The 110,477-nt window shown below is 71.6% G+C and carries 115 protein-coding genes and 1 pseudogene (2 of these 116 only partly in view); 50 read left to right on the top strand and 66 right to left on the bottom strand.

Annotation, left to right across the window (positions count from 1 at the left end):
- A protein-coding gene (pdxR, locus tag A3CE_RS0133790) for a MocR-like pyridoxine biosynthesis transcription factor PdxR (protein WP_026469127.1) crosses the window boundary here: on the bottom strand, positions 1–927 show its 5' portion. The gene continues 519 nt to the left of window position 1, outside the view; only the first 927 of its 1,446 coding nucleotides appear in the window; it begins with the start codon at positions 925–927; its stop codon lies beyond the left edge, outside the window.
- 28 nt (positions 928–955) lie between these two features.
- Here pdxR and A3CE_RS0133785 point away from each other — a divergent pair, with 28 nt between their 5' ends.
- Positions 956–1,738: a methyltransferase gene (locus A3CE_RS0133785; RefSeq protein ID WP_020644528.1), complete on the top strand. Its 783-nt coding sequence runs from the start codon at positions 956–958 to the stop codon at positions 1,736–1,738.
- Between the two features lie 91 nt (positions 1,739–1,829).
- Here the strand turns inward: A3CE_RS0133785 and A3CE_RS0133780 are convergent, their stop codons facing one another.
- The 3 genes from A3CE_RS0133780 to A3CE_RS0133770 form a co-directional block, all read right to left on the bottom strand.
- On the bottom strand, positions 1,830–5,081 hold the full coding sequence (locus A3CE_RS0133780) for a tetratricopeptide repeat protein (protein WP_020644527.1): 3,252 nt from the start codon (positions 5,079–5,081) through the stop codon (positions 1,830–1,832).
- 241 nt (positions 5,082–5,322) lie between these two features.
- Positions 5,323–6,051: an alpha/beta fold hydrolase gene (locus tag A3CE_RS0133775; protein WP_020644526.1), complete on the bottom strand. Its 729-nt coding sequence runs from the start codon at positions 6,049–6,051 to the stop codon at positions 5,323–5,325.
- Between the two features lie 14 nt (positions 6,052–6,065).
- On the bottom strand, positions 6,066–6,638 hold the full coding sequence (locus tag A3CE_RS0133770) for a TetR/AcrR family transcriptional regulator (protein ID WP_020644525.1): 573 nt from the start codon (positions 6,636–6,638) through the stop codon (positions 6,066–6,068).
- Positions 6,639–6,723: 85 nt separating this feature from the next.
- Here A3CE_RS0133770 and A3CE_RS0133765 point away from each other — a divergent pair, with 85 nt between their 5' ends.
- The 6 genes from A3CE_RS0133765 (at position 6,724) to cutA (ending at position 11,247) form a co-directional block, all read left to right on the top strand.
- Positions 6,724–7,461 (top strand): SDR family oxidoreductase, encoded by a 738-nt coding sequence (locus tag A3CE_RS0133765; protein ID WP_020644524.1) that lies wholly within the window; start codon positions 6,724–6,726, stop codon positions 7,459–7,461.
- 17 nt (positions 7,462–7,478) lie between these two features.
- Positions 7,479–8,732, top strand: coding sequence for a cytochrome P450 (locus tag A3CE_RS0133760; RefSeq protein ID WP_020644523.1), 1,254 nt, complete (start codon positions 7,479–7,481; stop codon positions 8,730–8,732).
- Complete coding sequence (locus A3CE_RS0133755) at positions 8,732–9,625, top strand: LysR family transcriptional regulator (protein WP_043792811.1); 894 nt, start codon at positions 8,732–8,734, stop codon at positions 9,623–9,625. The genes A3CE_RS0133760 and A3CE_RS0133755 overlap by 1 nt, the downstream gene beginning before the upstream one ends.
- A 91-nt stretch (positions 9,626–9,716) precedes the next feature.
- Entirely contained in the window at positions 9,717–10,463 is a 747-nt protein-coding gene (locus A3CE_RS0133750) for an SDR family NAD(P)-dependent oxidoreductase (protein WP_084641874.1), read from the top strand.
- A 144-nt stretch (positions 10,464–10,607) separates the two neighbouring features.
- A complete protein-coding gene (locus A3CE_RS0133745; protein WP_020644520.1) occupies positions 10,608–10,883 on the top strand; it encodes a DUF2510 domain-containing protein in 276 nt (91 codons plus the stop codon).
- A gap of 37 nt (positions 10,884–10,920) precedes the next feature.
- Positions 10,921–11,247 carry a divalent-cation tolerance protein CutA gene (cutA, locus tag A3CE_RS0133740; RefSeq protein WP_020644519.1) on the top strand — a complete coding sequence of 109 codons (327 nt, stop codon included), beginning with the start codon at positions 10,921–10,923 and terminating at the stop codon, positions 11,245–11,247.
- Here cutA and A3CE_RS56835 read toward each other — a convergent pair.
- Positions 11,244–12,131: an NsdA family TPR-like regulatory protein gene (locus tag A3CE_RS56835; RefSeq protein ID WP_157376795.1), complete on the bottom strand. Its 888-nt coding sequence runs from the start codon at positions 12,129–12,131 to the stop codon at positions 11,244–11,246. The two genes, cutA and A3CE_RS56835, sit on opposite strands and share 4 nt — an antisense overlap.
- Before the next feature lie 321 nt (positions 12,132–12,452).
- Here A3CE_RS56835 and A3CE_RS0133725 point away from each other — a divergent pair, with 321 nt between their 5' ends.
- From A3CE_RS0133725 to A3CE_RS52030, 3 genes are all read left to right on the top strand, one after another.
- Complete coding sequence (locus A3CE_RS0133725; protein WP_245589630.1) at positions 12,453–12,764, top strand: hypothetical protein; 312 nt, start codon at positions 12,453–12,455, stop codon at positions 12,762–12,764.
- A 162-nt stretch (positions 12,765–12,926) separates the two neighbouring features.
- Entirely contained in the window at positions 12,927–13,103 is a 177-nt protein-coding gene (locus A3CE_RS56830) for a hypothetical protein (protein ID WP_020644516.1), read from the top strand.
- 432 nt (positions 13,104–13,535) lie between these two features.
- A complete protein-coding gene (locus A3CE_RS52030) occupies positions 13,536–13,781 on the top strand; it encodes a helix-turn-helix transcriptional regulator (RefSeq protein WP_020644515.1) in 246 nt (81 codons plus the stop codon).
- A 53-nt stretch (positions 13,782–13,834) separates the two neighbouring features.
- Here the strand turns inward: A3CE_RS52030 and A3CE_RS56825 are convergent, their stop codons facing one another.
- The 3 genes from A3CE_RS56825 to A3CE_RS0133700 form a co-directional block, all read right to left on the bottom strand.
- Positions 13,835–13,975 (bottom strand): hypothetical protein, encoded by a 141-nt coding sequence (locus A3CE_RS56825; protein WP_020644514.1) that lies wholly within the window; start codon positions 13,973–13,975, stop codon positions 13,835–13,837.
- Positions 13,976–14,085: 110 nt separating this feature from the next.
- Positions 14,086–14,913, bottom strand: a complete 828-nt coding sequence (locus A3CE_RS0133705; protein WP_020644513.1) for a carbon-nitrogen hydrolase family protein — start codon at positions 14,911–14,913, stop codon at positions 14,086–14,088.
- Positions 14,895–15,674: a DUF1295 domain-containing protein gene (locus tag A3CE_RS0133700; RefSeq protein WP_020644512.1), complete on the bottom strand. Its 780-nt coding sequence runs from the start codon at positions 15,672–15,674 to the stop codon at positions 14,895–14,897. Before A3CE_RS0133700 ends, A3CE_RS0133705 begins: the two co-directional genes overlap by 19 nt.
- Before the next feature lie 30 nt (positions 15,675–15,704).
- Between A3CE_RS0133700 and A3CE_RS0133695 the strand changes: the two genes are divergently transcribed.
- Complete coding sequence (locus tag A3CE_RS0133695) at positions 15,705–16,916, top strand: threonine synthase (protein ID WP_020644511.1); 1,212 nt, start codon at positions 15,705–15,707, stop codon at positions 16,914–16,916.
- Here the strand turns inward: A3CE_RS0133695 and A3CE_RS0133690 are convergent.
- Positions 16,913–17,266, bottom strand: a complete 354-nt coding sequence (locus tag A3CE_RS0133690; RefSeq protein ID WP_020644510.1) for an arsenate reductase family protein — start codon at positions 17,264–17,266, stop codon at positions 16,913–16,915. The two genes, A3CE_RS0133695 and A3CE_RS0133690, sit on opposite strands and share 4 nt — an antisense overlap.
- A gap of 53 nt (positions 17,267–17,319) precedes the next feature.
- On the opposite strand from A3CE_RS0133690, the gene A3CE_RS0133685 reads away from it, so the two are divergent.
- Complete coding sequence (locus A3CE_RS0133685) at positions 17,320–17,913, top strand: TetR/AcrR family transcriptional regulator (RefSeq protein WP_020644509.1); 594 nt, start codon at positions 17,320–17,322, stop codon at positions 17,911–17,913.
- A complete protein-coding gene (locus tag A3CE_RS0133680) occupies positions 17,910–18,530 on the top strand; it encodes an enoyl-CoA hydratase/isomerase family protein (RefSeq protein ID WP_020644508.1) in 621 nt (206 codons plus the stop codon). The genes A3CE_RS0133685 and A3CE_RS0133680 overlap by 4 nt, the downstream gene beginning before the upstream one ends.
- Positions 18,531–18,710: 180 nt before the next feature.
- On the opposite strand, the gene A3CE_RS0133675 is transcribed toward A3CE_RS0133680, so the two are convergent.
- Together A3CE_RS0133675 and A3CE_RS0133670 are read right to left on the bottom strand one after the other, a co-directional pair.
- A complete protein-coding gene (locus tag A3CE_RS0133675; RefSeq protein ID WP_020644507.1) occupies positions 18,711–19,922 on the bottom strand; it encodes an RNA polymerase sigma factor in 1,212 nt (403 codons plus the stop codon).
- Between the two features lie 100 nt (positions 19,923–20,022).
- Positions 20,023–20,373 (bottom strand): YciI family protein, encoded by a 351-nt coding sequence (locus A3CE_RS0133670; RefSeq protein ID WP_020644506.1) that lies wholly within the window; start codon positions 20,371–20,373, stop codon positions 20,023–20,025.
- A 105-nt stretch (positions 20,374–20,478) separates the two neighbouring features.
- Here A3CE_RS0133670 and A3CE_RS0133665 point away from each other — a divergent pair, with 105 nt between their 5' ends.
- The 3 genes from A3CE_RS0133665 to A3CE_RS0133655 are packed head-to-tail and all read left to right on the top strand — an operon-like array spanning position 20,479 to position 22,108.
- The gene (locus tag A3CE_RS0133665; RefSeq protein ID WP_043791225.1) at positions 20,479–20,928 is read left to right on the top strand and encodes a hypothetical protein; all 450 of its coding nucleotides are present in this window, start codon (positions 20,479–20,481) and stop codon (positions 20,926–20,928) included.
- Entirely contained in the window at positions 20,922–21,146 is a 225-nt protein-coding gene (locus tag A3CE_RS0133660) for a helix-turn-helix transcriptional regulator (protein ID WP_020644504.1), read from the top strand. Before A3CE_RS0133665 ends, A3CE_RS0133660 begins: the two co-directional genes overlap by 7 nt.
- Positions 21,143–22,108 carry an NAD(P)-dependent alcohol dehydrogenase gene (locus A3CE_RS0133655; RefSeq protein WP_020644503.1) on the top strand — a complete coding sequence of 322 codons (966 nt, stop codon included), beginning with the start codon at positions 21,143–21,145 and terminating at the stop codon, positions 22,106–22,108. The genes A3CE_RS0133660 and A3CE_RS0133655 overlap by 4 nt, the downstream gene beginning before the upstream one ends.
- Here A3CE_RS0133655 and A3CE_RS0133650 read toward each other — a convergent pair.
- The 3 genes from A3CE_RS0133650 to A3CE_RS0133640 all read right to left on the bottom strand — a co-directional run bounded on the left by A3CE_RS0133650 (position 22,098) and on the right by A3CE_RS0133640 (position 24,331).
- Positions 22,098–22,985, bottom strand: a complete 888-nt coding sequence (locus tag A3CE_RS0133650; protein WP_020644502.1) for a M48 family metalloprotease — start codon at positions 22,983–22,985, stop codon at positions 22,098–22,100. The two genes, A3CE_RS0133655 and A3CE_RS0133650, sit on opposite strands and share 11 nt — an antisense overlap.
- Positions 22,986–23,076: 91 nt before the next feature.
- Positions 23,077–23,901: an NAD(P)H-binding protein gene (locus A3CE_RS0133645; protein WP_020644501.1), complete on the bottom strand. Its 825-nt coding sequence runs from the start codon at positions 23,899–23,901 to the stop codon at positions 23,077–23,079.
- A 52-nt stretch (positions 23,902–23,953) separates the two neighbouring features.
- Positions 23,954–24,331 carry a YciI family protein gene (locus A3CE_RS0133640; RefSeq protein ID WP_026469125.1) on the bottom strand — a complete coding sequence of 126 codons (378 nt, stop codon included), beginning with the start codon at positions 24,329–24,331 and terminating at the stop codon, positions 23,954–23,956.
- A 164-nt stretch (positions 24,332–24,495) separates the two neighbouring features.
- Between A3CE_RS0133640 and A3CE_RS0133635 the strand changes: the two genes are divergently transcribed.
- Together A3CE_RS0133635 and A3CE_RS0133630 are read left to right on the top strand one after the other, a co-directional pair.
- The gene (locus A3CE_RS0133635) at positions 24,496–25,578 is read left to right on the top strand and encodes a sialidase family protein (protein ID WP_020644499.1); all 1,083 of its coding nucleotides are present in this window, start codon (positions 24,496–24,498) and stop codon (positions 25,576–25,578) included.
- Positions 25,579–25,581: 3 nt separating this feature from the next.
- Positions 25,582–25,866 carry a ubiquitin-like small modifier protein 1 gene (locus A3CE_RS0133630; RefSeq protein ID WP_020644498.1) on the top strand — a complete coding sequence of 95 codons (285 nt, stop codon included), beginning with the start codon at positions 25,582–25,584 and terminating at the stop codon, positions 25,864–25,866.
- Here A3CE_RS0133630 and A3CE_RS0133625 read toward each other — a convergent pair.
- A complete protein-coding gene (locus tag A3CE_RS0133625; protein ID WP_026469124.1) occupies positions 25,841–27,253 on the bottom strand; it encodes an MFS transporter in 1,413 nt (470 codons plus the stop codon). The two genes, A3CE_RS0133630 and A3CE_RS0133625, sit on opposite strands and share 26 nt — an antisense overlap.
- 24 nt (positions 27,254–27,277) lie before the next feature.
- On the opposite strand from A3CE_RS0133625, the gene A3CE_RS0133620 reads away from it, so the two are divergent.
- Both A3CE_RS0133620 and A3CE_RS0133615 read left to right on the top strand, forming a co-directional pair.
- Positions 27,278–27,709: a MerR family transcriptional regulator gene (locus A3CE_RS0133620; RefSeq protein ID WP_020644496.1), complete on the top strand. Its 432-nt coding sequence runs from the start codon at positions 27,278–27,280 to the stop codon at positions 27,707–27,709.
- A 70-nt stretch (positions 27,710–27,779) separates the two neighbouring features.
- Positions 27,780–30,005 (top strand): molybdopterin-containing oxidoreductase family protein, encoded by a 2,226-nt coding sequence (locus A3CE_RS0133615; protein ID WP_020644495.1) that lies wholly within the window; start codon positions 27,780–27,782, stop codon positions 30,003–30,005.
- A gap of 34 nt (positions 30,006–30,039) precedes the next feature.
- On the opposite strand, the gene A3CE_RS52025 is transcribed toward A3CE_RS0133615, so the two are convergent.
- The 8 genes from A3CE_RS52025 to A3CE_RS0133575 all read right to left on the bottom strand — a co-directional run bounded on the left by A3CE_RS52025 (position 30,040) and on the right by A3CE_RS0133575 (position 39,440).
- Positions 30,040–30,609 carry a tyrosine-protein phosphatase gene (locus A3CE_RS52025; RefSeq protein WP_245589629.1) on the bottom strand — a complete coding sequence of 190 codons (570 nt, stop codon included), beginning with the start codon at positions 30,607–30,609 and terminating at the stop codon, positions 30,040–30,042.
- Between the two features lie 229 nt (positions 30,610–30,838).
- Entirely contained in the window at positions 30,839–33,196 is a 2,358-nt protein-coding gene (locus A3CE_RS0133605) for a hypothetical protein (RefSeq protein ID WP_020644494.1), read from the bottom strand.
- Between the two features lie 259 nt (positions 33,197–33,455).
- Positions 33,456–34,649 (bottom strand): ABC transporter permease, encoded by a 1,194-nt coding sequence (locus tag A3CE_RS0133600; protein WP_020644493.1) that lies wholly within the window; start codon positions 34,647–34,649, stop codon positions 33,456–33,458.
- Positions 34,646–35,338: an ABC transporter ATP-binding protein gene (locus tag A3CE_RS0133595; RefSeq protein ID WP_020644492.1), complete on the bottom strand. Its 693-nt coding sequence runs from the start codon at positions 35,336–35,338 to the stop codon at positions 34,646–34,648. Before A3CE_RS0133595 ends, A3CE_RS0133600 begins: the two co-directional genes overlap by 4 nt.
- Entirely contained in the window at positions 35,335–36,387 is a 1,053-nt protein-coding gene (locus tag A3CE_RS0133590) for a peptidoglycan-binding protein (RefSeq protein ID WP_020644491.1), read from the bottom strand. Before A3CE_RS0133590 ends, A3CE_RS0133595 begins: the two co-directional genes overlap by 4 nt.
- Entirely contained in the window at positions 36,384–36,968 is a 585-nt protein-coding gene (locus A3CE_RS0133585) for a lipocalin/fatty-acid binding family protein (RefSeq protein WP_020644490.1), read from the bottom strand. The genes A3CE_RS0133590 and A3CE_RS0133585 overlap by 4 nt, the downstream gene beginning before the upstream one ends.
- Positions 36,969–37,015: 47 nt before the next feature.
- A complete protein-coding gene (locus A3CE_RS0133580) occupies positions 37,016–38,755 on the bottom strand; it encodes a sensor histidine kinase (protein WP_020644489.1) in 1,740 nt (579 codons plus the stop codon).
- On the bottom strand, positions 38,742–39,440 hold the full coding sequence (locus A3CE_RS0133575) for a response regulator transcription factor (RefSeq protein ID WP_020644488.1): 699 nt from the start codon (positions 39,438–39,440) through the stop codon (positions 38,742–38,744). The genes A3CE_RS0133580 and A3CE_RS0133575 overlap by 14 nt, the downstream gene beginning before the upstream one ends.
- Positions 39,441–39,631: 191 nt before the next feature.
- On the opposite strand from A3CE_RS0133575, the gene A3CE_RS0133570 reads away from it, so the two are divergent.
- Genes A3CE_RS0133570 through A3CE_RS0133560 form a run of 3 tightly spaced genes read left to right on the top strand, consistent with a single transcriptional unit; the run spans position 39,632 to position 42,773 of the window.
- Positions 39,632–40,687, top strand: a complete 1,056-nt coding sequence (locus A3CE_RS0133570; RefSeq protein WP_020644487.1) for a hypothetical protein — start codon at positions 39,632–39,634, stop codon at positions 40,685–40,687.
- Positions 40,684–41,766 carry a KAP family P-loop NTPase fold protein gene (locus A3CE_RS0133565; protein ID WP_020644486.1) on the top strand — a complete coding sequence of 361 codons (1,083 nt, stop codon included), beginning with the start codon at positions 40,684–40,686 and terminating at the stop codon, positions 41,764–41,766. The genes A3CE_RS0133570 and A3CE_RS0133565 overlap by 4 nt, the downstream gene beginning before the upstream one ends.
- Positions 41,766–42,773, top strand: coding sequence for a hypothetical protein (locus tag A3CE_RS0133560; protein WP_020644485.1), 1,008 nt, complete (start codon positions 41,766–41,768; stop codon positions 42,771–42,773). Before A3CE_RS0133565 ends, A3CE_RS0133560 begins: the two co-directional genes overlap by 1 nt.
- 194 nt (positions 42,774–42,967) lie before the next feature.
- Here A3CE_RS0133560 and A3CE_RS0133555 read toward each other — a convergent pair whose 3' ends face one another.
- From A3CE_RS0133555 to rlmN, 3 genes are all read right to left on the bottom strand, one after another.
- Entirely contained in the window at positions 42,968–43,858 is an 891-nt protein-coding gene (locus A3CE_RS0133555; RefSeq protein WP_020644484.1) for a hypothetical protein, read from the bottom strand.
- A 225-nt stretch (positions 43,859–44,083) separates the two neighbouring features.
- Positions 44,084–44,356 (bottom strand): hypothetical protein, encoded by a 273-nt coding sequence (locus tag A3CE_RS0133550; RefSeq protein ID WP_051183954.1) that lies wholly within the window; start codon positions 44,354–44,356, stop codon positions 44,084–44,086.
- Positions 44,357–44,388: 32 nt separating this feature from the next.
- Positions 44,389–45,495: a dual-specificity RNA methyltransferase RlmN gene (gene rlmN / locus A3CE_RS0133545; protein ID WP_020644482.1), complete on the bottom strand. Its 1,107-nt coding sequence runs from the start codon at positions 45,493–45,495 to the stop codon at positions 44,389–44,391.
- A 175-nt stretch (positions 45,496–45,670) separates the two neighbouring features.
- On the opposite strand from rlmN, the gene A3CE_RS0133540 reads away from it, so the two are divergent.
- Complete coding sequence (locus A3CE_RS0133540) at positions 45,671–46,258, top strand: hypothetical protein (RefSeq protein ID WP_020644481.1); 588 nt, start codon at positions 45,671–45,673, stop codon at positions 46,256–46,258.
- Here the strand turns inward: A3CE_RS0133540 and A3CE_RS0133535 are convergent.
- Complete coding sequence (locus A3CE_RS0133535; protein ID WP_211231864.1) at positions 46,255–48,549, bottom strand: transketolase-like TK C-terminal-containing protein; 2,295 nt, start codon at positions 48,547–48,549, stop codon at positions 46,255–46,257. The two genes, A3CE_RS0133540 and A3CE_RS0133535, sit on opposite strands and share 4 nt — an antisense overlap.
- Before the next feature lie 107 nt (positions 48,550–48,656).
- Complete coding sequence (locus A3CE_RS0133530) at positions 48,657–49,142, bottom strand: Lrp/AsnC family transcriptional regulator (protein WP_026469122.1); 486 nt, start codon at positions 49,140–49,142, stop codon at positions 48,657–48,659.
- A 104-nt stretch (positions 49,143–49,246) separates the two neighbouring features.
- Here A3CE_RS0133530 and A3CE_RS0133525 point away from each other — a divergent pair, with 104 nt between their 5' ends.
- Positions 49,247–49,867, top strand: a complete 621-nt coding sequence (locus tag A3CE_RS0133525) for a PadR family transcriptional regulator (protein WP_020644478.1) — start codon at positions 49,247–49,249, stop codon at positions 49,865–49,867.
- Here A3CE_RS0133525 and A3CE_RS0133520 read toward each other — a convergent pair.
- Positions 49,807–50,616: a class I SAM-dependent methyltransferase gene (locus A3CE_RS0133520; protein ID WP_020644477.1), complete on the bottom strand. Its 810-nt coding sequence runs from the start codon at positions 50,614–50,616 to the stop codon at positions 49,807–49,809. The genes A3CE_RS0133525 and A3CE_RS0133520 overlap by 61 nt on opposite strands.
- A 112-nt stretch (positions 50,617–50,728) precedes the next feature.
- Here A3CE_RS0133520 and A3CE_RS0133515 point away from each other — a divergent pair, with 112 nt between their 5' ends.
- A complete protein-coding gene (locus A3CE_RS0133515) occupies positions 50,729–51,574 on the top strand; it encodes a VOC family protein (protein WP_020644476.1) in 846 nt (281 codons plus the stop codon).
- On the opposite strand, the gene A3CE_RS0133510 is transcribed toward A3CE_RS0133515, so the two are convergent.
- The 5 genes from A3CE_RS0133510 to rpsB all read right to left on the bottom strand — a co-directional run bounded on the left by A3CE_RS0133510 (position 51,571) and on the right by rpsB (position 56,072).
- Positions 51,571–52,452, bottom strand: coding sequence for a phosphatidate cytidylyltransferase (locus tag A3CE_RS0133510; protein ID WP_245589827.1), 882 nt, complete (start codon positions 52,450–52,452; stop codon positions 51,571–51,573). The genes A3CE_RS0133515 and A3CE_RS0133510 overlap by 4 nt on opposite strands.
- A 320-nt stretch (positions 52,453–52,772) precedes the next feature.
- A complete protein-coding gene (frr, locus tag A3CE_RS0133505) occupies positions 52,773–53,330 on the bottom strand; it encodes a ribosome recycling factor (protein ID WP_020644474.1) in 558 nt (185 codons plus the stop codon).
- A gap of 48 nt (positions 53,331–53,378) precedes the next feature.
- Complete coding sequence (gene pyrH / locus A3CE_RS0133500; RefSeq protein WP_013223864.1) at positions 53,379–54,122, bottom strand: UMP kinase; 744 nt, start codon at positions 54,120–54,122, stop codon at positions 53,379–53,381.
- A 153-nt stretch (positions 54,123–54,275) separates the two neighbouring features.
- Positions 54,276–55,091 carry a translation elongation factor Ts gene (gene tsf, locus A3CE_RS0133495; protein WP_020644473.1) on the bottom strand — a complete coding sequence of 272 codons (816 nt, stop codon included), beginning with the start codon at positions 55,089–55,091 and terminating at the stop codon, positions 54,276–54,278.
- A gap of 90 nt (positions 55,092–55,181) precedes the next feature.
- Positions 55,182–56,072, bottom strand: coding sequence for a 30S ribosomal protein S2 (gene rpsB, locus A3CE_RS0133490; RefSeq protein WP_020644472.1), 891 nt, complete (start codon positions 56,070–56,072; stop codon positions 55,182–55,184).
- Between the two features lie 645 nt (positions 56,073–56,717).
- On the opposite strand from rpsB, the gene A3CE_RS52020 reads away from it, so the two are divergent.
- Positions 56,718–57,290, top strand: a complete 573-nt coding sequence (locus A3CE_RS52020) for a M23 family metallopeptidase (RefSeq protein ID WP_020644471.1) — start codon at positions 56,718–56,720, stop codon at positions 57,288–57,290.
- Here the strand turns inward: A3CE_RS52020 and A3CE_RS0133480 are convergent, their stop codons facing one another.
- The 17 genes from A3CE_RS0133480 to ffh form a co-directional block, all read right to left on the bottom strand.
- Positions 57,291–58,139: a FliA/WhiG family RNA polymerase sigma factor gene (locus A3CE_RS0133480; protein ID WP_026469121.1), complete on the bottom strand. Its 849-nt coding sequence runs from the start codon at positions 58,137–58,139 to the stop codon at positions 57,291–57,293. It lies immediately after the preceding gene.
- Between the two features lie 109 nt (positions 58,140–58,248).
- Complete coding sequence (locus tag A3CE_RS0133475; RefSeq protein WP_043791220.1) at positions 58,249–59,229, bottom strand: tyrosine recombinase XerC; 981 nt, start codon at positions 59,227–59,229, stop codon at positions 58,249–58,251.
- 103 nt (positions 59,230–59,332) lie between these two features.
- Entirely contained in the window at positions 59,333–60,472 is a 1,140-nt protein-coding gene (gene dprA, locus A3CE_RS0133470; RefSeq protein ID WP_020644468.1) for a DNA-processing protein DprA, read from the bottom strand.
- A complete protein-coding gene (locus A3CE_RS0133465; protein WP_020644467.1) occupies positions 60,469–61,980 on the bottom strand; it encodes a YifB family Mg chelatase-like AAA ATPase in 1,512 nt (503 codons plus the stop codon). The genes dprA and A3CE_RS0133465 overlap by 4 nt, the downstream gene beginning before the upstream one ends.
- A complete protein-coding gene (locus A3CE_RS0133460) occupies positions 61,980–62,357 on the bottom strand; it encodes a YraN family protein (protein ID WP_020644466.1) in 378 nt (125 codons plus the stop codon). Before A3CE_RS0133460 ends, A3CE_RS0133465 begins: the two co-directional genes overlap by 1 nt.
- Positions 62,358–62,624: 267 nt before the next feature.
- Positions 62,625–62,948: a DUF2469 domain-containing protein gene (locus A3CE_RS0133455; RefSeq protein ID WP_003096226.1), complete on the bottom strand. Its 324-nt coding sequence runs from the start codon at positions 62,946–62,948 to the stop codon at positions 62,625–62,627.
- Complete coding sequence (locus tag A3CE_RS0133450) at positions 62,945–63,799, bottom strand: ribonuclease HII (protein WP_020644465.1); 855 nt, start codon at positions 63,797–63,799, stop codon at positions 62,945–62,947. The genes A3CE_RS0133455 and A3CE_RS0133450 overlap by 4 nt, the downstream gene beginning before the upstream one ends.
- A gap of 90 nt (positions 63,800–63,889) precedes the next feature.
- Positions 63,890–64,828, bottom strand: coding sequence for a signal peptidase I (gene lepB, locus A3CE_RS0133445; protein ID WP_026469120.1), 939 nt, complete (start codon positions 64,826–64,828; stop codon positions 63,890–63,892).
- Between the two features lie 31 nt (positions 64,829–64,859).
- A complete protein-coding gene (rplS, locus tag A3CE_RS0133440) occupies positions 64,860–65,228 on the bottom strand; it encodes a 50S ribosomal protein L19 (RefSeq protein ID WP_020644463.1) in 369 nt (122 codons plus the stop codon).
- 152 nt (positions 65,229–65,380) lie between these two features.
- The gene (gene trmD, locus A3CE_RS0133435; protein WP_020644462.1) at positions 65,381–66,127 is read right to left on the bottom strand and encodes a tRNA (guanosine(37)-N1)-methyltransferase TrmD; all 747 of its coding nucleotides are present in this window, start codon (positions 66,125–66,127) and stop codon (positions 65,381–65,383) included.
- A gap of 1 nt (position 66,128) precedes the next feature.
- On the bottom strand, positions 66,129–66,644 hold the full coding sequence (rimM, locus tag A3CE_RS0133430; protein ID WP_026469119.1) for a ribosome maturation factor RimM: 516 nt from the start codon (positions 66,642–66,644) through the stop codon (positions 66,129–66,131).
- Positions 66,645–66,673: 29 nt separating this feature from the next.
- Positions 66,674–66,913 carry an RNA-binding protein gene (locus tag A3CE_RS0133425; RefSeq protein WP_003103110.1) on the bottom strand — a complete coding sequence of 80 codons (240 nt, stop codon included), beginning with the start codon at positions 66,911–66,913 and terminating at the stop codon, positions 66,674–66,676.
- Complete coding sequence (gene rpsP / locus A3CE_RS0133420; protein ID WP_020644460.1) at positions 66,910–67,353, bottom strand: 30S ribosomal protein S16; 444 nt, start codon at positions 67,351–67,353, stop codon at positions 66,910–66,912. The genes A3CE_RS0133425 and rpsP overlap by 4 nt, the downstream gene beginning before the upstream one ends.
- Before the next feature lie 171 nt (positions 67,354–67,524).
- Positions 67,525–68,328 carry a CPBP family intramembrane glutamic endopeptidase gene (locus tag A3CE_RS0133415; protein ID WP_020644459.1) on the bottom strand — a complete coding sequence of 268 codons (804 nt, stop codon included), beginning with the start codon at positions 68,326–68,328 and terminating at the stop codon, positions 67,525–67,527.
- 122 nt (positions 68,329–68,450) lie between these two features.
- A complete protein-coding gene (locus A3CE_RS0133410) occupies positions 68,451–69,176 on the bottom strand; it encodes a CPBP family intramembrane glutamic endopeptidase (RefSeq protein ID WP_020644458.1) in 726 nt (241 codons plus the stop codon).
- Between the two features lie 45 nt (positions 69,177–69,221).
- Positions 69,222–70,298 (bottom strand): amidohydrolase family protein, encoded by a 1,077-nt coding sequence (locus tag A3CE_RS0133405; RefSeq protein ID WP_020644457.1) that lies wholly within the window; start codon positions 70,296–70,298, stop codon positions 69,222–69,224.
- On the bottom strand, positions 70,295–71,881 hold the full coding sequence (gene ffh, locus A3CE_RS0133400) for a signal recognition particle protein (protein WP_020644456.1): 1,587 nt from the start codon (positions 71,879–71,881) through the stop codon (positions 70,295–70,297). The genes A3CE_RS0133405 and ffh overlap by 4 nt, the downstream gene beginning before the upstream one ends.
- A 218-nt stretch (positions 71,882–72,099) precedes the next feature.
- On the opposite strand from ffh, the gene A3CE_RS0133395 reads away from it, so the two are divergent.
- Both A3CE_RS0133395 and A3CE_RS0133390 read left to right on the top strand, forming a co-directional pair.
- Positions 72,100–73,908, top strand: a complete 1,809-nt coding sequence (locus tag A3CE_RS0133395; protein WP_020644455.1) for an ABC transporter ATP-binding protein — start codon at positions 72,100–72,102, stop codon at positions 73,906–73,908.
- 95 nt (positions 73,909–74,003) lie between these two features.
- The gene (locus tag A3CE_RS0133390; protein WP_020644454.1) at positions 74,004–74,468 is read left to right on the top strand and encodes a MarR family winged helix-turn-helix transcriptional regulator; all 465 of its coding nucleotides are present in this window, start codon (positions 74,004–74,006) and stop codon (positions 74,466–74,468) included.
- 354 nt (positions 74,469–74,822) lie between these two features.
- Here A3CE_RS0133390 and ku read toward each other — a convergent pair whose 3' ends face one another.
- Positions 74,823–75,704, bottom strand: coding sequence for a non-homologous end joining protein Ku (gene ku, locus A3CE_RS0133385; RefSeq protein ID WP_020644453.1), 882 nt, complete (start codon positions 75,702–75,704; stop codon positions 74,823–74,825).
- A 52-nt stretch (positions 75,705–75,756) separates the two neighbouring features.
- On the bottom strand, positions 75,757–76,119 hold the full coding sequence (locus tag A3CE_RS0133380) for a hypothetical protein (protein ID WP_020644452.1): 363 nt from the start codon (positions 76,117–76,119) through the stop codon (positions 75,757–75,759).
- Positions 76,120–76,239: 120 nt separating this feature from the next.
- On the opposite strand from A3CE_RS0133380, the gene A3CE_RS0133375 reads away from it, so the two are divergent.
- The 6 genes and pseudogenes from A3CE_RS0133375 (at position 76,240) to A3CE_RS0133350 (ending at position 81,754) form a co-directional block, all read left to right on the top strand.
- Entirely contained in the window at positions 76,240–76,827 is a 588-nt protein-coding gene (locus tag A3CE_RS0133375; protein ID WP_020644451.1) for a TetR/AcrR family transcriptional regulator, read from the top strand.
- 23 nt (positions 76,828–76,850) lie between these two features.
- Positions 76,851–77,590 (top strand): annotated as a pseudogene (locus A3CE_RS52010) (SDR family oxidoreductase).
- A gap of 194 nt (positions 77,591–77,784) precedes the next feature.
- Positions 77,785–79,089, top strand: coding sequence for a GGDEF domain-containing protein (locus A3CE_RS0133365; RefSeq protein WP_020644448.1), 1,305 nt, complete (start codon positions 77,785–77,787; stop codon positions 79,087–79,089).
- 67 nt (positions 79,090–79,156) lie between these two features.
- Positions 79,157–79,759 carry a TetR/AcrR family transcriptional regulator gene (locus A3CE_RS0133360; protein WP_043791215.1) on the top strand — a complete coding sequence of 201 codons (603 nt, stop codon included), beginning with the start codon at positions 79,157–79,159 and terminating at the stop codon, positions 79,757–79,759.
- Positions 79,756–80,418: a VC0807 family protein gene (locus tag A3CE_RS0133355; protein ID WP_026469117.1), complete on the top strand. Its 663-nt coding sequence runs from the start codon at positions 79,756–79,758 to the stop codon at positions 80,416–80,418. Before A3CE_RS0133360 ends, A3CE_RS0133355 begins: the two co-directional genes overlap by 4 nt.
- Complete coding sequence (locus A3CE_RS0133350) at positions 80,411–81,754, top strand: FAD-dependent oxidoreductase (RefSeq protein ID WP_020644445.1); 1,344 nt, start codon at positions 80,411–80,413, stop codon at positions 81,752–81,754. Before A3CE_RS0133355 ends, A3CE_RS0133350 begins: the two co-directional genes overlap by 8 nt.
- 52 nt (positions 81,755–81,806) lie before the next feature.
- Here the strand turns inward: A3CE_RS0133350 and A3CE_RS0133345 are convergent, their stop codons facing one another.
- From A3CE_RS0133345 to A3CE_RS0133335, 3 genes are read right to left on the bottom strand one after another with little or no spacing between them, the layout of a single operon-like run.
- On the bottom strand, positions 81,807–84,122 hold the full coding sequence (locus A3CE_RS0133345) for a [protein-PII] uridylyltransferase (protein ID WP_020644444.1): 2,316 nt from the start codon (positions 84,120–84,122) through the stop codon (positions 81,807–81,809).
- Between the two features lie 9 nt (positions 84,123–84,131).
- Positions 84,132–84,470 (bottom strand): P-II family nitrogen regulator, encoded by a 339-nt coding sequence (locus tag A3CE_RS0133340; protein WP_020644443.1) that lies wholly within the window; start codon positions 84,468–84,470, stop codon positions 84,132–84,134.
- Entirely contained in the window at positions 84,467–85,855 is a 1,389-nt protein-coding gene (locus tag A3CE_RS0133335; protein WP_020644442.1) for an ammonium transporter, read from the bottom strand. Before A3CE_RS0133335 ends, A3CE_RS0133340 begins: the two co-directional genes overlap by 4 nt.
- A gap of 173 nt (positions 85,856–86,028) precedes the next feature.
- On the opposite strand from A3CE_RS0133335, the gene A3CE_RS0133330 reads away from it, so the two are divergent.
- Together A3CE_RS0133330 and A3CE_RS0133325 are read left to right on the top strand one after the other, a co-directional pair.
- Positions 86,029–86,880 carry a putative RNA methyltransferase gene (locus A3CE_RS0133330; protein ID WP_342668244.1) on the top strand — a complete coding sequence of 284 codons (852 nt, stop codon included), beginning with the start codon at positions 86,029–86,031 and terminating at the stop codon, positions 86,878–86,880.
- Between the two features lie 106 nt (positions 86,881–86,986).
- Entirely contained in the window at positions 86,987–87,613 is a 627-nt protein-coding gene (locus A3CE_RS0133325; RefSeq protein WP_020644440.1) for a (2Fe-2S)-binding protein, read from the top strand.
- On the opposite strand, the gene A3CE_RS0133320 is transcribed toward A3CE_RS0133325, so the two are convergent.
- Together A3CE_RS0133320 and A3CE_RS0133315 are read right to left on the bottom strand one after the other, a co-directional pair.
- Positions 87,610–88,464, bottom strand: a complete 855-nt coding sequence (locus A3CE_RS0133320; protein ID WP_020644439.1) for a sigma-70 family RNA polymerase sigma factor — start codon at positions 88,462–88,464, stop codon at positions 87,610–87,612. The genes A3CE_RS0133325 and A3CE_RS0133320 overlap by 4 nt on opposite strands.
- A gap of 79 nt (positions 88,465–88,543) precedes the next feature.
- On the bottom strand, positions 88,544–89,452 hold the full coding sequence (locus A3CE_RS0133315; protein WP_020644438.1) for a LysR family transcriptional regulator: 909 nt from the start codon (positions 89,450–89,452) through the stop codon (positions 88,544–88,546).
- Between the two features lie 71 nt (positions 89,453–89,523).
- On the opposite strand from A3CE_RS0133315, the gene A3CE_RS0133310 reads away from it, so the two are divergent.
- Positions 89,524–90,366 carry an SDR family NAD(P)-dependent oxidoreductase gene (locus A3CE_RS0133310; RefSeq protein WP_020644437.1) on the top strand — a complete coding sequence of 281 codons (843 nt, stop codon included), beginning with the start codon at positions 89,524–89,526 and terminating at the stop codon, positions 90,364–90,366.
- Positions 90,367–90,370: 4 nt separating this feature from the next.
- On the opposite strand, the gene A3CE_RS0133305 is transcribed toward A3CE_RS0133310, so the two are convergent.
- On the bottom strand, positions 90,371–90,808 hold the full coding sequence (locus A3CE_RS0133305; protein ID WP_043791211.1) for a VOC family protein: 438 nt from the start codon (positions 90,806–90,808) through the stop codon (positions 90,371–90,373).
- A gap of 75 nt (positions 90,809–90,883) precedes the next feature.
- On the opposite strand from A3CE_RS0133305, the gene A3CE_RS0133300 reads away from it, so the two are divergent.
- From A3CE_RS0133300 to A3CE_RS57505, 5 genes are all read left to right on the top strand, one after another.
- Positions 90,884–92,170, top strand: coding sequence for an O-acetylhomoserine aminocarboxypropyltransferase/cysteine synthase family protein (locus tag A3CE_RS0133300; protein WP_020644435.1), 1,287 nt, complete (start codon positions 90,884–90,886; stop codon positions 92,168–92,170).
- Positions 92,167–92,643, top strand: a complete 477-nt coding sequence (locus tag A3CE_RS0133295) for a CoA-binding protein (RefSeq protein WP_020644434.1) — start codon at positions 92,167–92,169, stop codon at positions 92,641–92,643. The genes A3CE_RS0133300 and A3CE_RS0133295 overlap by 4 nt, the downstream gene beginning before the upstream one ends.
- A gap of 79 nt (positions 92,644–92,722) precedes the next feature.
- Positions 92,723–94,162 (top strand): FAD-dependent monooxygenase, encoded by a 1,440-nt coding sequence (locus A3CE_RS0133290; protein ID WP_020644433.1) that lies wholly within the window; start codon positions 92,723–92,725, stop codon positions 94,160–94,162.
- A gap of 249 nt (positions 94,163–94,411) precedes the next feature.
- On the top strand, positions 94,412–95,575 hold the full coding sequence (locus A3CE_RS53675; protein WP_051183805.1) for a trypsin-like serine protease: 1,164 nt from the start codon (positions 94,412–94,414) through the stop codon (positions 95,573–95,575).
- A 110-nt stretch (positions 95,576–95,685) separates the two neighbouring features.
- Positions 95,686–95,859 carry a hypothetical protein gene (locus A3CE_RS57505; protein WP_020644432.1) on the top strand — a complete coding sequence of 58 codons (174 nt, stop codon included), beginning with the start codon at positions 95,686–95,688 and terminating at the stop codon, positions 95,857–95,859.
- Here the strand turns inward: A3CE_RS57505 and alc are convergent.
- Entirely contained in the window at positions 95,856–96,869 is a 1,014-nt protein-coding gene (alc, locus tag A3CE_RS0133275; protein ID WP_020644431.1) for an allantoicase, read from the bottom strand. The two genes, A3CE_RS57505 and alc, sit on opposite strands and share 4 nt — an antisense overlap.
- A gap of 1 nt (position 96,870) precedes the next feature.
- Positions 96,871–98,199, bottom strand: a complete 1,329-nt coding sequence (gene allB, locus A3CE_RS0133270) for an allantoinase AllB (RefSeq protein ID WP_026469114.1) — start codon at positions 98,197–98,199, stop codon at positions 96,871–96,873.
- Positions 98,200–98,327: 128 nt separating this feature from the next.
- Between allB and A3CE_RS0133265 the strand changes: the two genes are divergently transcribed.
- The 6 genes from A3CE_RS0133265 to A3CE_RS0133240 all read left to right on the top strand — a co-directional run bounded on the left by A3CE_RS0133265 (position 98,328) and on the right by A3CE_RS0133240 (position 103,467).
- Positions 98,328–98,804: a helix-turn-helix domain-containing protein gene (locus tag A3CE_RS0133265; protein WP_020644429.1), complete on the top strand. Its 477-nt coding sequence runs from the start codon at positions 98,328–98,330 to the stop codon at positions 98,802–98,804.
- Positions 98,805–98,859: 55 nt separating this feature from the next.
- Positions 98,860–99,309 (top strand): 2-oxo-4-hydroxy-4-carboxy-5-ureidoimidazoline decarboxylase, encoded by a 450-nt coding sequence (gene uraD, locus A3CE_RS0133260; RefSeq protein WP_020644428.1) that lies wholly within the window; start codon positions 98,860–98,862, stop codon positions 99,307–99,309.
- Complete coding sequence (gene uraH, locus A3CE_RS0133255; RefSeq protein WP_020644427.1) at positions 99,306–99,623, top strand: hydroxyisourate hydrolase; 318 nt, start codon at positions 99,306–99,308, stop codon at positions 99,621–99,623. Before uraD ends, uraH begins: the two co-directional genes overlap by 4 nt.
- Positions 99,624–99,625: 2 nt before the next feature.
- Positions 99,626–100,507 (top strand): factor-independent urate hydroxylase, encoded by an 882-nt coding sequence (pucL, locus tag A3CE_RS0133250; RefSeq protein WP_020644426.1) that lies wholly within the window; start codon positions 99,626–99,628, stop codon positions 100,505–100,507.
- Positions 100,508–101,181: 674 nt separating this feature from the next.
- Entirely contained in the window at positions 101,182–101,766 is a 585-nt protein-coding gene (locus tag A3CE_RS0133245) for a TetR/AcrR family transcriptional regulator (RefSeq protein WP_446650575.1), read from the top strand.
- A 120-nt stretch (positions 101,767–101,886) separates the two neighbouring features.
- Positions 101,887–103,467, top strand: coding sequence for a glycoside hydrolase family 27 protein (locus A3CE_RS0133240; protein WP_026469113.1), 1,581 nt, complete (start codon positions 101,887–101,889; stop codon positions 103,465–103,467).
- Position 103,468: 1 nt separating this feature from the next.
- Here A3CE_RS0133240 and pucD read toward each other — a convergent pair whose 3' ends face one another.
- Genes pucD through A3CE_RS0133220 form a run of 4 tightly spaced genes read right to left on the bottom strand, consistent with a single transcriptional unit; the run spans position 103,469 to position 108,382 of the window.
- Entirely contained in the window at positions 103,469–105,727 is a 2,259-nt protein-coding gene (gene pucD, locus A3CE_RS0133235) for a xanthine dehydrogenase subunit D (RefSeq protein ID WP_020644423.1), read from the bottom strand.
- Positions 105,724–107,064 (bottom strand): 8-oxoguanine deaminase, encoded by a 1,341-nt coding sequence (locus A3CE_RS0133230; RefSeq protein WP_020644422.1) that lies wholly within the window; start codon positions 107,062–107,064, stop codon positions 105,724–105,726. The genes pucD and A3CE_RS0133230 overlap by 4 nt, the downstream gene beginning before the upstream one ends.
- On the bottom strand, positions 107,061–107,528 hold the full coding sequence (locus tag A3CE_RS0133225) for a (2Fe-2S)-binding protein (protein ID WP_020644421.1): 468 nt from the start codon (positions 107,526–107,528) through the stop codon (positions 107,061–107,063). Before A3CE_RS0133225 ends, A3CE_RS0133230 begins: the two co-directional genes overlap by 4 nt.
- Positions 107,519–108,382, bottom strand: a complete 864-nt coding sequence (locus A3CE_RS0133220) for an FAD binding domain-containing protein (RefSeq protein WP_020644420.1) — start codon at positions 108,380–108,382, stop codon at positions 107,519–107,521. Before A3CE_RS0133220 ends, A3CE_RS0133225 begins: the two co-directional genes overlap by 10 nt.
- Positions 108,383–108,504: 122 nt before the next feature.
- Here A3CE_RS0133220 and A3CE_RS0133215 point away from each other — a divergent pair, with 122 nt between their 5' ends.
- The gene (locus A3CE_RS0133215; protein WP_020644419.1) at positions 108,505–109,845 is read left to right on the top strand and encodes a PucR family transcriptional regulator; all 1,341 of its coding nucleotides are present in this window, start codon (positions 108,505–108,507) and stop codon (positions 109,843–109,845) included.
- A gap of 13 nt (positions 109,846–109,858) precedes the next feature.
- Here the strand turns inward: A3CE_RS0133215 and dctA are convergent, their stop codons facing one another.
- Positions 109,859–110,477 carry the 3' portion of a C4-dicarboxylate transporter DctA gene (gene dctA, locus A3CE_RS0133210; RefSeq protein WP_020644418.1) on the bottom strand. Its footprint extends 662 nt past the window's final position, so only the last 619 of its 1,281 coding nucleotides appear in the window; its start codon lies off the right edge, out of view; it ends in the stop codon at positions 109,859–109,861.

Below are 110,477 nucleotides of genomic sequence, written 5' to 3'. Positions count from 1 at the left end.
CGCGCGGTCGTAGCGGTGCTCGGCGTCGTAGTCGTCCTCGACGACGATGCCGCCGTCGGCCGCCCAGCGCATCAGGTCGCGGCGGCGCTCGCCGCCCAGCACCACGCCCATCGGGAACTGGTGGGCCGGCGTCAGCAGCACGGCCGGCGCCCTCAGTTCGGCGACGCGCAGGCCGTCGTCGTCCACTTCGACCGGTGGTGTCGCCAGGCCGCAGTGGTTCAGGTGCTGCCGGGCGCCGAGCGAACTCGGGTCCTCCACCGCCATTTCGGTGACACCGCGCCGCCTCAGCACGTCCCCGAGCAGCGTCAGCGCCTGCGCGACCCCGGCCACGACAATGATCTCGCCCGGGTCGGCCCTGATCCCGCGGCTGCGCGCCAGCCAGTGCGACACCGCCCGCCGCATCGCCGGCGCCCCGCGCGGATCGCCGTAACCGAACTGCGACGGCTCGAGCTCGTCCAGCACCGAGCGTTCCGCCCGCAGCCAGGCCGCCCGCGGGAACGCCGTCAGGTCCGGCACACCGGGGGTGAGGTCGATCCGGGCCGGGGCCGCGCGGATCGCGTCGAAGATGCCGGGACCGGGCGAGGGCGTGATCACCTTCGCCGGCGAAGCAACGGAGACCGGGTCGGGCGGCACCACCGGCGCGGCGACCACGACGGTGCCGGCCCGGCCGCGGCCAGCGGCGTGGCCGTCGTCGACCAGCCGCTGGTAGGCCTCGGTGACCACGCCCCGCGACACGCGCAGGTCGGCGGCGAGCACCCGGGACGCGGGCAGCCGCCCGCCGACCGGGAGCCTGCCGTCGGCGACCGCCGCGCGCAGCTGCCCGGCGAGCCAGTCCGCGAGCCCGCCCGGCGGCGCCTCGCGGACGTCCAGCTGGAGGAAGTCCGACCCTATGGACCCCTCGGGACGCAAGGTTTTGGCTCTGTCCATCGGGCCATTGTCGCATCACGCTGGGGCCATGGACACCGGTTACGTGCACGGATACGCCGAACCCGAAGCCCGCCGCCTCGGCGACCAGGCCGACACCCTGGCCGAGCTGCTGCACGCGGGGACGGCCTACCCGGCCGGCAGCCGCGTGCTGGAGGCCGGCTGCGGCGTCGGCGCCCAGACCGTCCACCTCGTGGCCCGCAGCCCCGGCGCGCACCTGACCGCCGTCGACGTCTCCGCCGCGTCCCTCGCCCAGGCGCGGAAGCGGGCCAGGACCGTCGAATTCCGGCAAGCCGACCTGTTCGACCTCGACGGCGAGTACGACCACGTCTTCGTCTGCTTCGTGCTGGAACACCTGCCGGAGCCGGAGAAAGCCCTGGCGCACCTGCGAACCCTGCTGCGGCCGGGCGGCACGATCACGGTGATCGAAGGCGACCACGGCTCGGCGTTCCACCACCCGCGCAGCGAGTACGCCCAGGCCGCCATCGACTGCCTCGTCCGCCTGCAGGCCGACGCCGGCGGCGACGCGCTCATCGGACGGCGCCTGTACCCGCTGCTCACCGGCGCCGGGTTCGACGGAGTGTCGGTCGAGCCCCGGACCGTCTACGCCGACGCGTCCCGGCCCGGCCTTGTCACCGGGTTCACCCGCGACACCTTCACCGCGATGGTCGAAGGCGTCGGCGAAACCGCCGTCGCCCGCGGGCTCGCCACCGCGGACGGCTGGGCGCGCGGAGTCGCCGACCTCCACCGCACAGGCGCCGGAGACGGGACCTTCCACTACACGTTCTTCAAGGCCACCGGGAGAAAGTCATGATCACCTGGCACCCGCGGCTCGCCGGCTGCACCGACATCGTCGACCGGGATCGCCAGCGGGTCGAAAGCGACATCGCCGCTCTTGAACGCCCCTACCCCACGACGCGGTCCAAGGCCGCCAAGTGGTTCCGGACCCGGGTCGCGCCGGGCACGCATTCCCCGGCGTAGCAGGCCAACGCGCGTTCCCAGTGCTCGCGCGCGGCGTCCGGGTCGCCGAGTCCACAGTGGACTTCGCCGAGCCCGCAGTAAGCGCGCCCCTGCTCGGGGAGGCAGCCCGTCTTCTTCGCCACCGCAAGGGCTTCGCGGTGGTACCTGAGCGCATCCGACGAAGCGCCGCGTGCGGCGCAAAGGGCACCCAGGCTGTTGAGCACGCGGGATTCCACGCCCCGGTCGCCGCATTCGCGGGCCAGGCTCAGCGCCTCTTCGAGGTGCCGGGCCGCTTCCGCGTGCCGGCCCTGGGCCAGCCGGACGTCGCCCAGGTGCTTCAGCGCGACACTGCGGTTCGTCGGGCTTCCCGTCTCCTGCGCGATTTCCAGCGCCCGCTCCAGGTGCGCCGCGGCTTCCGCGTGCCGGCCGCGCGCGTGCTCGACGTCGCCGAGGATGCCCAGCGCGTACCCTTCGCTCACCCGCACGCCCATCGCGCGCAGGTGCGCAAGCCCTTCCTCCAGGGCCCGGACCGCTTCGTCGTGGCGTCCCAGTGCCGACAACGCGTCGCCCATGTTGACCAGCGCGTAGCCCTCGCTGGTGCGGTCGGCGGTGTCCCGGGCCAGGGCGAGTGCCGCTTCGAAGTGACCGATCGCTTCGCCGTACCGGCCGATGCCGCGACACGAACAGCCGAGCACCACCAGGACCAGGCCTTCGCTGGTGCGGTCGCCCGTCCGCCGGGCCAGCTCGAGCGCCTCCGCCGAGTACCCGATCCCTTCGGCGAACCGGCCCAGGGCGCGGCAGACCAGGCCGAGGGTGTTGACCGCGTGGATCTCGGTCCGCCGGTCGCCGGTCTCGCGGGCGAGGACGAGCGCCTCCTCCAGGTAGCGCAGCGCTTCCCGCGACCGGCCGACGCGCCAGTGGCCGAGCGCGATGAGGATCAGCGGCTCGGCCTCGGCGGCCCGGTCGCCGGCGTAGTGGGCCAGCGCCGACGCGTGCGTGTGCAGCACCAGCGCTTCCTCGTGGTAGCCGCCGACGTCGAGGTAGTGCCACAGGATCCCGGACAGCAGCCGCAGGTGCTCCGGCCACCCGTGCCGCGTCGCGTGCGCGGCCACCGCGAGGAGGTTGCGGCGCTCGGCCTCCAGCCACGCCTGCGCGTCGATCACCTTGACGCCGGGTTCCGGCACCCGCGGGCGCAGGTGCCGTTCCTGCGGCAGGACGACGTCCATGGCCTGCGCCGCCGACCGGACGTAGAAGTCGAACAGCCGCTCCTGCGCCGCGTGGCTTTCCTCCGCGTCGGCGGCCGCCAGCTCGGCGGCGTAGACGCGCAGCAGGTCGTGCAGCTGGACGCGGTCGTCGCCGGTCCGCTGCGCGAGGTGGGCCCGCACCAGCGTGCCGGCCAGCCGTTCCGCCTCGGGCAGGGGCACGCCGGCGAGCGCGGCGAGCGCGGCCGGCGTCAGGTCGCGGCCCGGGTGCAGGCCGCAGAGCCGGAACACGCGCGCGGCGTCGGATGCCAGGTGGTGGTACGACCACGAGAACACGGCACGGACCGCGGTCAGCGGGTCGCCGCCGCCGTCGAGCAGGTCGAGCCGCCGCCGTTCGTCGGCCAGCTCCGCCGAGAGCTCGGCGAGGCGCTCCCCCGGCCGGCCGAGCGCCAGCTCCGCGACCAGCCGCAGGGCCAGTGGCAGCCGGGCGGCGTACCCGATCAGTGCCGAGGTGGCCTCGGGTTCGTCGTCGACGCGCCGGCCGAGCAGCGCGCGCAGCAGGTCGCGGGCTTCGGTCCCGGTGAGCAGGTCGACGAGCACGCGGCGGGCGCCGTGGCGGGCGACCAGGCCCGGCAGCGCGTCCCGGCTGGTCACCAGCACCAGGCACGACGCCGAGCCGGGCAGCAGCGGGCGGACCTGCCCGACCGAACCCGCGTTGTCGAGCACCAGCAGCATCCGGCGGCCGGTGAGCGCGGTGCGGAACTTCGCGGCGCGCTCGTCCGGCTCGGCGGGGATGTCGGCGCCGTCGACGCCGAGGGCGCGCAGGAACCCGGACAACGCGTCACCCGGCTCCACCGGCCGGACCGTGCCGTAGCCGTGCAGGTCGAGGTAGAGCTGCCCGTCCGGGAACGCGGCGGGCGAGCGCTGCGCCCAGTGCACGCCGAGCGCGGTCTTGCCGACCCCGCCGGTGCCGGACAGGACGGCGATCCGCGCGCCGGTGTCGTCTTCGGCGCGGTGCAGCAGAGCGTCCAGCTCGGCCAGCTGCGCCGCGCGGCCGCGGAACCCGGGGACGTCCGCGGGCAGCTGCGCCGGCACCCGGGACGGCGGCTCCGGGGCGGCGAAGTCCTGCCGCAGCACCTGCCGCTGGGCCGCGCGCAGCTCGGGTCCCGGTTCGATGCCCAGCTCGCCGGCCAGCCGGCGGCGCACGTCCTCGAACACGTCCAGTGCGGCGGCCTGGCGCCCGGACGCGGCGAGCGCCAGCATCAGCTTGGCGTGCGCGGCCTCGCCGAGCGGCTCCTCGGCGGTCAGCGCCCGCAGCCGCACCGCCGCGTCCTCGGGGTCCGCGGTGCCGGCGTAGGCCAGGACCGTCTTGGCGTGCCGCATCGCCAGCGCCAGCCGGACGGGATGCTGCCGGAGCCGTTCGACGTCGGCGAGCGCGGGCCCGCGCCACAGGTCCAGGGCCGCGCGATAGCCCGGCGGCTCCCGGCTCAGCAGCGCCTCGAACTCCAGGAGGTCCAGCTCGGCTTTGCCGGCGGAAAGCCGGTAGCCGCCCTTGTCGGTGGCGATGAGGTCGGCGGGCCGCAGCGCCCGCCGCAGCCGCGCGACGTAGGTGTGGAGCAGCTCCAGGCACGATGGCGGCGGTTCGTCCCAGATGACGTCGACGAGGTCTTCCCGCCGGACGGTCCGGTTCGGCTGCAGGGCCAGCAACGCCAGCAGCAGGCGCTGTTTCTCCGCGCCGATCTCGACCGGCTCGGCCCCGCGCGCCACGGTGAGCGGTCCCAGGACACCGATCCGCACCGGCTCCGGCGGGGCTTCGGCAAGCGCTTCCCGCAGCCGCCGCTCGGTCTCCGGGCGGGGCCGCCGGACGCTGCCGAGCTCGGCGTTGCGCACCGCGCGCAGGCTCAGTCCGGCGCGTTCGGCGAGCTGGGCCTGGGTGAGGCCGGCGAGCCCGCGCCGCTCTCGCAGCCAGCCGGCGAACGACAGGCCTTCCTCCACAGACGTCCTCTCCCGCGTACCCCCGCGGAACGTACCCCTCAAGCATCACGATCGTGCCGCCGGAGATGTACCACCGAACGGCGAAGATAACCGTTTCCGCAGGTGCGGACGGTGACGACGGCGGGTTGAGGCGGTACAGGCGCTCGTCCACCGCCGTTTCCTAGGCTTTCCCGCGTCCGGTGGTGGCGAGGGGTTCGAGGGAGCAGCCGTCGCTTGGGGTACGACGGCTGCGCCCGGACATTCACACGCCGAAGCGCTCCAGCAGCGCGCGTACCGCGGCCGGGTCCTCGACGTGGGCGTTGTGACCGAGACCGGCGAGCGTGACCGCGTCCGGATCGAGCGCCCGCAGCTGGTCCGGACGGCTCATCGGGTCGTTTTCGCCCGCCGCCAGCACGACCGGGCACCGCGCCGCGGCGAGCAGCGCGGGCATGTCCGGCGCGCCGACGCCGAACGCGGCCGGGTCCATCGCCAGGCGCCAGCCCTCCTCGGTCTCGCGCAGCCCGGCCGGGTCGGCGGGCGCGATCCCGAGCAGCCCGGACACCTTCAGGTAGGCCTGCTCGGCGTCTTCCCGCGTCTCGAACACCCGGGCCGGCCGGGCCGCGAACGACGCCGCGCGGCCCAGGTCGTCCTGGCTCCACTCGACCTTCACCCCGAGCGCCAGCACGCCTTCGACCTCGACGTCGTACCGGCCGGAGGCCAGTTCCAGCGCGACCACCCCACCGAGCGAGTGCCCGGCGGCGATCAGCGGCCCGCCCGGCGGCAGCGCCCGCGCGACCGCCGCGGCGAGCGTCGCGAAGCTGTAGTGCGGCAGCGGCGAGGACAAGCCGTGGCCGGGGAGGTCGGGCACCAGGACGCGCCGGTCGAGCGCCACGGAGAAGTGGGCCCAGACGGCGCCGGTCGCACCCAGGCCGTGCAGGAGGAGGACGGCCGGTTCGCCCTGGCCGCCGGTGCGCATGTTGAGCGTGTCCATCGCAGCAGCCTCCCCTACGACGGCCGCGCGCGGCTAGGGCGAAGACCGTCGACGATGACCGTCACGACCGTGGGCGCGCGCTTGTCCCACTCCGGCCCGGGAATCCGCGACAACGCGCCCAGAAGCAGGATGACGTCGGCGGCGTCGACCTCTTCGCGCACTTCGCCGGCGGCCTTTCCCCGGTCGAGCAGCAGCTCCAGCGCTTCGTCGAGCCGGTGGTGCTGGCCGGCGTAGAGGTCCTGCCACGCCGACGCCTCGATCGCCGCCATGACACCGCGTTTGACGCGCGCGTACTCGACCAGCCGGTCGAGCCACCCGGTGAGCGCCCGGAGCGGGGGATGCTCCGCCAGCAGCGGCGCCACGGCGTCGACCAGCTCGGTCAGCTCGTGGCGGTACACCTCCGCGAGCAGGTGCTCGCGGGTCGGGAAGTGGCGGTAGAGCGTGCCCTGTCCCACCCCGGCCGCCTTGGCGACCAGATGCAGCTTCAGGTCGTCCACCGCGCCGTTGGACCTGCTCAGTTCGGCCCGCGCGGCCTCCACGATGCGGTCGCGGTTGGCGACCGCGTCCGACCGGCGCTCACGGCTCACGAAGACGCCCCTTTTTCATAAGCGGACAACTGTCCGGTACAGTGCGATTAAACGGACAGTTGTCAACTTAGTCGAGGAGAGCCTCATGAGCAGCATGGACAAGGTCGTCGCCATCACCGGAGCCAGCAGCGGGATCGGCGCGGCCACCGCGCGGGAGCTGGCGGCCCGTGGCGCGGCCGTCGTGCTCGGCGCGCGCCGCACCGACCGGCTCGACGCGCTCGTCGCGGACATCCGGTCCGCGGGCGGCCGCGCGGACCTGGTGGAAACCGACGTCACCCGGCGCGCCGACCTCGAGCGGCTGGTCGCGCTGGCCGTGGACCGGTACGGCCGCCTCGACGTGCTGGTGGCCAACGCCGGCGTCGCCCGGATCGCGCCCGTCGCCGCCCTCGACGTCGACGACTGGGACGCGATGATCGACGTCAACCTGCGCGGGGTCCTCCACGGCATCGCCGCCGCGCTGCCGGTGTTCCGCGAGCGGGGCCACGGGCACTTCGTGACCACCGTGTCGACGTCGGGCCTCAAGATCGTCCCCGGCCAAGCCGTCTACGCCGGGACCAAGAACGCCGTCCGCACGCTGCTGGAGGCGCTGCGCCAGGAGTCCACCGACGGCGTGCTCCGCACGACGTCCATCTCCCCGGGGTACGTCCGCACCGAGCTCGTCGACTACGTCAGCGACCCCGAGCAGCGCGAGCAGGCCCAGCAGGCCATGGCCGACCTCGGCATCAGCCCCGACGCCGTGGCGCGCGCCATCGCGTTCGCGATCGAGCAGCCCGACGACGTCGAAATCGGCGACCTCACCATCCGGCCCACCCGGCAGGGCTGAGCGGCTAGGGTCGGTTCGTGGGGATCACCGATCCGGACACCTACATGCGGGGCGTCCCGTACGAGGAGCTGGCGCGGCTGCGGCGCGAGTCGCCGGTGGTGCGCGTCGACGATTTCTGGGCGGTGCTGCGCCACGCCGACGTGCGGCGGGTGCTGCGCGACCCCGCGCTGTTCTCCTCGCAGCTCGGCGGGACGCAGATCCGCGACGCCGCCGACCTCGCGTACGTGCGCCGGATGATGCTCAACATGGACCCGCCGGAGCACGGCAGGCTGCGCGGGCTGCTCACCAAGGCGTTCACCCCGCGCGCGGTCGCGAAGCTGACTTCGCAGATCGAGAGCCGGGCGCGGAGCCTCGTCGCCGAGGTCGCCGATCGAGGCGAGTGCGACTTCGCGCAGGTGGCCGCCGATCTGCCGCTGCGCACGCTGGCCGCGGTGTTCGGCGTGCCGGAACAAGACCGGCGGCTGATGTACGACTGGAGCAACCGCGTGATCGGCTACCAGGACGCCGAGTACGCGGTCAGCGCGACCGTCTCCCCCGCCGAGGTGACCGGCCTGGCGCGGGCCGCCCTCGCCGTCCGGCCGTCCCCCGGCCCGGACGGCGCGATGCCGGATCCGCGGACCCGCGCGGGGATGCCGGACCTCTACGCGTACGCGAACGCACTCGGCGAGTACAAGCGTTCGCATCCCGGCGACGACGTGATGAGCGCGTTGATGCGGAACGTCGGCGACGACGGCGCCCGCGTCTCACTCGCCGAGTTCGAGAACCTGTTCTGGCTGTTTTCCGTGGCGGGCAACGAAACCCTCCGCAACGGCCTGCCCGGCGGGCTGCTCGCGCTGCTGTCGCACCCCGAGCAGTACCGGCGGCTCAGGGAAGACCGGTCCCTGCTGCCGTCGGCGGTCGAAGAGATGCTGCGCTGGTGGACGCCGGTCATGCACTTCCGGCGCACCGCCGTCGCCGGCGTCCGGCTGTCCGATGTGGACATCCGGGCCGGCGACAAGGTGGTGGTCTGGTTTACCGGGGCCAACCGGGATCCGGAGGTGTTCGAGGACCCGGACGTCTTCGACATCGCCCGCACGCCGAACGATCACCTGACCTTCGGCCACGGCCCGCACTTCTGCCTCGGCGCGCAGCTGGCGCGGGTCCAGCTGCGGGCGATGTTCGCCGCGGTGCTCGACCTGCCCGGCTTCATGGAACTCGCCGGGGAACCGGTGCGGCTGCGGTCGAACTTCCAGAACGGCCTCAAGTCGCTGCCGATCCGGTGGGCCCGCTGATGGAGATCCGCGAGCTGCGGGCGTTCGTCGCGGTCGTCGAAGCCGGGGCGATGTCCAAGGCGGCGCGGCGGCTGCACGTGAGCCAGCCGGCGCTGTCCCAGACGATCACCGCGCTGGAACGCCGCCTCGGCGTCCGGCTGCTGGTGCGCACGAGTACGGGCGTCCAGGTCACGGACGCCGGGACGACGTTGCTGGGCGAAGCGCGCGCGGTACTGGCGCGCCACGACCAGGCGCTCGCCGCGATGGCCCGGCACACGGAGACCGGCGGCGGCGTGCTGCGCGTCGGCGTCCCGCTGGAGCTGCCGCCCGAGCTGCTGCCGTCGGCGCTCGCCCGGCTGGGGGAAACGCGGGTGCAGGCGCGGCACCTGTCGTCGGTGGCGCAGGTCGCCGCGCTGCGGGCGGGCGAGCTGGACGTCGGGCTGGTCCGCGAACGCCCGGCCGGGCCCGACCTGGACGCGGTGCTCGTCGTGGAGGAGAACGTGGGCGTCCTGCTGGCGGCGGATCTCGCGGAGAAGCTCGGCTCGCCGGTCCGGCTGGAGGAGCTGGCCGGGCTGGACTGGTTCGCCTTCCCCCGCGCGGGGAGCCCGGCGTGGTACGACGAGCTGGCGGCGATCCTGCGCAGCCACGGCCTCGACGTCGGTCCCGACGTCCCGGAGGAGCAGCGGCTGATCGTCGAGCTGAAGATCCCGGCGGTCAGCGCGGGCACGGCCTACGCGTTCGCGCCACCCGAGTGGCCGTACCCGCTGCCGGACTCGGTGCGGTGGCGGCCGCTGGCCGGGAATCCGCTCGTGCGGCGGACCTGGGCCGTGTGGCCGGCGAACTCGCACCGCCGCGACCTCGCGGAGTTCGTCGCGGCACTGGAAGACCATCGGCGGGACGAATCGCGGGCATAAGCAGTGCCGAACGCGATCCCGGAAGTCTCTTGTGGCGGCCTCGCTTGAACCCTTCGACCGGGAGACACCCGGGTCGCGAAGGAGTTGAACGATGAGTGCAGAACTGTCCGGGTCGACGGCATTGGTGACCGGCGGGACGAGCGGGATCGGCCGCGCGACGGCGATCGCGCTGGCCGGGCTCGGGGCGCACGTCGTGCTGTCCGGGCGGGACGCCGGACGCGGCGCCGAGGTCGTCGAAAACATCCGCGTGGCGGGCGGGAAGGCCGACTTCGTCGCGGCCGGCCTGACGGACGCGTCGTCGGCGCGGGAGCTGGCGGCGCGGGCCCGTGAGCTGGGCGGGCCCATCGACGTGCTGGTGAACAACGCCGGGATCTTCCCCACCGGCCCCACTGCGGACCTCTCCGAAACGGACTTCGACCGCGTGTACGCGATCAACGTGAAGGTACCGTTCTTCCTCGTCGCCGAGCTGGCGCCGGAGATGGCCGCCCGCGGGCACGGCGCGATCGTCAACGTGTCCACGATGGTCGCGGCGAGGGGCATGCCGGGCATGGCGCTCTACGGCTCGTCGAAGGCGGCGATCGAGCTGATGACGAAGGCGTGGGCGGCGGAGTTCGGGCCGTCCGGCGTGCGGGTCAACGCGGTCAGCCCGGGCCCGACGCGCACCGAAGGCACGGCCGCCTTCGGCGACGGCCTGGACGCGCTGGCCGCGAACGGCCCGGCCGGCCGGGTGGCCGCACCGGAGGAGATCGCCGCGGCGATCGCGTTCCTCGTGGCGGGCGGTTCGAGCTTCGTCCAGGGCGCGATCCTCCCGGTGGACGGCGGCCGGCTGGCGGTCTGAGCCCGACCGGGACCGCGTCACCGCAGGACGGTGACGTTGTCCCGGGCTCGCCTGCTGGAACTGCCGATCGCCTCGGTGGACGCGTAACACGGCGCGATTGATCACCGACTCCTGCGAGTACACCCGACGGGAAGGTGGCACCACGTGGGCCTCATCCGGAAGTCCCTGATGATCAGCACGGGCGGGCTCGTCCGCGGCAGCAGCAAGAAGCAGCGCGTCGCCAAGAAGTCCCTGCGTGAGCTCCAGGCACAAACCAGGCTTCAGCAGCAAGCGCTCGCACAGCAGGCGGTTTCCCCTGCCGCGCAGCCGCCCGCGCCCGCCGGGCCGCCGGCAGGCTGGTACCCGTCGCCGACGCAGCAGGGCGCGACACAGTGGTGGGACGGCGTCCGATGGACTGAGCACTTCAGACCGGCGTCCTAGCCCCGTCCGAGGCGCCGGAGCGTCCTAGGGTGGCGTCATGGCAGTCCACCTTCTCGTGACCACAACCACCCCGGACCGCGACTCCGGCGCGAAGCTCGCCGGCTCAGCGGTGGCCGCTCGCCTGGCGGCCACAGCACAGGTGACCGGCCCGGTCGCGTCGTTCTTCTGGCACCTCGGCGAGCAGGGCGAGGGCGAGGAGTGGAACGTGACGTTCAAGACCACGGACGCCCGCTACGCCGAACTGGAAGCGCACATCGTCGAGCAGCACCCGTGGAGCAAGCCGGAGGTGACCGCCGTCGAGCTCGTGCGCGGCTCCGCCGACTACCTGCAGTGGGTCGAGGCGTCGACGAACTCGGACGCTTAGGCGCCCAGCCGGGCCAGCAGGTCGCCGACCATCGGCGTTGACCGGTACCCCGCCAGCTGGCGGGCTACCGCCTGAATCCGGGCCGCCGGGCGTACCGAGCTGACTCCAGCGGCCAGGTCCGCGGCACGCGCGAGGGTCGCGGCGGCCTGCTCGACCTCGCACGAGTCGGCGGCCAGCGCGGTCCCGCTCTGCGCGGTCGCGGTCTGCTGGTACGCGGCGTAGGCCAGCGCGTTCCCGGCGAGGTCGAGCGCACCGGCCTCCTCGGCGGCTTTCCGGCTGTCGCTGTAGAGCCGCTGGGCGAGTGCGTTCTGGCCATGGTCGAATGCTGCCCAACCGGCCTGCTGCTGTTGCTCGGCAAGCAGTGCCCGCAGCTGCTGGCCGAGCTCGATCGTGTGGCTGGATTCGCGGAGCAGCCGCTGCGTGAAATCGACCTCGGCCGAGTACACCGGGAAGGTCTCGGCGCCGCCCAAGACGTTGTCGAGACGACGGAGCCGGGCTGTTCGGCGGCGCAACTCGTCGATGTCGGATTGCCCGATCCGGCGCGCAGTCGGTTGTTCCGTGCGAGCCGGCGGAATTGCCAGAGCGGCCATTGCTCCGATGAATTCACGCCGCTGCACTGTCTCTCCCGTCTTCGCCTTCCGCTGTTCCGCACGAGTCGCCATGACCGCACGACGAATTCCCTGCACGTCGATCTCGAAAGTCGCGGCCATGTGCTTCTGCCAGAACGGCGTCGGCAATCGCCGCTCACACTCCCATCGCGATACTTCGTTGCGGGTGACGGGCTGCCCCGAGATCTCGGAAAGTACCTCGGCCTGATCGGCTTGGGAACGACCGGTGGCCGCGCGCTGGTTCCGGAGCAGTGCGCCGATTCCTTGCTGCTCCACTCGGTACTCCCTCGGTTCGCACCCGACAAGTGCTCATCATCGCTCTGGCCCCCAGTTCTGGCCACCCTCTGCGAATGGCCCCCGTACCGGGCTCCTCCTACCAGGCATTATCGCTCATAGCCTCAATAGCGTGACAGCGTGCAATGGCGAGAAGGCTCCCGTAGACGGAGACGACAAGTGCGACCGGGTTCCTCTTCAGGACCGAGCCGACGGTCGAGACACCCTCTCCGGGTCGTCACGCCCTGACGAGCAGCCGTTCCGGCCAGTGTCCCAGCTGCGGCCGGACGAGCTGGCGGAGGCGGCTGCCGAAGTGCGGCGGCGATGGCCGCGGATCAACCGGTACGCGCCGTGACCGCGCTCGACGACCGGCCGCGGGCCACCGCGCCGGGTGACTGGTGGGAGTGGCACGGGTTCGTCGACGGCCTCGCGCACCTCTACCAGCACACCCAGCTCGCCCTTGACTGGCCACCGCTGGTGTACCCGGCCTGTGAGCAACACCGGTCAGTCCCTTTCGGCCACGACCGGCCGAGCGTCACTCCGCATCCGGTGCGGACGCACCCGGACCGCGTGTGCCCCGGTTGCCTCAGCCAGACCGGCCCCACCGCCCCGGAGGTGCCACGTGCCCGCCGATGACACCGCAGGAGTAGCCGAAGCCCTACCACGTCCGTGACGTGCCCGAGCTCGCGCAGAAGCTCGCGGTCGGCTTCTGGATCGCCTTCCGGCACGAGCACCACGGCGACGTGCGATCTGGACACCTGAACAACGGCACTACGCGAGGCGCGCGAGCAGAGCGACGTGGTTGAGCGGGTCGTCACGATCCCCCGCGAGGACCTGGCGGTCGTGTTCAACGCCGAGAAGGCGGCGGAGTCGGGGCCGGTGCGCGGCCACGGTCGGCTTGCCGGGCGCACCGGCCCCGGACTCAACCGGCAGGCGACAGAGCTGCGTTTCCTGATCTTCCAGCTGCCGCACTAGCGCTCCGGCCAGCGCATTGGCCGACTCCAACTGCCCATGCACTGACTCAGAGGACGGCCGATGCCGCAGCCGCGTAACCCAGCCGGACCAGGACCGACGAGGCCGGGACCAGGCAAGGACAGGCCCAACTCGCCCACGCGCGACAACCCGGGCCCGCAACCCCGTCCCGTCCAGCCGCCGCCTCCGAGGCGTTAGGAGAAGCCGATGCCCAAAAGGGCGAGATCTCGTCGGCGTGACCGACGTAGCTGCCTCGCCGGAGGCCAGGAAGGGAACGTGGCCTTCGGCTCAGCGGGAAGCTATCCCCCACGCCAGCCGACCGGCCCGGCCCGACCGGGCGGTAGCTACCGGTCAACCCGATTCTGGTGGCGGCAGCACCCGCCAGGAGGATCGCAGGACCCACCGAAGCATGAGGACGGGAGCTAGTATCGGGCCATGCGGTCGACCCGGGAAATGCGCAAGCTGGCGGCGGTACTCCTCGCGGGAACTGCCGAAGCACGCTTCTACGGCGACGATCTGCGCCGCGCAACGCACGTACACAGGAGAAGGCTGTACCCGCTGTTGACGCTGCTGCTCGAACGCGGCTGGCTCACCGACGGGTGGGACGGGCCGGCACCTGCCGAGCCCAAGCGCTACTTCGTGTTGACCGATGTCGGTCGGCGCGAACTGGCCAGGCCGTAGTCGTCCCAGACGGCGGTAAAGGCCCATTTCCGCGTGACGCGGGAATTCCAACGCTACGGCATTGGCGCGGAGCCGTCGTCGTCTCGTGGCCGGCCACCGGCGATCACCACGTCGGGTGCGCCGGCGGCGATCTTCGCCTCCATCCGGGCGAAGTCCCAGGCGTCGGCAAGGTCGAGCCCGACGGGCTGGATCACGAACCGCAGCTGATCCTTCCAGTCGAACCGCCGGAAGAGCGGGGCTCTCGCACAGGTAGTTCGCGTCCGCCACGAACCGGCGGTAACGACGGTGGATCGGGCAGGTGTTGTCACCGCAGGAAGATGACGCCCTCCCGCGGCCGCTCGTCCACCGTCAGCGAGAACACGTCCGGACGGGCGTAGTGCCCCGAGACGTCGAGGCTCTTGCGCGCGGCCACGATCTCGTCGAGGTCGATTTCCGCGGTCAGCAAGCCCGCCGCGTCCCGCAACGGACCCGCCAGCACCTCCCCGAGCGGGCCGACGATCACGCTGCCGCCCTGGAACGGGTCGTCGCCCGAAGACTCGTACGGGCACGCCGAAATCACGAAACAGCGACCTTCGTCGGCGATGTGGCGCATCGACGCCTGCCAGACGTCACGGTCGTCCGCCGTCGGGGCGCACCAGATCTCCACGCCCTTCGCGTACATCGCCGCGCGCAGCAGCGGCATGTGGTTCTCCCAGCAGATCGCCGCGCCCGCCAGGCCCGCGGCCGTCGGCACCACCGGCAGCGTCGAGCCGTCGCCGCGGCCCCAGAACACGCGTTCCCGCGCGGTGGGTACCAGCTTGCGGTGCTTGCCCACCAGACCTCGCTCCGGGTCGAGGAACACCGCGGTGCTGTACAGCGTCGAACCGTCGCGCTCGATGACGCCCACCACCAGCGTCGCGCCGGTCCGGGACGCGAGCGCGGCCAGCGCCGTCGTTTCCGAGCCCGGCACCGTGACCGCCGCGTGGAAGTACTCGACGAACGGCTCCCGGCCCGGATAACCGCCGAGCACCGCCTCCGGCAGGACCACCAAGGAGGCCCCTCGGATCTCGTCCTCGAAGGCCAGCACCTGCGCGAGCGGGACGCCGGTCGCGATCTGGAGCGCGGCGACGACCGTCATCCGCGGACCGGCCACGGCACCACCGCCGACGTCCGCCGCTGGTAGTCGGCGTACTCGGGGTACCGAGACTTCGTGATGCTCTCGGTGAAGCGCGTCGAGCCGACGAACAACAGCGTCAGCAGGACCGCACCGATGACTGTCCACTGAAGACCGCCGGCGACGACGCCGAACGCGGCGACCGCCCACCACTGCGCCTGCTCGAAGAAGAAGTTCGGGTGCCGCGAGTAACGGAACAGCCCCGTCTGCAGGAACCGGGTCGGCGCGCGGCCCGCGTGCTTCTCCCGGTGGAACGCCCACTGCTGCTGGTCGGCGACCGTCTCCCCCACCAGGAACGCGGAGAACACCACCGCGACGACGACGTCCCCCAAGCCGAACGAGCCCTGGTGCTCCAACGCCGTGTACGCGGGCAGCGTGATCAGCAGGAGGATCGCGTTCTGGTAGAGCGAAATGAAGAAGAAGTTGAACAGCTGGAACTGCCACGGCGCCAGCCGCTCGCGCAGCACCGCCCACCGGTAGTCCTCGCCGCCGGGCGCGTAGCCACCCTTGCGGGCGAAGTTGAACGTCAGCCGCGCGCCCCACAGCGTGACCAGCGCGAACATGACGTCGAGCCGGAGGTCGGCGAACCCGGCGGCGCCGGCGAAGATCCCCACGTAGGCCACCGGCACGATCGACCAGATCCGGTCGACCCAGGAGTACTCCCTGGTCAGCACCGAGACCAGCCAGGTGCCGAGCGTGACCCCGGCGAAGACGTACAGGCAGACCCGCAGCGCGTCCATGACCACACCTTAGGACCTAGGATCGGCGCCGTGCCGTATTCGTTCCTCAGCCACCTCGACTGCTCCCGGACCGGCGAGCGTTTCGACGCCGACGCCGTCCGAGGGCTCTCCCCGGCCGGCGCGCCGCTGCTGGCGCGGTACGACCTCGACGGCGTCCGCGAAGCCGTGACACCGAAGGAGATCGCCGGGCGGGAACCGACGCTGTGGCGCTACCACGAGGTGCTGCCGGTGCGTTCGCCCGAGAACGTCGTGAGCCTCGGCGAAGGCATGACGCCGTTGCTGCGGCTGCCGCGCTACGGCCGTGAGCTGGGGCTGTCCCGGCTGTGGATGAAGGACGAAGGCCTGGTGCCGACCGGCACGTTCAAGGCGCGCGGGGCCGCGGTCGGCGTCTCGCGGGCGGCCGAGCTGGGTGTGCGCGGGATCGCGATGCCGACGAACGGCAACGCGGGTGCGGCGTGGGCGTTGTACGCGGCCCGCGCGGGGCTGACAAGCCTGGTCGCGATGCCGGCCGACGCGCCGGCGATCACCATGCGCGAGTGCGTCGCCGCCGGCGCGGAGCTGTACCGGGTGGACGGTCTCATCGGCGACGCGGGCAAGCTCGTCGCCGCGGCGGTGAAGCGGCGTGAAGGCGTCCAGGACGTCTCGACGCTGAAGGAGCCGTACCGCATCGAGGGCAAGAAGACGATGGGGTACGAGATCGCCGAACAGTTCGGCTGGCGGCTGCCCGACGTCATCCTCTATCCCACCGGCGGCGGCGTCGGCATCATCGGGATTTACAAGGCCTTACTGGAAATGCGGGAGCTGGGCTGGGTTTCCGGGCCGCTGCCGCGGCTGGTGGCGGTGCAGGCCACCGGGTGCGCGCCGATCATCACGGCGTTCTCGCGCGGTGAGCGGGAAAGCACGCCGTTCCCGGACGCCCGGACGGTCGCCTTCGGCATCACCGTGCCCAAGGCGTTGGGCGACTTCCTGGTGCTCGACGCGGTGTACGCGACCGGCGGCGCCGCGGTCGCCGTCACCGACGGGGAACTCCTTGCCGCGCAACGGGAACTCGCCGAGCGCGAAGGCGCCTTCGTCTGCCCGGAGGGCGGGGCGTGCTTCGCCGCCCTTCGCCACCTTCGCGAGTCCGGATGGCTGGAAGGCGACGAAGACGTCGTCGTGCTCAACACCGGCGCCGGGATCAAGTACCCGGAGACGGTTTCGCTCGACGTGCCTTTGCTGCCGAAGGACGGCGAGATTCCCTAGAGGACAGAGCGGACCGTTTCGGGGTCGCGGGCGACGACCGTCGTGCCGTCGTCGGCCGTGATGATCGGCCGCTGGATCAGCTTCGGGTACTCGGCCAGGGCGTCGATCCAGCGGGAGCGGTCTTCGGGCGTGCGCCCCCACGTCTTCAGGCCGAGGTCCTTCGCGATCGGCTCGGCCGTGCGCGTGATGTCCCACGGCTCGAGGCCGAGGCGCTTCAGGACGTTTTCGAGCTCCGCCGCGGTCGGCGGGTCCTCGAGGTAGCGGCGCACGGTGTAGTCCGCGCCCGCCTCCTCCAGCATCGACACCGCGGACCGGCACTTCGCGCACGCCGGGTTGATCCAGATCTCCACGGCGGCAGCTTACCGCGATGGTTTTGGAGCACGCGTTCTGTTACTGTCGCGGCATGCCTCGCCCTCGCGTCCACGACCTCGACGCGCTGCTCGACGTCGCCGAGCGGCTCGTCGCTTCCTCGGCGGATGTGACTGTGCGTGGCCTGGCGGCGGCCGCGGGCGTGCCGAACGGGACGATCTATCACGCGTTCGGTTCGCTGAGCGCAGTGCTGGCCAGGGCGTGGCTGCGCGCGGCGACGGCGTTCCTCGACCTGCAGACCTCACTGGTGGACCAGGCCTCCTCGCCGGTGGAGGCCGTCGTCGCGGCGGCGGACACGCCCGCGGTGTTCGCCTCCCTGCGTCCCGACGGGGCACGGATGCTGCTCGCGGTGAAGGGAGACCGGCTCTTCGGGCCCGAACTGCCCGACGAGCTCGCGGAGGCCCTGCACGCGGTCGACAAGCGGCTCGTCGCACTGCTCGTCCGGCTCGCCCGGCAGCTGTGGGACCGCGGGGACGGCCTGGCCGTCGAGGTGATCACGACGTGCGTCGTCGACCTGCCGACCGCGTTCTTCCGGCGTGACATCACCGATCCACTGGTGCGGGAAAGGCTGGCCGCCGCCGTGCGGGCCGTGCTGACCGTGCCCCCTCGAGAAAAGGACCGACCGTGACCGTTTCCGTGCTTGACCTGGGCGACGACGAAAACCGGTTCTCACCGGACTGGCTGCAGCGCGTTCATTCCTTTTTGGACGGTGTCGAGGGCGCGCTGGTGACCACCGGTGGCGGCAAGTTCTACTCGAACGGCCTCGACCTCGAATGGCTGACGGCCCACAGTGACCAGGCGTCTCCGTACGTCGCTGACGTGCAGGAGCTGTTCGCGCGGGTGCTGACGCTGCCGGTCCCGACGGTCGCGGCGATCAACGGCCACGCGTTCGGCGCGGGCGCGATGCTGGCGATGGCACACGACTTCCGCGTGATGCGGTCCGACCGCGGCTACTTCTGCTTCCCGGAAGCGGACATCAACATCCCGTTCACGCCGGGGATGGCGGCGCTGATCCAGGGCAAGCTGACGCCGTCCGCGGCGATCGCGTCGATGACGACGGGACGGCGCTTCGGCGGGCCGGAAGCGGCAGAGATCGGGCTGGTGGACGAGATCGCGGCCGAGGGCGACGTGGTGAAGGTGGCGAGCGAGCGGGTCCGGGCCCTGGCGGGCAAGGACCGCGGCACGCTGGGCGCGATCAAGGCGACGATGTTCGCCCCGGCCGTGGCGGCACTGCGCGCGAAGTAGACCTCCGGCCCCCGGTATCCAGCTTACCGGCGCCCACCGACATTCTGCCCGGCCTGACGTCCGTGAATGGCACATCGCGAGACTCAGAGTCCCTCAATGTGCCATTCACGGACCTGCGCACCCCCCGCTTGAGGTTCGTGATGGCCACCTTGAGGAACTTGAAGTTCCTCAAGGTGGCCATCACGAACTTGCGCACTCGGTGAGGCGGCGGCGCAGGTGGGCGCGTTCGGGTTCGGTGCCCGCGAGAGCCAGGGCCTCCTGGTAGGCCACGGCCGCTTCGGAAGTACGGCCGAGGCGGGACAGCAGGTCGCCCCGCGCCGCCGGGAACGGGCTGTACCCCCGCAACCGCGGCTCGTCCGCCAGTGAGTCCAGCAGGGCCAGACCCGCCGCCGGGCCGTCGCGCATCGCCACCGCGACCGCCCGGTTCAGCTCCACCACCGGTGACGGCGCCAGCCCGCGCAGCACGTCGTAGAGCGCCACCACCTGCGGCCAGTCCGTGCTCGCCACGTCCGGTGCCTCGTCGTGCAGGGCCGCGATCGCCGCCTGGACGCCGTACCACCCGGGCGGGCCGCCGGACAACGCGGCCACCACCAGCGCCGCCCCCTCCTCGATCATCGCGCGGTCCCAGCGGCCGCGGTCCTGGTCGTCGAGCAGGACCAGGTCGCCGTCCGGGCCGGTGCGGGCGTCGCGGCGGGCGTGGATCAGCAGCATCAGCGCCAGCAGGCCCGCCACCTCCCGCTCCCCCGGCAGCAGCCGCCGCAGGATCCTGGCCAGCCGGATCGCCTCCTCGGCCAGGTCGAGCCGCTGCAGGTCCGGCCCCGAACTGGCCGCGTACCCCTCGGTGAAGATCGAGTAGACGACCTGGAGCACGCCCGGCAGCCGGCCGGGCAGCTCGTCGGCCTCCGGCACCCGGAACGGGATCCGCAGCGTGCGGATCCGGCTCTTCGCCCGCACGATCCGCTTCCCCATCGTCGCGCTGGGCACCAGGAACGCCCGCGCCACCTCCGGCGTGGTCAGCCCGGCGAGGCAGCGCAACGTCAGTGCCGCACGGTCCTCCGCGGACAGCGCCGGGTGGGCGCAGGTGAAGAACAACTGGAGCCGCTCGTCCGGCAGCTCGCCGTCCGGGGACGGTGGGGCGGGCGCCGCGCGCTCGGCCTCGACCTGCAGCACCGCGAGCCGGGCCGCGTAGGCCTGGTCGCGGCGCAACCGGTCGACGGCCTTGCGCCGCGCCGTCGTCATCAGCCAGGCGCCCGGCTTCGGCGGCACGCCCTCCGCGGGCCAGCGCACCAGCGCGGCTTCGATCGCCTCCGACGTCACCTCCTCGGCCAGGTCGAGGTCGCCGAACCGCCGGACGAGCGCGGCGAGCAACAGCCCGCGCTCCTCCCGGAACACCTCCTCCAGTGTCAGCCGGGGCTCCGCCCCGGGCCGGGGGCTCTGCCACCCGGAACCCCCGAAATCCCCGGTCGACGCGGCCACCCGCCCCACCGCGCGGTCAGCCTTCGAAGTCGGCGAGCGGCCGCACGACGATCGAACCGCCGTCTCGGGCGCCCGGGCAGCGCGCCGCCCAGTCGAGCGCGACGTCGAAGTCCGGCACGTCCAGGACGAAGTAGCCGCCGAGCACTTCGCGGGACTCGGCGAACGGCCCGTCGGTGACGATCCGCTCGCCGTCCTCGGTCACGCGGACCGCGGCGGCCGTGGTGAAGTCGGCGAGCGCGTTCCCGCCGACGTGGACGCCGGCCTCCTTGAGCGCCTTGTCGAACAGCATCCAGTCCTCGGGCGTGCTGCAGCCCGTGGGCGCGCCGTCGGCGTCGAGCGCGGCGTTGATCAGCATCAGGTACTTCATCGGATCCTCCGGTGGCTCGGTTGCCGTACGCCACGACTACGAACGGCGGCCGGTCCCTTGGACACCCTCGCCGAAGATTTTCGCATGTAAAGAAAGTTTGACACGATGTCTGGTTTGTTTTACCTTGATGAGGTGCCCCAAGAAGAGAAGCGCGCCTGGATCCTCGGGGTCGCCGCGATAGTGAGCTACGCGGCGTACCTGGTGGTGATCCTCGGCCGGGCCGGCGAGCGACCGCTGGCCGAAGTCCCTTACGTCGCAACGCTGCTTTGGACGGTCGGCGCGTCGATCGTCGCGTCGATCGTGCTGAGCATCCTCGCCGCGGTGATTTCGAAGGACGGCGGAAAGGACCAGCGCGACCGCGAGATCGGCCGGTTCGGCGAGTACGTCGGCCACTCGTTCGTCGTCATCGGCGCCGTCGCCGCGCTGCTGCTGGCGATGGCACGGGCCCCCCATTTCTGGATCGCCAACGCCGTGTACCTGGCGTTCACGCTGTCGGCGATCCTCGGGTCGATCGCCCGGATCTTCGCCTACCGGCGGGGTTTCCAGCCGTGGTGAAACCGACCCGCGTCACCAACTCGCTCCGCACCCTCCGGTTCACGCACGGCCGGCTGACCCAGGCCGAGCTCGCCGACCGGATCGGCGTCACCCGCCAGACCGTCATCGCCATCGAGCAGGGCCGCTACTCGCCTTCGCTGGAGATGGCGTTCCAGATCGCGCACGTGTTCGGGGTTCCGCTCGAAGACGTGTTCCAGTACCCGGAGGAGTCCTCGTGAAAGCCCTCGTCCAAGACCGCTACGGAAATCCTGACGTCCTCGCGCTGCGGGACATCGCGAGACCGGCGCCCGGAGCCGGCGAGGTCGTCGTGCGGGTGCACGCGGCCGGCGTCGACCCGGGCGTCTGGCACCTGACCACCGGCCGGCCGTACCTGGTGCGCCTGCTAGGGTTCGGCCTGCGCGTGCCGAAGAACCCGGTGCGGGGCCTCGACTTCGCGGGCACGGTCGAGGAGATCGGCGACGGCGTCACCACGGTCCGGCCGGGTGACGAGGTGTTCGGCGAGTGTGCCGGCGCGTTCGCCGAGTACGCCGTCGCGAAGGCGGACCGGGTCGCGCCGAAACCGGCCCGGCTCTCGTTCGGGCAAGCGGCGGCTGTCGCGATCTCCGGCTGCACCGCCCTGCAGGGCCTGCGCGACGCCGGGCGCGTCCAGCCGGGCCAGTCCGTCCTCGTGATCGGCGCGGCGGGCGGCGTCGGGTCGTTCGCGGTGCAACTGGCCAAGACCTTCGGCGCCGAAGTCACGGCGGTGTGCAGCACGGCCAAGACGGACCTGGTCCGCACGCTCGGGGCGGACCACGTCGTCGACTACACCCGCGAGGACTTCACCGGGCGGCGGTACGACCTCATCCTGGACACTGCGGGCATGCGTCGCCTGGCCCACCTCCGGCGGGCGCTGGAGCCGGGCGGCACGCTGGTGATCGTCGGTGGCGAGACCGGCGGCCGGTGGCTGGGCGGCGTCCAGCGGGCGGCCGGGGCGGCGCTGCTGAGCCCGTTCGTGCGGCACCGGCTGCGGGGGCTCGTCTCCGCCGTCCGCGGCGCGGACCTCGAGGTGCTGCGCGAGACGATCGAGGCCGGCGGGCTCACGCCGGTGCTCGACCGGACCTACCCGCTGGCCGACGCCGCGGCCGCGATCGACTACCTCCACAAAGGACACTCGGCGGGCAAGGTCGTGCTCACGCCCTGAAGCCGCGGTCCTTCAGCCGCTTGATCCGGTCGATGTGGGCCGGGTGGCTGGCCAGCAGCCGCGCCCGCAGCCGCCGCTCGTCGCCGCGGTGCAGCGTGATCCATTCCTTGAGCAGCGCGATCAGCTCCGGGCCGTACCCCAGCCGCGCGGCCATCAGGTCGGCCCGGTACTCGCCGAGCCGTTTCGACCAGGCGAGCACCGGGCCGAGCAGCGGAGCCAGGAGCAGCCACGGGTCGAGGAAGGCGAGGGCGGTGAGGATGCCCAGCGTCAGCAGCACGGTGACGAGCACGGCCACCGGCCGCCCGAAGGGCGCGAACGCACGGCCGACGTACGGTACGACCAGCGCGAGCAGCCGGACGAGGCGGGCGAGGATCCGGGCCGGCAGCTCCAGCCACCAGACGAACAGCGAAATCCGGGTGTGGCCGGCGAGGTGGTGGCCGAGTTCGTGCGCGAGGATCGCCGCCAGGCCCGGCGGCGGGAGGTCGAGCGCGGTCCGCGTCACCGCGACCGTCCGGCCGCCCGCCGCGAAGGCGTTGAGCTCGCGCGACCGGTCGACCCACAGGCGGTAGCGGCCGCCGTCCACGCCCGCCGCCGCGCACACGGCCTGCCAGCTCGGGGTGAGCCGCGCCAGCTCCCGCGCCGTCGGCGACCGCAGGCCGAACACCAGCGGCAGCAGGAAGTACTCGAAGGCGGGTACGAAGGTGATCCCGCCGGCCGGCACCCAGCCGGCCGGCACCACCCAGAAGTACGCGGGCCAGACGAGCTTCCCGAGCAGGGCGAGCACCAGCAGGCCACTGGCGACGAGGGGCACGGCGAGCACAACGGCCAGCACCGCGGAGAGATCGGGCGACGACCGCCCGCGCTCGACCTCGCTCAAGTCCGCTCCCCCGCACCTGGTGGCCGGCAGCAGAACCACCTTGGCCCGCGGTGTGCCGGAACACAACGCCCCTCCACCGAACGGCGGCGCGTCAGCGGAAGGCGGCCGCGTGCGCCTCGGCCCACCGGGCGAACGTGCCGGCCGGCCGGCCGGTCAGCTCGGCCACCGCCGGGTGGACCGTCGCCTCGTCGAGCGTCCCGCCGACGTAGAAGTCCCAGAACGCTTCGACGTACTCGCGCGGCATGCTCGCTTCGAGCTCGGCGCGCGTCTCGTCGTTCGTCAGGCCGACGACGCGGAGGTCCCGGCCGAGCACCTCGGCCAGCACGGCGACCTGCTCCGCCGGCCGCATCGCGACCGGCCCGGTCAGTTCGTGGATCCGTCCCTCGTGACCGCCCGCGAGCGCGAGGGCCGCCACCGCCGCGATGTCGGCGGGGTCGATGCACGCGGCCTCGACGTCGGGGAACTGGACGCGCACCGTGTCGCCTTCACGCAGTTGCGGCAGCCAGCGCAGGGCGTTCGACATGAACGCGCGCGGCCGCAGGAACGTCCAGCCCAGTCCCGACTCGCGCACCGCCCGTTCGGCCAGCGTCATGTACCGCGAGACCGCGTTGTCCAGGTTCTCGAGCGCGGCGGAACCGCCGGACAGCAGCACGATCCGCCGCACGCCCGCGTCACGCGCCCTGGCCAGCATGCCCGGCGTGTCCTCGTAGCCGGGCAGCAGGAAAACCCCTTCGACGCCCTTGAGCGCGTCGTCGAGGGTGCCGGGATCGTTGAGGTCGCCCACGGCGGCCTCGGCACCGTCCGGCAGCTCGGCGTCCGGCCGGCGCACCAGCGCCCGGACCGGCGCCCCCGCCCCGGCGAGTGCCGAAACCACTTCCGCGCCGACGTTGCCGGTGGCGCCGGTGACCAGGAACATCGCTCTACCCCCAGAGTCTCGTTCCCGGCCAGCCTAGCGCCACCGGCCGCCGTCACGCCTGAGCCTGGGCCTCGATGTCCTCGAACTCGACGACCTGGCGGATCTCGACCTCGATTTCGGAGTCGAACAGCTCGACGTACCGCTTGGCGAACTCGACGGCCTCGGCCCGGTCCGCCGCGTTGATCAGCGCGAACCCGCCGATGACCTCCTTGGCCTCGGCGAACGGGCCGTCGGTGACGCGGATCGCCGCGCCGCGCGGCTTGCGGACCAGCGCGCCCTTGTCCGTCTTGTGCACGCCCTCCGCCGTGATCAGGATGCCCTTCTCCACGGACTCCTGGATGAACGCCCCCATCGTCTCGATGAACTCCGGGCTGGGGTTCCACGCCTGCGGGTCGCGCTCGTCGATCCGGTGCATCATGAGAAAACGCATGGTCCTGCTCCCTGGTCTTCCTGGCCGGGGTCCGGTTCCTTCCGGACGCGATGACCGGCCTTCACCCCCGCGTCGATCGGCCGCGAACGGCTCTCGACATTTCTCCGGGACATTTTCCCGGGCGGAGTACTGTGACGCGCATCACCCGGAGGAAAGGTCCCGGAATGGCTGTCCTGCTCGCTGTCGGCACGCGCAAGGGTCTGTGGCTGGCGACCGGCACAGACGACCGGACGAGCTGGGAGGTGACCGGGCCGCACCACCCCATGACCGACGTGTACGCGGTCGGCATCGACACGCGCCGCGCCACGCCCCGGCTGCTGGCCGGGGTCACCAGCGAGCACTTCGGGCCGAGCGTGGCCACCAGCGACGACCTGGGCGCGACCTGGCAAGAACCCGGCCACGCCCCGATCTCGTTCCCGCCGGACACCGGCGAATCCCTCGCCAGGGCGTGGCAGCTCGCGCCCGGCCCGGCGAGCGAGCCGGACGTCGTCTACGCCGGCACCGAGCCGTCCGCCCTGTTCCGCTCCACCGACGGCGGCCGCACCTACGAGCTGGTCCGCGGCCTGTGGGACCACCCGCACCGGGAGCACTGGACACCCGGGGGCGGCGGCAAGGCGATCCACACCGTGCTCCCCCATCCGAGCGAGCCCGGCCGGATCACCGTGGCGATGTCGACCGGCGGCGTCTACCGCTCCGCGGACGGCGGCGAGTCCTGGCAGGCGAGCAACACCGGCATCAAGGCCGTCCACGTGCCCGACCCGTACCCCGAATACGGCCAGTGCGTGCACAAGGTCGCCACGCACCCGGACGAGCCGGACCGCTTCTTCGCGCAGGTCCACCACGGCGTCTACCGCAGCGACGACGCCGGCGCGACCTGGCAGTCCATCGCCGGCGGCCTGCCCAGCGACTTCGGCTTCCCGATGGTCGTCCACCCGCACCGGCCCGAGGTGATCTACACGTTCCCGCTGGTCGCGGACGCGATGCGGTTCCCGCCGGACGGCCGGTGCCGGGTGTACCGCAGCCAGGACGCCGGGAAGTCGTGGGAGGCGCTGGGGACGGGCCTGCCGGACGGGTACTGGGCCGGCGTCATGCGGGACGCGATGTGCACCGACGACGCCGACCCGGCCGGGGTGTACTTCGGCTCGCGGACCGGCGACGTCTACGCCAGCCGCGACGAGGGCGACAGCTGGCAGCTCGTCGCGGCGCACCTGCCCGACGTGCTGTGCGTCCGCGCCGCGAGGGTGTGAGACGTGCGGATCACCGTGCTGCTGCCCGGGACGCTGCGGGAGAAGGCCGGCGGCGAGTCCCGGCTGGACGTCGAGGTCGGCGAGCCGGCCACGCTGGGCGCCCTGCTCGACGCGCTCGCGCAGCGGTACCCGGCGCTGGAGCGAAGGCTGCGCGACGAACAGGCGGGGCTGCGCCGGTACGTCAACTTCTACGTCGACGGCGAGGAATGCCGCCATCGCGGCGGCGCCGCGGCCGTGCTCCGCGACGCCGCCGAGGTGCAGATCATCCCGTCGGTCGCGGGAGGCTGAGCTCGTCGAACAGCCCCGCCGCCCGGTCGGCCGTCGCGGCCGCCCGGCGGCCGGTGCTGAGCAGCGCCAGGGCGAGGAGGCCGGCGCCGAGCCCGGCGACCAGCCACCACACGCCGGCCGCGCTGCCCGCTCCCGTCCCCGCGATCGTCCCGGCGACCGCGACACCCAGCGTGGTGCCGGTCTGCCGGCCGGCCGACGCCAGCGACGAGGCCAGCCCCGCCATCGAGCCCGGCATCCCGGAAACCGCGGTGTTGGTGATCGGCGGGTTCACCGTGCCGAGGAAGACACCGAACAGCACGAAGGTCGCGAGCACGACGGGCAGCGGCGTGACCGGCCCGAGCCCCGCCGACGCGGCGCCGCCGACCGCGAGCGAGACCCCGGCGACGACGAGCGGCAGTCGCGGCCCGCGCGTGCCGACCAGCCTTCCGACCCTCGGGGACAGGGCCACGACGAGCACGCCGACCGGCAGCAGGCACAACCCCGCCGAAAGCGCCGTCATGCCCCGGACGTCCTGCAGGTACTGCGTGGTGACGAAGAGGAACGCGCCGAACCCGCACAGCGAGAACAGCGCCATCACGATCGCCCCGCTGAACGAGACACTGCGGAACAGGCGCAGTTCCAGCAGCGGGTCGGCGCGGCGGGGTTCGCAGGCGAGGATGCCCAGCACGCCCAGCCCGGCCAGGGCGAGCAGGCCGAGGGTCCACGGCGACGTCCAGCCCAGCCACCGCGCCTCGACGATGGCTTCGACGACGCTGCCGAGCACGACGACCACCAGCACCTGCCCCACCGGGTCGAACCGGCGCGCCCGGAGCGCCCGGGACTCCGGCACGAACAGCGCGGTGGCGACCAGCGCGGCGACGACGATCGGGACGTTGACCCAGAAGACGGCGCGCCAGCCGAAGCCGTCGACGAGCGCGCCGCCGAGGATCGGCCCGAGCGCCAGCGCCAGGCCGGACATCGAGCCGAACACGCCGATGGCGCGGGCGCGTTCGGCCGGGACCGGGAAGGTGGTCGCGACGATGGCCATCGCGACCGGGTTGAGCATGGTGCCGCCGGCGGCCTGCACCGCGCGGGCCGCGATCAGCCAGCCGATGCCGGGGGCCAGGCTGCACAGCAGCGACCCGAGACCGAAGGCGGCCAGGCCGCACTGGAAGACGCGCTTGCGGCCGAACCGGTCGGCGGCCGAACCGCCGAGCACGAGGAAAGCCGCCAGGACCAGCGTGTAGGCGTCGACCGTCCACTGCAGGCCGGAGACGGAGGCGCCCAGGTCGCGGCGGATCGACGGCAGCGCGACGGTGACGATGGAGATGTCCATCACCACGACGACGATGCTGGCGCAGCAGATCGCGAGCACGAGCGCCGGGCGGTGCGTAGTCGGAACGTTCATGGATTCGACGCTAAGATTTAGAGCGTGCTCGAAGTCAAGCCGATCCCCGCGGAGGGGCTGACCATCGCGGACGCGGCGCGCCGCACCGGGGTCAGCGCGCACACGCTGCGCTACTACGAACGAGCGGGCCTGGTGGTGACCCGGGTCGACCGCACCAGCGGCGGCCGGCGGCGCTACCGGAAGCTGGACCTGGAGTGGATCAAGGTCTGCACCAAGCTGCGGGCCACGGGGATGCCGATCAGGACGATCCGCCGGTACGCGGACCTGGTCGCCGCGGGCCGCGGCAACGAGCCGGAACGGCTGGCGCTGCTGGAGGAGCACCGCGCGGAGGTGCTGGCCCGGCTGGCCGAGCTGCACGAGAACCTGGAGCTGATCGACCACAAGATCGGCGTGTACCGCGGCCGCCTGGAAGCGGGCGACGCGGACGGCCTCTGGGCTCCCGCCGAACCGCGCTGACCCGCACGGCTGTTACGGCGGCCGGGCCGGGCGCGATTCCCTCAGGAGGGGCCCGGTTCGGAGGTGCGGGATGACGACCGAGGTGGCGACGTTCTGCCCGCTGTGCGTGTCCCGCTGCGGCGCCACCGCGACGGTCGACGACGGGCGCCTGCTGGCGCTTCGTCCGCTGCCCGGCCATCCGACGGGCGGGGCGATCTGCGTCAAGGGCAAGGCGGCGCCGGAAATCGTCGCGCACCCCGGCCGGCTGCTGCACCCCCTGCGCCGGACCGCCCCGAAGGGCGCGGCCGACCCGGGCTGGGAGCGCCTCGGCTGGGACGAAGCGCTGGCCACCATCGCCGCACGGCTGACGGCGATCGCCGCGGAGTCGGGACCGGAAGCGGTGGTGTTCGGCACCGCCTCACCCTCGACGTCGGCCATGTCGGACTCGGTCGACTGGCTGATGCGGCTCCGGCGGGCCTTCGGCAGCCCCAACCTGCTCACCTACATGGAGCTGTGTGGCTGGGGCCGCCACCTGGCGACCACGTACACCTGGGGCGAACCGGTGCCGGGGGCCTACCTGCCCGACCTCGGCAACGCCGGCTGCGTCCTCTACTGGGGGTACAACCCGTCGGTGTCCCGGCTCGCGCACGCGACCGCGACCACGGCCGCGCTGCGGCGGGGCGCGAAGCTCGTCGTGGTCGACCCCCGCCGGGCCGGCCTGGCGAGCAAGGCGGACCACTGGCTGCGCGTCCGCCCGGGCACGGACGGGGCGCTCGCGCTGGCGATCACGCACGTGATGATCGAGAACGGCTGGTACGACACCGAGTTCGTCGAGCGCTGGACCAACGCGTCATGGCAGGTCCGTGCCGACACCGGCGAGCTGCTGGCACCGGGCGCGGCCCCGCCGGACGACGTGCCCACGCGCCGGGTCTGGGACCTGATCGTCGACGAGTGCGCGAGGTTCGCCCCCGAGGTGGCCGAGCAGGTCACCGGCGTGCCCGCCGGGCAGATCACCGCCGCGGCCCGGCTGCTCTGGGAAGCGCGTCCGGTGGCGTTCTACACGTGGAGCGGGCTCGAACAGCAGAGCAACGCGACCCAGACCGTGCGGGCCATCGGCCAGCTGTACGCGCTCACGGGGTGCCTGGACGTGCCGGGCGGGAACGTCCTGTTCACGCCGGTACCGGCCAACCCGGTCGACGGGGCGCAGCTGCTCTCGCCCGAGCAGCGGGCCAAGGCCATCGGCGTCCGGGAGCGGCCGCTCGGCCCGGCGCGGTTCGAGTTCGTCACCGGCGAGGACTTCTACCGGGCGGCGTTGGACGGCGTGCCGTACCGGGCCCGGGCGCTGGTCAACTTCGGCGCCAACCTGGTGATGGCCCACGGCGACAGCGCGCGGGGCCGGGACGCGCTCGGCGCACTGGACTTCTTCGTGCACACGGACCTGTTCATGAGCCCGACCGCGGAGCAGGCGGACATCGTCCTGCCCGCGACGAGCGCGTGGGAAGCCGAGGCGTTGCGGATCGGCTTCGAGACCGGCCAGGACGCGCAGGCGACCGTCCAGCTGCGGCGGCCGCTGGTCGCCCCGCGCGGGGAAGCGCGTCCGGACCTGCGGATCATCTTCGACCTGGCGGTCGCGCTCGGCCTGGGCGAGCTGTTCTTCGGCGGCGACATCGAGGCGGCCTGGCGGCACCAGCTCGCTCCCAGCGGCGTCGGCCTCGAGCAGCTGAGGGCCACTCCGGAGGGAGTCCGCCTGCCGCTGGAGACGGTCCACCGCAAGTACGAACGGCGTGGCTTCCGGACGCCGTCGGGTGTGGTCGAGCTGTATTCCGAGAAGCTGCGCGAGCAGGGGTACCCGCCGCTGCCGACGTACGACGAGCCGTCGCTCAGCCCGCGTTCCCGGCCGGACCTGGCGGCCCGCTACCCGCTGATCCTGACGTGCGCCAAGTCGTTGTTCTTCTGCGAAACCCAGCACCGAGAGATCACGAGCCTCCGCAAGTCGGCACCAGACCCGCAGGTCGAGCTGCACCCCGAAACGGCGGCGGCCCGCGGCATCGCGGCCGGCGACTGGGTACGGCTGGAGACGCCCAAGGGAAGCATCCGCGCCCGGGCCAAGTTCAACGTCAACCTGGACCCGGGAGTGGTGTGCGGCCAGCACGGCTGGTGGCAGCCGGCGTCCGAGCTCGGCCAGCCGGGCTACCCCGCCGTCGGCGAGGGCAGCGCCAACCTGAACCTCGTGCTGAGCCAGGGACCGAGTGACCCGATCAGCGGCAGCTCACCGCTGCGCGCCTCGCTCTGCGAAATCAGGCCGGACCACGGCTGAGCGCTTTCGGCCGAAGTACCCCGGCGAGGCGATTTCAGGCAGTCAAACGCGCGCGCAGAGCGGCGAATTCGGCATCGGACAGTCCGTTGCCGAGGAGGTAGTCCGGCATCGTCAACGACGCGATCGTGGAGGCCAGCGATGCCTCGATGGTGGTGTTGCGGGTGGCGAGAAGCTCTGTCACGGCAGCGAGTTGGTCGCGGGCCCCGAGTTCGTCGTACCGCTGCTTCATCCGCTGGTAGGTAAGCAGGTAGTCGGCGATGATCTCCTCCGGCGCCGCTCCGGCCAGGGCGAGCAACACGAGAGCCAGCAGCCCGGTCCGGTCCTTGCCGCCGGCGCAGTGGAACACCACGCACCCCGGAGCGGCGTCGGCGATCGCACGCACGGCAGCGACGATCGGCTCGGGGTGTTCGACGAGCATCGCCGGGTAGTACAGCGGCGAGCCCAAGTTGTCGATCCCCGTCCAGTGCTCGTAAAACGGTGTGCCGACGGGGTCGAGCGGCACGTTCACAGTGGCGATCCCGGCCGGCCGCGGCGCGTGGTCCGGTTCGCCCTCGTCCGCGTCGCGCAGGTCGACGACGGCGGACCCCGTACGCCCAGGCCGCACCCCACCCGGCGGCACTCAACCGCGTCGGCGCCTCCATCCGGACCACCGCCCGCGGCCTGATCCAGCCCAGTCCGCCGAGATCACGGACGTTGACGCACCCGTCCCAGGTCAGCTCCCGGCCATTTCCGCCCGCGATCGCCATCTCCCCAGCCTAGGGGCGTCCCCGGCTGAGCCCCACCGCTGCGCGACGCCGCAGGGAGCACGCCTGTCGCGCACAACAGTGGGAGCATCACCGCGCGGTCGGCAGCTTCTCAATGATGATCCGGGTGTTCGGCCAGCTCACCGCCCCGCCCTCGGTCCGGCTGAACGGGCCGCCCAGCACATCCGGCGGGCGGGGAACCGCCTCCGGCGACCCGCTGGGTATGGCGGGGTCCGTGACGATTTCCACGACTCGGTAGTCGGCGGGCAACCGGCCTTGCTCGGCAGCCCGGAGGATGCGGGTCATGTTCGGGTTCACGCCGCGCATACCGGGAGTGACTTCGGCCCTCCCCTGGATGATGATGCGCCCGCCGGGCCGGATCGCCTGCCCGACCGTGCCGACGTCCACGTCGTAGCCACGAGGGTTATTGATGATCAACGCGTCCTGGCCTCGCAACGATGTCGGTGGCGGCCGGGTGGCGTCCCACTCCGTGACGCCAGGCCGGGGCCGGATGTCGCTGCGGGTCAGATCGACCAGATCGCGGTCGACCAGCGTCAGATCGCCGCGGCCAGGCTCAGGGGGCAGGCCCAGCGGCGCGTCCTGCGGTCCGGCGCCGACGTCCAGGACGCGGGCCGGCTGCCCGTTCGGCCGGGCGGGAACGCTCACCAGTGGCCCATCCGCGGAGAACGTGAAGTCGTCCGGGACCTGGAAATCGGGCGGAAGCCCGCCACCGCCGGTCGACGACACGGTCGCCCGGGGGCTGCCGGTCTCCAGGTCGGTGACCTCGATCCGATACGGCCCGGCCATCGCCTCGGCGCGTTGCGCGGCCCCTCCGGCTTCACCACCGGCACGGAAGATGCGTACGCTTTGCACACTGATCCCCACGAGGTTGAGCGCGCTCAACGCCATCGCCACCGCACCCATTACCTTCAGCCCGTCAGCGGCCTCCTGCTGCTCCGGGTCGAGCACGGTCGATCCGGCTCCGAGTGACAGCGTTTGGCCCTGCTCATAGGCGGCGTACCCGGAGACGAGACCGTACCCGGCGAGACCGGCGTCCATCGCCATCCCCAGCGGTGCCGTGGGCGGGAATACCGTGAGCAGCAAAGCCAGTACCGTTGCGGCGCCGACGATCACGGCTTCCGCCTCGGCGTCCGACTGGGCCCGGGCGATCTCCCCGCGGACACAGCCCTGCACGTCCTCCTCCGCGGTCGGCAGGAGCTCACGCAACACCGGTCGAGGCACCAGATAGTCGAAGCCCGGCGCGCGACACTGCCGAGCCAGAACAAGGAAGTTGTTGCGGCGCAGAAGAATCAGCTCGCGGATCCGGGCGACCACCTGGTGCGGGCCGCCGCCCGCCATGGTGTCGATGATGTCGCTGGGCAACACTTTGAACCCGTCGTCGCCGAGCTGATGAACGAAGTGGGGCAGCTGGTCGAGCAGCGACGACTCTTGCCGAACCCCGGGGAACGCGGCCAGCCGGGGATCGGATACGGCGTCCCCCCGAGCCGCCGGGCCAAGCGGTGGCTCCGGCGTGGGCGACGTGTGTTCGGCGGCGACGTGCTGTTCGAACTGTGTCATGAGATCGGGCGAGTAGCCGGACGGATCTTGATGGAACCGGCCGATCGCGTTGTTCATCTCGTGGCAGTACTGGCACCCGCCACCAATCTGGCCGGTCGCGACCCGTTGCTCAACCTGCCGGGCATACGGGTTGGTCATGTGGCTGCGCCGCTCCAACGCCGGCAGCCCTTGGCCGAGCGACGCATGGGCGATCAGGTGGCGTTCCTGCTCGTCCTCTGCCTGCTGCATCACCTGGCCGGGGGTCAGCTGGGTGTCCAGGTAGGCCTGCCACTCCCCGAGTGCCTGTTCGTTGCCTTCCAGCCGGATCGCGGCCGCCTGGCACACCACATGCTTGAAGTGTTCGAGCCGGCTGTTCAAGTTTGCCGCGTACGCCTGAGCGTCCTCCACGTCCGCGCTCATCTGGTCGCGACGGATCGCGGCCTGCGCGAACATGTCCTCTGACCACGGAGTACCGGACACGTCGTGCGGGTACTGGGCCGCGTCCTGGCGGAAGCGGTTCGCGTTGTCGATTTCCTGCCGCTTCGCCTGGAGCTCCTGCGTCATGCGGGACAGCTCCAGGTTCAGTGCCTCGTAGCCCTGCTCGGCCGTGAGCCGACGCAACCGCTCGCGCACCGCCGGGTCCGGCAGCGCACTCACGCCGTACAGGCTCGTCCCCTCCACCGGCGGTTGTGTTCCCGGCCCGGTGACACCAGCGTCCACGGGAGTGGCCACCCCGGCGTCGGTCATCGGCTGGCGCATTATCGCCGGTAGGCGACCAGCGCCGAGATTCCTGCTGACGGCGGCGTTCCCGGCGCTCGACTGAAGGCTCAGGAACGTTGCCACTTCGGGCCGCGTGACGTTCGTGGTGGCGTGCTGATCGCTCTCCGCCATCTCATTTGTTCGCGTATCCGACGACGCCCGTTGTCTGCCGCCCATGTCCAGCCCTCCGAGGCCAGCTTTGCGATTTTCGCCGGCTTCGTCAATCGACCAATACGTTGGTCCGGGCCGGGAACGGCTTTGTGACCGCACGTCCGTGATCGAGTGGCATTTGAGATCCGGTGAATCGCGGCCACCACGCTTTGGCCGGCCGGCAGCTCGCCCATGCTGTCCACGCGGAAAGGCACACCGACCGCAATGCGACTCCTACGAATCACGGAGCGGCCAGAGCCTCGGTGGGAGTCATCCGCGACGCGCGAACCGCCGGGTAGAGCCCCGCCAGCACGCCGATCGCCAGCGCGGCTCCGGCGCCTCCCCCCACCGCGGCCGGGGGAATGACCGCCGGCCACCCCTGGACCACCGCGTAACCGCCCGCGCCCAGGACGCCGAGCGTGACGCCGGCGAAGCCGCCGAGCAGGCACAGCGCGACGGACTCGGCGAGGAACTGGCCGCGGATCTGGCCGCGCGTACTGCCCAGCGCGCGCCGCAGGCCGATCTCCCGTTTGCGCTCCATCACCGAGATCACCATCGTGTTGGCGACGCCCACTCCGCCGACCAGCAGCGCCACCCCGGCCAGGCCGAGGAACAGCCCGGAGAACGCCGTCTCGGTGATCCGCTTGGCGGCCAGCGCGTCCGAGGGACGGCTGACCTCGACGCGGGCCGGGTTTTCCGGGAACAGCGTGGCGGCCAGGACCCGGCGCACGTTCTCCACCTCGGGCTCGGCCGACCGCACGAAGACGGTCGTCGGGTGCCCGTCGAAGCCCAGCCACTGGCGGGCCGCGCCCCAGCCGACCAGCACGGACCGCTCGACGTCCGGCGCGAGCGGTGCGGGCGCGAGGATGCCGGCCACCACGAACCACCGGTCGCCGATCCATACCGTCGGTGCCCGCGAGCCGAGCTCGGTGATGCCGAGCCGGGTCGCGGCCTTGTCCCCCAGCACCACCACCGGCAAGCCGGACGTGCCTTTGGTGAGGTAACGGCCGGACGAGACCTGCGCGCCGATGGCCGGCAGCAGGTCGGGCCGCGCCGCGAGCACGGTCAGGCCCGACCCCTGCTCGGGCGGGATGCGGTCGGTGCGCCGGACGCTCGCGTGCGTGTTGGCGACGGCGCTGGCCAGCTCCACCGGCCCGATCCGCGCCGCCATCACCGCGGCGGCCTCCGGCACCGCCGGCAGCTGCTGCGTAACCGGGTCGAACGTCGCCTGGGCCCGCAACAGGTTCGTGCCGAGTTCGGACAGCTGACGGTCCAGGGCCACCCGGCTCGACGCCGGGATGCCCGACACCACGATGATCGTCGCGATCCCGATCGAGATCCCCAGCGCCGACAGCACCGCCCGCACCGGGCGGCTGCGCAACCCGGACAGCCCGAGTCCCACCACATCGAGGAGGCCGAGCCGGACGTTCTTCACGACAGGACTCCGATCGTCCGCCGGGAATCGGCGCGGACGCGGCCGTCGCGCAGTTCGATCCGGCGCGGCATCGAGGCGGCGATCTCGCGGTCATGAGTGATGACCGCGATGGTCGCGCCCGCCTGGTTGAGCGTGCGGAGCAGTTCCAGGATCGTGTGGCCGGTGACGGTGTCGAGGGCGCCGGTGGGTTCGTCCGCGAGCACGATGGCCGGGTCGCGGGCCAGGGCGCGGGCGATGGCGACGCGCTGGCGTTCGCCGCCGGACAGCTCGTGGGGCCGGTGCCCGGTGCGGTGTCCGAGACCGACGCGGGCCAGTGCGTCCATGGCCAGGGCGCGGCGACGGCGCCGGGGCACCCCCGCGTAGAGCATCCCGGTCATCACGTTCTCCGCGGCGGACAACCCGTCGGAAAGGTGGAACTGCTGGAACACGAAGCCGATCCGGCGGGCCCGCAGCGCCGACAGGCCGCGGTCGGACAGCCGCGAGACGTCCTGGCCGTCGACCTCGAGGGTGCCGCCGCTCGGCCGGTCGAGCGTGCCCATCAGGTGCAGCAGGGTCGACTTGCCGGAACCGGACGGGCCGGCGATGGCCAGCAGTTCGCCCGGCCACACCGACAACGACACGTCGTCGAGCGCGCGCACGTCACCGGCGTAGACCTTGCTGACGTTGCGCAACGACAGCACCGGGGTCATGAAGCCCTCACCACGCGCAGGCCTTCGGTCAGGCCGGTTCCGCTGACCTCGACGAGGTCTCCGGCGAACATCCCCGTCCGCACGGCGACCAGCCGGGTGCCGCCGCGTTCGGCGACCTGCACGGCGTATCCGCCCTCGCCGAGGGCGAGCAACGCGGTGACCGGCACCGCCAGCACCCCCGTCCGGCTCTGGCCGGGGAGCTTCACCTGCACCTGCCCCGAATCCATCGAGGCAGCCGCGTTCTGGTCGTCGATGGTGATGGTCGCGATCTGCTTGGGCGTCCCGGTTTCCGTGCCCTGGCCCTGGGGTGCCGGGGCGAGGGTGGTCACCACGCCCGTGGTCTGCGCTCCGCCCGGCAGCACCAGCGTGACCTTGGCGCCGGGTTTCGCGGCGGCGACGTCGAGCTGCGCCGGGTCGATCTGAGCCGTGACCGACTTGCCCACACCGGTGTAACCGAACAGTTCCGCGGCCGCCGACGCGCCGGGCTGGGCCTTCAGCGCATCGATCCGGACGGCGGAGGGCAGGACCACGGCGTCACCCACGTCGAGGAAGCCGGTCTCGTCCATGCCGTTCGCCTTCTGCCAGCGCTTCAGGGCGGCTTCGGTGTCCGGGGTGAACTTGTCGCCCTTGGCGTCGACGCGATATCCGAACGCGCGCAGGTTGGTCAGCAGCTCCCGCACATCCGGGCCGGGCGTCACGGTCACGTCCAGCTTGCGGTACAACGGCGTGCTGCCGAGCAGCAGCGGCACCGGTTTGGCGTCCACTGTGTACAGTTTCTTGCCCGCCCCGATCACCGTTCCGGGCGCGGGTAGCCAGGTCAGCGTGCCCGCCCGGCGGCCGGTGAACGTCACCGGCTGGCCGTAGCCGATGGTTCCGCTGACGGTGACGGACGTGCTGAGGTCGGTCTTGCGGACCTCCACGGTGTCCGCGGCCGCCGGCGCGGCCGCTGGCGGCGCGGGCGGCGGTTCGGCGAGCCTGCTGTACACGAGCACCCCGCCCGCACCGGTGACCAGCAGCGCGGCCAGCGCGGGCACCAGCCACTTCTTCATCGGCCCCCGCCGGAGGACAGTTCCTTCTCGCACCGGGGAGTCAGGTTGAGGCCCTTGGTGATCGAGTCCTGGTCGTTGTCCTTGCCGCCGAACTCGATCGCGGTTCGATCGTCGCCCGGCTTGACCGGCGACTCCTCGACCAACCGCACGCCCTTGGCGCGCAGGCACAGCACCATCTTGTGGAGGAAGTCGGCGGCCTGGGGGTTGGCGGTGTCGTACTCCCACGGTGGCAACGGTTTCTTGCCCACGCAGGCAGCCTCGGCCGCCGCCTCCTTCGCGGGGTCCGGCCGGCCAGGCACGGCTCCCGTCCCCGAACCCGCTCCCGTTCCCTTATGGGGCAGGCCGTTCTCGCCCAGGCACCGGTCGTAGGCGTCGTAAAGCTGGGCGCTCTCTTCCGGCGTCATGTCCAGCCGCTCCCGCGGCCGGGCCGCCGCGGTGCTCCCGTTCGCTGCCGAGGACGGCGTCGCGGCAGCCTGGGAGGTCTGGAGGGTGGCCACCTTCTGCTCGGGCGGCGGTGGCGTCGAGCACCCGGCCATGAGCACGGCGGCGGTGATCGCAGCGAGGTACCGCAGGGGTCTCATGCCGCAGAGAATGCCCGGGAAATGTGAAGGACCTGTTGTGACGCCGTTCAGGTTCCTTCTCCCGGCAGCCGGATGGTGAACGTCGTTCCCGCACCGGCGGCACTGGCCACCGTCACGCTCCCGCCGTGCGCCTCGACGAGGTGCTTGACGATCGCGAGCCCCAGGCCGCGACCGCCGGTGGCGCGGCTGCGGGAGCGGTCCGCCCGCCAGAACCGGTCGAACACGTGCGGCAGGTCTTCCGGCGCGATCCCGGACCCCGTGTCGCTGACCTGCACCACGACTTCGTCGCCCGAGCGCAGGCCCCGCAGCACGATCCGGCCGCCCGGCGGCGTGTGCTGGATGGCATTGGCCACCAGGTTGCCCACGGCCTGCCGCAGCCGGACCGGATCGGCGGTCAGCTGCAACACCCCGGACGTCTCCACTTCCAGGTCCGTCGGGTGGGCCGCGGCGACCTGCCGGAGCAGCTCGCCGGCGTCCATCGGTTCGGGCCGGAGGCGGAACTCGCCCGCGTCCGCCGAGGCCAGTTCCTGCAGGTCGTCGACCAGTTGCTGGAGCACGAGCGTCTCCTCCAGCAGGGACTCCACCAGCGCCGGGTCCAGGTCCGCGACGCCGTCCTGCGCGGCGACGAGCCAGCCGCGGATGGTGCCCAGCGGGGTGCGCAGCTCGTGCGACACGTCGCTGACCAGGTCCTTGCGCTGCTTTTCGGTGCGCGCCAGGTGTTCGGACATCTGGTTGAACGCCTCGGCCAGCTCCGCGATCTCCCAGCGCGCCGACACCTCGGCACGGGCCGACCGATCCCCGGCCCGCATCCGCTGGGTCGCGGCCGTCAGCACCCGCAACGGCCGGAGCACGCGTCCCGCGAGCAGGACGCTCATGCCGACCGTCAGCACGAGGATCACCAGGGCCGCCGCGAAGATCCGCACCGCCCCGGCGGCGGGCAGCCCGACCACGGTCGGCGCGTCCGGCGGCGCGCTGACGAACAGCAGGGCCGCCGGCGCGACGTACGGCGTGAGCTGGATCCGCCTGCTCACGCCGAGACATTCGAAGAACACCTGCCGGTCGGCGCCCGCTTCGGCGGGCTGGAGCCCGCCGTCCGGGGTCAGGGCCGCCTGGTACGCACGTTGCCCACGGTCCTTCAGGCAGCCGCCCAGGTATTCGTTCAGCACCTGCAGCGCGACCTTCTCGGTCAGCGTCGGGCCGGCCATGTCCGCGGGGCAGCGACCGCCCTGGCCCGCCCGGAGGTAGGACCGGCCGCTCTCGGACGTGGCGATCTCGGCGGACAGCCCGTCCGCGGTCAGGCAGCCCGCTTGTTTCTCCACGATCGCCCGGACCGCGTCACGTTCGGGCGGCAGCAACCGGAACGGCCCGACCGCCCGCGGGTCGATGCGGTCGTCGGGTGTCTTCGGCGCCAGCGTCACGTCGACGGCCAGCGGGTCGGCCACGGCGGACGGCTGCGCGGGCAGCGGCGGGTCGTCCGGCCCGAACGCCCCGGCGATCGGCACCCGGTTGCCGGTGGTGAGCCCGATCCGCAGCCCGGTTCGCCGGCCCAGATCCGCGAGGACCGGCGCCACCCCCGTCCAGCTCGGGTGGGTCGCGCCGTAGGCCAGCACGCCGTCGTAGATCCGGGCTACGCTCGCCCGGTTCTCCCCCTGGGCGGCGCGCAACGTGCCGGTGGTGCTCTGCACGGACAGCCACGCGGTCGCGCCGATCGAGCACACCGCGACCAGCGTGGTCCCGGCGAGCAGGCGCAGGCGCAGGCCGCGGCGGCGCGGCTCAGTCGTCCGCACGGCCGTCGACGACCTTGTAGCCGATGCCGTAGACGGTCCGCAGGTACCGCGGGCCGGCCGGGTCGGCCTCGATCTTCTTCCGCAGGTTGCGCACGTGCACGTCGATGGTCCGCTCGGTGATGAACCCGTCCAGGCCGTAGGCGTGCTCGAGCAGCTGGGCCCGGCTGAACACCTGACCGGGCGCGGCCGTGAGGGTCGCGAGGATCCGGAACTCGGCCGGGGTGCACGCCACGAGCCGGTCACCGATCCGCACCTCGTGCCTCAGCACGTCCAGAGACAGGTCGCCCACCCGCAACGGCGGGGCGGCGGTCCCGGTCGCGGGGCGGGTCCGCCGCAGCAGGGCCCGCACCCTGGCCATGAGCTCCCGCGGGTCGTAGGGCTTGGTGAGGTAGTCGTCGGCGCCCAGGTCGAAGCCGAGCAGCTTGTCTTCGGCGCCGGCCCTGGCCGTGACCATCAGCACCGGCAGGTCGTACTCGCGCCGCAGCACGCGGCAGACGTCCAGCCCGTCGACACCGGGCATCATCACGTCGAGCACGAGAAGGTCCGGCGGCTGACGGCGAACCTCGTCGATCGCCGAACGGCCGTCGGACACCACCAGCACGGTATGCCGTTCGTGGCTCAGGTAGCGGCGGACCAGCTCGGCCTGTTTGGGATCATCCTCGGCCACCAGCACGTAGGCACACACGGGCCCATCATGCCCGGCGGTGGGAGGTCCGGAGATCAGTCCGGCAAAGCCGAGGCCCGGCAGAAGCGGCTGACCGCGCCGGCCGGAGCAGGCCCCAGCCATCACAAGGTCACAGTTCACTACCCGTAGTAACGGTCAAGTCGGACATGGCGACTACCGGAAACCAGGGCGCCAGTACGTGAGGAGCCGACATGACACGCGGAGCAGCGATCGGCGGATCGATCACCTTCATCAGCGTGATCGGGCTGCCCCTGCTGCTCGCGGACCACACGTGGCGGTGGAACGAAATCGCCGCGTTGTGCGTGGCCGCCTTCATCGGCGCCGGCCTCGTCGTCTTCTTCTGGCTGGCCGCAATCGCCGATTCCGGACCGCCTCGACCGGCCAGACCAGTCGAGACTCGAACCCCCATTGTCTTCATGCTGGCGGCGGCCGGCGGGATCTGGCTCGCTCTGTTCATCGTCATTTCGGTCTTCACAGCTCTGCTTGACGGACTTGCCTCTTTCGCCGAAGCAAGTTACTGGGAGGCTTGGGCTTTCGTCCTCGCGATGTTCTTGGTCGTGTTCACGGTGGCCGGCTACCTCGAAGTCACGCAGGCGGCTGTGCGGCACCGCGCGCAGAAAAAACGTGCACGGAGACGGTCGCGGCCACGTGATATCGCCGTGCTCGGCGATGCCGGCCGCGCCGCACGACAGCTGTGGCACAAGGCACTGACCAAGCTGGCGCGACGACGCATCGCGCTACGGCTGCCGCTCATCTTGGTCGCGGCCACGGTCGCCGCCATGTCCGCGGGCAAGGGACTCGGCGGAGTCGCCCGCCTGGTCGTCGTCGCCCTGGCCGCATTCCTGCTGCTGTGGACGATGGTGTCCGCGATCCGAGCCGACTGGGGAAATCCGCTCTTGCTGGTCGTCCGGGTGACCGGCGGCGTGGATGGAATCGCGATCACCGGCGGCCAGGTGCCGGGAATCGGTTCGGTTGCGACGTCGGTCGTACAAAACGGCACAGCGAGGACACTCGATGTCGACGTTCGGGCCGCCTCCTTCCTGCGCCCTGACGGGACCCTGGTGTCCTGCCCGCACTGGCGCGGGAAACAGAAGGTCGGCGTCCGGCGTGCGGTACTGCGCCAGGTCATCGAAGGCGAACGATGCGTGCTGCTGTGTTCGGGCAACGGCGTCGCTTTGGACATGCTCGGCCATTTCACATCCAAGCTCGAGGCGCGGAAAAGGCCTGCCGGAGGCGGCGAAAAATGAACGACGCACAAAAGGTCGAAGCCAAGGCCGCCGCGCCGCCGCAGGAGACGTCCCAGGGCCCGGTGACGGTTCCGGACCGGCCGATCACCTGTGCGACCGAGGATCGGCTCGGGTTCGCCGCCTATGCCGGGGTGTTCACCGCCTACTTTCTGCATCACGACACGCCGACCCCGCTCACCCTGGCGGTCAGCGGGCCGTGGGGATCCGGCAAGACATCACTCGCGTGGCTGATCGACGAGCGGCTGAAGGTCACGGAGAACTGGCGCGGTCGCTGGTTCGAAGAACCGCTGACGTGCCGGTTCAACGCGTGGCATCACGCCGACGCACCCAACATCGGGGTGGCTCTCGCCGCGCACGTCGGCCGGCTCCTGGGACCGGAACGGCATCTCTGGCTACGCGCCCTCCAACCGTTGCCCACGACCATGCTGAGCCCCAGCCGCCGCTGGTGGCGGCGGATCTGGCAGGGAATGGCCGGCGTCTTCCTGGCCCTCGCCGGGCTGATGGCTCTGGTATGGCTGTTTCCCGCGCTGCACGACAAGATGGGCCCGATCGGCGCTGTGCCGGCGCACGCGACGAACCCGGTGGTGCTGGCCGCAGCGGGATCAGCGCTGCTCGCTCTGGCCACGCGCGCCTACAAGGCCGCCGGCCTGCTGGGCAGCTATCTGGAGACACCGCAGGCACTCGCGGCCAAAGGCTCGATCGCCGAGGTGCGCGCGCATCTCGGCGTCCTGGTGCGGCAGGCGTTGCGACAACGCCCCGGCGGCAAAGCCACTCGACGGCTGGTGATCTTCATCGACGACCTCGAACGATGCCCGGGCGACAAAGCGCTCGGGCTCTGCGAGGTCGTCTCGCAACTGCTGGACCATCCTGGGGTGATCGTGGTGCTGATCTCCGATCTCGCCCCATTGGCCGCGGCGGCCGCCACCCGGTACCAGGAAGCCGACACGGGCGTACCCGCCGCCGTACTCGGTCAGCGCTATCTGGACAAGCTGATCAACATGCGCTTCAACCTGCCGCCGTTGAGCACCGCGTCGGTCCGGCGGCTGTTCGACAATGAGCCCACGGTGGGAGGCCCCTGATGGAATCCAGTGTCGCGGAGATGGTCACCGCAGCGGTGCGGACCGTCGACAAGTTCTCGGTGTGGAGGTCCGCGTTCGAACGGGCGACGAGAGTGGCGGTCTCAGGCGGCATGGCGTTCGTATTCCTGTCCGCTGCCGACTTGATCTCCGCAACGACCGTTTGGGCAGCGCCACTTGTGGCGGCAATGGCGGCCTTCCTGAGTTCTGTGTCGACAAGGCTCATGGGGGCCGAGTACAAGGGGTCCGCAGGGTCAGTGGCGTTCTTTTTCGCGCTGCGAACGGCAATATACGTCGCGCCGCCGTCAATTCTCGTGGTCACGATCTGGCCTGCGTTCACGTCCGGCTCCTTGGCGCAGGCGCTGGCGGTCGGCGGTTCTGCCGGCGTGCTCGCGCTGTCTGGTGAATTCGCCGCCGTGGCGTTGGACCAGGGCGGTAGCGTCGTAGCGCAGGAAGTGAGGTCGAAAGCCGCCGAGGAAGCGGTGCTCGCCACCGAAGGCCCCGACCAGGTGGACACCGACGGGTCCGACGTGTCCGCAGTCCAGGTAGACGCACAGCTCGCCTACCGCTACCAGCGTGCCCGCCAGGACGCCGAAGACGAGGTACGGAGCTACCTGCCCGCCAACCCCCGCACGGCCAAGCGCATGGTCAACCACATCTCACTCGGCATCGCCATCGCCGAGCAGCGCGGCTTGTTCGACAGTCCCACGATCACCCGGCAGCATCTTCGCAAGTGGATCGGAATCTCGGAGCAGTGGCCGGCACTCGCCACCGCACTCACCGCGGCACCCGAGCGCATCGCCGACCTGGAGAAGGCCGGCCTGCCCGAACTGCGGAGGCTCATCGACGAACTCGCTCCCGGGACCCTGTGTTCGGACGAGCTTCGGCTACGGCTGAAAGAGGGTGTGCCACTCGGTGACATACTGCCCCAGCTGGTCCAATTCGAGCTCCGGCTGACCGAACCCCCCGGATTGCGCAACCCCTCAACCGAATCGGAGCCTCATGGTTGAGCCCAGGCAGCCGCACCGGGGTTCGGCACTCCCGGTGACGACAGGGAGTACCGGACGGTCAGCGGTCAAGCCACGGACCGGCCGCGGTGTGCCGGACAATTTCGGGTAAGCGTGGCAGCGGGCCACCCTCCGGGCCGACCGCGAAAACCGGCAGCCGAACGAATTCCCGGCTGCCGGTTTTCGATTTCCCCGGATCAGGGGTGGTAGATCTCCTTGACCGTGGTGATCTGGTCGTCGCCGTTCACGCTGATCCACGCGAGCACCGAGCCGCCGTCCTTCAGGTGCTGGAGCAGCCGGTCCTGGCTGCACGGCCCGTTGCCGTAGCCCTGGGCGTCGATGGTGACCGATTCGCCGGGACACAGGGACGCCGCGCTGAGCACCGTGCCGCCCTGCTGCAGCGGAAGCCGGTAGGTCTTGCCGTCGACCGGCACGTACTGGCTGTTGTCCGGACCGCCGTCCTGGCGGATGACCAGCTGGAAGCGGACCATCTGCACACCGGCGTCGTACCCGGTGAACAGCACCGTCTGCGTGGTGTTCGGGAACTTGCGGACGGGCGCCTTGCCGGCTCCGGCCGAGGGCCTGGTCTCCAGCTGCAGGGAGTTGTCGGGCACGCCACAGACCACCGCGCCCTGGCTGCCCGCGGAGCCCGCCTGGCGGGCGCAGGTCCACTTCCCCTGGACGTCGAGGACCCGCTCGCCCGGGCCTTCGGCCTGCGGCAGCTTCTGGTAGTACTCGGTGATCACGGTGAACGCCTCGGTGCAGTCCGGCGTGGTGCCGTCGGTGGCGGCCACCGCGATCAGGTCCATCTTCGGCCGCCCGGGTGCGCCGACCTGGCCGCCGTACTTGCTGCAGTCGACGTCGCCGTTCGACCCGGCACCGGACCCCGCGGTGCCGGAACCTCCGCTGGCCGCCCCCAGGCCGCCCCCTTCCGGCACCTGCTCCGCGACCGCCGTCGCCGTCTCGTTTTTCACCGGGGAACCATTGCCCGCGACACCGTTCCCGCTGCACGCGGAAAGCAGCGCGGTCGCGGCGAACGCCCCGGCAATCATGGCGATTTTGATTGTCTTCTTCGCGGTGAATTCCATCTCAGCGCCCCTCTCGCAGCCCTTTTTTGAGGCTTTGTCTCCGAAGACGCCAGAAACGGAATCAGGTTGTTCATGGGTGCCGTCGTACCGCAGCGTTGCCCGAAAGTCCGGCCCGGCCTGTCCTCACGGGCAGAACTCGGCCGGGCTTCGCAACCCGCGCCATCGACGGTGACGTGCCCTGGAAGCCGGATCAGGAAGTCCGGCTGAAGTCCTTGACAGGCTCGATCAGCGGTCGAGCCACGGAGCGAGCAGCTTCTCCAGATCGGCGTCCGACAACGCCCGCGGCCCGCCGTGGAACTCGTGCCACCGCGACGCGTCACACGCCGCCGTGTACTCCACCTCGAACGCGCGCATCAGCACGTACATGAACGTCACCGAGCTGAACCGCTCACCCAGCAACGTCCGCGCCTCGCGGGCGACCTCGGTTGCACCACGGCCGCACACATCCGCGAGCCGAAGCTCCTCCGCAGCCGGGTCCAGCAGGCTGGGGGCATACATCACGACGAACTCTCCATCACTGAAAGGGAAACTCAGCCTTCGGCAGCAAGCTGCCCACAGGCGGCGGCGATCTCCTGGCCGCGGGTGTCCCGCACGGTGCACGCTACTCCGCCGGCGTTGACCAGCCGCACGAACTCCCGCTCCACCGGCTTCGGCGACGCGTCCCACTTCGAACCCGGCGTCGGGTTCAGCGGAATCACGTTCACGTGCACCAGCTGCCCCAGGTGCTTCCGCAGCCGCTTCGCCAGCAGCTCGGCCCGCCACGGCTGGTCGTTGATGTCCCGGATCAACGCGTACTCAATGGACACCCGGCGCCCAGAGGTGTCCGCGTAGTACCGAGCGGCGGACAGAACCTCGTCCACCGACCAGCGCTCGTTCACCGGCACCAGCGTGTCGCGCAGCTCGTCATCCGGCGTGTGCAGCGAAACCGCCAGCCGCACCTGCATCTTCTCGTCCGCCAGCTTCCGGATCGCCGGCGCCAGGCCCACGGTCGACACCGTCACCGAACGCTGCCCGATACCGAGCCCACCGGGCGCGGGATCCGTGATCCGGCGCACCGCGGCCACCACGCGCTTGTAGTTGGCCAGCGGCTCGCCCATGCCCATGAAGACGATGTTGGACAGCCGCCCGGGGCCGCCGGGCATCGTGCCGTCGCGCATGACCGCCGCCGCCGAGCGGACCTGGTCCACGATCTCCGCCGTCGACAGGTTGCGGTCCAGGCCGCCCTGGCCGGTCGCGCAGAACGGGCACGCCATGCCGCAGCCCGCCTGGCTCGAGATGCACAGCGTCGCGCGGTCCGGATAGCGCATCAGGACGCTCTCCAGGAGCGTGCCGTCGTGCGCTCGCCACAGCGTCTTGCGGGTCGCGCCGTTGTCGGCCTGCAGGGCGCGGACCTCCGTCAGCAGCGTCGGCATCAGATCGGAGACGAGCCGATCACGCGAAGCCGCCGGGATGTCCGTCATCTCCGCCGGGTCGACCGTCAGGCGCGAGAAGTAGTGGTTCGACAGCTGCTTCGCGCGGAACGGCTTCTCCCCCAGCTCGGCCACCGCGGCGGCGCGCTCGGCCACCGACAGGTCGGCGAGGTGGCGCGGCGGCAGGCCGCGCTTGGGGGCGTCGAAGACGAGCGGAAGGGCAGTCATAACCGAGCCAGTGTCCCACGCGTCCACCAGCGGTGCCCGGGCCGCCCTCGCCGGGTGTACCCCAGGTCACGAAGCCCGCCTGTGCTGGCCCCGGAGCCAGGCCCGGGTTCACCCGGAGGGATGATCCACGGTGAAACCGGACGGGACGTCCGTGGTCCGACGAAAGAGGTGAGCCGTGTTCTTCCGGCACAGCGTCCTGGCCGTCGCGGTGGCCCTGAGTGTGGCCCTGAGTGCCGCCGCCTGCACGTCGCCCGCGGAACAAGCGCAGCCGGCGAAGCCCGCCGGCCCGCAGATCGTCGTCGGGACCATGCGCGTGAACCTGCCGGTGGGCGCGACCTACACCTCGCACAGCCAGGACGGCCTGCTGGACGGCTGCGTCGCCGAGGGAACCGCCGTCTGCGAAGCGCGGCTCCTGGACCTGCGTACCTCGGACCCCGGCGCACCCATCAACCTCCCGAGCACGAAGCGGCCGTTCGGCTGGTACACCGGCACCGACGCGCCGACGTGCATCACCGCCGCTTCGCCGCCCGGGCAGGCCGCGGTCGCCACCGGCAGCACCCTCCTCGAATCCGGGTTCGCGCCGATCGGGCCCAAGAAGGCCGAGTACTCCCGCTGGAAGGTCACCTGCGAGAACACCGCGCAGAACAACCAGGTCCGGATGTGGTGGCTGCCGACGAGCAAGATCCTCGTCCTCGAGTACGGGGCCTTCCCCGGCTGGGACGCCAAGATGGACACGCTGCTCGCCGGCGCGACCTTCGGCTAGGCCACCACGTCGAGAGCGGCCCGGATGATCGCGTCGGTGTCGATCCCGTGGTAGCGGTAGACGTCCTCGAGCGAGCCCGACTGGCCGAAGCGCGTGACGCCCAGCGCGGCCGCCGGGACCCGGTTGATCCCGGCGAGGAACGCCAGCGTGTGCGGGTGGCCGTCGAGCACCGTGACCAGCGGCCGGGCCCGCGCCGCCGGGAAGACCTGGTCGAGGATCCACGACTCGGCGCTCCCCCGGCCCGTCCGCGCCTGCACGGCGTCGAACAGCAGGCCCGGGCTGGTCACGCACACGACGTCGGCCTCGACGCCGACCTGGGCCAGGCGCTCGGCCGCCGCCAAGGTGTCCGGCACCAGCGCGCCCATCGCCGCCAGCGTCACCGCCGGTTCCGCCGCGCGCCGCAGCAGGTACGCGCCCGCCACGACCTGGCGGCGACGGCGTTCGCGCGCGGCCGGGTCCGCGGGCACCGCCGCGAGGGTCTGGTCGACCGGGCGGGTCGAGAGCCGGAAGTACGACGAGGTCCCGTCCGGCTTGCCGAGCCGGCCGAGCGCGGCCAGCAGCGTCCACTCGGTATCGATCGCGAACGCCGGTTCGTAGCTGACGCAGCCGGGCTGCTCGATGCCGATCGAGGGGGTGGTGATCGACTGGTGCGCGCCGCCTTCCGGGGCGAGCGTGACGCCGGAGGGCGTGCCGATCAGGATCGACTGGCCGCCCGCGTAGATGCCGAACGACCACGGCTCCAGGGCGCGTTCGACGAACGGGTCGTACATCACGCCGATCGGCAGCAGCGGCTCGCCCCACCGGCTCCAGGTCGCACCGAGCTCGCCCAGCAGGCCGACCAGGTTCGTCTCGGCGATACCGAGTTCGACGTGCTGGCCGGTCGGCTTCTCGCGCCAGTGCATGATCGTCTCGGGGTCGTCCTCGAACCAGTCCCGGCGCTCGGTCGCCGACCAGACGCCCACCTTGTTGACCCAGCCGCCGAGGTTGGTCGTCGAGCTGACGTCGGGGCTGACCGTCACAACACGCTTCGCCGCTTCGGGCGCTTCGCGCGTCAGGTCGAGCAGGACGCGTCCCAACGCCGCTTGCGTCGTCGCGGTCCCTGACGGCGTACGCCCGATGTCGACGGGCAGGTCCACCGAAGGCGCTGTTGGCACGTCCGGACGGCGAAGGCGCGAAGCAACGTCAGCGCACAACTCGGCTTCGGGGGTGCCGGATGCGAAGCGCTGCCACGGCGCAGCGAGGTCCGTGCCGAGCGAAACCGCCAGCTCTTCCATCTGCGAAACGGTCAGCAGCGAAGAGTGGTTCTGCGGATGCCCCTGCGTCGGCAGGCCCTTGCCCTTGACGGTGTAGCAGAAGATCACCGTCGGCCGGCTGTCCGAGATGGACGCGAAGACCTCGTCGAGCGAGCCTAGGTCGTGGCCGCCGAGGTTCCGGATCGCGGCCAGCAGCGTCTCGTCGTCCAGCGACGCGACGAGCCCGGCCAGCGCGGCGTCGCCCGCGGGCAGCCGGTCGCGCACCTGGGCGGCGTCGCAGCGCAGGAGCCGCTGGTACTCGGGGTTCGGCATCGCGTCGATGCGGGCGCGCAGCTCGGCGCCGCCGGGCCGGGTGAACAGCTCTTCCAGGAGCCGCCCGTACTTCAGCGTCAGCACCTGCCAGCCCGCGGCGCCGAACATGCCCTGCAGCCGCCCGGCGGCGATGTTCGGCACGACGCGGTCGAGCGACTGGCGGTTGAGGTCGACGATCCAGACGATCTCGCCGAGCTCGGCGACGGCCGGGTCGAGGATGGCCTCCCAGATCGCGCCCTCGTCCAGCTCGGCGTCGCCGACCAGCGAGTACTGCCGGCCGGTCCCGGCCGAAGAGCCGCGGGTCGTCAGGTAGCGGCGGGCCAGCGCACCCCAGATCGGCGCGGTCGCGCCGATGCCGACCGACCCGGTCGAGTAGTCCACCGGGTCGGGATCCTTGGCACGGCTCGGGTAGCTCTGCAGCCCGCCGAACTCGCGCAGCGTCGGCAGGTATTCCTCGTCCAGCTCGCCGAGCAGGTAGTTGATCGCGTGCAGCACGGGCGACGCGTGCGGCTTGACCGAGACGCGGTCCTCGGGCCGCAGGTGCCGGAACCACAGCGACGTCATGATCGAGACCAGCGACGCGCACGACGCCTGGTGCCCGCCGACCTTGAGCCCGGACGGGTTCGGCCGGACCCGGTTGGCCTGGTGCACGATCGCCGTGGCGAGCCACAGGACCCGCTGCTCGATCGCGGTGAGCACCGGCGCGGTCACGGGGACCTGAGTCATCGTCGACACCTTTCGTGCAGGAAGCGCCCACCAGGACAGCACTGGTGACCGCATCGCACAACCGATGCCGCCGAAAGTGCGCAGAATGCGCAGCGGATCCGGCGGGCTCAGTCCTCCGGCTGCGCAGAATGCTCGCGCCGCAGCAGGGGTGTCAGGCGGTACGGGACGAGCTCCCGCATGACGAGCGAGATGTTCGTCCGCTCCACCCCGGGCGAGGCGAGAATGCGGCCGGCGACGCGGTAGAGGTCGTCGGCGTCGACGGCGACGACCTGGACCATCAGGTCGCTCGCCCCGGTCAGCCCGCACACCTCGGTCACCTCGGGGATCGCCGCCAGGGCCGCCCCGATCTCGGCGAGGCGACGCTGGTCGACCTGCGCGTTGACGAACGCCCGTAGCGGATAGCCCAGCCGCGCCGGGTCGATGCGGCGTTCGAACGACCTGAGCACACCGCGCTGCTCCAGCCGCACGAGCCGGGCCTGCACGGTGTTGCGGGACAGGCCCAGCCGCTCGGCCAGCGCGACCGCGGTGGACCGCGGGTCCTCGCCCAGCGCCTGGAGCAGGCGCGCGTCGATCTCGTCGATGGTTTCCGGCACGCACCGATCTTCCCAGGTGACCGGCGTCACTCGAGACCGGTTGCAATACGACTGCTTCCGATATATCGTGAACGTGTCGCAACAGTTCGAGAAAGGACAACGACATGCGTAGGCAACGACACCCCTTCGCCCAGGAACATGGGCGCACCCCTTTCGGGCCCTTCGGTGGTTTCGGCGAGTTCCCCCCGGGCTTCGGCCCCGGTGGACGCGGTCGCGGCCACGGTCCGGGCCGCCGCGGTCACGGCGGACGGCGCAGCCGCCGCGGTGACGTCCGCGCGGCGATCCTGGCGCTGCTCGCCGAGCAGCCCCGGCACGGCTACGAGATCATCCGCGAGATCGGCGAGCGCTCCGGCGGCTTCTGGCGACCGAGCCCCGGCTCGGTGTACCCGACGCTGCAGCTGCTGGCCGACGAAGGCCTGGTCATCAGCAAGGACGAGCACGGCAAGAAGCTGTTCGAGCTGACCGACGCCGGCCGCGCCGCCGCGGAGCAGCAGGACGCCACCCCGCCGTGGGAGCAGATCGCACAGGACGTCGACCCGGTCGAGATCGGGCTCGTCAAGGCGGGCAAGAACCTGGCCGCCGCCGTCGTGCAGATCATGCGCGCGGGCAACGAAAGCCAGCAGGCCCGCGCGGCCGAAGTGCTCAACGACGCCCGGCGCTCGCTCTACGGCATCCTCGGCGAGGACGAGGACGAGTCCTCCGCGCCCGAAGAAGCAGCCGAGTGACCTGGCAGGACGAGGCCGGTGGGCTTGACCCGCGCGTGGACGCGGTAGCCCACCGGCAGCGTCAGGTCGGTCTCGCGATTCCCGTTACGCTGCAAGGACTCCGCGATCGCCTGTTCGGCGACCGGCTTGCTGAACTCGATCTTCAGCACCGCTTCGAGGTCCGCGGCGGTCGCGAAACGCCACTCGGTGGCGACGCGGTGGCAGCCGAACCCGGCGCGGGCGAAGAACCGTTCCACGGCCGCCGGATCGTAGTGCGGTAGGTCGGCGCGCATCCAGCGGCCGTAGGGCTCACTGGTCACGTCGAGGTCGACGATCAGGATCGCGCCGCCCGGCCGCAGCACCCGCTCGGCCTCCGCCAGCCCCGGCTCGCACCCGGGCCCGAAGAAGTAGGCCGTGCGCGCGTGCACGACGTCGACGCTCGCGCTGCGGACCGGCAGCCGTTGGGCCCGGCCGTGCCGGATGTCCACGTTCGACAGGTCCTTCACGCGCTCCAGCGCACTGCGCACCAGGGGTTGGTGCGGCTCCACCCCGAGCACCGAACGCGCGTCACGAGCGAAGACGGGCAGGTGGAACCCGTCGCCGCAGCCGACGTCCAGGACGTCCCGGCCGGCCCAGTCGTACACCTGGCGCAGGACGCGCCAGATCTCGCCGCCGCTGTCCTGCGCCCGGTTCTCCCGTTCGTAATCGGCCTGGTAGTACCAGATGTTCGGACTCGGCACGACCTCCGTGCGCCGCGACGACCACCGCACCCGCTGCTCCTTCCGGGGCCTCATCGCCGGGAGTGATCTTCCGACGGCGAAATCTTGGCGGAAACCACACTGACTACGCCTAGAATTCGGTGGGTCTCGGGAGGAGCACCACATGGCATTCGGCCCGTCCAGTACCCCGTCCCCGGTCCCGGCCGGAATCCCGTGCTGGATCGAGCTGGCCTGCCGGGAGCAGGCCGTGGCGGAGGGATTCTACGGTGCCCTCTTCGGCTGGGACTACACCACTCAGCGGGACCCGGCGACGTCCGACGGGCGCTACGCCATCGCGACCCTCAACAACCTCCCGGTCGGCGGGCTCTACCGCGCCGCGCAGGGCTCCCCGCTGGGCTGGATGCCGCACATTTCGGTCCCCCACACCGCGAGCGCGGCCGAATGGGTGGAGCACCTCGGCGGGCGGATCACCCTCGGGCCGGTGCCACTCCCGGACCGCGGCACGATCCTGCACGCCTTCGACGCGTGCGGCGCGCCGGTGGTGTTCTGGGAGGTGCCGCCGAACTGGGAGTTCGTCACCGGGATCCCCAACACCTTCAGCGGCGCGGACCTCAACACCCACGACGGCGTCGCGGCGGATCACTTCTACACCAAGCTGTTCACGTACGCGAGCCACCAGATCGGCGACGGCGAGGCCCTCGACTACGTCGAATGGCTCATCGAACACGAGCCGGTGCTGTACCGGTACGTGATGGGGTCGGAGTACAGCCTCGATACCCCGCCGCACTGGCTCGTGTACTTCGACATCGACCCGGCCCGCGGCGTCGACGCGGTCGCCGGGGAATCGCTCATGCACGGCGGCACCGTGGTGATCCAGCCCTACGACACGCCGTTCGGCCGGATGTCGATCCTCGCCGACCCCGAGGGCGCGGTCTTCGCGGTGATCGACCACTCGCGCATCGCCGAAGGCTGGGGCCGCGCGGAGGTCGACGACCCGTACGACGACTAGACCGGCACGAACGCCGAAAGCAGCAGCCAGGACACGACGGCCGAAGGCAGCAGCGAGTCGAGGCGGTCCATGATCCCGCCGTGCCCGGGCAGCAGCGTGCCCATGTCCTTGACGCCGAGGTCGCGCTTGATCAGCGACTCGACGAGGTCGCCCAGGGTCGCGGTCAGCACGATCGCGACACCGAAGATCACGCCCTGCCAGACGTGGCCGTCCAGGAGGAGACTCAGCGTCAGCGCGCCGGCGACGACGCCGCCGATCACCGAACCCGCGAAGCCTTCCCAGGTCTTCTTCGGGCTGATGGTGGGCGCCATCGGGTGCTTGCCGCCGAGCACGCCGGCGATGTAGCCACCGGTGTCCGAGGCGACGACGCCGATCAGGAAGGTCAGGACGCGCCCGACGCCGTCCTGCGGCGGGACGAGCATCGCCGCGAACGCGCCGAACAGCGGTAGATAGGCGGCAGCGAAGGTGGACGCGCTGATGTCGCGCAGGTAGCCCTTCGCCCCGCCGGGCAAGCGCCACAGCAGGCAGGCGAGGACGGTGAGGACGAAGGCGGTGAGCGCACCTTCCCGGCCGAACGGCCAGGCGAGCCAGATCATCGCCTGCCCGCCGACGAGCACCGGGATCATCGCGACCCGGGTGTCGGCGACCCGGCGCAGCACCCCGGCGAATTCGAAGGTGCCGACCGCGATCGCGATCGCGATGATCCCGATGAACAGGAAGCGCACGGTGAGCAGGGAAACGATGATCGCGGCGCCGAGCAGCAGCGCAACGCCGATGGCCGCGGGCAGGTTCCGGCCGGCCTTGGATGCCTTCTTGGCCTCCGACGCCGGTTCCGCGGCCGCCGAAACTCCGGCCGCGGTGCCCTTCACGGAAGGCATTCCGGCTGCCGCGCCCGGGGTCGCCGGGCCGGCCGGCGTGTCCGCCGCGGCGGTTCCGGCGGCCGACAACCGGCTCGCTTCACCGGTGCCCGAGGTCTCCGGCGCGGCCGGCGTCCCCGTAGCCCGGCCGGTTTCCGAGGTCGCCGAAGTCCCGACCGGGGTCTCCGGCGCGGCCGGCGTTTCCGCCACCCGGCCGGTTCCCGGGAACTCCGGCGTGGCCGGGATGCCGGCGTCACCCGGCTCCGGCGTCCCGGGCGTGGCCGCCGGGTGTTCTCCGGTGGCGTCCACCCGGTCCTCGCGTTCCTCGCTCACCTGTGCCATCAGACCTCGAGCAGCTCGGCTTCCTTGTGCTTGACCAGCTCGTCGACCTTGTGCGAGTACGTGTCGGTGAGGTTCTGCAACTCCTTTTCCGCGCGCACGACCTCGTCTTCGCCCGCTTCGCCGTCCTTGCCGATGCGGTCGAGCTCTTCCTTGGCCTTGCGGCGGATGCTGCGAATGGTCACCCGCGCATCCTCACCCTTGCTCTTGGCGACCTTGACCATCTCCTTGCGCCGCTCCTCGGTGAGCTGCGGGATGACGATCCGGATCACATTGCCGTCGTTGCTCGGGTTGACCCCGAGGTCGGACTCGCGGATGGCCTTTTCGATCGCGACGAGCTGGGTCTGGTCGTACGGCTTGATCAGCGCCATCCGCGCCTCCGGCACGTTCACGCTGGCCAGCTGGTTCAGCGGGGTCGGCGCGCCGTAGTACTCGACCACGATGCGCGAGAACATCGACGGGGTGGCCCGGCCGGTGCGCACCGACGTCAGATCATCCTTGGCGACGGACACCGCTTTTTCCATCTTCTCCTCGGCATCGAGGAGGGTCTCGTCGATCACGGCTACTCCCGTTGTTGTGATGGGTGACGCTTGCTGATCCCAGCAGGTCTAGGCCGGCACCCCGGCAGTCGGGGTGCTGACCAACGTGCCGATTCTTTCACCACTCACCGCGCGAGCGATGTTCCCCTCGGTGAGCAGGTTGAACACGATGATCGGCATGTTGTTGTCCATGCAGAGGCTGAACGCCGTCGCGTCGGCGACCTTGAGGTCCCGCTCCAGCACCTCGCGGTGGGTGATCTCGCGGAACATCTCGGCGGTGGGGTCGGCCTTCGGGTCCGCGGTGTAGACGCCGTCGACGGCCTTCGCCATCAGCACGGCCTCGCAGCCCAGCTCGAGCGCCCGCTGCGCGGCCGCGGTGTCGGTCGAGAAGTACGGCATGCCGACCCCGGCGCCGAAGATCACGACGCGGCCCTTCTCCAGGTGCCGCTCGGCGCGGCGCGGGATGTAGGGCTCGGCGACCTGGCCCATCGTGATGGCGGTCTGCACGCGCGTGGGCAGGCCTTCCTTCTCCAGGAAGTCCTGCAGCGCGAGGCAGTTCATCACGGTGCCCAGCATCGCCATGTAGTCGGCGCGGTCGCGGTCCATGCCGCGCTGCGACAGCTCCGCGCCGCGGAAGTAGTTGCCGCCGCCGATCACGACCGCGACCTGGACGCCGGTGCGGGCGACGTCGGCGATCTGCTGCGCGACCGAGTGGACGACATCCGGATCGACGCCGATAGAACCACCGCCGAACATCTCGCCGCCCAGTTTCAGCAGCACCCGCCGGTAGCCACCTTCGACCCGGTCACCCATCTATCGTCGCCTCCTGTGCTCGGCCGCCTCCGTGGGAGGGAGTACGTCGGCGGCTGCCCCTCGACCTGATTTCTTCATCCTCAGACCTGACAGTGCCCCGTCCCCGATGGACGGAGACGGGGCACTGGGTGAAACCTACGCCCGGGCCTGGCCTCAGGCCTGGCCGACCTCGAAGCGCGCGAACTTGGTCAGCGTCACGCCGGCCTCGTCGAGCAGGGCCTTGACGGTCTTCTTGTTGTCCTTGACCGACGGCTGCTCGAGCAGGACGTTGTCCTTGTAGTAGGCGTTGACCTTGCCCTCGATGATCTTCGACATGGCCTGCTCGGGCTTGCCCTCTTCACGAGCGGTCTTCTCGGCGATGGAGCGCTCGTTCTCGACGATCTCGGCGGGCACCTCGTCGCGGGTCAGGTACTTCGCGCGCAGCGCGGCGACCTGCATGGCTGCCCCGCGGGCGGCCTCGGCGTCGTCACCGGTGAACTCGACGAGCACGCCGACGGCCGGCGGCAGGTCGGAGCCGCGGCGGTGCAGGTAGGTCGCCGTCTGGCCCTCGAAGGCCACGACGCGGCGCAGCTCGAGCTTCTCGCCGATGCGGGCCGACATCTCCTGGACGACCTCGTTGACGGTCTTGCCGTCGAGCTCGGCACCCTTGAGCGCCTCGACGTCGGAGGTCTTGAGGGTCTTCGCGACCTCGACGATCTTCGCGGCGAGCGCCTGGAAGTCGGCGTTCTTCGCGACGAAGTCGGTCTCGGAGTCGAGCTCGATGAGGACGCCGCCGTCACCGGTGACCAGGCCCTCGGCGGTGGCGCGCTCGGCGCGCTTGCCGACGTCCTTGGCACCCTTGATGCGGAGGAACTCGACGGCCTTGTCGAAGTCGCCGGCGTTCTCCTCGAGGGCCTTCTTGCAGTCCATCATGCCGGCGCCGGTCATCTCGCGCAGGCGCTTCACGTCAGCGGCGGTGTAGTTCGCCATTCTGGTAAATCCGTCCTTTGCAGGAAATCTGTGGGTTGCTACGCCCGTGCGGCCGGGCCACGGGGGCACGGCCGCACGGACGGTGGAGCATCAGGAGGAGGCGGTCGCCTGCTCGGGAGCGGCCTCGACCGGGGCCGCCTCGGCCGGGGCCGCCTCGACGGCAGCGGCGGCTTCGGTCGCGTCGGCGGCGGCGGTCTCGGAGCCGGCGAGCAGCTCCTTCTCCCACTCGGCCAGCGGCTCGTCCGCGGCGACGCCCGGCTCCGGCTTGGAGTCGGCCGAAGCACCGTTGCGGCTGGAGCGCGCCATCAAACCGGCGGCCGCGGCCTCGGCTACGACCTTGGTCAGCAGCGCGGCCGAGCGGATCGCGTCGTCGTTGCCCGGAATCGGGTAGTCGACCTCGTCCGGGTCGCAGTTGGTGTCCAGGATCGCGACGACCGGGATGTTCAGCTTGCGAGCCTCGCCGACGGCGATGTGCTCCTTCTTCGTGTCGACGATCCACACCGCGCTCGGCACCTTCGCCATGTCGCGGATACCGCCGAGGGTCTTCTCGAGCTTGTCCTTCTCGCGGGTCAGCGTCAGGATCTCGCGCTTGGTGAGACCTTCGAAGCCGCCGGTCTGCTCCCGCGACTCGAGCTCCTTGAGGCGGAGGAGACGCTTGTGCACGGTCTGGAAGTTGGTCAGCATGCCGCCGAGCCAGCGCTGGTTGACGTAGGGCATGCCCACGCGCGCGGCCTCGTTGGCGATGGCTTCCTGCGCCTGCTTCTTGGTGCCGACGAACATGATCGTGCCACCGTGCGCGACGGTTTCCTTGATGAACTCGAAGGCACGGTCGATGTAGGTCAGCGTCTGCTGCAGGTCGATGATGTAGATGCCGTTGCGCTCGGTGAAGATGTAGCGCTTCATCTTCGGGTTCCACCGACGGGTCTGGTGCCCGAAGTGCACGCCGCTGTCGAGCAGCTGCTTCATGGTGACGACGGCCATTGCCGGAATCACACCTCTTCTGTGTAGTGCGCGCCCTGCTTCCGCGGACGCGCTGCTCGGTTTTGTCGCTCGCGACCGGGTGGCCGCTCGCCCTGGTGCCCGTGGCGGCGTCCGGACCCGGAGGTTGGTGAGGACCCCAGGGACCGCCGGACACCGTGCGATTCGCCCGGTCGGTGATGCTCGAAAACCGGGGGACGCGCACGTGCACGCGAAGTCAGCCCGCTCACGCGGACCGCGCACAAGATTCTACCCCCTGCCACCAGCCCCTCCCCCACCGGCGGCCGATCGAGGACCGAGTTGTCCACATGCGGTCCGGTTGTCCACAGATTCGGCGACGGGCCGCCACGCGGCCGCGGAGTACCGCAGGCTGGAGCCATGGAGTCGATCAGTCGTCGCCGGCGCCGGGTGCCGGGGTGGTTCGTGACCGTGGTTGCCCTGGTCATGGGGGCATTCGGGAGTGTAGGAGGTGGAGTTGTGGCCGCTCGGAGCACGGCGGTGCCGGCGGCTTGGGCGGAGGGGCTCGGGCCGCCGCAGTCCCCACGGCAGCCATGGACAGGCGGGCTGGCGCCCCCGATGCCGGGCTCCCGGCCGGCCTTGCCGTCGGCGAGTGGACCGGCACCCCCGACAGCCGGCTCCCTGCCGGCCTTGCCCCGGACGAGCGAGCCGGCACCGGCCCTCGGCCTCTCGCCGACCGAACCGGCCGGGCAATGGTCCACCGCGCTCATGGCCGCGCCGGACTGGCTGCCCTCGGTCGCGGGCGCCCCCTGGACAGGCGGCGCCCGAGCCGCACCGCAACCGCGGCTGTCCTGGCCCTTGTCACCCGTTCCGGTGGTCATGAAGTACTTCGACGCCCCCGAAACGCCCTATGGCGCGGGGCACCGAGGGGTCGATCTGGCCGCCGTGCCCGGGCAGGAAGTACTGGCCGCGGACGCGGGCGTGGTCGTGTTCGCCGGGGTGGTGGCCGGGCGGCCCGTCATCTCCGTCGACCACGACGGCGGGCTCCGCACCACCTACGAGCCCGTCGCGCCGCAGGTGGGCGTGGGTGCGCAGGTCTACCGGGGCCAGGTGCTCGGCACCGTCCTCGCCGGGCACCCCGGCTGCCTGGTGGCGGCCTGCCTGCACTGGGGCGTGCGGCGGGGCGAGGAGTACGTCGATCCCCTGGCGCTGACCGGCGAGGTCGGTGAATACCGGCTCAAGCCGTGGGGAGGTGGTCCGTGATCAGCTGCCGGTCTGCTCGACCAGCTTGGCGCGCAGCCGCATGACCGCCCGCGTGTGCAGCTGGCTGACCCGCGACTCGGTGACGCCGAGGACCTTGCCGATCTCGGCGAGGGTCAGGCTCTCGAAGTAGTAGAGGCTGACCACGATCTTGTCGCGCTCGCTGAGCTGCGCGATGGCCTGCGCGAGCTGGCGCCGGTTGTCCTGGTCGACGAGCACCGCGACCGGGTCGACGGCGTCGTCGTCGGGCAGCGTGTCGACCAGCGAGCCGCTGTCCTTGCCCGCGGCGACCAGGTCCTCCAGCGCGACGACGCTGGTGAGCTGCAGCTGGCCGTAGAAGTCGCGCAGGTCGTCGAGGCCGATGCCGAGTTCGGCGGCGAGCTCGGCGTCGGTCGGGGTGCGGTGCAGGCGGGCGCCGAGGCGTTCCATCGCGCGCTCGGCTTCCTTGGCCTTGCTGCGGACGGCGCGCGGAACCCAGTCCTGGGAACGGAGGTCGTCGAGGATCGCGCCGCGGATGCGCTGCATCGCGTAGGTCTCGAAGCGCAGGCCGCGCTCGGGGTCGAACTTCTCGATGGCGTCGACGAGCCCGAAGATGCCGGACTGGACGAGATCACCGACGTCGATGTGGGTCGGCAGCCCGGTGCCGACCCGGCCGGCGACGTACTTGACCAGCGGGGCGTAGTGCAGCACGAGCCGATCGCGCGACGCCTGGTCGGGGCTGTCGGCGAACTGCTGCCACAGCGCCGCGATCCCGGCGTCGACGTCGTAGCCGGCGCGGGTTTCCGCGGGCGCGGCGGCCTCACCGTGAGTGGTCACTCCGGCGGCATCGGTCACGTGCGGTCCTGCGGTCATTGCACAGTCGTTCTCGGCATGCGGCTCAGTGTTGTCTCCGTGCTCGTGCGGATGCGCGTGCGCCGCCGGGCCCGCTGGTGACGACCCCGGCGAGCCTCCCCGGACCGCCTCAGGCCCTGGGGTGCGCTCGGTCATGGATCGCTTTCAACCGGTCGACGGTCACATGAGTGTAGAGCTGCGTCGTGGCAAGCGTAGCGTGACCAAGCAGTTCCTGAACGCTCCTGAGATCGGCACCCCCTTCCAGCAGATGCGTGGCGGCCGAATGGCGCAGGCCGTGAGGCCCCATGTCGGCCGCTCCGGGCACCGCCGTGACGGCGTCGTGGACCACGCGCCGCACCGTCCTCGGGTCGACACGTTTGCCCCGCACACCGAGGAAAAGTGCGGATTCGGCGCTGTCACCTCCGGATTCCGCGACGATCTTCGCCCGCCCCTCGTCGATCCAGCCGGCCAGCGCCTCTGCCGCCGGAACGCCGAACGGGACCACGCGTTCCTTGCCGCCCTTGCCGAGCACCGTCACGACACGACGGGAGAAGTCGGCGCCGCCGACGTCCAGTCCGCACAACTCGGACACGCGGATCCCGGTCGCGTAGAGGAGCTCGACCATCGCGCGATCACGCAGGGCGACCGGATCCCGTTGCGCCGCCCCGGCCGCCGACGCCCGCATGACCTCTTCCGCCTGCCCGGCGCGCAGTACCCCGGGCAGGGTGCGGTGCGCCCGCGGAGCGGCGAGCCGTCCGCCCGGATCGGTGGCCAGCACGCCGGTGCGGTGCGCCCAGGCGGTGAAGGTCCGGGCCGAGGCGGCCCGCCGGGCGAGCGTCGTGCGGCTCGCCCCGCCGGACTGCTGCACGGCGAGCCACGCCCGCAGCCGCGCGAGGTCCAGTTCCGCGAGCCCGCCCCCGCCGTCCACGACGAACCCGAGCAACGAGACCGCATCGCCGACGTACGCGCGGACGGTGTGCGCGGACAAGCCACGTTCGAGCCCGAGGTGCCGTTCGTAGCCGGTGACGACGGCCTGCACGGGCCCGGGCAGCGCGGTCCGGAGCGCGCGCAGGTCGGGTCGGCGGGGCCGGCCGGAGCGTGGTGACGGCATGACTGTCACGCTGCGCGAACAACGGCCACCGGTCAAGGATCGCCACGCGGGCCCACCGGACCGGCCGAACACCATCGACGTTTTCGCCGGGAATTCGTGGCGTTCACGCGCTGTCCCTTCGTCGTCGCCAGCCCGCTTCCCCGCGGACGGCGAATCCGTCGATCTCCAGCGCCGGCAGCAGTGCCCGCACCCGCCGCAGCGGGATGCCGGATTCGGCCGCGATCTCGGCGTCGGACCGGTCCGCGCGCACAGCGAGTGCTTCGTAGGCCCGCAAAGCCTCCGGCCCCAGCCGGTCGGTGGGCCGTTTCGGCCGGGCTGCCACGTCCTCGGCGGCGCCGAAGCGACCGACGGTTTCGAGCACCTGGTCGACGGTCGAGACCAGCGTCGCCCGCGCATCGCGGATCAGGTCGTGACAGCCGACCGACATCCCGGACGAGACCGGTCCCGGCAACGCCATCACGACCTTGCCGAGGGCACCGGCGGTGCCGGCGGTGTTGCGGGCACCGCTGCGCCGTCCCGCCTCGACCACCAAGGTGCCCTCGGTGAGGGCGGCGATGAGCCGGTTGCGGACGAGGAAGCGATGCCGCGCGGGCGGGGTGCCGGGCGGGTATTCGCTGACGACCGCGCCGCCGGAGCGGACGATCCGCTTCAGCAGGCCCACGTGCCCCGCCGGATAGCCGGCGTCGACAGCGCAGCCCAGCACGGCGACAGTCACGCCGTCGGCGGCGAGCGCGCCTCGGTGCGCAGCGCCGTCGATGCCGTAGGCGGCGCCGGAGAACACCGGCACACGGCGGGAGGCCAGCCCGTACGCGAACTCGGCGGCGTGGTGTTCGCCGTACTCGGTCGCCGCGCGAGCACCGACCACGGCCACGGCCCGATCGGCGGCATCGCCGAGCGCGGCATCGCCGGCGACCCACAAAGCCAGCGGAGGCACGGCCTCGGCCACCCCTCGCCGGGCGGCGAGGTCCAGGGCGAGCAACGGCCAGGCCGGCCACTCGTCGTCTTCGGGGACGACGAGCCGGGCATCCGCCGCGGCGGCCCGGGCGAAGTCCTGGGCGACGAGGTCGTACTCCCGGCGGGCTTCGGTCGCCTTCAGCACCTCAGGCGGGCAATCGCCGCGACGCACCCGCCCGGCAGCCTCGACCGGCCCGTGTGCGGCCACGAAGGCGACGAGCGACGGCGCCGGTGGCTCGGCTACGCGCAGCAGGTAGGCGCGGGCCTGCCGCAGCTCATCGGCACTCACGCCGCCACCCGTTCGCGGAAGGCCAGGGCTGAGCTGACCTGTTCGGTGCCTGGGCGGGCCTCACCGTCCAGATCGGCCAGAGTCCACGCGATGCGCAAGCAGCGATCGGCGCCCCGGCCGCTCAGCGCACCGCGGTCCATTGCGCGGTCCAACAGGACTGTCGCGTCGGCGGGCAGGGCGAACTGGCGCCGCAGTGCCGGTCCGGGAACGTCCGAGTTGGACAGCCACCCGTGTTCACGCCACCGCCGCCTGGCACGTTCGCGAGCGATGAGCACTCGTTCGCGAACGGTTTCCGACGACTCCGCTGTTCCGTGGTCATGAGCGCTGATCGCGCTCAGTGGTCGCAGACGGACCCGCAGGTCGACCCGGTCGAGCAACGGCCCGGAGAGTCTGCCGAGGTAGCGACGGCGGGCGGTCGGCGAGCACACGCAGTCGGCGTCTTTCGGCGGCGCGCATGCGCACGGGTTGGTGGCCAGCACGAGCTGGAACCGCGCCGGGTAGGTGATCGAGCCCTTGACCCTGGCGATGCGCACCTCACCCTCTTCGAGCACGGTACGCAGTGACTCGAGGCACTGGGCACCGAACTCACAAACCTCGTCGAGGAAGAGCACGCCACGGTGAGCCCGGCTGATCGCGCCGGGTGAGGCGATCCCGCTACCGCCGCCGATCAGCGCCGCGATGGAGATCGAATAGTGCGGAGCGACGAACGGCGGCACGGTGATCAAGGGCGACGCCTTGGACAACGAGCCGTCGACCGAGTGAACGGCCGTCACTTCCAATGACTCCTCGGACGACAAGGGCGGCAACAGGCCAGGCAAGCGCCTTGCCAGCATTGTCTTTCCGACACCGGGCGGCCCGGTGAGCAAAAGGTGGTGCCCGCCTGCCGCAGCGACCTCCAGGGCCCAGCGTGCCTCCGGCTGGCCGACGACGTCGGCCAGATCCGGTACTTCCGGGGCCGACGCCGGCGCGGGAGGCTCCGGAGGCACCAACTCGGTTTCGCCCGTCAGCCACGCCACCAGGTCGCGGAGGTGGGGCGCACCCGCGACTTCGATGCCGTCCACGAGTGCCGCCTCGACGAGGGAGTCCGCGGGCACGACGGCTCGTCCATAACCGGCGGCACGAGCCGCCAGCAGACCCGGGAGAACGCCGCGGACCGGCCGGATCCGGCCGTCCAAGGCCAGTTCGCCGAGCAACACCGTGCCGAGCAGCCGCGTCGCCGGAACAGCGCCCGAAGCCGCAAGGACGGCCGCCGCGATCCCGAGGTCGTAGGCAGACCCCATCTTCGGCAGGTTCGCCGGAGACAGACCGAGCGTCACCTTGCCGTCGGGCCAAGGCTGCCCCGAGTTCCGGACAGCTGAGCGAACGCGGTCCTTCGCCTCGCGCAGGCCCGCGTCGGGTAGGCCTACGAGGGTGACCCGGCTCAACCCGCCTCCGAGGTCCGCCTCGATTTCGATGACCCGGCCGTCGACGCCGAGGAGAGCTGCCGACCACGCCTTCGCGATGGGCATCAGAACGCCGCCTCGAAGTGCTGCAAGCGCGGGCTGGTGCCGGGCTCGGCGAGGATCGCGACGACGTCGTAGCGGACGGGGCACCAGCCGAGGCGAAACTCGCGCAGCCACCGTTGCGCGGCTCGACGTACCCGCCCGGCTTTTTCTTCGGTGACAGTCTCGGACAGCAGCCCGAATTCCGTTCCGGACCGCGTCTTGACCTCACAGAAAATGACGCGCGCGCGGTCGGTGACGACCAGGTCGATCTCACCCTCACGGCACCGCCAGTTACGGCTCAGCAGGACCAAGCCGCGGTCCTGCAGATATCGGGCGGCCAAATCCTCGCCCCAGGCGCCGAAGTCACGGCGGTGTGTTGCGAGCTGCTCGGTGCCCGTCATCGTTCGCCCCCCTTGCTGGCTCTCACCGGTTACCGGGGCGGTCCCCGACGATCACGGTGCGTATGCGATCAACGGTGCCAGCGGACGTCGCGGACAGACCAGCCCGAAATCGTCGGCCTGTGGACAACTAGGGGGATGTGGACAATCTGCCCACACGAAGCCAGCTTGCCCTGAATTTGTCAGTGCGCTGTGGTAGGGCTCGGCGAAGGGTGAAAAGCACCGCGCCGGCTCGTCCTTGGGGACGGGCCGGCGCGGGTGGGACCTGGCTCAGCCCGAGAACGGGCCGTCTTCGGGGAGGCGCAGGTCGGGCTTGTCGAGCTCCTCGACGTTGACGTCCTTGAACGTGATCACCCGGACGTGCTTGACGAAGCGGGCCGGGCGGTACATGTCCCATACCCAGGCGTCCGACATGCGGACCTCGAAGTACACCTCGCCACCGCCGTCGCGGACCTGGACGTCCACCGCGTTGGCCAGGTAGAACCGCCGCTCGGTCTCCACCACGTACGAGAACTGACCCACTATGTCGCGGTACTCGCGGTACAGCGAGAGCTCCATCTCGGTCTCGTACTTCTCGAGATCCTCTGCGCTCATGAAATCCGCGCCCCTCCTCGGGATCGTGCTGGGGATCGTGCTGCTGCTCCGCCGGCGGAGCGTTCATTGTGACCCACACCCGCGGCCGAGGCATGCAGCGGCAGGCTGAGTTGCGGTTCGAGTGCTTCGTCGAGGACCGCGGCCAGACTCGCGTCCGCTCCGGTTTCCATGGCTTTTTCCAGCGCCGCGTAGGTCAGCACGACCGGCCGCGCCGGGCGCAGGCCGTGCTTGACGGCCACCGTCGCGACGTTCGTGTACGACCAGCGGTGGACGTCGCTGGGGCCGTGCTCGCGCAGTGCCGCCAGGTGGTCGGACGTGCTGTAACCCTTGTGCACGTCGAAACCGTAGTGCGGCAAGTCGTCGTGGTAGCCCGCCATGATGCGGTCACGCGTCACCTTCGCCAGCACCGACGCGGCCGCGATGCAGGCCACCGAGCGGTCGCCCTTGATCACCGCCGTGTTCGGGGCGGTGAGGCCCGGGACCCGGAAGCCGTCGGTGAGGATGTAGCCCGGCGGCACGCGCAACGCCGCCGCGGCGCGGCGCATGCCCTCCAGGTTCATCACCCGGATGCCGTAGAGGTCGACCTCGGCCGTCGGGATGACGATCACCGAGTAGTCGACGGCCCGGGCGAGGACCAGGTCGTAGACCCGGTCGCGCGCCTTCGCCGTCATCAGCTTGGAATCCGTCAGCTCGGTGAGCTTCGCCGCGTCGCCCTGCTTCAGCACGCAGGCCGCGACCACCAGCGGCCCCGCGCACGCCCCGGCGCCGGCTTCGTCCACACCGGCGACCGGGCCGAGGCCACGGCGGTCGAGCGCGCCCTGCAACCCCCAGAAGAGGTCGCCGCGCACCACGGCCCGCGGTGGCCGGATCGGCTCGGCCGCGGTGAGGGGAACGGGAACTGTCAAGGCTGGATCACCCGTCTGCCGACAAGGATCGGGTGGCTAGGGTTTCCGCCCGGCCGCCCGGCGCAGTCCGGACTTGAGCTTGCGCCCCAAGAACAACGCCGGCCAGGCCGCCGCGATCCCGGCGCCGAGCGGAAGGCCGCTCTGCCAGGCCGGCGCACCCAGGGCCACCGGCTGGGCCGACGCCTGCGGGTTGTGGTCGGTGATCCCGCCCCACCGGCTCGGCGGCAGGACGATGATCCGTGCCTTGCCGATGATGTTGTCCACGGGGACCGCGCCGTTCACGCCGCCGCCGCCCTGGAACCGGGAGTCGTCGGAGTTGTTCCGGTTGTCGCCCTGCACCCAGACCATCCCGGCCGGGATCTTGACCGGCTCGAAGGTCCGCTGCTCCTGGTTCGCCGGGTTGTCCCAGTAGATGTACGGCTCGTCGAGTGCCTTGCCGTCCACGATCATGCGGCCCTGCGGGTCGCAGCACTGGACGGTCTGGCCGCCGACCGCGATCACCCGCTTGACGAAGTCGCGCTCGTCCGGCGGGGCGAACCCGACCAGCGAGCCGAGGCCCTGCAGGCCGCGGACGACGATGTTGCTCGACTCCTGCGGTGCGATCTCGTTGTTGATCCACGCCGGCGGGCCCTTGAACACGACCACGTCGCCCGGGGAGGGCTCGGTGAAGTCGTACGTGACCCGGTCGACAAGGATCCGGTCGCCGGTGCACCCGGGACACCCGTGCAGGGTGGCCTCCATGGAACCCGAGGGGATCATGAAGACTTTCGCGAGGAATGTCTGGATCAGGATCGTGAGCACCAGGGCGATCACGAGCAGAATCGGCAGTTCCTTCCAGAACGACCGTTTCTTGGCGGGCTTGGCTCGCCGCCTGCGGGATCCCCCGCGCTCCTCGGAGCGGGACAGCCTGGGCTTGTCCTCTTCGGAGCGATCGGGGTCATCCTCAGCAGCGTTCTGGGACACGGGTTCGGCCACGTCGTCAGGCTACCGGTAACCGGGTTGTGACTCAGTTAGCCGAAGCCGTCTCGCGGTTCTCGCGACGCTCCTTGATCTTGGCCTTCTTGCCGCGCAAGTCGCGCAGGTAGTACAGCTTCGCGCGCCGCACGTCACCGCGCTTGTGGACCTCGACCTGAGCAATGTTCGGCGAGTGCACCGGGAAGGTGCGCTCCACGCCGACGCCGAAGGACACCTTGCGAACGGTGAAGGTCTCCCGGATGCCGCCGCCCTGACGGCGGATCACGACGCCCTGGAAGACCTGGTTGCGCTCGCGGTTGCCCTCGATGACGCGGACGTGCACCTTGAGCGTGTCGCCCGGGCGGAAGTCCGGGATGTCGGAACGCAGCGACTGCTTGTCCAGCGCGTCCAGGGTGTTCATCGGTGGTCCGTCCTCGTCTTCGTATGGCTTGCGTACAGATCCCGGCGCGCAACGGAACCGCTGCGGGCGACCAGGGGGCTGTTGGTGGGCTTTACTCGCGCCCACGGCACCGGTCAAGTTTACAGACCGGGATCGGGCCGGGCGAACCGGCCCTAGGCCTGCTCGGGATCCAAGCCCTCCAGGACCCCGCGATCGTGCTTGTCGAGACTACCTTCCGGCAGCGCCGCCAGGAGATCGGGTCGGCGGCGGGCCGTGCGCTCGAGGGCCTGGTCACGCCGCCAGCGGTCGATCAGCGCGTGGTTTCCGGACCGCAGGACGTCGGGCACCGCCAGGTCCCGCCACACCTCCGGGCGCGTGTAGCTCGGCCCTTCGAGCAGGCCGTCGGAGAAGGAGTCCTCGGCAGCCGAACGCGCGTTGCCGAGCACCCCGGGCAGCAGCCGGACGACGGCCTCGACGATGACCAGCACCGCCGCTTCGCCGCCGACCAGCACGTAGTCGCCGATCGACACCTCGTCGACCGGCATGCGACGCGCCGCGTCGTCGACGACCCGCTGGTCGATGCCCTCGTACCGGCCGCAGGCGAACACCAGGTGCTTCTCCGCCGCGTAGGCGTGGGCCAGCTCCTGGGTGAACGGCCTGCCCGCCGGCGTCGGCACGACGAGCCGCGTCTCGGGACGGCAGACGTCGTCCAGCGCCGGGCCCCAGATCTGCGGCTTCATCACCATGCCGGGGCCGCCGCCGTACGGCGCGTCGTCGACCGCGCGGTGCACGTCGTGCGTCCACTCGCGCAGGTCGTGCACGCCGACCTCGATCAGGCCGCGGTCGATCGCCCGGCCCAGCAGCGCGGCGCGCAGCGGGTCGAGGTATTCGGGGAAGATCGTGACGACGTCGATCCGCATCTCAGGCGTCCAGGAGCCCTTCCGGCGGGTCGAGCACGACCCGGCCGCCCGCGACGTCCACCGTGGGGACGATCGCGTAGACGAACGGCACCAGCACCTCGCGGCCGTCGACGTCGAGCTCCAGGAGCTCGCCGGCGGGCGAGTGGACGATTTCGACCACCTTGCCCACGACGGTGCCGTCCACCAGCTCGGCCCGCAGGCCGGCCAGCTCGTGGTCGTAGAACTCGTCGGGGTCCGACGTCGGCGGCAGCGTGTCGGTGTCGGCGAGCAGGAGGGCGCCCCGCAGCGTCTCGGCGACGTCGCGCGTGAGGACCTCCTCGAAACGCACCAGCAGCCGCCCGCTGTGTTCGCGGGCGGCTGCGATGGTGAGTTCCCTCTTGCTGCCGTCACGCAGCTTCGTCGTGACGGCCGCACCGATCTTGAACCGCTCGCCCGGCGAGTCCGTGCGCACGTCCACGGCGAGTTCACCGCGGATGCCGTGCGCCTTCGCGATGCGGCCGATCACTACGACGTTCATCCTGACCGTTTCGAATCCGACACAGGGGCTCAGCGGTCCGTGTCGACGACGTCCACGCGGACGCCGCGGCCACCGATGCCGCCCATGACGGTGCGCAGGGCGGTCGCCGTGCGACCGCCCCGGCCGATCACCTTGCCGAGGTCGTCGGGGTGCACGTGCACCTCGAGCGTGCGGCCACGGCGCGTGGTCAGCAGCTCGACCCGGACCTCGTCCGGGTTGTCGACGATCCCGCGCACCAGGTGCTCGAGGGAGTCCGCGAGGAAACTCACTCGGACTTCTCGCCCTCAGCAGCCTCTGCCTTCTCGGCCTCGGCCTTCTTCGGGGCGGACTTCTTCTTCGGCGTGGTGGCCTCGGTGGAGGGCTCCTCGCCGGCCGCGGCGAGCGCCGCGTTGAACAGGTCCTGCTTGGACGGCTTCGGCTCGGCCACCTTCAGGGTGCCCTCGGCGCCCGGCAGACCCTTGAACTTCTGCCAGTCACCGGTGATCTCCAGCAGGCGCTGGACCGGCTCGGTCGGCTGCGCGCCGACGTTCAGCCAGTACTGGGCGCGCTCGGAGACGACCTCGATCAGGCTCGGCTCTTCCTTCGGGTGGTACTTGCCGATCGTCTCGATGGCCTTGCCGTCCCGGCGGGTGCGCGCGTCGGCGACGATGATGCGGTAGTACGGCGCACGGATCTTGCCGAGGCGCTGCAGCTTGATCTTGACGGCCACGGGTGTGGGTACTCCTCGTATCTCTCTGATGCTGGGGTGGGCACTCGCGATCCGAGTGGGGACACGGACGCGGGCACCCGAAGGTCAGGAGCTTTCGCACGGTGAGAGGGTCCGGCGGAAGCAAGCAGTGTGCCATTCTGCCAGACGGCGCTCCCGGGACCGGAAACAGGCCTAGAAAGAGGTCACTCCGAGCGCCCCGAGCAGGATGGTGAGCGCCGGGAGGAAGTTGTTCACCTGGTGCGCGACGATGCTGCCCGGCAGGCGGCCGGTGACCAGCCGCGCCAGGCCGATCGGCACCGCGATGACCAGCAGCAACGTCGTCCGCAGCGGCTCCAGGTGGCTGGCCGCGAACACCGCCGTGGACAGCAGGAACGCCGCGACGCGGCCCCAGCGCTCGCTGCGCCACTGCAACTGCTCCGCGGCTCCCCAGAGGAGGCCGCGGTAGATGATCTCTTCGCAGATCGGGCCGAGCAGCCAGAGGTAGACGAACATCACCAAGGCCGCCGACACCGACATCGTGCGGTCCTCGACCAGCGCGCTGATCGCCGACGTCGCGTGGGCGTTGCCGACCAGCTGCGTCCAGAGGTAGGCGCCGAGGGTGGTGAAGACGAGCCCCACGCAGCCGTACCGGAAGCCGGTCTTGACGTCGGCCCAGCGCCACTCGAGCCGCAGGTCGGCCACCGGCCCGTTGCCGCGCACGTAGGTGACCAGCACGGCGACCCCGGCCGCGATCATCGTCGGCAGCATCGTGCCGAGCAGCACGACGCGCATCGGCAGCGGGCCGGGATCGGTGTCGCCGACGAGCACGGACACGAAGGCCGCGGACGCCAGCAGGGTCGCCTCGACGAGCAGGAACGCCCCGAAGCCCCATCGGTGGCGCGGCGGGGACGGGAGGAAGGCGGTCGCGGCGGGCTCCTCCGGTTCGGGGAACGGCGTCGCGTCGGGAGCCGGGTCCCGAGGCTGGGAAGTGGTCACGCCTTGCCCTCCGCGTCGCTCGGCTCCTGCCTCGAGCCTAGCCGCCGGGATGTGATCTCACAGTATCCGTCCCGCTACTGTCCATCAATCTGCGCAACGTCCAATGCGTCCACTGCGCATGTCTAGTGCGCGACGAACAGCAGGACCGCGGGCGGCAGGTTGTTGGCCGCGTGGGCGATCACGCCCGCGCTGACCCGGCCGGACAGGTGGCGGGCCAGTCCCATCGCGATGCCCTGGCCGAACAGGGCGATCGTGCGGGTCGGCTCGCCGTGCAGCTGGGCGAACACCAGCGACGTGAGCAGGAGCACCACCCACGGCGGGATCCGGTGGAACGACAGCGCGTTCCACAGCGTGCCGCGGACCAGCAGTTCCTCGGTGATCGGCGCGCCGGCGATGACGATCACCGCGGCGAGCACCAGCCACACCGTGTCGCCGTCGAAGGTGTCGGCGAGGTCGGTCAGCGGGCTGTCCGAGACGTCGTCGGCGCCGTAGACCGCGATCAGCACCAGGTTGAGCAGGTAGCCGACGACCAGCGCGAGCACCCCGCACGCGAGGCCGATCCGGACGTCGCGCCAGGTCGGCTTGAGGCCGAAGTCGGCACGCAGCCCTTCGCCCCAGCGCCACGACGCCGCCGCCGGGCCGAGGCCGAGCAGCAGGTTGGGCACGAACGCCAGGATCAGGAGCGGGCCGATGTCGCGCAGCTCCAGGGGGTCGAACTCGCCGACGTTGCGGTTGACCGCGGCGGCGATGATCAGGTTGGCCAGGTAGTAGCCGGCGATCCCCGCGAAGAACGCCACGAAACACCAGTGCGCGCCCAGCACGCGCCGTGCACCGTCGTCGTCCGTCACGGGCCCCACGCTAAAGTGCCGACCCCGCAAGGAAATCAGCGGGGGTCACGCGTACACGACACCGCCGAGCACGATGTGCGAGGGATGCCGGAGGACATCCAGGTCCGCGCGCGGGTCGCTCGGGTAGACGAGCAGGTCGGCGGGCGCGCCGTCGGCGATACCGGGGTGGCCCAGCCAGTCTCGGGCCGCCCAGGACGCGCTCGCGAGGGCCTGCTCCCGGGTCATGCCGGCGCGGTGGAGCGCCTCGATCTCGTCGACGAGCCTGCCGTGTTCGACCAGGCCACCGGCGTCGCTGCCCGCGTAGACGCGTACGCCCGCCTCGATGGCGGAAGCGACCATCTCGCCGACGCCGGCGTGCAGCGCCCGCATGTGGTCCGCGTACACCGGGTACTTGCCCGCTTTGTCGGCGATGCCCGGGAAGTTCTCGATGTTGATCAGCGTGGGCACGAGCGCGATGTCGTGGCGCGCCAGCTCGGCCAGCTGGCCGGCGCTCAGGCCGGTGCCGTGTTCCAGGCAGTCGATGCCGGACGCGATCAGCCCGGGCATCGCGGCTTCGCCGAACACGTGCGCGGTGACGCGGGCGCCGTGGTCGTGCGCGACCTTGACGGCTTCGGTCAGGACGTCGTCCGGCCACAGCGGCGCGAGGTCGCCCACCCCGCGATCGATCCAGTCTCCGACGAGCTTGACCCAGCCGTCGCCGTCGCGGGTCTGCTCGGCGACGGCGTCCGGCAGCTGCGCCGGGTCCTCCAGCTCAAGGCCGAGACCGGGGATGTAGCGCTTGGCCAGGGCGAGGTGCCGCCCGGAGCGGATGATCGCCGGCGGGTCGGCCCGCCGCTGCAGCGGCCGGACGTCGATCGGCAGGCCGCAGTCGCGGATCAGCAGGGTGCCCGCGTCACGGTCGGCCACGGCTTGCGCGGCCGCTTCCTCCAGCGAGACGGGGCCGCCGACGCCGATGCCGGGGTGACAGTGCGCGTCGACCAGGCCGGGCACGAGGAAGACGTCCCGGCCGAGCGTCTCGGCGCCAGGCACCGGCTCGAACGAGATCCGGCCGCCGGTGATCCACAGTTCCCCCGGCTCGCCGCCGGGCAGGATCACCCCGGCGGCGTGGAGCGCGGTGCTCAATTGTCCTTGGGGTTCTTCGGCAGCTTGAACTTCGTCGGGTCGAAGCCCGGGACTTCGTTCATGCCGCCGAGCTGCGACAGGTCGGGCATCCCGCCGGGCAGCTGCCCGCCGGGAGGCAGCATCGGCATGCCGCCCGGGCTGAAACCTCCAGGGAGTGCGCCGCGGACCTTGGGCTGCGTCGGGCCGCGCCCGCCCTTCTTGCCCTTCTTGCCCTTGCGGGACTTCGAGCCGCCCCCGCCGCCGAAGCCGAACCGGCCCGCCATCTGAGCCATCATCTTGCGGGCTTCGAAGAACCGGTTGACCAGGTCGTTAACCTCGCGGACGGTGACGCCGGAGCCGTTGGCGATGCGCAGCCGGCGCGAACCGTTGATCATCTTCGGGTCCGCGCGCTCGGCAGGCGTCATGCCGCGGATGATCGCCTGCAGCCGGTCCAGGTGCTTGTCGTCGACCTGGGCCAGCTGGTCCTTCATCTGGCCCGCGCCAGGGAGCATGCCGAGCAGGTTGCCGATCGGGCCCATCTTGCGGACCGCCAGCATCTGCTCGAGGAAGTCCTCCAGGGTGAGCTGGCCGCTCGACAGCTTCTCCGCGGCCTTCTCTGCCTGCTGCTGGTCGAAGGCCTGCTCGGCGTGCTCGATCAGGGTGAGCACGTCACCCATGCCGAGGATCCGTGACGCCATCCGGTCCGGGTGGAAGGTGTCGAAGTCCTCGAGCTTCTCGCCGTTGGAGGCGAACAGGATCGGCTGGCCGGTGACCTCGCGGACGCTCAGCGCGGCACCACCGCGGGCGTCGCCGTCGAGCTTGGTCAGCACGACGCCGGTGAAGCCGACGCCGTCGCGGAACGCCTCGGCCGTCGTCACGGCGTCCTGGCCGATCATCGCGTCGACGACGAACAGGACCTCGTCCGGCTCGACCGCGTCGCGGATGTCGGCGGCCTGCTTCATCAGCTCTTCGTCGACACCCAGGCGGCCCGCGGTGTCGACCACGACGACGTCGTGCTGCGCGTGCTTGGCCTCGGCGATGGCGCGGCGGGCGACGTCGACCGGGTCGCCGACGCCGTTGCCGGGCTGTGCTGATGCACCGGTCGCTGTCGCGCCCGGATGTGGAGCGAAGACTGTGACCCCGGCTCGCTCGCCGACGACCTGCAGCTGCGTGACGGCGTTCGGGCGCTGGAGGTCGCAGGCGACCAGCATCGGCGCGTGGCCCTGCTTCTTCAGCCACAGCGCGAGCTTGCCGGCGAGCGTCGTCTTACCGGCACCTTGCAGACCGGCGAGCATGATCACGGTCGGCGGCGTCTTGGCCAGGCTGAGCCGGCGCGTCTCGCCGCCGAGGATGCCGACGAGCTCCTCGTTGACGATCTTGATGACCTGCTGCGCGGGGTTGAGCGCCTGCGAGACCTCGGCGCCCTTCGCCCGTTCCTTGATCCTCGCGATGAAGGTCTTGACCACGCCGAGGGCCACGTCGGCCTCCAGCAGCGCGATGCGGATCTCGCGCGCGGTGGCGTCGATGTCGGCGTCGGACAGCTTGCCCTTGCGCGTGAGCGTCTGCAGGGCGGCGGTGAGCCGATCGGAGAGGGTGTCGAACACGGGTGTGCACGCTCCAGCTGGGTCGATGGTGGCGCGCCGGACTCGGCCGGCTTTGTCAAGGGTAGTCGCTCCGGGTCCCCCGCCTCGCGGGTATGCAAAAGTCGCGCACGCGATTAGTACACATAGGTGTACTACTAAGCGCGCGATCCACCGGGTAAAGCCTGGTCAAAATTCGAAAATCAGTGGTCAGACCCGCGAGATTCGGTAAACATGCGTGTATGACTTCCGCGACCAAACCCCGGCCGTCGCTCGCCGAACCGGCCACCGACGCCGACGAGCCGGTCCCGCTGCGGCGGATCGCCGGCCTGTTCCGCCCGCACCGCGGGCCCATGACCGCGCTGTTCGCGCTGATCGTCCTGCAGGCCGGCCTCGGCGTCGTCTCGCCGTTCCTGCTGCGCGAGATCCTCGACGACGCCCTGCCCCACCGGAACACGCTGCTGATCAGCCTGCTGGCCGCCGGGATGATCGTCTGCGCGGCCGGCAGCGGTTCCCTCGGCGTCGCCACGACCGGGTTGTCCAACACCATCGGGCAGCGGGTCATGAACGAGCTGCGCGTCTCGGTCTACGGCCACCTGCAGCGGATGTCGCTCGGCTTCTTCACGCGGACGAAGAGCGGCGAAGTGCTCTCGCGGGTCTTCAACGACATCGGCGGCGTCGACAACGTGATCACCACGACCGCCGGGTCGGTGGTGCAGAACGCGACCACGACGATCGCCATCACGGTGGCGCTGGTCCTGCTCGACTGGCAGCTCGCGGCGCTCTCGCTGGTCGCCGTCCCGCTGTTCCTGCTGTTCACGCTGCGGCTGGGCAAGAAGCGGCGGAACCTGGCCCGCGGCCGGACCCGGCGGATGGCCCGGCTGACGACGATGGTCGAGGAGTCCCTGTCGGTCACCGGCGTCCTGCTCGCCAAGACGATGGGCAACGAACGCGCGATGCGCGAACGCTTCGGCGCGGAGTCACGGGAGATCGCGTCGCTGGAACGGGCCGCCGCGCTGGCCGGGCGGTGGCAGACCGCGTCGCGGGCGATGAGCCTCACCGTGATCCCGGCGCTGGTCTACTGGATCGCCGGGCTGGCGCTCGCGGGCGGCGCGTCGCCGATCTCGCTCGGCACCGTGGTGGCCTTCACCAGCATGCTGAACCGGCTGGTCGCGCCGGCCACCGCGATGCAGACGATCGGGCAGAACGTGGCGACGTCGAAGGCGCTGTTCGGCCGCATCTTCGAAGTGCTCGACCTGCCGGTGGAGATCGCGGACAAGCCGGGAGCGCGAGTGCTGGAGGTGCGCCGCGGCGACGTCTCGATGCGAGGCGTCTCCTTCCGCTACGACGAAGACGGGCCGCTGACGCTTCGCGAGATCGACCTCGACGTGCCCGCCGGGACCACGACGGCCCTCGTCGGCTCGACCGGCTCGGGCAAGACGACGCTCGCGTATCTGGTGGCGCGGCTGTACGAAGCGAGCGAAGGGTCGGTGAAGATCGACGGCGTCGACGTCCGGGACGTCACCCTCGCCTCGCTCGCCGCCGGCGTCGGGATGGTGTCGCAGGAGACGTACCTCTTCCACGACACCGTCCGGGAGAACCTGCGCTTCGCGAAGCCGGACGCGACCGACGAGGAGATCGAGGCCGCCGCGAAGGCCGCGCACATCCACGACACCCTCGCCGGGCTGCCCGAGGGCTACGACACCGTCGTCGGCCAGCGGGGTTACCGGTTCTCCGGCGGCGAGAAGCAGCGGATGGCGATCGCGCGGATCCTGCTGCGCAACCCGCCGGTGCTCATCCTCGACGAAGCGACCAGCGCGCTCGACACGCGCACGGAACGTTCGGTGCAGGCCGAGCTCGACCGGCTCGCCGCGGGCCGCACGACCCTGACGATCGCGCACCGGCTGTCCACTGTGGAGCACGCGGACCAGATCGTGGTGCTGCACGAGGGCCGGATCGCCGAGCGCGGGACGCACGAGGAGCTGCTGGCGCGCGACGGGCGTTATGCCCGGCTGGTCAGCGGAACCGCCTACGGTGCCGATCATTACTAATCCGACCACAGCCACGGCCGAATGGCTTCGTAGCAACGGTTACGTGCTGTGTGGGGGGTCGGCCTACTTTTGGCCGGATCAGTAATCTGGGGGCCATGCACTCCGAACCCGACGTCGCCGCACCGGTCAGCGCGGACCCCGAGCTGGCGGACCTGGCCCGGCGGGTGCGCGAAGGCGTCGGGCGGGTGAGCTGGCGGATGCGGGCCGAGGCCGGCCAGGGCAGCCCCGGCCCGGCGGTGCTCGCGGTGCTGAGCCGGCTCTACCGGGCGGGCACGCAGACGCCGACCGAGCTGGCCACGGCGGAACGGCTGCAGCCGCAGTCCCTGACGCGGATCCTGGCGTCGCTCACCGGGCGCGGGCTGGTCACGCGCACGCCCGACCCCGGCGACGGCCGCCGCTCCCGGGTCAGCATCACCCCCGAAGGCCTGGCAGTGCTGCGCGAATACAGCGTGCAGCGCGAGCGCTGGCTGGCGGGTTCGCTGGAGTCGGCGCTCTCGCCGACCGAGCGGCAGCTGCTCAGGCTGGCCGCCGACCTGCTGCTCCGGGTCGCGGACGCCTGAGTCCGGGCCGCCGATGTCATGAACGAGTCGTTCACCTCGTCCGGCGACAGGAACGAGTCGTTCATGACGTCCGGACGCCTGAAGGCTGCCGCGGAGACCCCTCGATCCCTCCGCGGCAGCCTTCAAGACGCCCCTTCCGCACCGCCTCCCCGCGATGCGGCGCGGGTTCCGGAACGGGCCGCTCCTCCGCCGGCCCGCCCCGGAACCCTGGTGCCAGGACGGCTCACCTCCCCAGGGGCCGTCCGGACTTCCCCCCTCACCAGCGGTCCGGTACCCGCTGGCAGAACGAAGTCTGCCGCGCCACACCCCTGGCCAGCAGTGGGAGAACCCTCAATTACCCGTGGGTAGTAATACTCAGCCGGACGTCTTCGTCCGCCCACGGCTGCGCGTCGCAGCCCGCTTCGCCGTCGTACGCGCCTTCGCCGCCCTCGACGCGGCGGCCTTGGCCTTGGCGACGGACGCGTTGCGCGCGTCTTCGGCTTCGGCGGCGCTCTCCTGCAACGCCGCCAGCAGCCGCGTGACGCCTTCGGCCTGCTCGGCGGCCGTCGGCTGGACGACCTCTTCCCCGTCGATCTTCGCCTGGACCAGCGCTTCGAACGCTTCGCGGTACCGGTCCGGGTAGCGGCCGGGGTCGAACTCGCCGGTCAGCTCCTCGACGAGCTGCACCGCCCGCCGCAGCTCGCCCGGCCGGATGTCGACGTCGGCGTGCCGGAACGGGAAGTCCGGCGTGCGCACCTCGTCCGGCCACAGCATCGTCTCCAGCACGAGCACCTGGTCGCGCACGCGCAACGCGCCCAGCGTCTCGCGGCGGCGCAGTGCGACGGCGACCAGCGCGATCCGCCCCGACTGCTGGAGTGCCTCGCTGAAGAGCACGTACGGCTTCGTGCCCGGCGGTTCGGGTTCGAGGTAGTAGCTCTTCGCGAACCAGATCGGGTCGACGTCGGCGAGCGGCGCGAACCCGCGGATGGCGATCGTGCGGCCCGGCATCGGGAGCGACGCCAGCTCGTGGTCGGACAGCAGGACGACGTCGCCGCCGGGGACGGGGTAGCCGCGGACCATCTCCGCGGGCGGCACCTCGGCGCCGTCGACCTCGCACACGCGCTTGACCCGGACGCGGCCGCCGTCGGTTTCGTGCACCTGGCGCAGCGGGAGCTCCCGCTCCTCGGTCGCGCTGTACGCCTTCACCGGAATGGCGTAACCACCGAACCCGATCGTGCCCGTCCACACCGCGCGCATCCGTGCCACCTCCGCAGTTCCAGGCTAGACAGCAGCCCCGGCGGACCGACAGCTACAAACGGGTGTCAGGCGCGACGGATTCGCTCACACATTCGAACGACGGGGTGACCTCGTCGAGCGCCTCCGCCGAACAGCGGGAGGCGATGGCCGCCGCGCGGAGCACCTCCTTGACCACCTGGACGTCCAGCGCCGGGGCGGCGGCGAGCGCGTCCGAACCGCCTTCGATACGGGCGACGAGGCCGGCGAGCGCGTGGGAGATGGCTTCCTGGCCGGCCACGAGCTGGGCGACGACGTCGGTGAGCTCGGCGGTCGTGGCGCCCGGGCCACCGCAGCGCAGGCCGGCGGCGAGCTCCTCGGCGCAGGTCCGCAGGTGGGTGGCGACAACCGTCGGCGGCAGCGTCAGCCGATCGTGCATCACTCACCCCTCAGGCCGGTCGGAGCAGCCATAGTGCCACCGCACGCGCCGTGACCGGACACGACACACCGCCGCTCACATATTTGACCGATCGTTCTCGATAACGCTAGGGTTTCGGTCATGTCCCGGGTCAAGGAGTTCGACGTCGGCGAAGCCTGCGACGGCGCCCTCACGCTCTTCCGGCGCCAGGGGTACGAGGCGACATCGGTCAGCGACCTCGTCACGCACCTCGGGATCGCCAAGGCCAGCCTGTATGCCACCTTCGGCACGAAGCACGACCTCTACGTGACAGCGTTGAAGCGCTACGCGGAGCGAGCCGACGCGCGGGTGGTGGCCCAGCTGTCGGAGCCGGGGTCCGGCGTGGCCGCGGTGCGCCGGCTCTTCGACGGGTACGTGGCGGAAATCCTCGGCGACGAAACGAGGATGGGCTGCTTCGTCGTCAACGCGGCGATCGAACTGCTCCCCCACGACCCCGAGGTCGCCCGGCTGGTGGAACGCAGCTGGGACACTCTCGAAATCGCCCTCACCATGGCGTTGGAACGCGCCAAGGCCGAGGGCGAGCTCCCCGGCGGGAGCGACCCGGCGACGCTGGCGCGGTTCCTGCTCACCGTGCTCCAAGGGCTGCGCGTCCTGGGCAAGGGCGCCGACGCGGCGAGCCGGGTGCACGCGGCCGTCTCGCAGGCCATGCGCGTCCTTATTCAAGAATGATCGGACCAGAAAGAAGGTCACCCATGGGGGCAAGGTTCACCGGCAAGGTCGTCCTGGTGACGGGCGGCGGCTCGGGCATCGGCCGGGCGACGGCGGCGGCGTTCGCGGCCGAAGGCGCGACCGTGGTCGTCGCCGGACGAGACGAGCAGCGGCTCGCGTCGGCGGTGGCGACGCGAGCGCGGTGACCGTCGACGTGACCGGCTCCGGCGACGTCGCCCGGATGGTGGAGACGGTCGTCGCGCGGCACGGCGGACTGCACGTCGCGTTCAACAACGCGGGCATCCTCGGCGAACCCGCGCCGGTCGCCGACCTGGCCGAGGACGTCTTCGACGCCGTCGTCGGGACGAACCTCACCGGCACCTGGCTGTGCCTGAAGCACGAGATCGCGCACATGCGGGCTCACGGCGGCGGCGCGATCGTCAACATGGCGTCGAACATCGGCGCGCACGGCAGGCTCCCGCGCCTGGCGGCCTACGCGGCGTCGAAGGCGGCGGTGAGCGCCCTGACCAGGGCGGCGGCGCGCGACCACATCGCCGAGGGCGTCCGCATCAACGCCGTCAGCCCGGGCGCCACCGACACGGACATGTCGCGCCGGCCCGGCGAGACGGACGCGGACCGGGCCGCCCGGCTCAAGGACGCGATCCCGCTGGGCCGGGTGGGCGCCACCGCCGAAGTCGCCGCCGCCGTGCTGTGGCTCGCTTCGGACGAAGCGGCTTTCACCGTGGGGCACGACCTGGTGGTCGACGGCGGCGCGACCGCCTGAGCGACCCCCACCCGGTCCGGTTTTCGGCGGATCACCAGCCGATCTTCGCGGTTTCAGGAATCACGGTTGCGCATGGCGGCCCCCTTTCTCGATCCGGCGCCGTTTTGATGTCCTCGGCCCCGGCGGTCGACTATTCTTCTGGTCGACCTTCGGGATATGTCCGGGCATCCATGCGGGGGCGCAGTGCGGTGAGTATGGGCAACGGTTCCGCGGCCGGCCAATCCGGCCGGCGGCTCCCTGCTCGGTTCAGGCCGCGCGAGTGGGCGCTTTGGCGCCGGCGCCGCTCCCTGATCGCCTACTGCTTCCTCGTCGAGACCATTGCGGCGGCCGCCACGGTGGCGACGTCGATCACCACGCCGCCGTCATGGCACGACGCCGGGCTCCTCGGCTTGCTCGTGGCGCTGGGCATCGCGCAGGCCGAGCTGGGCCGCGAGGTCGAGCGGATGCGCCGGCGCGTCCACGGTCCCCCGTACATCAACATGACGTCGGTGTGGACGTTCGCCGGCGTCCTGCTGCTGCCCCCGGCGCTCGTCGCCGTGCTCGTCGCCGTCCTCTACGCGCACCTGGCCGCCCGCAGCTGGTACCGGCTGCGTCAGGTTCCGCCGTTCCGCACGATCCTCAACGCGACCCTGGTCGTCCTCACCTGCTATTCGGCGGCCTTCGTGCTCGCGCGGCTCGGCGTCGGCGACATGGCGACCGCGCTGACGTCGGGCGGACGTGGCGTCGCGGCCGTCGCGCTCGCCGCGCTGACGTACTTCGTCGTCGCGGCGATCACGATCATCCCGGCGCTGACGATCACGACACGCTCGGTCAAAGAGCTCTTCGGCGGTCTCGGCGACAACCTCCTCGAAGCCGCGACGCTCTGCCTGGGCATGCTCACGGCGCTGGCGCTGGCGACGCTGCCCGCGCTCGCCGTCGCGATCCTGCCGCCGCTGCTGGTGCTGCACCGCGCGGTGCTGATCAAGCAGCTGGAGATCGCCGCGACGACCGACGAGAAGACCGGCCTGTTCAACACGACCGGGTGGCATCTGCTCGCTTCGCGCGAACTGGCGAGGGCGCAGCGCGCCACGCGGAGCACGTTCGGCGTGCTGATGATCGACCTGGACCACTTCAAGCTGATCAACGACGAGCACGGTCACCTGGCGGGCGACGAGGTGCTGCGCGCGGTCGCGGCGGCGATCAAGAGCGCGGTCCGCGACTACGACTCGGTCGGGCGCTTCGGCGGCGAGGAGTTCGTGGTCCTGCTCCCCGACATCGGCCCGGCGGCGGTGCTGGCGGTGGCCGAGCGCATCCGGTCGGCGATCGAGGTGCTGAAGGTGGAGTACTCCGACGGCCGCGAGGTCCGCGTCATCGAGGGTCTCTCGGCTTCGATCGGGGTGGCGACCTACCCCGACGGCGGCACGGCCGTCGACCGGCTGCTGCAGGCCGCCGACCGGGCCCTGTACCGGGCCAAGGACGCGGGCCGCAACCAGGTGGTCGACGGCACCGCGACCGCCTGATCCTCCCGGAAACTTCGCCCTGACCAGGCAACTTGTCAAATTTGCTCGGCCGAGCTAAATTTTGCTCATGCGAGCAAGAACGTTCACCGAGTCCGGCCGGCGAGCCCAGATCGTGCGGGCGGCGATCGAAGTGATCGCCGAAGCCGGCTACCTCAAGGCGTCGTTCAGCCGGATCGCGAAGCACGCCGGCCTGTCGAGCACCGGGATGATCAGCTACCACTTCGCTGGCAAGGACGACCTCGTCGCCGCCTGCGTCACCGAGATCGAAGAGGTCACCGGGGCGTTCATGCAGCCGCGCATCGACGCCGCCGCCGGCCACGTCGCGCAGCTGCGCGCCTACGTCGAAGCGAACGTCGAACTCGTCGGCGAGCACTCGGCCGAGGTCCGGGCCCTGATCGACCTCGTGAAGAACGCGGGCTCGCAGAGCGCTGCGGTCAACGGGCGGCTCGCGCTGTTCGAAGAGCACTTCCGCACCGGGCAGGCCGCCGGCGTCTTCGGCTCCTTCGACGCCCGGACCGCGGCACTCTCCTTCACCGCCGGTCTCGACGCCGTGGTCGCGACCGCGGCCGCCGCCGGGACCGGACCCACCGAGCTCGCACGCCTCGGCCGCGAGCTCGCCGACCTGTACGTGCGGGCGACCGCACCCGAAGCCACCGGGGGATCGAAATGATGACCGAAGCGAAGACCGAACCCGACGCCGGCCTGCGCCGGCTCGTCCGCGCCAACGTGCTGGCCGTCGTGTTCGAGGTGGTCGTGCCGATGGCGTTGTTCTACGGCCTGCGCGCCGCGGGCGTGAGCCAGTGGTGGGCGCTGATGGCCGGCGTCCTGGTGGCCGCGCCGTACGTGCTGTGGACCATCGTCCGCAACCGCAGGATCGACCTCGTCGCGCTCGTCACGCTGAGCGTCCTGGTGCTGTCGGTCGTGCTCGGCCTGCTCTCGGACGACCCGCGCACGCTGGTGATCCGCGAAGGGTGGACCGCGGCGCTGGGCGGTGTGTTCGGCGCGTGGATGCTGGTCTCGGTGTTCGTCGGCCACCCGGCGCAGCTGACGCTGGGCCGCACGATCGCCGAGGTCAAGCGCGGTGCCGACGGGGCGGCCGCGTGGGCGGGCCGCTGGGAGAGCGACGCCCGGTTCCGGCGCGGCCTGCGGATCAACACGGCCGCCTGGGGCGCGGTGCTGCTGGCCGGCGCGGTGCTGCACATCGTGCTCGTCTACACACTGCCGATCGACCTCATCGCGCTGGTCACCAACGTGGCGTGGTTCGGCTCGCTGGCCGTGCTGATCGCCTGGCACGTCTGGTACATCCGCAAGGAGAACCTCGATGCCTGACGTCGTGGTCGCGGGGGCGGGCCCCACCGGCCTGCTGACCGCGTTCGAACTGGAACGCGCCGGGCTCGACGTGCTGGTCCTGGAGCGCGACGCGGAGCAGGCCACGCAGTCGAAGGCCCTCGCCCTGCAGCCCCGGTCGGTGGAGGTCCTGGCCGACCGCGGCCTGCTCCCGGCGATCGAGCCGTCCGTGCAGGCGAAGCTGCCCGCCGGGCACTTCTCGGGCCTCCCGATCGGCTACGCCGACCTGCCGACGCGCTTCCCGTACCAGCTCGGCGTGGAACAGGCGCACGTCGCGGCGGCGATCGAGGCGCGGCTGCGCACGCCGGTGGTGCGCGACGCCGCCGTCACCGCCGTCTCGCAGGACGACGAGGGCGTCACGGTCACCGCGGGCAGGCGGACGCACCGGGCCGGGTGGCTGGTCGCCGCCGACGGCGGGCACAGCACGGTCCGGACGCTGCTGGGCGCCGCGTTCCCCGGCACCTCGGCGCGGGTCTCGCTGGTCGTCGCCGACGTCACGCTTTCCGCCAAACCCGCCGGCGTGGCCGACGGCTGGCAGCTGCCGTCCCAGGGCTCGGGGTACCTCCTGCCGCTGTCCGGCGGCCGCTTCCGCACGGTCGTCTTCGGCGAGGAGCAGCAACGGCTGGGCCGCGACGAGCCGGTCACGGCCGGCGAAGTGCAGCGGGCCCTGACCGCCGCGCACGGACCGGGGATTCTCGTGGGAGAGGTGCTCTGGGCGTCGCGGTTCGGCGACGCCTCCCGGCAGCTGGAGCGCTACCGCCACGGCCGCGTGCTGTTCGCGGGCGACGCCGCGCACATCCACCTGCCGGTCGGCGGCCAGGGACTCAACCTCGGGCTGCAGGACGCGGTGAACCTCGGCTGGAAGCTGGCGGCGACGATCCGCGGCACCGCACCGGACGGCTTGCTCGACAGCTACCACGACGAACGCCACCCGATCGCGGCGCGCGTGCTGGTCAGCACCCGCGCGCAGGCGGTGCTCGGCGTGCCCGACCCGGACGCGGCGGCCGTCCGGGCGGTCTTCACCGAGCTGCTGGCCGTCCCCGAGGCCCGGCGCGCCGTCGCCATGGAGCTTTCGGGACTCGGGATCACCTACCCCGGCACCACCGGCCGCGCGACCGGCGTCCCGGCCGCTCCCGACGGCCGCGCGGTGCTGGTCGGCGCGACCGTGCCGGCGGGGTGGGCCGGACGGGTCGAGGGCCGGCTGGGGGCGGCACCTCGGCTCGTCCGGCCCGATGGCTACGTGGCCTGGCACGGCGGCCCCGGCCTGGAAGACGCGCTCCACCGCTGGTTCGGCCTGCCCGCCCCCGAAAAGCCGTGAATGGCACATTGAGAGACTTAGAGTCCCTCAATGTGCCATTCACGGCTTTGGGTCAGGAAGCCGCGGCCAGGACCGCCTGCTCCACCTCGCGGCGCCAGCCCGGCTCGATGCGGCCGCTGCGCGGGGTCACCGCGAACGAGTCCACCACCGCACCGCCCAGTGTCGAGACCTTGGCCCAGCGGACCTCCGCGTCGCAGCGGCGCAACGCCCCCGCCACCCGGAACAGCAGGCCGATGCGGTCGGCGGCGCGCAGTTCGAGGACCACCGTTTCGGGGCCGGTCGTCTCGTCGTCGAACCAGAGGATCTTCGGGGCGACCGGGGCCGCGGCCGGCGAGCTGTAGTCACGTTCCTTCGCCGCCAGGCGCTGGGTGAGCGGGAGGGTGCCCGCGACCGCGCGGGCGAACTGCTCGCGCAGCAGCGTCGCGTCCGGCAGCGAGCCGAACTTCGGTGACGCCGTGAACACCCCCGCGCGGCCGCCGTCGTGGCCGCGCAGGACCGCCGAGTGCACCTCCATCGAGTTCAGCGCCAGCACGCCGGCCGCGGGAGCCAGCAGCTCCGCGCGGGCCGGGACGGCCAGCAGGACCGTGACGACCTTGCCGTGCGAGCTGATCCGGATCTCGCCGTTGCCCGACGCCACGGCCTGGGCGACGAGCTCGCGCTGTTCGTCGTCCATCGGCTCCGGCGCGGTGAACCCCTTGCCGCGCAAGACTTCTTCGCAGCCGGAGGCGAGCTCGGCGAGCAGCCGGGCCTTCCAGTCCGTCCAGACGCCGGGGCCGGTGGCCAGCGAGTCGGCCTGCGTCAGCGCGTGCAGCAGCTCGACCAGGACGATGTCGCTGTCCAGGGTCTTCACCACCCGCGCCACCGTGGCCGGTTCGCTGATGTCGCGCCGCGTCGCGGTGTGCGGCAGCAGCAGGTGGTGGCGGACCATCGCCGACACCGTCGCGGCGTCGGCCGGGCTCAGGCCCAGCCGGGTCGCGACCTGCGCGGAGATCTTGGCGCCCAGCTCCGAGTGGTCGGCGTCGCGGCCCTTGCCGATGTCGTGCAGCAGCGCGCCGATCAGCAGCAGGTCCGGCCGCGGCACCGTGGTGGTCAGCTTGGCGGCCTCGACGCAGGTGCGCACGAGGTGCCGGTCGACCGTCCACTGGTGCACCGGCGAGCGCGGCGGCAGGTCGCGGACCGCGCCCCACTCGGGGAACAGCCGCGCCCACAGCCCGGTCCGGTCGAGCGACTCGACCGCGTCGACCAGGCCCTCGCCCGCGCCCAGCAGCTCCACGAGGGCGTTCAACGCCTCCGCCGGCCACGGCGCGCGCAGCTCAGGCGCCGATTCCGCCAGTGCCTTGAGCGTGCCGAGCGCGATCGGCTTGCCGGTCCGCGCCGACGCCGCGGCGACCCGCAGCAGCAACGCCGGATCCTTCGCCGGGACGGCGTCGCGGGCCAGCGCGACCTCGTTGCCGTGCAGCACCACGTTTTCGGCGAGCGGCGTCCGGGCCGGGCGCCGCCCGAAGCGCGTCTTCGGCGGATCCACAGTGGACCGGAGCGCGACGTCGAGCGCGTAGGCGATCGTGCGGCCCGCCCCGGAAAGCTTGCGGGCCAAGGTGAACCGGTCGCCGAAGCCCAGTTCGGCGGCGACCAGCTCGGCCTCCGGCGCGGACAGGACGTCCCGTTCACGCCGGATTTCGCGCCGCAGCTCGGTGCGGACGTCGAGCAGGAGCTCCTTCGCTTCCAGGAGCTCCTCACCCGGACGCGCGGTGAGCTGCGCCGCGGCCAGCGCCTCCAGGACGGCGAAGTCCCGCAGCCCGCCCCGGCCGTGCTTGAGGTCCGGTTCGGCGGACTGCGCGATCTCCCCGCTGCGGGCCCAGCGCTGCCGGACCGACGCCGTCATGTCCGGGATCAGCTTGCGCCCGGTACGGCGCCACTGGTCGCGCGCCGCCGCGACCAGGCGGCCGCTCAGCTCGGCGTCGCCGGCGAGGTGCCGGGCATCGAGCAGCCCCATGGCCACGCGAAGGTCCTCCGAAGCGACCTTCAGTGCTTCGCCGGGCGTGCGGACCGAATGGTCCAGCCCGACTTTCGCGTCCCACAAGGGATACCAGAGCGCGTCCGCGATCTCACCGACGCCGCTGTTGCCGTTGTGCACCAGCAGCAGGTCGAGATCGGAGAACGGCACCAGCTCCCGGCGGCCGAGCCCGCCCACGGCGACCAGCGCGACACCCGGTTCCGCGGTGTCGACGCCGGCCGCCGAGGCTCCCCTGCCCAGCCAGAACTCGTAGAGGTCGACCAGGGCCGCCCGCAGTGCGGACGCCCCCAGCCTCCCGTGCCTGCCCTCGAGCAATCGCTCGGTGGCCTTGTTCAGTTCGCCCCCGTCGGCCATCCCAGACGCCTATAGCGCGTCCGTGCCGCGCTCACCCGTCCGTACCCGGATGACGGTCTCCACCGGCGTCACCCAGATCTTGCCGTCACCGATCTTGCCGGTGTGCGCGGCCGTGGTGACGGCGTCGAGCACCTTCTCCACGTTGGTGTCGTCGGTGACGACCTCGATCTTCAGCTTGGCCACGAAGTCCACCGAGTACTCCGCACCGCGGTAGACCTCGGTGTGGCCCTTCTGCCTGCCGTAGCCCTGGACCTCGCTGACCGTCATGCCCAGCACGCCCAGCTGCTCCAGCGCGGCGCGGACATCGTCGAGCGTGAACGGCTTCACAATCGCCGTGATGAGCTTCATGCCTTGCTCTCCTCGAGTTTCGCGTTGCCGGTGGCGGACTTGACCGGGATCGTCGTCGGCTGGCCGATGCCGCCGCTGGACCCGGTGAAGTCATACGCGCTCTCCGCGTGCTGGGCCTCGTCGATGCCGCTGATCTCGTCCTCGGTGCTGACGCGGAAGCCGCCGGCCTTCTTGATCACGAAGCCGATGATGAAGGACAGCACGAACGAGTACGCGAGCACCGCACCGGCGGCCGCGGCCTGACGCCCCAGCTGGGTGAACCCGCCGCCGTAGAACAGGCCGTCGGCGCCGAGGGAGTTGACGCTGGTGGTGCCGAAGAAGCCGATCAGCAGGGTGCCGACGATGCCGCCGACCAGGTGGACGCCCACGACGTCGAGCGAGTCGTCGAAGCCGAACTTGAACTTGAGCGAGATGGCGAGCGCGCAGAGCACACCGGCGACGAGCCCGATCGCGATGGCCCCGAGCGGGCTCACGAAACCACACGCCGGGGTGATGGCGACCAGGCCGGCGACCGCGCCGGAAGCCGCGCCGAGGGTGGTCGGCTTGCCGAACTTGAGCTGCTCCACGATCAGCCAGCCCAGAACCGCTGCGGCAGTGGCGACGGTGGTGTTGGTGAACGCGACGGCGGCGAGGTCGTTGGCGGCCAGCGCCGAGCCGGCGTTGAAGCCGTACCAGCCGAACCACAGCAGGGACGCGCCGAGCAGCACGAACGGCACGTTGTGCGGGCGGCCGGTGTCCTTCGGCCAGCCCTTGCGCTTGCCGAGCACGATGGCGAGGGCGAGGCCCGCGGCACCGGCGTTGATGTGGACCGCGGTACCACCGGCGAAGTCGAGTGCCTTGAGGTTGTTGGCGATCCAGCCGCCGACGGCGTTCTCGCCGACGAAGCCGTTGAACGAGAACACCCAGTGCGCGACCGGGAAGTACACGACCGTCACCCAGACGACGACGAACAGCGTCCAGCCCCAGAACTTCGCGCGGTCGGCGATGGCGCCGGAGATCAGCGCGGGGGTGATGATCGCGAACATCAGCTGGAACATGACGAACGCGAGCACCGGCAGCGCGTCCGAACCGGGCCAGGCGACCGCCGGGCTCGAACTGGTGGCGGCGACCGCGAAGCCGGCGAGCTTCCCGAAGGTGTTCTCGAGGCCGGCGAAGTGGAAGTTACCGACGAAACCTCCGAAGGCGTCGTCGCCGAAGGACATCGAGAAGCCGTACAGGGCCCACAGCACCCCCACGACGGCCAGCGCGATGAAGTTCATCATCAGCATGTTCAAGACGCTCTTCGCGCGGACCATGCCGCCATAGAAGAACGCCAGTCCTGGGGTCATGAGCATGACCAGCGCGGCGCTGGCCAGTACCCATGCGGTGTCTCCTGCGTTCAGCACATCGTCCTCCCGTGCCCTGGGTTGGTGCGATGGCAGTTTTGGCTCGCGGTGTTTCACGGGGCGGCTCGCGAGGTTTCGCCCGCGTGAACTGTCCGCGCCCGGTTGTTACGGGCAGGTTTCCCAGGACCCGTGGTGGAGTGTCCGGTTGTGAAACGTCGTGGTCGAATATCCCCATGACACCGACTGACCCCGGGAATGACCCACTGCCACCCCGGGTCATCGACGCCCTGCGATGTTCGGTCTGCGGTGACCCGATCGGGCTAGCGGGGCGCACCCTGCGTTGCGCGAACAGCCACTCTTTCGATCTAGCGCGCCAGGGTTACGTGAACTTGTTGCACGCGCGAATCCCGGCCGGGACGGCGGACACCGCGCCGATGGTCGCGGCGCGCGCGGACTTCCTGGCGTCGGGTGCCTACGGGCCGCTGGCGGACGAGCTGGCCCGCGTGTGCGCGGAGGCCGACGGCCTGGTCATCGACGCGGGCGCGGGCACGGGGTACTACCTCGCGCGGGTGCTGGACGCGGCTCCGGCGCCCTACGGGCTCGCGCTGGACGTCTCGGCGGTGGCGTTGCGCCGCGCGGCCCGGGCGCACCCGCGGCTGGGCGCGGCGGTGTGGAACCTGTGGGAGCCGTGGCCGGTGGGCGACGGCGTGGCATCGGTCGTGCTGAACGTCTTCGCGCCGCGCAACGGGCCGGAGTTCCACCGCGTCCTGCGGCCCGGCGGCCTGCTGGTCGTGGCGGCCCCGGCCCCGGACCACCTCCGCGAGCTGGGCGACCTGGTGCTCGCCGTCGACGAGCGCAAGGACGAGCGGCTGGACGGCACTCTTGGCGAGTACTTCACGCGCACGGACCGCACGGAGGTCCGGCGCGCGGTGGAGCTGACGCCGCGGCAGGTGCGCCAGGCGGTCGAGATGGGCCCGGCCGCGTTCCACCTCGATCGCGGCGGCCGCCGGGAGCGCCTGGACGCGCTGCACGAGGCGCAGGTCGTCACGGTGTCGTTCACGGTGTCGGCCTACCGGCGCCGCTGAACTTTTCCCGCGGGCCGTGAATGGCACATTGACGGACATAGAGTCCCTCAATGTGCCATTCACGGCACGATCCGACCGGCGGCGCCGAGTCTGGAAGGCTGGACCGGTGAAGCCCGACTGGACGGCCCCCGCGACCCGGCTCGCGGACGCGGAGTGGGTGCGGGCCCGCATCGGCGGCGCGGCGAAGCTCTACGGCTGCGCCGCGCCTGAGGTGCTGGGGACGATCTGGTGGTACTCGCTGTCGTCGGTGCTGGTGGCGCCGGCGGCGGAGAGCCTGGTGGCGGGACGACCGGTCGACCCGTCGCTGGACGCCATGGAACTCGATCTCGTCGCCGACGGGCGGTTCCTCGGCGCCCGGTCCACTCGTCCGCTCGCCGGTGGCCTCCCCGAGCTGGGCGCCGCCCTCCGCGCCGCCCTCGGCACCGCGATCGCCACCATCGCCGCCGTCAGCGGGGCACGGGAGCGCGCGCTGGGCGCGATCGCCACCGACTCCCTCGGCAACCGGCTGCTGTGGACCCCCGATCCGGAGCGCGCGATGGCCCTCGCCGAACCCCTCGTCGCCGCGATCGACCTCGGCTTGCCGAAACCCCGCTTCGTGCGCGTCGGCCGCACCCCCGCCGTACGCCGTGCCTCCTGCTGCCTGATCTACGAAGTCGGCAACCCCAAGTGCGTGAGCTGCCCGCGTCAAACACCCGCCGAGCGCGAAGCCCGCCTGAGGGCCGCCCTGGGCTAAAGAACCGCCAGCTCCAACGCCGCGAGCCGCTCCGGGTTCGCGATCACCTCGATGCCCGTGATGCGGTCGCCGTCGACCTGGAACGCCAGGACCACCGCCAGCCGCCCCTCGCGGACCATGAGCAGGCCCGGTGCGCCGTCGACCAGGGCCAGTTCGCTCACGCGGGCCCGCTCGGACGCCAGGATCGCGCCGCGGCGCACGCTCTCGACGCCGCGCAGCACGATCGGGGCCGGGCTCGGGCCGACGAACCGGTCGGCGTGCAGCACCACGTCCGGGTCCAGCAGGGCGAGCAGCGCTTCGAAGTCGCCGCAGCGTGACGCGGCCAGGAACGCTTCGACGACCTTGCGCCGCCGGGGCAGGTCCGCGTCCGGTGCCGCACCGCCCTTGACGCGGCGGCGGGCGCGGCTCGCGAGCTGCCGGGCCGCGGCCGGGGTCTTGCCGATCACCGGCGCGATCTCGTCGAACGGCACCGCGAACATGTCGTGCAGCACGAACGCGACCCGCTCGGCCGGCCCCAGCGCGTCGAGCACCACCAGCAGCGCCTGCCCGACCGAGTCGGCCAGCTCGGCCTCCTGGCCGGGGTCGCGGCGGTCGTCGTCCGGCTCGGGCCGCCCGTCCAGGGGCTCCTCGCGGTGGTTGCGGCGCGTGCGGAGCAGGGAAAGGCACAGCCGGGCGACCACGGTCGTCAGCCACGCGCCGACGTTCTCGATCTCGCCGGCGCCGGCGCGGTGGAACCGCAGCCAGGCCTCCTGGACGGCGTCGTCGGCTTCGCTCGCCGAACCCAGCATCCGGTAGGCGACCGCCCGCAGCCGCGGCCGCTCCCGCTCGAACCGCTCGGTCAGCGCGTCCACTGTGTCCCGTTCCTTCCGCCCGCCAGTCGTAGCAGTAGACCCCGCGGCGGCCGCGGATGTGACCGGAACGGAAGTGATCTCAGTCATCCGCCGCCCGGCGCAGGGCGGCGGACAGCAGCGCCACGGGTTCGGGCACCGGTCCCGGCAGCCGCGCGAGCACCACGCGCCGCCGTTCCGACGGCCCGCCGCGCACCGCCACCACCCGCACTCCCGGCGGAACCGCCTCGGCCAGCGACGCGGGCAACGTGGTCAGCCCGCACCCGGCGGCGACCAGGCGCAGCTTGGCCAGCCAGTCGCGGGCGGTGTGGGCGATCTCGGGCCGCTCGTCGAGCCCGGGCCACACGCCCATCAGGGTGGCCTCCTCCGCCGACGGCCCGGCGATCCAGCGCTGCCCACGCAGGTCCGCCACGTCGGCCTCGCCGGCACCGGCCAGCGGGTGACCGGCGGGCACCGCGAGGCAGAGGCTGCGTTCGGCGAGCGTCTCCACCCGCAGCGCCGGCGTCTCGGCGTCCGGCGGCCGGAACGGCGGGGCCGAACCGAGCACGGCCAGATCGACCGTGCCCGCGCGCAGCGCCCGGACGAGGACCGGCGTGGTGCCCTCCCGGGTGACGACGGTGACGGCGGGGTGCGTGCGCCGCAGCTCGGCGACCGCGCGCGGCACGAGCACCGCGCCCGCGCTGGGGTACCAGCCCAGCCGCACCGTCCCGGCTTCGGCGGGCAGCCCCGCCAGTTCACGGCCCGCGGCGTCGATCTCGTCGAGCACCGCGATCGCCCGCCGCAGCACGACGTTCCCGGCGGCGGTGAGGCGCACGCCGTCGGGCCGCCGCTCCAGCACCGGCGTCCCCGCCGCTCGCTCGAGCGACGCCATCTGCCGCGACACCGCGGACTGCGTGTAACCCAGTGCCGCCGCGGCCGCGGTGAGGGTGCCGCGTTCGGCGACCTCGCGGAACACGCGCAGGGCGACCAGGGAGACGTCACCGAAGTCCATGACGACTACGCATACCAGGCTTGCCGGATTCTCGCTTTTCGCATGCCCACGCCGGACTTTAGCGTGCGGGTATGACACGCATCGCTTTGGTGACCGGGGCCAACCAGGGCCTCGGCTTCGCTCTCGTCCGCGGTCTGGCCGCCCGGCTGGCTCCCGAAGACCTCGTCCTGCTCACCGGCCGCGACACCGGGCGGGTCACGGCCGCCGCCGCCCGCGTCACCGCCGACCCCGCGACGCGCAGCCGGGTCGAAGGCCGCGTCCTCGACGTCTCCGACCCGGCCGCCGTCGCTCGCCTCGCCGGGGAACTCGGCGCCGTGGACATCGTGCTCTCCAACGCCATCGGCCCGCTCGACCCGGGCCGCCCGCAGGCTGAGCAGGCCGACGTCTTCCTCGACGTCGCGAACGGCGGCACCCACGCCGTGCTCCGGTCGTTCGGGCCGGTCCTGCGGGCGGGCGGCAGGCTGATCGTCGTCGCCAGCTCGCTCGGCGCCCTCGGCCACCTGCCCGAGGCGCTGCGACCGCGGTTCGACGGCGTCCCCCTCGACGACGTCGAGAAGGCGGTCGAAGACTGGCGTTCGGCGATCCACGACGGAACCGCGCGGGAGCGGGGCTGGCCGGAGTGGATCAACGCGCCGTCCAAGGTCGCGCAGGTCGCGGCGGTGCGCGCGGTGGCGGCCGGACGCCGCGAGGCCGACGTCGCCGCCGGGACCCTGGTCGCCGCGGTCTGCCCGGGCCTGGTCGACACCCGCGCGTCACGCCCCTGGTTCAGCGACTTCAGCCAGGCACAGACCCCCGATGAGGCGGCGCGGGCGGTGCTGGACCTGGTGTTCGCCGGCCTCGACCCGGCGACCTACGGCGAGCTGGTCCGGTTCGGCCGCGTGCTGCCCTGGCACAGTGGCGCCCCGGCGGCCTGAGCCGTCAGAGCACGCAGAACTCGTTGCCCTCCGGATCGGCCATCACGAAGTGGTCGGGACGGCCGTCGAGCTCGTGCCGGTCCAGCACCGCCGCGCCCGCCGCGGTGAGCCGCGCGACCGCCTCGACGACCCGCTCCCAGCGCGTCTCCCACGGCACGTCCCGGCCGCCGCCGGCCTGGACGTCCAGGTGGAGACGGTTCTTCGCGATCTTCGACTCGGGCACCTTGAGGAAGCTGAGGCTCGGCAGGGCGCCCTCCGGATCGGAGAGGTACGCGCCGTCGCCCCACTCCGCCTCGGGCACGTCGTGGTCGGCGAACCACGCTTCCCAGCTCGCGAACCCCGCCGGAGGCGGCCGCTCGATGTAGCCGAGGGCCACCGCCCAGAACCTGGCCAGCACGCGAGGTTCCGCGCAGTCGATCGTCACGCTCCAGCGCACTGTCACGGGCTGGAGCGTAACCCCCGCCCACGCCCTGGGAGGCGTGTCATCCGGGGGACGATGCGGTTACCGTGGCCTCCGATGAGCGAACGCAGCTGGGGCTTCCGCACCCGCGCCCTGCACGCGGGCGGCACCCCCGATCCGGCGACCGGCGCGCGGGCCGTGCCGATCTACCAGACCACGAGCTTCGTCTTCGAGGACGCGGCCGACGCGGCCAGCCTGTTCGCGCTGCAGAAGTACGGCAACGTCTACAGCCGCATCGGGAACCCGACCGTCGCCGCGTTCGAGGAGCGGATCGCCAGCCTCGAAGGCGCCATCGGCGGCGTCGCCACCGCGAGCGGGCAGGCCGCGGAGTTCCTCACCTTCAGCGCGCTCACCGAGGCGGGCGACCACATCGTGTCCGCGAGCGGCCTCTACGGCGGCACGGTCACCCAGCTGACCGGCACGCTCCGGCGGTTCGGCGTCGAGACGACGTTCGTCAGCGGCGGCATCGACGGCTACGCCGCGGCGATCACCGGACGGACGCGGCTGCTCTACACCGAAGTGATCGGCAACCCCGGCGGCGCCATCGCCGACCTCGCGGCACTGGCGGATCTCGCGCACGCCCACGACATCCCGCTGGTGGTCGACGCGACGCTGGCGACACCGTACCTGTGCCGGCCGATCGAGCACGGCGCCGACATCGTGCTGCACTCGGCGACGAAGTTCCTCGGCGGCCACGGGACGACGCTCGGCGGGATCATCGTCGAGTCCGGGAAGTTCGACTGGGGCAACGGGAAGTTCCCGCGGATGACCGAGACCGTCGACAGCTACGGCGGCCTCAGGTACTGGGAGAACTTCGGCGAGTACGCGTTCTGCACCCGGCTGCGCGCCGAGCAGCTGCGGGACATCGGCGCTGCCCTTTCGCCGCACTCGGCTTTCCTGCTGCTGCAAGGGGTCGAGACACTCCCCCAGCGGATGGACGCCCACGTCGCAGGAGCCCGCGCGGTCGCCGAGTACCTCGAAGCGGACCCGCGTGTGACCTGGGTGTCCTACGCCGGGCTGCCGTCGCACCCGCACTACGACCTCGCGAAGAAGTACCTGCCCGCCGGGCCCGGCGCGGTCTTCTCCTTCGGCATCGACGGCGGCCGGGCCGCGGGCGGGAAGTTCGTCGAATCGGTCGAACTGCTGTCGCACCTGGCGAACGTCGGGGACGCGCGGACGCTCGTGATCCACCCGGCGTCGACGACGCACGCGCAGCTGTCCGCGGAACAGCTCGCCGCCGCGGGCGCCGGCCCGGACCTGATCCGGCTGTCGATCGGGCTGGAGGACGTCGACGACATCCTCTGGGACGTCGACCAGGCGCTGGGCAAGGCGGTCGCCGGATGACGCACGACGTCGGCGCGGTCGAGCGGCGCGCGATCCTGAACCGGACGAAGTCGGTGACGCTGGTCGGCGCCTCCGCCAACCCAGCGCGGCCCAGCTACTTCGTCGCGACGTACCTGCTTTCCTCGACGCGCTACGAAATCAACTTCGTCAACCCGCGCCTGGACACACTCTTCGGCAAGCCGGTGTACGCCTCCCTCAAGGACGTCCCGGGCGAACCGGACCTGGTCAGCGTGTTCCGTAAGCGCGACGACCTGCCTCAGGTGGCCGAAGAGGTGATCGACGCCGGCGCGCGGACGCTGTGGCTGCAGCTCGGCCTGTGGCACGAGCCGGTGGCTCGCCGGGCGGCCGACGCCGGGCTGGACGTCGTGATGAACCGGTGCGTGAAGATCGAGCACGCGCGCTTCGCCGGCGGGCTGCACCTGGCCGGGTTCAACACCGGCGTGATCAGCTCCCGGCGGCAGTCGGCGCCTTAGGACATATATCGCTTGCGGCGGGTTCCGGGGTGCCGGACGATGGGCCGCCGATGCCGGGACCTGCACGAACGGGTGATTCGTGTTCGATGTGATCATTGCCGGGTGCGGGCCGACCGGCGCGCTGCTGGCCGCCGAACTGCGGCTGCACGACGTGCGGGTGCTCGTTCTGGAGAAGGAAACCGAGCCCGGGTCGTTCGTCCGCGTGGTGAGCCTGCACATGCGCAGTCTCGAGCTGATGGCGATGCGCGGGCTGCTGGACCGCCTTCTCGAACACGGAAGGCGGCGGCCGGTCGGCGGGATCTTCGCCGCCATCCCCCGACCCGCGCCCGAGGACCTGGATTCCGCGTACCCCTACCTGCTGGGCATCCCGCAGCCGGTCGTCAACCACCTCCTCGAGGACCATGCGACCGAACTGGGTGCGCAGGTCCGGCGAGGGTGTGCGGTGGCCGGTTTCGAGCAGGACGACGAGGGGGTGACCGTCGAACTGGCCGGCGGGGAGCGGCTGCGGTCGCGCTATTTCGTCGGCTGTGACGGCGCGCGCAGCACGGTGCGCAAACTGCTCGGCGTCGGCTTCCCCGGCGAGCCTTCGCGGACCGAAACGTTGATGGGCGAGCTGAAAGCAACTGCGTCGCCGGAGGAGATCGCCGCCAAGGTGCGCGAAATCCGCGAGACGCATCAGCAATTCTGGCTCAGGCCCTTCGGCGAAGGGGTCTACAGCGTCGTGGTCCCGGCCGCGGAAGTGAGCGATCGCGCGGAACCGCCGTCCCTCGAGGATTTCCGGCAGCAGTTGCGTGCCATCGCCGGAACCGATTTCGGCGTGCATTCCCCGCGCTGGCTGTCCCGTTTCGGCGATGCCACGCGGCTGGCCGAGCGGTACCGGATCGGACGGGTGCTGCTGGCCGGCGACGCGGCGCACATCCACCCGCCCGCCGGCGGCCAGGGCCTCAACCTCGGTGTCCAGGACGCGGTCAACCTCGGCTGGAAGCTGGCCGCACAGGTCCGTGGCCGGGCGCCGGAAACCTTGCTGGACACCTACCACGCCGAACGCCACCCGGTCGCCGAAGCCGTCCTCGACAACACCCGTGCCCAGGTGGAACTGTCGTCCGCCGAGCCGGGCGCGCGGGCCGTGCGCAGGCTGCTCACCGAGTTGATGGACTTCGACGAGGTCAACCGGTACCTGATCGGGCAGATCACCGCGATCGACATCCGCTACGACTTCGGCGAAGGCCCGGGCCTGCCCGGCCGCCGCCTGCGCGACGTCGACCTGACCGGGGGCCGCCTCTACGACCGGTTGCGTCGGGGCCGCGGCCTGGTCCTCGACCGCACCGGACGGCTGACCGCCGAGGGCTGGGCGGACCGGGTCGACCTCCTCGCCGACCCCGCCGCGGACGTGGACGTCCCGGCGCTCCTGCTCCGCCCCGACGGCTATGTCGCCTGGATCGGCGAGCACCAGCGGGAGCTGGACGACCACCTCGCCCGCTGGTTCGGTGAGCCCGGCAAGCAGCCGAATTCAACGTGATCCACATCACTAATCAATGCGGTAACACCGGTCCTTCGGACTCGATGGATCACCCGATGGGGGAGTCCGGCCCGTAGTCCGCAAAGGGAACCACGGCGATTTCGTCGCCGGGAGCACGGATTGGGTCGAATGGAGTAAGCAGGGGAGGGAAAAGGGGCAGTCGATCGCTGCGCGTTTTCGCGTGCGGCGGTGTGCCCGGGCATCGGAAACCCCCAGTTCGTCCGAAGACACGTCACTGAGGGAGATTCGATGCCACGCTCACTCCGGAAGGCGGGAGCGGTCCTGGCCGCGCTGACGGCCACCGGTTTGCTGACCGCCCCCGCTGCCCACGCCCTCACCGGCGGCAGCCCCGTCGCCGACGGCACCTACGCCTTCACCGCCCAGATCAGCGGAGCCCACGGCTGCACCGGCGCGCTGGTCGCCCCGCAGTGGGTCCTCACCGCGGCCGCCTGCTTCGGCCCGGCGCCACTGCCCGCCGGCCCGCCCGCGACGCCGTACACGGCGACCGTCGGCCGCGCCGACCTGACCGGCACCGCCGGGCACACCGTCAAGATCACCACCCTGGTACCCGCCACCGACCGCGACGCGGTGCTGGCCAAGCTGGCCCTGCCGATCGTCGACATCGATCCCGTTCCGCTGGCCACCCGGGCCCCGGCCACCGGAGACGTCCTGCGCGTCGGCGGCTACGGCCGCACCGCCGACAAGTGGGTGCCGGACCGGCTGAGCACGGCGTTGTTCAGCGTGAGCGGCGTCAACGGCGCGGCACTGGCCGTCACCGCGGTCACCGGAGACGCCACCACCTGCATGGGCGACGCCGGCGGCCCGGCGCTGCGGGAGAACGGGACGCAGGTCGAACTGGCGGCGATCAGCGCCCGGTCGTGGCAGCACGGCTGCTTCGGCTCCACGGAAACGCGTCAGGGCACCACGGAGACCCGCGTCGACGATCTCGGCGCGTGGGTGAGCCAGGTGACCGCCCCGGTCGCCGCGGCGATCGCCGGCAAGGCCAGCGGGCAGTGCCTCGACCAGGACTGGACCGACGGCCAGGAACACCCCACGGTCAACGCGTGGCAGTGCTGGACCCCGACCTCGGACAACCAGAAGTGGACGGCCACCTGGACCGCCCGCGACACCGTCCAGATCGTGAATTCCCTCTCGGGCAAGTGCCTGGACCAGGACTACACGGGCGGCCAGCCGCACCCGCCTGTCAACGCCTGGCAGTGCTGGACCCCGCCCGCGGGCAACCAGCAGTGGATCGTCCAGCCGCACTACGACGACGGCACCGTGACGCTGGTCAACAAGCTCAGCGGGCAGTGCCTCGACCAGGACTACACGAACGGCCAGCCGCACCCCGCGATCAACGCGTGGCAGTGCTGGACCACGAACCAGCCCAACCAGCGCTGGATCCTCAACTGACCCTGCGGCTAACGGCTGTCGTGAGTGGTAAGTCGGCTTACAACCGACTTGCCACTCACGACCCCAGGGGAGAGCGGAAGCCTGACGTGCGGCCGTGAGAGGCTGGCGGCATGGCCAAACCGACCCCGCTGCAGTTCCGGAACATCCTCGTCGCCGTCCTGGCGGCGGCGGGCTTCGTCTGGAGCATCGTGGCCGGCCTGCCGTGGTGGGTGAGCGCGATCGTCGGCTGCGCGTGCGTCCTGTCGCTGGCGTCGGCCTACCTCAACCGCCCCGACGCCGGCTAACGCGTCTTGGCGAACCGGGCCTTGAGGTTCGCGCGGCCCGCTTCGGTCAGCCCGCCGAACAGCCGCAGCCTCGCCAGCCCGCCGTCCGGGTAGATGTCGAGGCGGGCCTCCGTGACCTCCGGGGCGTCCTTCAGCGCGAAACGGTGACGCGTGTCCGGCTGCAGGCGTGTCTTCGGCAGCAGGTCGACCCACTCGCCGTAGGTGCCGCGGCCGCTGACCGACGCCCAGCCGGGCGCGTTGCCCTTGAGGTTGCTCGTGTCCAGCTCGACGAAGCGGACGATGCCCGCGCCGGCCAGGCGCAGCGTCACCCAGTCGTTGCCGTCGTCGCGGCGGCGGGCCGTCTCCCAGCCTTCGGCCTGGTGCGCGGCCAGGCCGGGCGAGAGGATGTTGTTCGGCGAGGAGTAGAACCGGTTGCTGCACCCGGTGACGAGCGCGCCGTTCTGCAGCGCCGCCAGGTCGAGCGCGTCCAGGTCGAGCAGGTCCGGGTCGGGGATCGGGGCGCCGTGCACGCGCAGGCGGGCGACGCCGCCGTCCGGGTGCTGGGTCAGCCGGACGTGCGTGTACCGCCGCGAGCCGTTGACCGTGTGGAAGTTCTCGGTGTGACCGGCCGCCGGGGCGTGGTCGACGAGGACGTCCCAGTCCGCTTCGGACAGTTCCGCCGCGCTCGGGTAGCCCCCGACCGTCGTCGCCTCGACCGAGACGAACGGCGGGTAGTTCCCCTTGAAGAACGCCGTGTCGACGATGACGCCGGTGACCGTGCCGGCCAGCCCGAGCCGCAGGATCGCCTGGTCGTCGCCCGGTTCGCGGTGGCGGCGGGTCTCCCAGCCGTCGTAGACCTGTCCCTTGGGCCCGAACGTCTCGGCGCGGTGCGCGGGTGTCCAGGGGTTGACGAGGTTCTCCTTCTCGGCGAACAGCTCGTCGGTCGCCCACATTACCGTCCCGCCGAAGCGGCGTGACGCGAGGTCGGGCAGTTCTGTCCATTCGGGACGGTCGGACACGGCGGCCTCCATCTCAGCATTCTCCCCGGATCAGCAACGCGCCGCGGGGCTCGTCGCCGGTGATTTCGGCGCCCCGCAGCCACGTGGAGCGCACGACACCGGCGAGCGGGCGCCGGTCGTAGGCGCTGACCGGGTTGCGGTGCTTCAGTTTCGCGACGTCGACCACGAACGCCTCGTCCGGCGCGAAGACGCAGAAATCGGCGTCGTAGCCGGGCGCCAGGTGGCCCTTGCGGCGCATCCCGGCCTGCGCGGCCGGGCGCTCGGCCATCCAGCGGACGACGTCGGTGAGCGCGAACCCGCGCTGCCGCGCCTGCGTCCAGATCGCCGGGAGACCGAGCTGCAGGCTCGAAATCCCGCCCCAGGCCTCACCGAAGTCGCCACTGTCGAACCGTTTCAGCTCCGGCGTGCACGGCGAGTGGTCGCTGACGATCGTGTCGATCACGCCGTCCGCGAGCCCCTGCCACAGCTGCTCGCGGTTGGCCGCCTCGCGGATCGGCGGGCAGCACTTGAACTGCGTCGCGCCGTCGCGGATCTCCTCGGCGACGAAGCTGAGGTAGTGCGGGCAGGTCTCCGCCGTCAAGGCCACGCCGTCCCGGCGCGCCTCGGCGATCAGCGGCAGAGCGTCCGAAGAGGACAGGTGCAGGATGTGCGCGCGGGCGTCGTTCCGGCGGGCCGCGTCGATCACATGCGAGATCGCGAGGTTCTCCGCCTGACGCGGCCGGGAGCGAAGAAAGTCGACATAGCGACCACCGTGCGGCTCGGGGGCGTCGTCGATCTCGTGCGCGTCTTCGGCGTGGACGATCATCAGCGCGTCGAAGGAACTCAGCTCCCGCAACGCTTCGTCCAGCCCGTCCGGGTCGAGGGGCGGGAACTCGTCGACGCCGGAGTGCAGCAGGAAGCACTTGAAGCCGAACACCCCGGCTTCGTGCAGGCCGCGCAGCTCGGCGGCGTTGCCCGGGATCGCGCCGCCCCAGAAGCCGACGTCGACGTGCACCCGGCCGGCCGCCGCCTTGCGCTTGACCTCCAGGGCCGCGACGTCGACGGTCGGCGGCAGGCTGTTGAGCGGCATGTCCACGATCGTGGTCACCCCGCCGGCCGCGGCCGCGCGGGTCGCCGTCTCGAAGCCCTCCCACTCGGCGCGGCCGGGATCGTTGACGTGGACGTGCGTGTCGACGAGCCCGGGCAGCAGCACGACGTCGTCGCCGAGGTCGAGGACGCGGTCCCCGGACAGCCGGGTGCCGCCGGGTTCGACCGCGACGATCCGGCCGCCGTCGACGCCGACGGTCGCCGGGACCTCGCCCTCGGCCGTCACGGCCCGGGCGGCGCGCACCACAAGATCCATCCGAAACCCTTCGTCGGGAAGATTGACACCGCCGATTTCACAGACCGGAAAGACGGTTTCGCACAACGACACTAACCACGGCGCGCGCCGCTCGTCAACGACGGACATCACGCGTTACGGTCATCTTCGTGCGGCTTGAGGCGGAGTTCACCAGCGAACCGTTCCACGGGGAGGGTTCGCCGCCCGAGCACGCCGTCGCCGCCCGCGACGCCGCCACGGAAGCCGGGCTGGACACCGATTTCGGGCCACTGGGGACGCTGGCTCGCGGCGAAGCGAAGGAACTGCTCGACGCCCTGCCGGCGATCGCGAAGGCCGCCCTGGAAGGTGGCGCCACGCGGGTCACACTGCAGCTGCGCCGGGCCGACGAGCCGGGGAGCGCGCCCGTCGTCGAACTGAACGACGCGCTGGCCCGGCTCATCGCCGACGTCGAGCGGGAACTGGGCGCCAAGCTGGGCGAACTCGACCGCGCGGGCAAGCAGCGGGCGGTGCGGCTACTGCGTGAACGCGGCGCCTTCGGCCTGCGGAAATCGGTGTCGTCGGTGGCCGACGCGCTGGGGGTCACGCGGTTCACCGTCTACAACTACCTCAACCGGGAAGCCGACTGACCAGGCGTTTCAACAAAATGTTGACGGAACTCGGAGGTCGACGTACGGTCAGCCCGTGCTGCTCACCGACTTCAACACCACCGACGTCCGGCCACTGCTGGCGGAATGCCTCGCCGTGCCCCGGTGGGTCGACGCCGTGCTGGCCGGGCGCCCGTACGCCGATCTCGACGCGCTGAAGGCCGCCGCGGACCTGCCGTTGACCAGCGACGAGATCCGGCAGGCGATGGCCGCACACCCGCGGATCGGCGAGAAACCGGCGAGCGGCTGGGCGCGCTCCGAACAGTCCGGTGTGGACAATGCGGACGTGTTCGCCGTGGCGAACGCCGAGTACGAAGCCAAGTTCGGCCACGTGTACCTGGTCTGCGCGAGCGGCCGCAGCGGCGAGGAGCTGCTGAAGATCCTGCGTGAGCGGCTGGCCAACGACCCCGCGACCGAGCTGGCCGTCGCGGGCCGCGAGCTGCTGAAGATCGCCGAACTCCGACTCGCGAAAGCGGTGACCGCGTGAGCCTCGTGACCACCCACGTCCTCGACACGGCTGCCGGGCGCCCCGCGGCCGGAATCGCCGTCCGCTTCGAGACCGCCGAGGGGAAGCCGATCGCCGAGGGCCGCACCGACGACGACGGCCGCGTCCGCGACCTCGGCCCCGAAACCCTGGCACCCGGCCTGTACCGGCTGGTCTTCGCGACCGGCGCGTACCTGGGCCCGGACGCGTTCTTCCCGGAGGTCGCGCTCGCCTTCCGGATCACCGACGGGACCGCGCACCACCACGTGCCGCTCCTGCTCAGCCCGTTCGCCTATTCGACCTACCGAGGGAGCTGACCGTGGGCATCACCCTGGGCCCCAACCAGTACGGCAAGGCGGAGGTCCGCCTGGTGACGGTGCGCCGCGACGGCCCGGTGCACCACCTGAAGGACCTGACCGTGTCGACGTCACTGCGCGGCGAGCTGGCCGCGACGCATCTGACCGGCGACAACGCCGGCGTGCTGGCGACGGACACGCAGAAGAACACCGTGTACGCCTTCGCGAAGGAGGCGCCCGTCGGCGAGATCGAGGACTTCGGCCTGCGCCTGGCCCGCCACTTCGTCGGCACCCAGGAGAACATCACCGGCGCCCGCGTCAAGATCGACGAGCACGGCTGGAACCGGATCCCGGTCGACGGCGAGCCGCACGACCACGCGTTCAGCCGCGCGGGCGACGAGCGGCGCACGACAGCGGTGACGATCCGGGACGGCCGCGCCTGGATCGTGTCCGGGGTGGACGGCCTGACCCTGCTCAAGTCGACCGGCTCGGAGTTCCACGGGTTCCCCCGCGACGAGTACACGACGCTGGCGGAGACCGCCGACCGCATCCTGGCAACGGCCGTCACGGCCCGCTGGCGCTACCAGGGCGAGGACATCGACTGGGCTTCTTCACACCGCGAAATCAGGCGGTTGATGCTGGAGACGTTCGCGACGAAGCACAGCCTTTCGCTGCAGCAGACGCTGTACGCGATGGGCTCGTCGGTGCTGGAGGCACGGCCCGAGGTCGCGGAGGTGCGGCTTTCGCTGCCGAACAAGCACCACTTTCTGGTGGACCTGAGCCCGTTCGGGCTGAAGAACGAGAACGAGGTGTTCTACGCGGCGGACCGGCCGTACGGGTTGATCGAGGGAACGGTCCTGCGCGACGACGCCGAGGACGCCGGGCCGGCCTGGGATCTCCACTAGCCGGACCGCTCCTCCCAGCAGCCCGACCCGCCCGGGCAGTGGCCCTGCGCCGGAATGCGTGGCGGCCGCCGCGGCGATGTCATGAACGACCCTTTCACCTCGTCCGACGAGGTGAAAGGGTCGTTCAAGTGGTCTGGCGAGCCGCTGACTCGGCCGCTTCACCGCCGACAGCCGGGCGGGACCGGGACCGTGGTTCCGAAGGTCGCGAATGAGTCATTGGGGACCTCACACGCCCCGAATGAGGCATTCGCGACCCCAGTGGGCAGCCCGCGGCCACGTTTCGACCGTGGAGCACACCCCGGCCTCGACGTAGGGGCCAAGCCGAAGCAGCCCCACCCTCCCGGGCAGGGTTCCGGCAAAGTCGCGCCCGGCTCGCGGCTCGCAAGAGGTCTTGAATGACTCATTCAGGTCTTCGGAGGTCCTGAATGAGTCATTCAAGACACCGCGGCAGCAGCGGCAGCCACGCACGCCGACGATGAGCCTGGGCCCTGCCCCACGCGCCACCCGTCCCGGAAACTTCCCCCGCCCTCCCTGGGGGGCGTGCCCAAGTCCAGTCTATCGGGGCCTCCCGACGAGAAGCCGGAAAAGGCCATTGCGGGGCCGGGTTGTCCACATCGCGGCGAGGCTGTGGACAACCCGGATCGAGCTAGGTAGATCGCTCTATCATCGGACGCGTGGCAGGGACCAAGGAACGCATCATGGCCGCCGGCGCCGAGTTGTTCCGGCGCAACGGCTACGCCGGTACCGGGCTGAAGCAGATCGTGAGCGAGGCCAACGCACCCTTCGGGTCGCTGTACCACTTCTTCCCCGGTGGCAAGGAACAGCTCGGCGAGGAGGTCATCCGCACCTCCGGGCTCGCCTACATCGCGCTGTTCGACCTCTTCATCGCGCCCGCCGAAGACGTCATCAGCGGCATCGAAGCCTTCTTCGCCGCCGGGATCGCCACCCTCGAAGCCACCGGCTACGTCGAGGGCTGCCCGATCGCGACCGTTGCTCTCGAGGTCGCCGCCACCAACGAACCTCTCCGGAAAGCCACCGCCGACGTCTTCACCGCGTGGATCGACGCCGGGACCGAGAAGTTCGCGCGCTTCGGCCTCGAAACGGCGGCCGCCCGGACGCTCACCATCACCGCCGTCAACAACCTCGAAGGCGCCTTCGTGCTCTGCCGCTCGCTGCGGGACACCGAAGCGATGGCCGTCGCGGGCGCTGCGACCGTTGACGTCGCGCGTCGGCTTCTCAACGAGAACGCACAACTTTAGTCGGGAATCCAACACAAATCCCCAAGATGGCGCTTGACCGCGCAGCAACCGACACGGATGCTGCGCAGCGAGAAGTGGTCTAGTCCTCCTGCCTCACACCGCCGTCCGGTTGGAGCCGCCATGCGCCGAGTCCTCGCCACCGCAGCAGCCGCCATAGCCACCGTAGGAATCTTCAGCCCACCTGCCGAAGCCCTCGAGAACGGCCTCGCCCGGACACCGCCGATGGGCTGGAACACCTGGAACACCTTCGAGTGCGACATCAACGAGACGCTCGTCAAGCAGACCACCGACCTCATGGTCAGCTCCGGGATGCGCGACCGCGGCTACACCTACGTCAACCTCGACGACTGCTGGATGACCAAGTCCCGTGACAGCAACGGCAACCTCGTCGCCGATCCCGCGAAGTTCCCCAGCGGCCTGCAGGCCCTCGGCGACTACATCCACGCGCGGGGCATGAAGTTCGGCATCTACGAAAGCGCGGGCACCGAAACCTGCCAGCACTACCCGGGCAGCCTCGGCCACGAACAGGCCGACGCCGACATCTTCGCGAGCTGGGGCGTCGACTACCTCAAGTACGACAACTGCGGCAGCCCGGCCAACGAGACCCAGCAGGACTACATCCGCCGCTACTCCGCGATGCGCGACGCGCTGAAGGCCACCAGCCGCCCGATCGCCTACAGCATCTGCGAGTGGGGGAACTTCTCGCCGTCGACCTGGGCGCCGGACGTCGGCAACCTGTGGCGCACCACCGGCGACATCACCAACAACTGGGGCAGCATCGACTCGATCTACCACCAGAACGCCGGGCTCGCGTCCGCCGCCAAGCCCGGTGCCTGGAACGACCCCGACATGCTCGAAGTCGGCGACGGCATGGACTTCCAGGAGGACCGCGCCCACTTCACGCTCTGGGCCGCGATGGCCGCGCCGCTCATCGCGGGCGCCGACCTCCGCTCTGCCAGCGTCGCCACCTTCTCGACCTACCTCAACGGAGACGTCATCGCCGTCGACCAGGACCCGCTCGGCAAGCAGGCCCGGCGCATCGCCACCGGCGGCGGTCTGGACGTCCTGGCGAAGCCGCTGCAGAACGGGGATGTCGCCGTGGTGCTGTTCAACGAGAACGGCACCACGAAGACCGTCTCGACGACGGCCGCCGCGGCCGGGCTGCCCGCCGCGTCGAGCTACCGGCTGACCAACCTGTGGTCGAAGGAACTCACCACCAGCACCGGCACGATCAGCGCGGACGTCCCGTCGCACAGCACCGTGATCTACCGCGTCACGCCCGGGTCGGGCAGCAGCATCGGCACCGCGCACCCGGTTCAGGGCGCGTCCTCCTCGCGCTGCATCGACGTCAACGGCGGCTCGCCGACAGCCGGCGCCAAGGTCGACATCTGGGACTGCGACGGCGGCGCGAACCAGTCGTGGACGTTCACCGGCGCCGGTGAGCTGACGGCGGATGGCCTCTGCCTCGACGCCAGCGAGGGCGGCACCGCGGCCGGGACGAAGCTCATCGCCTGGACGTGCCACGGCGGCGCGAACCAGCAGTTCAAGCTCAACCCCGACGGCTCCATCACCGGCACCCAGTCCGGCCTGTGCGTCGACGTCACCGGCGGCGACAAGCCCGCCGGCAACGTCAACGGCGTCCAGCTCGAACTGTGGGGCTGCAACGACGACGCCAACCAGAACTGGCAGCTCAAGGGCTGATTCAGGTGCCCGTGAGGTGCTCCGGCCGGACCGGGACGCGGGTGAGCGCGAGCCCGGTCGCGGCGCGGATCGCCGCCACGATCGCCGGGGTCGACGAGATCGTCGGCGGCTCGCCGACCCCGCGCAGGCCGTACGGCGCGTGCGGATCGGGGCGTTCGAGGACGTCGATGGTCATCGGCGGCATGTCGAGGACCGTCGGGATCAGGTAGTCGGTGAAGGAGGGGTTCCGGATCTTCCCGCCGGAGGTCTGGATCTCCTCCATCACCGCGAGCCCCAGGCCCTGCGCCGAGCCGCCCTGGATCTGGCCCAGCACGGCCTGGGGGTTCAGCGCCTTGCCGACGTCCTGGGCGCAGTCCAGCGCGACCACCTTCACCAGGCCCAGTTCCGTGTCCACGTCCACGACCGCCCGGTGCGCGGCGAACGCGTACTGCACGTGCGCGTTCCCTTGCCCCGTCTCGGGATCCACCGGGGCCGTCGGCCGGTGCCGCCACTCCACGACCTCGTCGTAGACGTCGTCGCCCAGGACGTCCACCAGGTCGGCGAGCACCTGGCCGTCGGCCGCGACGAGCTTGCCGCCGAGGACGCGCACCCGCTGGTCGAACCGCGACAGCAGCCGTGCCCGCACCGCCGCGCACGCGGCCTGCACGGCACCGCCGGTGACGTAGGTCTGGCGCGACGCCGACGTCGAGCCGCCGTTGCCGATCGAGGTGTCCATCGGCAGGATCGTCACCTGCTCGACACCCAGCTCGGTGCGCACGATCTGCTGCATGATCGTCACCAGGCCCTGCCCGACCTCGCAGGCCGCGGTGTGCACGGTCGCGGCCGCCTCCCCGCCGACCAGCTGCAGCCGCACCCGCGCGGTCGAGTAGTCGTCGAAGCCTTCGGAGAAGCAGACGTTCTTGATCCCGACGGCGTACCCGACGCCGCGGACGACGCCTTCGCCGTGGGTCGTGTTGGAGACGCCGCCCGGCATGTGCCGCAGGTCGAACGGCCGCTCCGGGGGCATCGGCATCTCCCGCACGCGGGCCAGCAGCTCGGCGACCGGCGCTTCCGCGTCGACGACCTGGCCGGTCGGCATGAGGTCGCCCTCGCTCATCGCGTTGCGGACGCGGATGTCGACAGGATCCAGTCCACAGGCGACCGCCAGCTTGTCCATTTGCGACTCGTAGCCGAATGCCGCCTGCACCGCGCCGAATCCGCGCATCGCGCCACACGGCGGGTTGTTTGTATACACTCCCCAGCAGTTCACCGAAATACTGTCTACTGCATACGGTCCGACGCCCAGGGTCGCGGCGTTCGCCACCACTGCTCCCGTTGAAGACGCGTACGCGCCTCCGTCGAGGTACAGCCGCGTCTTCACGTAGACGAGACGGCCGTCCTGAGTGGCGCCGTGCTCGTAGTACATCTTCGCGGGGTGGCGGTGGACGTGGCCGTAGAAGGACTCTTCGCGGTTGTAGACCATCTTCACCGGCTTGCCGGTGTGCAGGGCCAGCAGGCACGCGTGCACCTGCATCGACAGGTCTTCCCGGCCGCCGAACGCACCGCCGACGCCGCCGAGGGTCAGCCGCACCTTCTCGATCGGGAGCCCCAGAGCGGCGACGATCTGCTGCTGGTCGACGTGCAGCCACTGCGTCGCGACGTACAGGTCGACGCCGCCTTCGGTGTCCGGCACGGCCAGCCCGGACTCCGGCCCGAGGAAGGCCTGGTCCTGCATGCCGACCTCGTAGACACCGGAGACGACGACGTCGGCGGCGACGTCCTGCGGGCCGCGGCGGATCTTCACGTGCCGGACGACATTGCCGCCTCCGTGCAGCGAAGGCCCTTCGCCCGCGACAGCCGCTTCGGAGTCAGTAATCGGCGAAAGCACTTCGTAGGAAACGACGATCCGCTTCATCGCGCGACGCGCGGTCTCCGGGTGGTCGGCGGCGACCAGCGCCACCGGCTCCCCCTGGTACCGGACGACGTCGTCCGCGAGCACCGGCTGGTCGGCGTGCTCGAGGCCGTAGCGGTTGACGCCGGGGACGTCCTCGTGCGTCAGCACCGCGTAGACCCCGGGCACGGCAAGAGCTTCCGCGATGTCGATGCCGGTGATCCGGGCGTACGGGTGCGGGCTGCGCAGCGTCACGCCCCACACCATGTCCTCGTGCCACAGGTCCGAGGAGTAGGCGAACTCGCCGCGGACCTTCACCGTGGCGTCGGGACGCCGCGGCGAAGCACCGACGCCGCCGGCCGTCTGCGTGGTGGTGACGGAAGTGGTCATCGGCCCTCCCTCAGCCGGGCGCTCGCGGCGGCCAGCTCGCGGGCGATCGTGGACTCGTCGGCTTCGCGCAGCGTGCCGTCCTCGACGACGGCCTTGCCGCCGACGAACAGGCGCCGCAGCGGCGGCGTGGTGCCGAGGACCAGCGCCGCGACCGGGTCGGTGATGCCCGCGTAGTTCAGCCCGGTCAGGTCCCAGACGGCGAGGTCGGCGAGCTTCCCGGGTTCGAGCGAGCCCAGGTCGTCCACGCGGCCGAGGCAGCGGGCGCCGCCCATCGTGCCCATCCACAGCGCTTCGCGCGTGGTCAGGCCGCGTGGCCCGCCGCGCTGGCGGGCCTGCAGCAACGCCTGGTGCAGCTCCTCGCCCAGGCCACCGGACTCGTTGGACGCGGCACCGTCGGCGCCCAGGCCGACCGCGACCCCGGCGTCGAGGAGATCGCGGACCGGGGCGATGCCGGCGCCGATGCGGCCGTTGGACGTCGGGCAGTGCGCCGACCCGGTGCCGGTGGCGCCGAACCGGCGGATCGCTTCGGGCGCGAGGTGGATGGTGTGGGCGAGCCAGACGTCGTCGGCGAGCCAGCCGAGCTTGTCGGCGTACTCGGCGGGCGTGCAGCCGACTTCGGCGAGGCACTGCCGCTCTTCGTCGTCGGTCTCCGCGAGGTGGGTGTGCAGGCGGACGCCTTTACGCCGCGCCAGCTCGGCCGCGCCGGACATCAGCCGTTCGGTGACCGAGAACGGCGAGCAGGGTCCCGCGGCGATCTGCAGGTGGGCGCCGGGCGAATCGTCGTGGAAGCGATCGATCGCCGCCTCCGTGCCGGTCAGCGCGTCTTCGGTCGTCTCGACGAGGTTGTCCGGCGGCAGGCCGCCGTCGGACTCGCCGCGGTCCATCGACCCGCGCACTACGTGCAGCCGGACGCCGATCCGCTGGCGAGCCGCGGCCAGCGCCGCGACCTGGTCGCCGCCGTCGCGCGGGAAGACGTAGTGGTGGTCGGCGACCGTGGTGCAGCCGGTCAGGGCCAGCCGCGCCATCCCGGCGGTGCCGGCGGCGTGCGTGATCCCGTCGTCGAGACGGCCCCAGACCGGGTAGAGCGCCACCAGCCACTCGAAAAGCGTGTGGTCGGCGGCCATGCCGCGGGTGGCCCACTGGTAGAGATGGTGGTGGGTGTTGATCAGGCCGGGCGTGACCAGGCAGCCTTCGGCATCGACGCGCTCGTCGAACTCGCCGGTGTAGACGCCTTCGCCGACTTCGGCGATCCGGTCGTTCTCGATGACGACGTGCCCGCTCGCGTACTCCTCGCCGCTGACCGTGGCGATCGCCGCGTTGGCGATGAGCGTCTTCATGCGACACCATCCTTCGCGGCCGCGCGCACCGCGTCGAGGATCTTCTCGTAGCCGGTGCACCGGCAGAGGTTGCCGGCCAGTGCCTCGCGGATCTCCTCGTCACTCGGATCGGGGACGCGGTTCAGCAGGTCGTGCGCGGCGACGACCAGACCCGGCGTGCAGAAGCCGCACTGCACCGCACCCGCGTCCACAAAGGACTGCTGGACCGGGTCGAGGGTGTCGCCGTCGGCCAGCCCCTCGACCGTGCGCACCGCACGGCCCTCGGCCTGCCCGGCCGCGACCAGGCAGGCGCACACCGGGACGTCGTCGAGGTAGACCGTGCAGGACCCGCATTCACCCTGCTCACAGGCGTTCTTCGAGCCCGGCAGGCCCAGCCGCTCACGCAGCACGTAGAGCAGGCTTTCGCCTTCCCAGACGTCGTCCGCCTGCCGGTTTTCGCCGTTGATCACGACATTCAGGCGCATGCGCGCTCCCCCGTCCGGTGTTCGTCCCAGGCCCAGGTCAAGGTCCGCCGCGCGAGTACCCCCAGGGCGTGCTTCCGATACGCGGCACTGCCCCGGACGTCGTCGATCGGCGACGCGGCTTCGCCCACCAGGTCGCCGAAGCGGCGTTTCAGCGAGTCCGGCAGCGGCTCGGACGACGTCCACGGCAGCTCGGCCGCCAGGAACTGCTCAGCCGCCGGTGCCCGGCGCGGGGTCGGGGCGGCGGACCCGATCGCCGCGCCCACCTCGCCGTCGCGGAGGGACAGGGCGAAGGAGCAGACCGCGATGACCATCGCGTTGCGCGTCCCGACCTTGGCGAACTGCTGCGGGCCGGCGTCCGCGGGCAGGTGGACGGCGGTGATCAGCTCGTCCGGGGCGAGCGCGTGGCGTTTCACGCCGACGTAGAAATCCTCCGCGCGGAGGAGCCGGGTCCCCCGCACGGAGGCGGCCTCGATCCGCGCGTCCAGGACGAGCAGCACCGGATGGGTGTCGCCGGCGGGCGAGGCGGCGCCGAGGTTGCCGCCGACCGTGCCGCGGTTGCGGATCTGCGGCGACCCGACCGTGCGGGACGCCATGGCCAGGGCCGGGAGAGATTCACCCAGTTCAGCGATGACCCGGGTGTACGGGACGCCCGCGCCGAGCCGGACCGTGCCGTCCGATGTGGACCACTCCGCCAGCTCGCCCACCCGGGTGAGGTCGAGCAGCGCCTCGGGGCGCCGGTGGTCGAAATTGAGCTCGACCATGACGTCGGTGCCGCCGGCGATCGGCACCGCGTCCGGCCGCTCGGCCTTGAGGGCCAGGGCCTCGGCGAGCGTCGCGGGGCGCAGGAACTCCACTGGTTGCTCCTTCGTGAGGGCGATAGACCAGTAGACGCCGGATCACGGCCGCGCGGCAACGGCGCCACGCATGAAACGCCCCGGAGCGGAACCGGGGGCGTTTGTGCTTTCCTACAAGCCTGATGACGACCGTGAAAACTCTCCTGGGCCTGCCGGGGCTGCGGCTGCGCCCGCGGGCCGGGGCCGAGCTGCTCGACCGGACGGTGACCCGCATCTACGTCACGGAGCTGCCCGACCCCGGACGCTACCTTTCGGCCGGTGAGCTGGTGCTTTCCGGCCTGCTCTGGTGGCGCGAACCGGGTGACGCCGAGCCGTTCGTGGCCGCGCTGGCCCGGTCGGGCGCGGCGGCGCTGGCCGCGTCCGGCGCCGACTCGGGCGGCATCCCGGACGACGTGGTCTCCGCCTGCGCGCGGCACCGCATCCCGCTGCTGGAAGTGCCCGCCGACCTGTCGTTCTCGGTGATCACCGAGCAGGTGGTGCTGGCGCTGGCGGCCGCGTCCGACAGCGCGCGCAAACGTTTGCTGGCCGCCGCGGAGGCACCCGTCGAGACGCTGCTGGAGCGTGCTTCGGCGGAGCTCGGGCTGCCGTGCTGGGTGCTGTCGGCGTTCGGCCGGGTGGTCGCGGGCACGACACCGCTGCCGATGCCCGCCGTCGAGGTCGTCCGGCGCCACGCGGGCCGGGAACCCGGGCCCCTGACCGTGGTCCCGGTCGAAGGGCGGCACGCCGTGCCGTGGCTGATCGCCCTCGGCGGGCCGCTGAGCACCGCGCAGGCCGAACTGGCCGAGGAGCTCGCCGGGCTCGTGGGGGTCACGCGAGCGCGTGCCACGCAGCCTGAAGCCGAGCTGCCCGGCGAAGTGCGCGTTGTCGCGTTGCGGACCGAAGGCAGCGACGAGAGCCGGGACGTCCTGCGGGAGCTGCTCCCCGGAGGAACCCTGATCGAGTCCACCGGGGACACGTCGTATGCGGCGACCGGGCGATGGCCGGACTCGGCGACCGGCGAACTGTCCACCGCGGAACCGTTGCTGCGGGCGAACCGGATCCTTTGCGGCGTCAGCGATCCCGCACCGCGGGCCGAGGGCCGGGAGATCGCGCGGTACGCACTGGAAGCGGCGGCCCGGCGCGCGGGCCGCGTCGCGGTCGTCGAGGCCGGCGACGTGGCCGCGCACCGGCTGCTGCTGGCCGGCGCCCCGGACGGGCTGCGCGCGGCGCTGCGCCGCCGGGTGCTCGGGCCGCTGCTCGCCTACGACGCCGAGCAGCACACGGACCTGGTGCGCACGGTCCGGGTGTTCCTCGAGTGCTCGGGCTCGCCGACGCGGGCGGCGAAGGCCCTGCACGTCCACGTCAACACGCTGCGCTACCGCATCGGCCGGGCGGGCGAGCTGCTGGGCGCGGACCTGACCGAGTTCACCGACCAGCTCGACGTCTACCTCGCCTTGCGCGCCGGCGACCAGCCGGGCGGCTGAACGAGGGCCGGGGTCAGGCCGCGACCGGCACGGCTCCCTCCAGGGTCTCGCGCATCTTGTCGCGGTCCAGCTGGCCTTCGGACTTCGCCACCACGAACGTCGCGACGCAGTTGCCGAGCAGGTTGACGAACACGCGCATCGAGTCCATCAGGCGGTCCGCGCCCAGCAGCAGGGCCACGCCCGCCACCGGGAACGCGCCGATCGCGGCGGCCGTCGCCGACAGCGCGAGGAAGCTCGAGCCCGGGACGCCCGCCATGCCCTTCGACGTCAGCATCAGGATCAGCACCGCCAGCAGCTGCTGGCCGAGTGACATCTCCACGCCGAACGCCTGTGCCAGGAACACGGTGCTGATCGAGAGGTAGATCGTCGCGCCGTCGAGGTTGAACGAGTACCCGGTCGGGATGACCAGCCCGGTCGCCGCGCGCGAGCAGCCCGCCTCGGTCAGCTTGCCCATGATCCGCGGCATCACCGACTCGGTCGACGCCGTGCCGAGCGCCAGCAGGAACTCCTCCCGGGCGTAGCGGAGGAACTTCCAGACCGAAACCCCGGCGTAGAACCGGGAAATCGCGGCGAGGACCAGCGTGAAGAGCACGGCCGCGCCGTAGCAGGCGGCGATCAGCTTCGCGTAGGTG

The sequence above is a fragment of the Amycolatopsis balhimycina FH 1894 genome (genome assembly GCF_000384295.1).
In the GTDB taxonomy this organism is placed as follows: Bacteria; Actinomycetota; Actinomycetes; order Mycobacteriales; family Pseudonocardiaceae; genus Amycolatopsis; species Amycolatopsis balhimycina.
Note: the sequence above shows the minus strand (reverse complement) of the source record. Positions and strands in the feature narration are given on the sequence as shown.

What these genes read in the sequence shown, in the direction of transcription:
- A3CE_RS0133785 (WP_020644528.1), top strand. Translation starts at nt 956, where the DNA reads ATGGACACCGGTTACGTGCACGGATACGCCGAACCCGAAGCCCGCCGC.
- A3CE_RS0133775 (WP_020644526.1), bottom strand. Translation starts at nt 6,051, where the DNA reads ATGGACACGCTCAACATGCGCACCGGCGGCCAGGGCGAACCGGCCGTC.
- A3CE_RS0133765 (WP_020644524.1), top strand. Translation starts at nt 6,724, where the DNA reads ATGAGCAGCATGGACAAGGTCGTCGCCATCACCGGAGCCAGCAGCGGG.
- A3CE_RS0133755 (WP_043792811.1), top strand. Translation starts at nt 8,732, where the DNA reads ATGGAGATCCGCGAGCTGCGGGCGTTCGTCGCGGTCGTCGAAGCCGGG.
- A3CE_RS0133750 (WP_084641874.1), top strand. Translation starts at nt 9,717, where the DNA reads ATGAGTGCAGAACTGTCCGGGTCGACGGCATTGGTGACCGGCGGGACG.
- cutA (WP_020644519.1), top strand. Translation starts at nt 10,921, where the DNA reads ATGGCAGTCCACCTTCTCGTGACCACAACCACCCCGGACCGCGACTCC.
- A3CE_RS0133725 (WP_245589630.1), top strand. Translation starts at nt 12,453, where the DNA reads ATGGCCGCGGATCAACCGGTACGCGCCGTGACCGCGCTCGACGACCGG.
- A3CE_RS52030 (WP_020644515.1), top strand. Translation starts at nt 13,536, where the DNA reads ATGCGGTCGACCCGGGAAATGCGCAAGCTGGCGGCGGTACTCCTCGCG.
- A3CE_RS0133700 (WP_020644512.1), bottom strand. Translation starts at nt 15,674, where the DNA reads ATGGACGCGCTGCGGGTCTGCCTGTACGTCTTCGCCGGGGTCACGCTC.
- A3CE_RS0133685 (WP_020644509.1), top strand. Translation starts at nt 17,320, where the DNA reads ATGCCTCGCCCTCGCGTCCACGACCTCGACGCGCTGCTCGACGTCGCC.
- A3CE_RS0133670 (WP_020644506.1), bottom strand. Translation starts at nt 20,373, where the DNA reads ATGAAGTACCTGATGCTGATCAACGCCGCGCTCGACGCCGACGGCGCG.
- A3CE_RS0133665 (WP_043791225.1), top strand. Translation starts at nt 20,479, where the DNA reads ATGTCTGGTTTGTTTTACCTTGATGAGGTGCCCCAAGAAGAGAAGCGC.
- A3CE_RS0133645 (WP_020644501.1), bottom strand. Translation starts at nt 23,901, where the DNA reads ATGTTCCTGGTCACCGGCGCCACCGGCAACGTCGGCGCGGAAGTGGTT.
- A3CE_RS0133640 (WP_026469125.1), bottom strand. Translation starts at nt 24,331, where the DNA reads ATGCGTTTTCTCATGATGCACCGGATCGACGAGCGCGACCCGCAGGCG.
- A3CE_RS0133635 (WP_020644499.1), top strand. Translation starts at nt 24,496, where the DNA reads ATGGCTGTCCTGCTCGCTGTCGGCACGCGCAAGGGTCTGTGGCTGGCG.
- A3CE_RS0133625 (WP_026469124.1), bottom strand. Translation starts at nt 27,253, where the DNA reads ATGAACGTTCCGACTACGCACCGCCCGGCGCTCGTGCTCGCGATCTGC.
- A3CE_RS0133615 (WP_020644495.1), top strand. Translation starts at nt 27,780, where the DNA reads ATGACGACCGAGGTGGCGACGTTCTGCCCGCTGTGCGTGTCCCGCTGC.
- A3CE_RS0133605 (WP_020644494.1), bottom strand. Translation starts at nt 33,196, where the DNA reads ATGGCGGAGAGCGATCAGCACGCCACCACGAACGTCACGCGGCCCGAA.
- A3CE_RS0133595 (WP_020644492.1), bottom strand. Translation starts at nt 35,338, where the DNA reads ATGACCCCGGTGCTGTCGTTGCGCAACGTCAGCAAGGTCTACGCCGGT.
- A3CE_RS0133590 (WP_020644491.1), bottom strand. Translation starts at nt 36,387, where the DNA reads ATGAAGAAGTGGCTGGTGCCCGCGCTGGCCGCGCTGCTGGTCACCGGT.
- A3CE_RS0133585 (WP_020644490.1), bottom strand. Translation starts at nt 36,968, where the DNA reads ATGAGACCCCTGCGGTACCTCGCTGCGATCACCGCCGCCGTGCTCATG.
- A3CE_RS0133570 (WP_020644487.1), top strand. Translation starts at nt 39,632, where the DNA reads ATGACACGCGGAGCAGCGATCGGCGGATCGATCACCTTCATCAGCGTG.
- A3CE_RS0133565 (WP_020644486.1), top strand. Translation starts at nt 40,684, where the DNA reads ATGAACGACGCACAAAAGGTCGAAGCCAAGGCCGCCGCGCCGCCGCAG.
- A3CE_RS0133560 (WP_020644485.1), top strand. Translation starts at nt 41,766, where the DNA reads ATGGAATCCAGTGTCGCGGAGATGGTCACCGCAGCGGTGCGGACCGTC.
- A3CE_RS0133555 (WP_020644484.1), bottom strand. Translation starts at nt 43,858, where the DNA reads ATGGAATTCACCGCGAAGAAGACAATCAAAATCGCCATGATTGCCGGG.
- A3CE_RS0133550 (WP_051183954.1), bottom strand. Translation starts at nt 44,356, where the DNA reads ATGTATGCCCCCAGCCTGCTGGACCCGGCTGCGGAGGAGCTTCGGCTC.
- rlmN (WP_020644482.1), bottom strand. Translation starts at nt 45,495, where the DNA reads ATGACTGCCCTTCCGCTCGTCTTCGACGCCCCCAAGCGCGGCCTGCCG.
- A3CE_RS0133535 (WP_211231864.1), bottom strand. Translation starts at nt 48,549, where the DNA reads ATGACTCAGGTCCCCGTGACCGCGCCGGTGCTCACCGCGATCGAGCAG.
- A3CE_RS0133525 (WP_020644478.1), top strand. Translation starts at nt 49,247, where the DNA reads ATGCGTAGGCAACGACACCCCTTCGCCCAGGAACATGGGCGCACCCCT.
- A3CE_RS0133515 (WP_020644476.1), top strand. Translation starts at nt 50,729, where the DNA reads ATGGCATTCGGCCCGTCCAGTACCCCGTCCCCGGTCCCGGCCGGAATC.
- A3CE_RS0133510 (WP_245589827.1), bottom strand. Translation starts at nt 52,452, where the DNA reads ATGCCTTCCGTGAAGGGCACCGCGGCCGGAGTTTCGGCGGCCGCGGAA.
- pyrH (WP_013223864.1), bottom strand. Translation starts at nt 54,122, where the DNA reads ATGGGTGACCGGGTCGAAGGTGGCTACCGGCGGGTGCTGCTGAAACTG.
- tsf (WP_020644473.1), bottom strand. Translation starts at nt 55,091, where the DNA reads ATGGCGAACTACACCGCCGCTGACGTGAAGCGCCTGCGCGAGATGACC.
- rpsB (WP_020644472.1), bottom strand. Translation starts at nt 56,072, where the DNA reads ATGGCCGTCGTCACCATGAAGCAGCTGCTCGACAGCGGCGTGCACTTC.
- A3CE_RS0133480 (WP_026469121.1), bottom strand. Translation starts at nt 58,139, where the DNA reads ATGACCGCAGGACCGCACGTGACCGATGCCGCCGGAGTGACCACTCAC.
- A3CE_RS0133475 (WP_043791220.1), bottom strand. Translation starts at nt 59,229, where the DNA reads ATGCCGTCACCACGCTCCGGCCGGCCCCGCCGACCCGACCTGCGCGCG.
- A3CE_RS0133465 (WP_020644467.1), bottom strand. Translation starts at nt 61,980, where the DNA reads ATGCCCATCGCGAAGGCGTGGTCGGCAGCTCTCCTCGGCGTCGACGGC.
- A3CE_RS0133460 (WP_020644466.1), bottom strand. Translation starts at nt 62,357, where the DNA reads ATGACGGGCACCGAGCAGCTCGCAACACACCGCCGTGACTTCGGCGCC.
- A3CE_RS0133455 (WP_003096226.1), bottom strand. Translation starts at nt 62,948, where the DNA reads ATGAGCGCAGAGGATCTCGAGAAGTACGAGACCGAGATGGAGCTCTCG.
- rplS (WP_020644463.1), bottom strand. Translation starts at nt 65,228, where the DNA reads ATGAACACCCTGGACGCGCTGGACAAGCAGTCGCTGCGTTCCGACATC.
- trmD (WP_020644462.1), bottom strand. Translation starts at nt 66,127, where the DNA reads ATGCGGATCGACGTCGTCACGATCTTCCCCGAATACCTCGACCCGCTG.
- rimM (WP_026469119.1), bottom strand. Translation starts at nt 66,644, where the DNA reads ATGAACGTCGTAGTGATCGGCCGCATCGCGAAGGCGCACGGCATCCGC.
- A3CE_RS0133395 (WP_020644455.1), top strand. Translation starts at nt 72,100, where the DNA reads ATGACTTCCGCGACCAAACCCCGGCCGTCGCTCGCCGAACCGGCCACC.
- A3CE_RS0133390 (WP_020644454.1), top strand. Translation starts at nt 74,004, where the DNA reads ATGCACTCCGAACCCGACGTCGCCGCACCGGTCAGCGCGGACCCCGAG.
- ku (WP_020644453.1), bottom strand. Translation starts at nt 75,704, where the DNA reads ATGCGCGCGGTGTGGACGGGCACGATCGGGTTCGGTGGTTACGCCATT.
- A3CE_RS0133380 (WP_020644452.1), bottom strand. Translation starts at nt 76,119, where the DNA reads ATGCACGATCGGCTGACGCTGCCGCCGACGGTTGTCGCCACCCACCTG.
- A3CE_RS0133375 (WP_020644451.1), top strand. Translation starts at nt 76,240, where the DNA reads ATGTCCCGGGTCAAGGAGTTCGACGTCGGCGAAGCCTGCGACGGCGCC.
- A3CE_RS0133365 (WP_020644448.1), top strand. Translation starts at nt 77,785, where the DNA reads ATGGGCAACGGTTCCGCGGCCGGCCAATCCGGCCGGCGGCTCCCTGCT.
- A3CE_RS0133360 (WP_043791215.1), top strand. Translation starts at nt 79,157, where the DNA reads ATGCGAGCAAGAACGTTCACCGAGTCCGGCCGGCGAGCCCAGATCGTG.
- A3CE_RS0133355 (WP_026469117.1), top strand. Translation starts at nt 79,756, where the DNA reads ATGATGACCGAAGCGAAGACCGAACCCGACGCCGGCCTGCGCCGGCTC.
- A3CE_RS0133350 (WP_020644445.1), top strand. Translation starts at nt 80,411, where the DNA reads ATGCCTGACGTCGTGGTCGCGGGGGCGGGCCCCACCGGCCTGCTGACC.
- A3CE_RS0133345 (WP_020644444.1), bottom strand. Translation starts at nt 84,122, where the DNA reads ATGGCCGACGGGGGCGAACTGAACAAGGCCACCGAGCGATTGCTCGAG.
- A3CE_RS0133340 (WP_020644443.1), bottom strand. Translation starts at nt 84,470, where the DNA reads ATGAAGCTCATCACGGCGATTGTGAAGCCGTTCACGCTCGACGATGTC.
- A3CE_RS0133330 (WP_342668244.1), top strand. Translation starts at nt 86,029, where the DNA reads ATGACACCGACTGACCCCGGGAATGACCCACTGCCACCCCGGGTCATC.
- A3CE_RS0133315 (WP_020644438.1), bottom strand. Translation starts at nt 89,452, where the DNA reads ATGGACTTCGGTGACGTCTCCCTGGTCGCCCTGCGCGTGTTCCGCGAG.
- A3CE_RS0133310 (WP_020644437.1), top strand. Translation starts at nt 89,524, where the DNA reads ATGACACGCATCGCTTTGGTGACCGGGGCCAACCAGGGCCTCGGCTTC.
- A3CE_RS0133300 (WP_020644435.1), top strand. Translation starts at nt 90,884, where the DNA reads ATGAGCGAACGCAGCTGGGGCTTCCGCACCCGCGCCCTGCACGCGGGC.
- A3CE_RS0133295 (WP_020644434.1), top strand. Translation starts at nt 92,167, where the DNA reads ATGACGCACGACGTCGGCGCGGTCGAGCGGCGCGCGATCCTGAACCGG.
- A3CE_RS53675 (WP_051183805.1), top strand. Translation starts at nt 94,412, where the DNA reads ATGCCACGCTCACTCCGGAAGGCGGGAGCGGTCCTGGCCGCGCTGACG.
- A3CE_RS57505 (WP_020644432.1), top strand. Translation starts at nt 95,686, where the DNA reads ATGGCCAAACCGACCCCGCTGCAGTTCCGGAACATCCTCGTCGCCGTC.
- alc (WP_020644431.1), bottom strand. Translation starts at nt 96,869, where the DNA reads ATGGAGGCCGCCGTGTCCGACCGTCCCGAATGGACAGAACTGCCCGAC.
- allB (WP_026469114.1), bottom strand. Translation starts at nt 98,199, where the DNA reads ATGGATCTTGTGGTGCGCGCCGCCCGGGCCGTGACGGCCGAGGGCGAG.
- A3CE_RS0133240 (WP_026469113.1), top strand. Translation starts at nt 101,887, where the DNA reads ATGCGCCGAGTCCTCGCCACCGCAGCAGCCGCCATAGCCACCGTAGGA.
- pucD (WP_020644423.1), bottom strand. Translation starts at nt 105,727, where the DNA reads ATGACCACTTCCGTCACCACCACGCAGACGGCCGGCGGCGTCGGTGCT.
- A3CE_RS0133230 (WP_020644422.1), bottom strand. Translation starts at nt 107,064, where the DNA reads ATGAAGACGCTCATCGCCAACGCGGCGATCGCCACGGTCAGCGGCGAG.
- A3CE_RS0133225 (WP_020644421.1), bottom strand. Translation starts at nt 107,528, where the DNA reads ATGCGCCTGAATGTCGTGATCAACGGCGAAAACCGGCAGGCGGACGAC.
- A3CE_RS0133215 (WP_020644419.1), top strand. Translation starts at nt 108,505, where the DNA reads ATGACGACCGTGAAAACTCTCCTGGGCCTGCCGGGGCTGCGGCTGCGC.